General features: G+C 69.3%; 104 protein-coding genes and 1 pseudogene (2 of these 105 only partly in view). 48 read left to right on the top strand and 57 right to left on the bottom strand.

Going from position 1 to position 112,291, the window contains the following annotated elements; genetic code table 11:
• On the top strand, window positions 1-2,016 hold the 3' portion of the coding sequence (gene topA / locus V5F67_RS13290; RefSeq protein WP_394017389.1) for a type I DNA topoisomerase. The gene continues 651 nt to the left of window position 1, outside the view; 2,016 of the gene's 2,667 nt are visible here — the last part of the coding sequence; the start codon falls outside the window, past its left edge; its stop codon occupies window positions 2,014-2,016.
• Window positions 2,017-2,064: 48 nt separating this feature from the next.
• Here the strand turns inward: topA and V5F67_RS13285 are convergent, their stop codons facing one another.
• From V5F67_RS13285 to ssb, 8 genes are all read right to left on the bottom strand, one after another.
• Window positions 2,065-3,540 (bottom strand): MDR family MFS transporter, encoded by a 1,476-nt coding sequence (locus V5F67_RS13285; protein WP_394017390.1) that lies wholly within the window; start codon window positions 3,538-3,540, stop codon window positions 2,065-2,067.
• Window positions 3,541-3,754: 214 nt separating this feature from the next.
• Window positions 3,755-4,210 (bottom strand): peptidylprolyl isomerase, encoded by a 456-nt coding sequence (locus V5F67_RS13280; protein ID WP_394017391.1) that lies wholly within the window; start codon window positions 4,208-4,210, stop codon window positions 3,755-3,757.
• A gap of 122 nt (window positions 4,211-4,332) precedes the next feature.
• A complete protein-coding gene (locus tag V5F67_RS13275) occupies window positions 4,333-4,899 on the bottom strand; it encodes a peptidylprolyl isomerase (protein ID WP_394017392.1) in 567 nt (188 codons plus the stop codon).
• A 56-nt stretch (window positions 4,900-4,955) separates the two neighbouring features.
• Entirely contained in the window at window positions 4,956-5,471 is a 516-nt protein-coding gene (coaD, locus tag V5F67_RS13270) for a pantetheine-phosphate adenylyltransferase (RefSeq protein WP_394017393.1), read from the bottom strand.
• Between the two features lie 68 nt (window positions 5,472-5,539).
• Entirely contained in the window at window positions 5,540-6,055 is a 516-nt protein-coding gene (locus V5F67_RS13265; protein ID WP_394017394.1) for a DUF1353 domain-containing protein, read from the bottom strand.
• 76 nt (window positions 6,056-6,131) lie between these two features.
• The gene (locus V5F67_RS13260; RefSeq protein ID WP_394017395.1) at window positions 6,132-6,743 is read right to left on the bottom strand and encodes a LysE family translocator; all 612 of its coding nucleotides are present in this window, start codon (window positions 6,741-6,743) and stop codon (window positions 6,132-6,134) included.
• Window positions 6,740-9,490, bottom strand: coding sequence for a DNA gyrase subunit A (gyrA, locus tag V5F67_RS13255; protein ID WP_394017396.1), 2,751 nt, complete (start codon window positions 9,488-9,490; stop codon window positions 6,740-6,742). The genes V5F67_RS13260 and gyrA overlap by 4 nt, the downstream gene beginning before the upstream one ends.
• Before the next feature lie 269 nt (window positions 9,491-9,759).
• Complete coding sequence (gene ssb, locus V5F67_RS13250; RefSeq protein WP_394017397.1) at window positions 9,760-10,299, bottom strand: single-stranded DNA-binding protein; 540 nt, start codon at window positions 10,297-10,299, stop codon at window positions 9,760-9,762.
• 602 nt (window positions 10,300-10,901) lie between these two features.
• On the opposite strand from ssb, the gene uvrA reads away from it, so the two are divergent.
• The gene (gene uvrA / locus V5F67_RS13245) at window positions 10,902-13,877 is read left to right on the top strand and encodes an excinuclease ABC subunit UvrA (RefSeq protein WP_394017398.1); all 2,976 of its coding nucleotides are present in this window, start codon (window positions 10,902-10,904) and stop codon (window positions 13,875-13,877) included.
• A gap of 40 nt (window positions 13,878-13,917) precedes the next feature.
• On the opposite strand, the gene V5F67_RS13240 is transcribed toward uvrA, so the two are convergent.
• Window positions 13,918-14,628 carry an FkbM family methyltransferase gene (locus V5F67_RS13240; protein ID WP_394017399.1) on the bottom strand — a complete coding sequence of 237 codons (711 nt, stop codon included), beginning with the start codon at window positions 14,626-14,628 and terminating at the stop codon, window positions 13,918-13,920.
• A gap of 280 nt (window positions 14,629-14,908) precedes the next feature.
• Between V5F67_RS13240 and V5F67_RS13235 the strand changes: the two genes are divergently transcribed.
• The 3 genes from V5F67_RS13235 (at window position 14,909) to V5F67_RS13225 (ending at window position 17,801) form a co-directional block, all read left to right on the top strand.
• Entirely contained in the window at window positions 14,909-15,073 is a 165-nt protein-coding gene (locus V5F67_RS13235; RefSeq protein ID WP_394017400.1) for a DUF1127 domain-containing protein, read from the top strand.
• 163 nt (window positions 15,074-15,236) lie between these two features.
• Window positions 15,237-16,682 carry a methylenetetrahydrofolate--tRNA-(uracil(54)-C(5))-methyltransferase (FADH(2)-oxidizing) TrmFO gene (trmFO, locus tag V5F67_RS13230; protein ID WP_394017401.1) on the top strand — a complete coding sequence of 482 codons (1,446 nt, stop codon included), beginning with the start codon at window positions 15,237-15,239 and terminating at the stop codon, window positions 16,680-16,682.
• Between the two features lie 9 nt (window positions 16,683-16,691).
• A complete protein-coding gene (locus V5F67_RS13225; RefSeq protein ID WP_394017402.1) occupies window positions 16,692-17,801 on the top strand; it encodes a serine/threonine protein kinase in 1,110 nt (369 codons plus the stop codon).
• Between the two features lie 17 nt (window positions 17,802-17,818).
• On the opposite strand, the pseudogene V5F67_RS13220 reads toward V5F67_RS13225, so the two are convergent.
• From V5F67_RS13220 to V5F67_RS13210, 3 genes and pseudogenes are all read right to left on the bottom strand, one after another.
• Window positions 17,819-18,175 (bottom strand): annotated as a pseudogene (locus tag V5F67_RS13220) (SPM autocatalytic domain-containing protein); the annotation flags it as partial.
• A gap of 278 nt (window positions 18,176-18,453) precedes the next feature.
• Window positions 18,454-19,155, bottom strand: coding sequence for a hypothetical protein (locus tag V5F67_RS13215; protein ID WP_394017403.1), 702 nt, complete (start codon window positions 19,153-19,155; stop codon window positions 18,454-18,456).
• A gap of 505 nt (window positions 19,156-19,660) precedes the next feature.
• Window positions 19,661-20,026 (bottom strand): hypothetical protein, encoded by a 366-nt coding sequence (locus tag V5F67_RS13210; RefSeq protein ID WP_394017404.1) that lies wholly within the window; start codon window positions 20,024-20,026, stop codon window positions 19,661-19,663.
• Window positions 20,027-20,359: 333 nt separating this feature from the next.
• Here V5F67_RS13210 and V5F67_RS13205 point away from each other — a divergent pair, with 333 nt between their 5' ends.
• Together V5F67_RS13205 and recJ are read left to right on the top strand one after the other, a co-directional pair.
• A complete protein-coding gene (locus tag V5F67_RS13205) occupies window positions 20,360-21,613 on the top strand; it encodes an MgtC/SapB family protein (RefSeq protein ID WP_394017405.1) in 1,254 nt (417 codons plus the stop codon).
• A 48-nt stretch (window positions 21,614-21,661) separates the two neighbouring features.
• The gene (gene recJ / locus V5F67_RS13200; protein ID WP_394017406.1) at window positions 21,662-23,470 is read left to right on the top strand and encodes a single-stranded-DNA-specific exonuclease RecJ; all 1,809 of its coding nucleotides are present in this window, start codon (window positions 21,662-21,664) and stop codon (window positions 23,468-23,470) included.
• Between the two features lie 45 nt (window positions 23,471-23,515).
• Here the strand turns inward: recJ and V5F67_RS13195 are convergent, their stop codons facing one another.
• The 6 genes from V5F67_RS13195 to V5F67_RS13170 all read right to left on the bottom strand — a co-directional run bounded on the left by V5F67_RS13195 (window position 23,516) and on the right by V5F67_RS13170 (window position 29,435).
• Complete coding sequence (locus tag V5F67_RS13195) at window positions 23,516-23,992, bottom strand: hypothetical protein (protein WP_394017407.1); 477 nt, start codon at window positions 23,990-23,992, stop codon at window positions 23,516-23,518.
• Window positions 23,985-24,893: a ParA family protein gene (locus V5F67_RS13190; protein ID WP_394017408.1), complete on the bottom strand. Its 909-nt coding sequence runs from the start codon at window positions 24,891-24,893 to the stop codon at window positions 23,985-23,987. The genes V5F67_RS13195 and V5F67_RS13190 overlap by 8 nt, the downstream gene beginning before the upstream one ends.
• 156 nt (window positions 24,894-25,049) lie before the next feature.
• Window positions 25,050-25,889 carry a TPM domain-containing protein gene (locus tag V5F67_RS13185; protein ID WP_394017811.1) on the bottom strand — a complete coding sequence of 280 codons (840 nt, stop codon included), beginning with the start codon at window positions 25,887-25,889 and terminating at the stop codon, window positions 25,050-25,052.
• A gap of 45 nt (window positions 25,890-25,934) precedes the next feature.
• Window positions 25,935-26,549, bottom strand: coding sequence for a LemA family protein (locus tag V5F67_RS13180; protein ID WP_394017409.1), 615 nt, complete (start codon window positions 26,547-26,549; stop codon window positions 25,935-25,937).
• 126 nt (window positions 26,550-26,675) lie between these two features.
• Window positions 26,676-28,799 carry a DUF294 nucleotidyltransferase-like domain-containing protein gene (locus V5F67_RS13175; protein WP_394017410.1) on the bottom strand — a complete coding sequence of 708 codons (2,124 nt, stop codon included), beginning with the start codon at window positions 28,797-28,799 and terminating at the stop codon, window positions 26,676-26,678.
• 9 nt (window positions 28,800-28,808) lie between these two features.
• Window positions 28,809-29,435 carry a hypothetical protein gene (locus V5F67_RS13170; protein WP_394017411.1) on the bottom strand — a complete coding sequence of 209 codons (627 nt, stop codon included), beginning with the start codon at window positions 29,433-29,435 and terminating at the stop codon, window positions 28,809-28,811.
• 280 nt (window positions 29,436-29,715) lie between these two features.
• Here V5F67_RS13170 and V5F67_RS13165 point away from each other — a divergent pair, with 280 nt between their 5' ends.
• From V5F67_RS13165 to V5F67_RS13145, 5 genes are all read left to right on the top strand, one after another.
• Window positions 29,716-29,970: a DUF4212 domain-containing protein gene (locus tag V5F67_RS13165; RefSeq protein WP_394017412.1), complete on the top strand. Its 255-nt coding sequence runs from the start codon at window positions 29,716-29,718 to the stop codon at window positions 29,968-29,970.
• A 10-nt stretch (window positions 29,971-29,980) separates the two neighbouring features.
• Window positions 29,981-31,945, top strand: coding sequence for a sodium:solute symporter family protein (locus V5F67_RS13160; protein WP_394017413.1), 1,965 nt, complete (start codon window positions 29,981-29,983; stop codon window positions 31,943-31,945).
• A 195-nt stretch (window positions 31,946-32,140) separates the two neighbouring features.
• Window positions 32,141-32,443 (top strand): hypothetical protein, encoded by a 303-nt coding sequence (locus V5F67_RS13155; RefSeq protein ID WP_394017414.1) that lies wholly within the window; start codon window positions 32,141-32,143, stop codon window positions 32,441-32,443.
• Entirely contained in the window at window positions 32,440-32,766 is a 327-nt protein-coding gene (locus V5F67_RS13150; RefSeq protein WP_394017415.1) for a hypothetical protein, read from the top strand. The genes V5F67_RS13155 and V5F67_RS13150 overlap by 4 nt, the downstream gene beginning before the upstream one ends.
• A gap of 150 nt (window positions 32,767-32,916) precedes the next feature.
• A complete protein-coding gene (locus V5F67_RS13145; RefSeq protein WP_394017416.1) occupies window positions 32,917-33,288 on the top strand; it encodes a hypothetical protein in 372 nt (123 codons plus the stop codon).
• Window positions 33,289-33,297: 9 nt separating this feature from the next.
• Here V5F67_RS13145 and V5F67_RS13140 read toward each other — a convergent pair whose 3' ends face one another.
• Window positions 33,298-33,909, bottom strand: a complete 612-nt coding sequence (locus V5F67_RS13140; RefSeq protein WP_394017417.1) for a ParB-like protein — start codon at window positions 33,907-33,909, stop codon at window positions 33,298-33,300.
• Window positions 33,910-33,982: 73 nt separating this feature from the next.
• Entirely contained in the window at window positions 33,983-35,371 is a 1,389-nt protein-coding gene (gene fumC, locus V5F67_RS13135; RefSeq protein WP_394017418.1) for a class II fumarate hydratase, read from the bottom strand.
• Window positions 35,372-35,526: 155 nt separating this feature from the next.
• Between fumC and V5F67_RS13130 the strand changes: the two genes are divergently transcribed.
• The 6 genes from V5F67_RS13130 to V5F67_RS13105 all read left to right on the top strand — a co-directional run bounded on the left by V5F67_RS13130 (window position 35,527) and on the right by V5F67_RS13105 (window position 40,502).
• A complete protein-coding gene (locus V5F67_RS13130; RefSeq protein WP_394017419.1) occupies window positions 35,527-35,946 on the top strand; it encodes a DUF4169 family protein in 420 nt (139 codons plus the stop codon).
• The gene (locus V5F67_RS13125) at window positions 35,927-36,205 is read left to right on the top strand and encodes a ribbon-helix-helix domain-containing protein (RefSeq protein ID WP_394017420.1); all 279 of its coding nucleotides are present in this window, start codon (window positions 35,927-35,929) and stop codon (window positions 36,203-36,205) included. The genes V5F67_RS13130 and V5F67_RS13125 overlap by 20 nt, the downstream gene beginning before the upstream one ends.
• Before the next feature lie 207 nt (window positions 36,206-36,412).
• Window positions 36,413-37,546, top strand: coding sequence for an FtsH protease activity modulator HflK (gene hflK, locus V5F67_RS13120; RefSeq protein ID WP_394017421.1), 1,134 nt, complete (start codon window positions 36,413-36,415; stop codon window positions 37,544-37,546).
• Window positions 37,543-38,457, top strand: coding sequence for a protease modulator HflC (gene hflC, locus V5F67_RS13115; protein WP_394017422.1), 915 nt, complete (start codon window positions 37,543-37,545; stop codon window positions 38,455-38,457). The genes hflK and hflC overlap by 4 nt, the downstream gene beginning before the upstream one ends.
• Window positions 38,458-38,605: 148 nt before the next feature.
• A complete protein-coding gene (locus tag V5F67_RS13110; RefSeq protein ID WP_394017423.1) occupies window positions 38,606-38,791 on the top strand; it encodes a DUF2065 domain-containing protein in 186 nt (61 codons plus the stop codon).
• A 241-nt stretch (window positions 38,792-39,032) separates the two neighbouring features.
• Window positions 39,033-40,502 carry a Do family serine endopeptidase gene (locus V5F67_RS13105; RefSeq protein WP_394017424.1) on the top strand — a complete coding sequence of 490 codons (1,470 nt, stop codon included), beginning with the start codon at window positions 39,033-39,035 and terminating at the stop codon, window positions 40,500-40,502.
• A 37-nt stretch (window positions 40,503-40,539) separates the two neighbouring features.
• On the opposite strand, the gene V5F67_RS13100 is transcribed toward V5F67_RS13105, so the two are convergent.
• Window positions 40,540-41,670 (bottom strand): acyl-CoA dehydrogenase family protein, encoded by a 1,131-nt coding sequence (locus V5F67_RS13100; protein WP_394017425.1) that lies wholly within the window; start codon window positions 41,668-41,670, stop codon window positions 40,540-40,542.
• Window positions 41,671-42,079: 409 nt separating this feature from the next.
• Between V5F67_RS13100 and rnk the strand changes: the two genes are divergently transcribed.
• Window positions 42,080-42,499, top strand: a complete 420-nt coding sequence (rnk, locus tag V5F67_RS13095) for a nucleoside diphosphate kinase regulator (RefSeq protein WP_394017426.1) — start codon at window positions 42,080-42,082, stop codon at window positions 42,497-42,499.
• A 165-nt stretch (window positions 42,500-42,664) separates the two neighbouring features.
• Here rnk and V5F67_RS13090 read toward each other — a convergent pair whose 3' ends face one another.
• Together V5F67_RS13090 and V5F67_RS13085 are read right to left on the bottom strand one after the other, a co-directional pair.
• Window positions 42,665-43,711 (bottom strand): AbrB family transcriptional regulator, encoded by a 1,047-nt coding sequence (locus V5F67_RS13090; protein ID WP_509210571.1) that lies wholly within the window; start codon window positions 43,709-43,711, stop codon window positions 42,665-42,667.
• A 460-nt stretch (window positions 43,712-44,171) separates the two neighbouring features.
• On the bottom strand, window positions 44,172-44,927 hold the full coding sequence (locus V5F67_RS13085; protein WP_509210570.1) for a GntR family transcriptional regulator: 756 nt from the start codon (window positions 44,925-44,927) through the stop codon (window positions 44,172-44,174).
• Window positions 44,928-45,327: 400 nt separating this feature from the next.
• Between V5F67_RS13085 and V5F67_RS13080 the strand changes: the two genes are divergently transcribed.
• The 7 genes from V5F67_RS13080 to V5F67_RS13050 all read left to right on the top strand — a co-directional run bounded on the left by V5F67_RS13080 (window position 45,328) and on the right by V5F67_RS13050 (window position 52,787).
• Window positions 45,328-47,016: a thiamine pyrophosphate-binding protein gene (locus tag V5F67_RS13080; RefSeq protein ID WP_394017429.1), complete on the top strand. Its 1,689-nt coding sequence runs from the start codon at window positions 45,328-45,330 to the stop codon at window positions 47,014-47,016.
• Between the two features lie 3 nt (window positions 47,017-47,019).
• The gene (locus V5F67_RS13075) at window positions 47,020-48,639 is read left to right on the top strand and encodes a GMC family oxidoreductase (protein ID WP_394017430.1); all 1,620 of its coding nucleotides are present in this window, start codon (window positions 47,020-47,022) and stop codon (window positions 48,637-48,639) included.
• 13 nt (window positions 48,640-48,652) lie between these two features.
• Complete coding sequence (locus V5F67_RS13070) at window positions 48,653-49,045, top strand: carboxymuconolactone decarboxylase family protein (RefSeq protein WP_394017431.1); 393 nt, start codon at window positions 48,653-48,655, stop codon at window positions 49,043-49,045.
• Entirely contained in the window at window positions 49,045-49,776 is a 732-nt protein-coding gene (locus V5F67_RS13065) for an N-acyl homoserine lactonase family protein (protein ID WP_394017432.1), read from the top strand. The genes V5F67_RS13070 and V5F67_RS13065 overlap by 1 nt, the downstream gene beginning before the upstream one ends.
• 32 nt (window positions 49,777-49,808) lie before the next feature.
• A complete protein-coding gene (locus V5F67_RS13060; RefSeq protein WP_394017433.1) occupies window positions 49,809-50,831 on the top strand; it encodes a TRAP transporter substrate-binding protein in 1,023 nt (340 codons plus the stop codon).
• A gap of 175 nt (window positions 50,832-51,006) precedes the next feature.
• On the top strand, window positions 51,007-51,501 hold the full coding sequence (locus tag V5F67_RS13055; protein WP_394017434.1) for a TRAP transporter small permease: 495 nt from the start codon (window positions 51,007-51,009) through the stop codon (window positions 51,499-51,501).
• The gene (locus V5F67_RS13050; RefSeq protein WP_394017435.1) at window positions 51,498-52,787 is read left to right on the top strand and encodes a TRAP transporter large permease; all 1,290 of its coding nucleotides are present in this window, start codon (window positions 51,498-51,500) and stop codon (window positions 52,785-52,787) included. The genes V5F67_RS13055 and V5F67_RS13050 overlap by 4 nt, the downstream gene beginning before the upstream one ends.
• Window positions 52,788-52,873: 86 nt before the next feature.
• On the opposite strand, the gene V5F67_RS13045 is transcribed toward V5F67_RS13050, so the two are convergent.
• Window positions 52,874-53,098, bottom strand: a complete 225-nt coding sequence (locus V5F67_RS13045; protein WP_394017833.1) for a hypothetical protein — start codon at window positions 53,096-53,098, stop codon at window positions 52,874-52,876.
• Between V5F67_RS13045 and V5F67_RS13040 the strand changes: the two genes are divergently transcribed.
• Both V5F67_RS13040 and V5F67_RS13035 read left to right on the top strand, forming a co-directional pair.
• Window positions 53,034-54,218 (top strand): ABC transporter substrate-binding protein, encoded by a 1,185-nt coding sequence (locus V5F67_RS13040; RefSeq protein ID WP_394017436.1) that lies wholly within the window; start codon window positions 53,034-53,036, stop codon window positions 54,216-54,218. The two genes, V5F67_RS13045 and V5F67_RS13040, sit on opposite strands and share 65 nt — an antisense overlap.
• Before the next feature lie 105 nt (window positions 54,219-54,323).
• Complete coding sequence (locus V5F67_RS13035; RefSeq protein WP_394017437.1) at window positions 54,324-55,091, top strand: MOSC domain-containing protein; 768 nt, start codon at window positions 54,324-54,326, stop codon at window positions 55,089-55,091.
• 27 nt (window positions 55,092-55,118) lie between these two features.
• Here the strand turns inward: V5F67_RS13035 and V5F67_RS13030 are convergent, their stop codons facing one another.
• The 6 genes from V5F67_RS13030 to V5F67_RS13005 all read right to left on the bottom strand — a co-directional run bounded on the left by V5F67_RS13030 (window position 55,119) and on the right by V5F67_RS13005 (window position 60,535).
• Window positions 55,119-56,048 carry a LysR substrate-binding domain-containing protein gene (locus V5F67_RS13030; protein WP_394017438.1) on the bottom strand — a complete coding sequence of 310 codons (930 nt, stop codon included), beginning with the start codon at window positions 56,046-56,048 and terminating at the stop codon, window positions 55,119-55,121.
• Between the two features lie 106 nt (window positions 56,049-56,154).
• Complete coding sequence (locus tag V5F67_RS13025; protein ID WP_394017439.1) at window positions 56,155-57,354, bottom strand: amidase; 1,200 nt, start codon at window positions 57,352-57,354, stop codon at window positions 56,155-56,157.
• Window positions 57,355-57,356: 2 nt separating this feature from the next.
• Window positions 57,357-58,436 (bottom strand): CobW family GTP-binding protein, encoded by a 1,080-nt coding sequence (locus tag V5F67_RS13020; protein ID WP_394017440.1) that lies wholly within the window; start codon window positions 58,434-58,436, stop codon window positions 57,357-57,359.
• Window positions 58,433-58,762 carry a hypothetical protein gene (locus V5F67_RS13015; RefSeq protein ID WP_394017441.1) on the bottom strand — a complete coding sequence of 110 codons (330 nt, stop codon included), beginning with the start codon at window positions 58,760-58,762 and terminating at the stop codon, window positions 58,433-58,435. The genes V5F67_RS13020 and V5F67_RS13015 overlap by 4 nt, the downstream gene beginning before the upstream one ends.
• A 4-nt stretch (window positions 58,763-58,766) precedes the next feature.
• A complete protein-coding gene (locus tag V5F67_RS13010; protein ID WP_394017442.1) occupies window positions 58,767-59,648 on the bottom strand; it encodes a polysaccharide deacetylase family protein in 882 nt (293 codons plus the stop codon).
• Window positions 59,649-59,668: 20 nt separating this feature from the next.
• The gene (locus V5F67_RS13005; protein WP_394017443.1) at window positions 59,669-60,535 is read right to left on the bottom strand and encodes a PDR/VanB family oxidoreductase; all 867 of its coding nucleotides are present in this window, start codon (window positions 60,533-60,535) and stop codon (window positions 59,669-59,671) included.
• 697 nt (window positions 60,536-61,232) lie between these two features.
• Between V5F67_RS13005 and V5F67_RS13000 the strand changes: the two genes are divergently transcribed.
• Entirely contained in the window at window positions 61,233-62,618 is a 1,386-nt protein-coding gene (locus V5F67_RS13000) for an SLC13 family permease (RefSeq protein ID WP_394017444.1), read from the top strand.
• 54 nt (window positions 62,619-62,672) lie between these two features.
• On the opposite strand, the gene V5F67_RS12995 is transcribed toward V5F67_RS13000, so the two are convergent.
• From V5F67_RS12995 to V5F67_RS12955, 9 genes are all read right to left on the bottom strand, one after another.
• Window positions 62,673-63,146, bottom strand: coding sequence for a VOC family protein (locus V5F67_RS12995; RefSeq protein ID WP_394017812.1), 474 nt, complete (start codon window positions 63,144-63,146; stop codon window positions 62,673-62,675).
• Window positions 63,147-63,285: 139 nt separating this feature from the next.
• Window positions 63,286-65,283: a nucleotidyltransferase family protein gene (locus tag V5F67_RS12990; protein ID WP_394017445.1), complete on the bottom strand. Its 1,998-nt coding sequence runs from the start codon at window positions 65,281-65,283 to the stop codon at window positions 63,286-63,288.
• Window positions 65,280-65,960: a glycosyltransferase family A protein gene (locus V5F67_RS12985; protein WP_394017446.1), complete on the bottom strand. Its 681-nt coding sequence runs from the start codon at window positions 65,958-65,960 to the stop codon at window positions 65,280-65,282. Before V5F67_RS12985 ends, V5F67_RS12990 begins: the two co-directional genes overlap by 4 nt.
• Window positions 65,961-65,964: 4 nt before the next feature.
• Window positions 65,965-66,645: a glycosyltransferase family 2 protein gene (locus V5F67_RS12980; RefSeq protein WP_394017447.1), complete on the bottom strand. Its 681-nt coding sequence runs from the start codon at window positions 66,643-66,645 to the stop codon at window positions 65,965-65,967.
• Complete coding sequence (locus tag V5F67_RS12975; RefSeq protein ID WP_394017448.1) at window positions 66,642-67,649, bottom strand: hypothetical protein; 1,008 nt, start codon at window positions 67,647-67,649, stop codon at window positions 66,642-66,644. Before V5F67_RS12975 ends, V5F67_RS12980 begins: the two co-directional genes overlap by 4 nt.
• 6 nt (window positions 67,650-67,655) lie before the next feature.
• On the bottom strand, window positions 67,656-68,072 hold the full coding sequence (locus V5F67_RS12970) for a PqqD family peptide modification chaperone (RefSeq protein ID WP_394017449.1): 417 nt from the start codon (window positions 68,070-68,072) through the stop codon (window positions 67,656-67,658).
• Between the two features lie 272 nt (window positions 68,073-68,344).
• Window positions 68,345-69,352 carry a hypothetical protein gene (locus V5F67_RS12965; protein ID WP_394017450.1) on the bottom strand — a complete coding sequence of 336 codons (1,008 nt, stop codon included), beginning with the start codon at window positions 69,350-69,352 and terminating at the stop codon, window positions 68,345-68,347.
• Between the two features lie 37 nt (window positions 69,353-69,389).
• A complete protein-coding gene (locus V5F67_RS12960; RefSeq protein WP_394017451.1) occupies window positions 69,390-69,671 on the bottom strand; it encodes an acyl carrier protein in 282 nt (93 codons plus the stop codon).
• Window positions 69,672-69,800: 129 nt separating this feature from the next.
• The gene (locus tag V5F67_RS12955; RefSeq protein ID WP_394017452.1) at window positions 69,801-70,388 is read right to left on the bottom strand and encodes a hypothetical protein; all 588 of its coding nucleotides are present in this window, start codon (window positions 70,386-70,388) and stop codon (window positions 69,801-69,803) included.
• A 381-nt stretch (window positions 70,389-70,769) separates the two neighbouring features.
• Between V5F67_RS12955 and V5F67_RS12950 the strand changes: the two genes are divergently transcribed.
• From V5F67_RS12950 to V5F67_RS12925, 6 genes are all read left to right on the top strand, one after another.
• Window positions 70,770-71,966 (top strand): ABC transporter substrate-binding protein, encoded by a 1,197-nt coding sequence (locus tag V5F67_RS12950; protein WP_394017453.1) that lies wholly within the window; start codon window positions 70,770-70,772, stop codon window positions 71,964-71,966.
• 269 nt (window positions 71,967-72,235) lie between these two features.
• Window positions 72,236-73,159: a branched-chain amino acid ABC transporter permease gene (locus V5F67_RS12945; protein WP_394017454.1), complete on the top strand. Its 924-nt coding sequence runs from the start codon at window positions 72,236-72,238 to the stop codon at window positions 73,157-73,159.
• Window positions 73,156-74,139: a branched-chain amino acid ABC transporter permease gene (locus V5F67_RS12940; RefSeq protein WP_394017455.1), complete on the top strand. Its 984-nt coding sequence runs from the start codon at window positions 73,156-73,158 to the stop codon at window positions 74,137-74,139. Before V5F67_RS12945 ends, V5F67_RS12940 begins: the two co-directional genes overlap by 4 nt.
• The gene (locus V5F67_RS12935) at window positions 74,132-74,902 is read left to right on the top strand and encodes an ABC transporter ATP-binding protein (RefSeq protein WP_394017456.1); all 771 of its coding nucleotides are present in this window, start codon (window positions 74,132-74,134) and stop codon (window positions 74,900-74,902) included. Before V5F67_RS12940 ends, V5F67_RS12935 begins: the two co-directional genes overlap by 8 nt.
• 8 nt (window positions 74,903-74,910) lie before the next feature.
• Window positions 74,911-75,603: an ABC transporter ATP-binding protein gene (locus tag V5F67_RS12930; RefSeq protein ID WP_394017813.1), complete on the top strand. Its 693-nt coding sequence runs from the start codon at window positions 74,911-74,913 to the stop codon at window positions 75,601-75,603.
• Window positions 75,604-75,911: 308 nt separating this feature from the next.
• The gene (locus V5F67_RS12925; protein ID WP_394017457.1) at window positions 75,912-76,988 is read left to right on the top strand and encodes an acyltransferase family protein; all 1,077 of its coding nucleotides are present in this window, start codon (window positions 75,912-75,914) and stop codon (window positions 76,986-76,988) included.
• Window positions 76,989-77,073: 85 nt separating this feature from the next.
• Here V5F67_RS12925 and V5F67_RS12920 read toward each other — a convergent pair whose 3' ends face one another.
• From V5F67_RS12920 to V5F67_RS12910, 3 genes are all read right to left on the bottom strand, one after another.
• Window positions 77,074-77,424: a hypothetical protein gene (locus tag V5F67_RS12920; protein ID WP_394017458.1), complete on the bottom strand. Its 351-nt coding sequence runs from the start codon at window positions 77,422-77,424 to the stop codon at window positions 77,074-77,076.
• 140 nt (window positions 77,425-77,564) lie between these two features.
• The gene (locus tag V5F67_RS12915) at window positions 77,565-78,830 is read right to left on the bottom strand and encodes an alpha/beta hydrolase (protein ID WP_394017459.1); all 1,266 of its coding nucleotides are present in this window, start codon (window positions 78,828-78,830) and stop codon (window positions 77,565-77,567) included.
• A 100-nt stretch (window positions 78,831-78,930) separates the two neighbouring features.
• Window positions 78,931-79,605: a protein-L-isoaspartate(D-aspartate) O-methyltransferase gene (locus V5F67_RS12910; protein ID WP_394017460.1), complete on the bottom strand. Its 675-nt coding sequence runs from the start codon at window positions 79,603-79,605 to the stop codon at window positions 78,931-78,933.
• Between the two features lie 164 nt (window positions 79,606-79,769).
• On the opposite strand from V5F67_RS12910, the gene recG reads away from it, so the two are divergent.
• Window positions 79,770-81,860, top strand: a complete 2,091-nt coding sequence (gene recG, locus V5F67_RS12905) for an ATP-dependent DNA helicase RecG (protein WP_394017461.1) — start codon at window positions 79,770-79,772, stop codon at window positions 81,858-81,860.
• 34 nt (window positions 81,861-81,894) lie between these two features.
• Window positions 81,895-82,353, top strand: coding sequence for a DUF454 family protein (locus tag V5F67_RS12900; RefSeq protein ID WP_509210569.1), 459 nt, complete (start codon window positions 81,895-81,897; stop codon window positions 82,351-82,353).
• On the opposite strand, the gene V5F67_RS12895 is transcribed toward V5F67_RS12900, so the two are convergent.
• The 4 genes from V5F67_RS12895 to glmU all read right to left on the bottom strand — a co-directional run bounded on the left by V5F67_RS12895 (window position 82,328) and on the right by glmU (window position 88,045).
• Window positions 82,328-83,245 carry a DMT family transporter gene (locus V5F67_RS12895; RefSeq protein WP_394017463.1) on the bottom strand — a complete coding sequence of 306 codons (918 nt, stop codon included), beginning with the start codon at window positions 83,243-83,245 and terminating at the stop codon, window positions 82,328-82,330. The two genes, V5F67_RS12900 and V5F67_RS12895, sit on opposite strands and share 26 nt — an antisense overlap.
• A 155-nt stretch (window positions 83,246-83,400) precedes the next feature.
• A complete protein-coding gene (locus tag V5F67_RS12890) occupies window positions 83,401-84,621 on the bottom strand; it encodes a GGDEF domain-containing protein (RefSeq protein ID WP_394017464.1) in 1,221 nt (406 codons plus the stop codon).
• 111 nt (window positions 84,622-84,732) lie between these two features.
• A complete protein-coding gene (gene glmS / locus V5F67_RS12885; protein ID WP_394017465.1) occupies window positions 84,733-86,556 on the bottom strand; it encodes a glutamine--fructose-6-phosphate transaminase (isomerizing) in 1,824 nt (607 codons plus the stop codon).
• Between the two features lie 136 nt (window positions 86,557-86,692).
• Window positions 86,693-88,045, bottom strand: a complete 1,353-nt coding sequence (gene glmU, locus V5F67_RS12880) for a bifunctional UDP-N-acetylglucosamine diphosphorylase/glucosamine-1-phosphate N-acetyltransferase GlmU (protein WP_394017466.1) — start codon at window positions 88,043-88,045, stop codon at window positions 86,693-86,695.
• A gap of 224 nt (window positions 88,046-88,269) precedes the next feature.
• Here glmU and V5F67_RS12875 point away from each other — a divergent pair, with 224 nt between their 5' ends.
• Window positions 88,270-88,692 carry a hypothetical protein gene (locus V5F67_RS12875; protein ID WP_394017467.1) on the top strand — a complete coding sequence of 141 codons (423 nt, stop codon included), beginning with the start codon at window positions 88,270-88,272 and terminating at the stop codon, window positions 88,690-88,692.
• Here V5F67_RS12875 and V5F67_RS12870 read toward each other — a convergent pair.
• Window positions 88,652-90,277, bottom strand: coding sequence for a glycoside hydrolase family 17 protein (locus V5F67_RS12870; RefSeq protein WP_394017468.1), 1,626 nt, complete (start codon window positions 90,275-90,277; stop codon window positions 88,652-88,654). The genes V5F67_RS12875 and V5F67_RS12870 overlap by 41 nt on opposite strands.
• Before the next feature lie 294 nt (window positions 90,278-90,571).
• Here V5F67_RS12870 and V5F67_RS12865 point away from each other — a divergent pair, with 294 nt between their 5' ends.
• From V5F67_RS12865 to V5F67_RS12825, 9 genes are all read left to right on the top strand, one after another.
• Window positions 90,572-90,907 (top strand): hypothetical protein, encoded by a 336-nt coding sequence (locus tag V5F67_RS12865; RefSeq protein WP_394017469.1) that lies wholly within the window; start codon window positions 90,572-90,574, stop codon window positions 90,905-90,907.
• A 213-nt stretch (window positions 90,908-91,120) separates the two neighbouring features.
• Window positions 91,121-93,823, top strand: coding sequence for a glycosyltransferase (locus V5F67_RS12860; RefSeq protein WP_394017470.1), 2,703 nt, complete (start codon window positions 91,121-91,123; stop codon window positions 93,821-93,823).
• 90 nt (window positions 93,824-93,913) lie between these two features.
• A complete protein-coding gene (gene mobA, locus V5F67_RS12855) occupies window positions 93,914-94,591 on the top strand; it encodes a molybdenum cofactor guanylyltransferase MobA (RefSeq protein WP_394017471.1) in 678 nt (225 codons plus the stop codon).
• A gap of 124 nt (window positions 94,592-94,715) precedes the next feature.
• Window positions 94,716-96,023, top strand: coding sequence for a citrate synthase (gene gltA, locus V5F67_RS12850; RefSeq protein WP_394017472.1), 1,308 nt, complete (start codon window positions 94,716-94,718; stop codon window positions 96,021-96,023).
• A 229-nt stretch (window positions 96,024-96,252) separates the two neighbouring features.
• Window positions 96,253-97,506, top strand: coding sequence for a threonine ammonia-lyase (locus V5F67_RS12845; RefSeq protein WP_394017473.1), 1,254 nt, complete (start codon window positions 96,253-96,255; stop codon window positions 97,504-97,506).
• A gap of 131 nt (window positions 97,507-97,637) precedes the next feature.
• Window positions 97,638-98,183, top strand: coding sequence for an RDD family protein (locus V5F67_RS12840; RefSeq protein WP_394017474.1), 546 nt, complete (start codon window positions 97,638-97,640; stop codon window positions 98,181-98,183).
• Window positions 98,184-98,262: 79 nt separating this feature from the next.
• Window positions 98,263-99,012 carry an arginyltransferase gene (locus tag V5F67_RS12835; RefSeq protein WP_394017475.1) on the top strand — a complete coding sequence of 250 codons (750 nt, stop codon included), beginning with the start codon at window positions 98,263-98,265 and terminating at the stop codon, window positions 99,010-99,012.
• A gap of 93 nt (window positions 99,013-99,105) precedes the next feature.
• Window positions 99,106-99,771, top strand: coding sequence for a MarC family protein (locus V5F67_RS12830; RefSeq protein ID WP_394017814.1), 666 nt, complete (start codon window positions 99,106-99,108; stop codon window positions 99,769-99,771).
• 43 nt (window positions 99,772-99,814) lie between these two features.
• A complete protein-coding gene (locus tag V5F67_RS12825) occupies window positions 99,815-100,849 on the top strand; it encodes a 3-hydroxyacyl-CoA dehydrogenase NAD-binding domain-containing protein (protein WP_394017476.1) in 1,035 nt (344 codons plus the stop codon).
• A 27-nt stretch (window positions 100,850-100,876) separates the two neighbouring features.
• On the opposite strand, the gene lpdA is transcribed toward V5F67_RS12825, so the two are convergent.
• From lpdA to V5F67_RS12785, 8 genes are all read right to left on the bottom strand, one after another.
• Complete coding sequence (gene lpdA / locus V5F67_RS12820; RefSeq protein ID WP_394017477.1) at window positions 100,877-102,292, bottom strand: dihydrolipoyl dehydrogenase; 1,416 nt, start codon at window positions 102,290-102,292, stop codon at window positions 100,877-100,879.
• Window positions 102,285-102,914, bottom strand: coding sequence for a nucleoside 2-deoxyribosyltransferase (locus V5F67_RS12815; RefSeq protein ID WP_394017478.1), 630 nt, complete (start codon window positions 102,912-102,914; stop codon window positions 102,285-102,287). Before V5F67_RS12815 ends, lpdA begins: the two co-directional genes overlap by 8 nt.
• Before the next feature lie 79 nt (window positions 102,915-102,993).
• Complete coding sequence (locus tag V5F67_RS12810; RefSeq protein ID WP_394017479.1) at window positions 102,994-103,230, bottom strand: HP1242/YdcH family protein; 237 nt, start codon at window positions 103,228-103,230, stop codon at window positions 102,994-102,996.
• A gap of 147 nt (window positions 103,231-103,377) precedes the next feature.
• Window positions 103,378-104,766: a pyruvate dehydrogenase complex dihydrolipoamide acetyltransferase gene (locus V5F67_RS12805; RefSeq protein WP_394017480.1), complete on the bottom strand. Its 1,389-nt coding sequence runs from the start codon at window positions 104,764-104,766 to the stop codon at window positions 103,378-103,380.
• Between the two features lie 10 nt (window positions 104,767-104,776).
• Window positions 104,777-106,183 carry a pyruvate dehydrogenase complex E1 component subunit beta gene (locus V5F67_RS12800; RefSeq protein ID WP_394017481.1) on the bottom strand — a complete coding sequence of 469 codons (1,407 nt, stop codon included), beginning with the start codon at window positions 106,181-106,183 and terminating at the stop codon, window positions 104,777-104,779.
• A 15-nt stretch (window positions 106,184-106,198) separates the two neighbouring features.
• Window positions 106,199-106,534: a hypothetical protein gene (locus tag V5F67_RS12795; RefSeq protein WP_394017482.1), complete on the bottom strand. Its 336-nt coding sequence runs from the start codon at window positions 106,532-106,534 to the stop codon at window positions 106,199-106,201.
• Between the two features lie 10 nt (window positions 106,535-106,544).
• Complete coding sequence (pdhA, locus tag V5F67_RS12790; protein WP_394017483.1) at window positions 106,545-107,558, bottom strand: pyruvate dehydrogenase (acetyl-transferring) E1 component subunit alpha; 1,014 nt, start codon at window positions 107,556-107,558, stop codon at window positions 106,545-106,547.
• 161 nt (window positions 107,559-107,719) lie between these two features.
• The gene (locus V5F67_RS12785) at window positions 107,720-108,034 is read right to left on the bottom strand and encodes an FtsB family cell division protein (protein ID WP_394017484.1); all 315 of its coding nucleotides are present in this window, start codon (window positions 108,032-108,034) and stop codon (window positions 107,720-107,722) included.
• A gap of 162 nt (window positions 108,035-108,196) precedes the next feature.
• Here V5F67_RS12785 and V5F67_RS12780 point away from each other — a divergent pair, with 162 nt between their 5' ends.
• Entirely contained in the window at window positions 108,197-108,775 is a 579-nt protein-coding gene (locus tag V5F67_RS12780; protein WP_394017485.1) for a flavodoxin family protein, read from the top strand.
• Between the two features lie 65 nt (window positions 108,776-108,840).
• On the opposite strand, the gene V5F67_RS12775 is transcribed toward V5F67_RS12780, so the two are convergent.
• Entirely contained in the window at window positions 108,841-110,628 is a 1,788-nt protein-coding gene (locus V5F67_RS12775; protein ID WP_394017486.1) for a chloride channel protein, read from the bottom strand.
• 3 nt (window positions 110,629-110,631) lie between these two features.
• A protein-coding gene (parC, locus tag V5F67_RS12770) for a DNA topoisomerase IV subunit A (protein ID WP_394017487.1) crosses the window boundary here: on the bottom strand, window positions 110,632-112,291 show its 3' portion. The gene runs 584 nt beyond the window's last position; 1,660 of the gene's 2,244 nt are visible here — the last part of the coding sequence; the start codon falls outside the window, past its right edge; the stop codon is at window positions 110,632-110,634.

Genomic DNA, 112,291 nt, shown 5'->3' with positions numbered 1-112,291 from the left:
AAGATCACGCGACTCTCGGTGGGCACGGCGGAGGAAGCCAAGGCCTTCCGCGCGGCGCTCGACGCCGCCGCCTTCCGCGTGCGCTCGGTGGAGGCGAAGCCGGTGCGGCGCCATCCGCAGCCGCCCTTCACCACCTCGACCCTGCAGCAGGAGGCGAGCCGCAAGCTCGGCCTCGCCCCGGCGCGCACCATGCAGATCGCCCAGCGCCTCTATGAGGGCGTGGACGTGGGCGGCGAGACGGTCGGCCTCATCACCTACATGCGAACCGACGGCGTCGACATGGCGCCGGAGGCGGTGGCCGCCACCCGCAGCGCCATCGGCAAGCAGTTCGGGCCAAAGTACCTGCCCGGCGTGCCGCGCAAGTACACCACCAAGGCCAAGAACGCCCAGGAGGCGCACGAGGCCATCCGCCCGACCGATCCTTCCCGCCATCCGCGCGAGGCGGCGCGCCATCTCGACGGCGAGCAGGCCAAGCTCTACGAGCTGATCTGGACCCGCACGGTGGCGAGCCAGATGGAATCCGCCGAGCTGGAGCGCACCACCGCCGACATCGAGGCGAAAGCCGGCGGCCGCGTGCTCGACCTCACCGCCACCGGCACGGTGGTCAAGTTCGACGGCTTCCTCGCCCTCTACCGCGAGGGCAAGGACGACGAGGACGAGGACGAGGAGAGCCGCCGCCTGCCCGCCATGAACGCCGGCGAGGCGCTCGACCGGCGCGAGATCACCACCACCCAGCACTTCACCGAGCCGCCGCCGCGCTATTCGGAGGCGTCGCTCGTGAAGCGCATGGAGGAGCTCGGCATCGGCCGCCCCTCCACCTACGCCGCCGTGCTCGCCGTGCTGCGCGACCGCGAATACGTGAAGCTGGAGAAGAAGCGCCTCGTGCCCGAGGACAAGGGGCGCCTCGTCACCGCCTTCCTGGAAAGCTTCTTCAAGCGCTACGTGGAATACGACTTCACCGCCGACCTGGAGGAGAAGCTCGACGAGGTCTCCGCCGCCGAGCTCGACTGGAAGGAGGTGCTGCGCGCCTTCTGGCAGGACTTCCACGCCGCCGTGGAGGCCACCAAGGACCTGCGCGTCTCCCAGGTGCTCGACGCGCTCGACGAAATGCTCACCGCCCACATCTTCCCGCCTCGGGAAGACGGCACCGACCCGCGTTTGTGCCCCACCTGCGGCACCGGGCGGCTGTCGCTGAAGATGGGCAAGTTCGGCGCCTTCATAGGCTGCTCGAACTATCCCGAATGCCGCCACACCCGCCCGCTCACCGGCGACAACGCCCAGGAAGGCGACGGCACCCGCGTCATCGGCCTCGATCCGGACAGCGGCGAGGAGGTGAGCGTGCGCACCGGGCGCTTCGGCACCTATCTCCAGCTCGGCGAGGGCAAGGACGGGGAGAAGCCGAAGCGCTCCTCCCTCCCCAAGGGCCTCGCCGCCGCCGACGTGGACCTGGAAACCGCGCTCAAGCTGCTCGCTCTGCCGCGCGAGGTGGGCCGCCATCCCGAGGACGGGGAGCCGATCCTCGCCGGCATCGGCCGCTACGGTCCCTATGTCCAGCACGGGCGCACCTACGCCAATATCGAGGACGGCGACGACATCCTCGCCATCGGCCTGAACCGGGCGGTGACGCTGATCGCCGAGAAGCAGTCCAAGGGCCGTGGCGGCCGTGGGGCGGCGGCGCCGGGGCGCACGCTGGGCGACCATCCGGTCCATGGCGCGCCGATCACCGTGCGCGCGGGCCGGTTCGGTCCCTATGTGAACCACGGCAAGGTCAACGCCACGCTGCCGAAGTCGGTGGACCCGGAGGCTCTGACCCTCGCCGAGGCGGTCGCCATCATCGACGCCAAGGCGGCCTCCAGCCCGTCGAAGCCCGCGCGGGGCGGCCGCAAGGCCCCCGCCAAGGCCGCGGACGGCGCGCCGAAAAAGGCCACCGCCAAAAAAGCCGCGACCAAGCCGGCCGCCAAGAAGACCCCGGCCAAGAAGGCCGCGGCGAAGAAGGCTCCCAAGGCCGCCGAGTGAACGCTGCCAGGTGACGCCGCCGGAGCGCATGCCCCGGCGGCCCACCGCTCATTCGGCGATGCCGGCGGCCTCCTCGGCCGCCGCGCGCACGCTGGAGCGCAGGGGCCGCTCCTGCATGGCGACCAGGAAGGCAAGGCCGACCGCCAGAACCAGCGCCGCGGTGCCGAACACGTAGGAGAAGCCGCCCGCCAGCGCATCGGGCGCGGCATGGCGCGCCAGCTCCTCCATGTCGTGGCCGGAGGTGCGGCCGGCGAAGCCCAGCAGCACCGCCCCGAGCACCGCCACCACCATCGCCCCGCCCAGCTGGCGGAAGAAGTTCATGAGGCCGGTGGCGGTGCCCATGCGATGCGGGGTGACCGCGTTCTGGATCGCGATGGTGGTCATGGGCAGCACCGTGCCGATCCCCATGCCGACGAGCGCAAGGCCGCCCACCAGCAGCGGCAGTGGCAGGCTCGTCGGCGAAAGCGCGAACGTCGCGAGCAGCAGCGCCGATACCGCATTGCCGATCATGCCCGGCCGCTTGTAGTGGGTGAGCCGGGCCAGAAGCCGGCCGGAGGTGACGGCGCCGCAGACGATGCCGCCCATGAGCGGGATCAGAGCGAGGCCCGACTGGCTGGCGCTCAGCCCCCGCACGGTCTCGAAATAGAGCGGCACGAAGATGGAGAGGCCCACCATGGTGCCGGCGGCCGCGAACGCGGCGGGAATGGCGCGGCCGACCACCGGATCGGTGAGCATGTCCAGCGACACGAACGGCTCGTGCGCGGTGTGGATGCGCCAGACGAAGAGCCCGCCGAGCACGAGGCTCGCGGCAATGAGGCCGAGGATCTCCGGCGAGCCCCACGCGAAGCGCACCCCGCCCCAGTTCAGCGCCAGGAGCAAGGCGAGCGAGGACAGGGCCATCAGCGCCGCGCCCGGCGCGTCGAGGTCGTGGCGCCGGTCGTGGCGCGGCAGGCGGCGCAGGGTGCGGTCGGTCATGAGATAGGCCGCCGCCCCCAGCGGCAGGTTGATCCAGAAGATCAGGGTCCAATGGAAATGCTGGGCGAAGAAGCCGCCGAGCACCGGCCCGAGGATGCTGGCGGCGGCGAAGACGGCGGCGATCTGCGCCTGGTAGCGCGGCCGCTCGCGCGGGGCCACCACGTCGGCGATGATGGTCTGGGCCAGCGAGATCAGCCCGCCGCCGCCGAGCCCCTGGGCCGCGCGGGCGAGGATCAGGAGGAACAGGTTCGGCGCCAGCGCGCAGGCCACCGAGGCGAGCGAGAACACCGCCACCGAGATCAGCAGCATCACCCGCCGCCCGCGGATGTCGGAGAGCTTGCCGTAGAGCGGCGTCGCCACGGTGGCGGCGAGCAAATAGGAGGTGACCACCCAGGGCAGGTTGGCGAAGTCGCCGAACTCGGCGCCGATGGTGGGCAGCGCGGTGGCGACGATGGTCTGGTCGAGGGCGCCGAGGAACATCGCCAGCATGATGCCGAGGATGATGCGGCGCACGTCCCGGTGGGTAAGCTCGGTGGGGGGGTGCTTCACGGGCTGACTCTTCGGCTCACGCGCGCTGGACCGGGCGGAACCGCGCGGATCGCGGGAGTTAGGCTTAAACGCCCGCCGGAACAACGCCATGGTGCGAGGAGCAACGGCGCGAGCCATGCGGCCGGCGCGGCCCGCGGCCGGAATGCAGCGAGAAGCGGCGGAACAGGCCATGGTCGCCAGGAATGAAAAAGGGGCGCCGGAGCGCCCCTTCATCTCACGCCTGCGTGACGAGCTTCGCCGAGACGATCTTGTCCGGGTCCTTCACCGGCTCGCCGCGCTTGATCTGGTCCACGTTCTCCATGCCGGAGAGCACCTCGCCCCACACCGTGTACTGGCCGTTGAGGAACGGGGCGTCGGCGAAGCAGATGAAGAACTGGCTGTCGCCGGAATCCGGGTTCTGCGCGCGGGCCATGGAGACCGTGCCGCGCTTGTGCAGGGTCTTGTTGAACTCCTGCTTCAGCTTCTTGCCCGAGCCGCCCATGCCGGTGCCGGTGGGATCGCCGGTCTGGGCCATGAAGCCCTCGATCACGCGGTGGAACGGCACGCCGTCATAGAAGCCGGTGGAGACCAGCTCCTTGATGCGCGCCACGTGGCCGGGCGCCACTTCGGGCAGGAACTTGATGGTCACCGGGCCCTTGGTGGTCTCGAGAACGAGCACTTCCTCACTCATGTCGTGTCCTTTCCTTGCCGGAGGCGGGCGCGGCGCGCCCCCTCCCCTGCGGCCGGCCCTGCGGCGCGGCCATGGCCTTGTCGCGCGCGGGGCGCTGCGCCCCGCCGCATCTCGCCGGCACCTTACTTGGCGTCCGCCGCCACCGTCATCTTCACGATCTTGTCGGGATTGCTCACCGTGCCGCCCTGGCCGGTGCCCTTCTTGATCTTGTCCACGAACTCCATGCCCGACACCACCTCGCCCACCACGGTGTACTGGCCGTTCAGGCTCGGCGTCTCGTCGAACATGATGAAGAACTGGGAATCGGCGCTGTCGGGCGAGCTGGCCCGCGCCATGCCGACGACGCCGCGCTTGAACGGGACGTTGGAGAATTCCGCCGGCAGTTTCACCCCGGAGCCGCCCGTGCCGGTACCGGTGGGATCGCCGCTCTGCGCCATGAAGCCGGGGATCACCCGGTGGAACGGCACGCCGTTATAGAAGTTCGCGCGGGTGAGCTCCTTCAGGCGCGCGGCATGCTTGGGCGCGAGGTCGGGGCGCAGCTTGATCACCACGCGGCCATAGGCCGTGTCGAGATAGAGCGTGTTTTCGAGGTCGAGCTTGCCTTGGGCCGCGGCAGGCAGTGCCGTGGCCAGCGCCAGAGTGAGGGCGACCACCAGAGCGGCGCCGAGGCGGCCGAGAACGCTTCGCATGAACAACTCCTGGCAAGAGCCTTCCGGGATTCGGAGAGGCGGACTGCGGGCCGCGCTCAGCGCGGAAACTTGTCCTTGAGCCGGGCGAGCACCGCCGGCGGCACGAAGGGGGCGACGTCGCCGCCCATGGCGGCGATCTGCCTGACGAGCGTGGCGGTGATGGGGCGCACCCGCGGCGAGGCGGGCAGGAACACGGTCTGGATGTCCGGCGCCATGGCGCCGTTCATGCCTGCCATCTGCATCTCGTAGTCGAGATCGGTGCCGTCGCGCAGGCCGCGGATCAGCAGGCTCGCGCCCACCTCCTGCGCGGTCGAGACGATGAGGTTGCCGAAGGTGATGGCCTCCAGCGCCGCGTTCTCCTCGGCGGCGATGGGCGCGCATACCTCCTTGAGCATGGCGAGGCGCTCCTCGGCGGAAAAGAGCGGCGCCTTGCCGGGATGCACCCCGACCGCCAGCACCAGCCGGTCGGCGAGCCGGCAGGCCGAGCGCACCACGTCCAGGTGGCCGTTGGTGAGCGGATCGAACGAGCCGCCATAGATGGCGGTGCGCAGGGTGTGGGAGGATGCGGTCATGACGCAGAACCGTTAGCCGCGCCCGGCGGCGGACGCAACGCGGATCGCGGAATTTCCGCGCTCGGGCGTCAGTGCCCCCAGGAGCAGGCTCCGCCGATACGCACCGCGGCCCAGATGATGTTGCGCTTCAGCCAGCCGACGCCCCGGTTTTCCAGCGCGTCGCGCAGGATCCAGTCCGCCTCGGCGCGGCTGTAGGGCGTCGGGCGCGTGTGGGAGGATGGCTTGTCCCAGATGATGCCGGTGCCGCGCGTCCGGTAGAGGTAATCGTGGATCACCGCCGCCTTCACCCAGGGACCGTCGGGCGGAATGAGCATCCAGGCGAAGCGGGGCACGGAGGTGAGGTCGGTGACCGCGCCCTTTCGCACGGTGATGATGTCGTCGCCGTTGCTGGGGCGGTAGGAGAGGTCGTCGTGCAGCGCCCACAGGCTGCGGCCGTTGCGGATGGAGGGGGCATACTTGTTGTCGAGCAGCACCAGGACGAGCTTGCCGCCGAAGCGGTTGACCCAGCCCGGCGGCGCTTGGGGCAGGGACCCGCCGAGCCGCTGGTCCACCATGGCCTGTAAAAGGACGTCCGGCTCCGGCATGGCCCCTCCGTCACGCAACCAAATCACGCGCCGATAAATTTAAGCGCGCAGTGCGTGCGAAGGGAAGTCGGCCGCCCTATCGCCGGCCGGCCGCCAGGAGAATGGCGGCGCCCCCCAAGAGGATGCCGGCGGAGACGCGATCGGCGAGGCGGGTGAAGCGCCCCTTCAAGGCGCTGCGGGCGCGGTCCGCCACCACCGCCCAAAGGGTGTCGGAGGCCAGCGCGATGGCCGCGAAGATCGCCGCCAGCAGCGCGATCTGCGGCACCGGATCGTGCACGTTGGTGACGAACTGCGGCAGGAAGGCTGCGTGGAACAGCAGCGTCTTCGGATTGGCGAAGGCGACCGCCAGGCCGCGCCCGAAAGCGGCGCGCGCCGAGGGAGCCGGCATGTCCGCACCCTCCCCCGCATGGCGCCACTGCTGGATGGCGAGAAACACGAGATAGGCCGCGCCGGCATAGCGCACCAGGTCGAAGTGGCGCGAGAACGCCTCCACCACATAAGCGAGCCCCGCCGCCACCAGGGCGAGCTGGACCATGACGCCCACATTGACGCCCATGGCGGTGAGGATGCCGGCGCGCCGGCCATGCTTGAGCGAGGTGCCGACGATGAGCGCCACGTTCGGCCCCGGCGTCGCGGCGAGCGCCAGCGAGGCGAGGACGAAGATGAGCAGGCTCTCGGCGGAGATCATGCCTCGTCCGCCTCTGCGCCCCCCGCTTCGCCGCCATCCTCGCCTTCGGCTTCCGACCCGTCGTCGCTGATGTGCTCAACGGAGACCACGCGCTCGCCCTCGGCGGTGTCGAAGACGATGACGCCCTGGCTGCCGCGGCCGACGATGCGGATGCCCTCCACCGGGCAGCGGATCAGCTGGCCGCCATCGGTGACGAGCATGATCTGGTCCTGGTCCCTGACCGGGAACGAGGCCACGAGCCGGCCGTTGCGCGCGTTCACAGCCATGGCGACGATGCCCTTGCCGCCGCGGCCGGTGACCCGGTACTCGTAGGACGATGTGCGCTTGCCGTAGCCGTTCTCGGAGACGGTGAGGATGAACTGCTCGGCCTCGCTCATGGCGATGTACTTCTGGCCCAGCGGCGTGTCGCCGGCGGCGCCTTCCTCCTGCTCCAGCTCGCCGGGCTCCAGTCCCTCGCCGCGGACCGCGCGGCTCATCTTGATATAAGCGAGCCGCTCGTCGGCCGTCGCCTCCACATGGTTGATGATGGCCATGGAGATGATGCGGTCGTCCTTCTCCAACCGGATGCCCCGGACACCGACGCTGTCGCGGCCCTTGAACAGGCGCACCTCGGTGGCGGGGAAGCGGATGCAGGCGCCGGCCGCCGTGGTGAGCAGCACGTCGTCGTCCTCGGTGCACAGCGCCACGTCGGCGATCGCCTCGCCCTCGGCAAGCTTCATGGCGATCTTGCCGTTGCGGTTCACCTGCTGGAAGTCGGTCAGCGCGTTGCGCCGCACCGTGCCGCCAGTGGTGGCGAACATGATCTGCAGGCGCTCGTCCGTGTCCTTTTCCTCCGGCAGCAGCACCACCGAGGTGATGCGCTCGTCGGCATCGAGGGGGAGGATGTTCACCAGCGCCTTGCCGCGCGCCTGCGGCGCCGCCAGGGGTAGGCGCCAGACCTTCAGCTTGTAGACCTGCCCCTTGGAGGAGAAGAACAGCACCGGCGCGTGGGTGGAGGCGACGAACAGGCGGGTGACGAAATCCTCCTCGCGGGTCTGCATGGCCGAGCGGCCCTTGCCGCCACGCCTTTGCGCCCGGTAGGTGGAGAGCGGCACGCGCTTGACGTAGCCGGCGTGGGAGACGGTGACCACCATCTCCTCGCGCTGGATCAGGTCCTCGTCCTCCAGATCGCCGAAGCCTTCGACGATCTCGGTGCGCCGGGGCGTGCCGAACTCGGTTTTGATCGCCAGGAGCTCGTCGCGGATGATGGCCCGCATGCGCGGCCGGCTGGCGAGGATGTCGAGATAGTCGGCGATCTCGGCGGCGAGCTTGTCCAGCTCCTCGGCGATCTCGTCCCGCCCCAGCGCGGTCAGGCGCTGGAGGCGCAGGTCCAGGATCGCCCGCGCCTGGACTTCGGACAGACGATACGTCCCATCCTCACGCAAGGCATGGCGCGGATCGGCGATCAGGGCGATCAGGGGCGCCATGTCCTTAGCCGGCCAATCACGACCCATCAGGGCCTCGCGGGCGGTCGCTGGATCAGGCGCGGTGCGGATTAGGCGGATCACCTCGTCGATATTGGCGACCGCGATGGCGAGGCCGACGAGCACGTGGGCGCGGTCGCGGGCCTTCTTGAGGAGGAATTTGGTTCGCCGGCTTATCACCTCCTCGCGGAAGGCGATGAAAGCAGTCAAGATATCGTGCAGCGCCAGCACGCCCGGCTTGCCTCCGGACAGCGCCACCATGTTCACGCCGAACGAGGTCTGCAGCAGCGTCTGCCGGTAGAGGTTGTTCAGAACCACGTCCGCCTGGGCGTCGCGCTTGATCTCGAACACCACGCGCAGGCCGTCGCGATCGCTCTCGTCACGGATCTCCGAGATGCCCTCGATGCGCTTCTCGCGCACCAGCTCGGCGATCTTCTCCACCATGGTGGCCTTGTTCACCTGGTAGGGAATCTCGGTGACGATGATGGCCTCGCGATCCTTGCGCAGGCTCTCGATGGTCGCCCGCGCCCGCATCAGCACCGAGCCGCGCCCGGTCATGTAGGCCTGGCGGATGCCGGTGCGCCCCAGGATCAGGCCGCCGGTGGGAAAATCCGGTCCCGGCAGGATATCGAGCAGCGCCTCGGGCTCCAGCGCGGGATCGTCGAGCAGCGCGATGGTGACGTCGATCACCTCGCCGAGATTGTGCGGCGGGATGTTGGTGGCCATGCCCACCGCGATGCCGCCCGCCCCGTTCACCAAAAGGTTCGGGAACTTGGCCGGAAGGACGGCGGGCTCCCGCTCGGTGTTGTCGTAGTTCTCCTGGAAGTCGACCGTGTCCTTGTCGAGGTCGTCCAGCAGCGAGCCGGTCACCTTCTCCAGGCGCACCTCGGTGTAGCGCATGGCCGCCGGGGCATCGCCGTCCACCGAGCCGAAATTGCCCTGCCCGTCCACCAGCGGCAGCCGCATGGCGAAGGTCTGCGCCATGCGCACCAAGGCGTCATAGACCGACTGGTCGCCGTGGGGGTGATACTTGCCGATCACGTCGCCAACCACGCGGGCCGACTTGCGGTACTGCTTGTTCCACTCGTACCCGTTCTCGTGCATGGAGAACAGGATGCGCCGGTGCACCGGCTTCAGCCCGTCGCGCACATCCGGCAGCGCGCGGGCGACGATGACGCTCATGGCGTAATCGAGATAGGACCGCGACAGCTCGTCCGTGATGGAAACGGGCTTGATATCGGAGGGCAGCTCGCCGCCGCTGTTCGGCGTCTCGGGGTCGGCCAAAAGGGAACACTCACCTTCAAGTCACAAGGTGCCGAACTTCTAGCCGATTCACCATCCGGACGCCAGCGAAAGCGCGCGGATACCACCCAAATTCCACATTATATTTCAAATACTTATTCGCGGTCCCTCTGGCCTTGGTCAGCAATCTTGACCTTTTTGCGTCGAACCGGCTGCAAAACCGGCCGCCCGCGGCCCGTCGAAGGACGGCGCGGATGGAACCGCAGGGATGCCACGCACCCCCGCGGAGCGGTCCGGAAATAAGCCGTCGATCAGAACGGAATCTCGTCGTCCATGTCGCTGCTGACCGGGCGCCCACCGCCCGAACCGCCACCGGAGCCGCCTCCCGAGGGGCCAGAGCGACGTCCGCCGCCGCCATAGCCGCCGCTTCCCCCCATGGGGCCGGAGGAGCCGAAATCCGAGCCGCCGCCGTAATCGTCGGCGCCGCCGCCGGCCTCGCCGCCGCGGGAATCGAGCAGGGTCAGCTCGCCGCGATAAGGCCGCAGCACCACCTCGGTGGTGTAGACGTCGCGGCCGTCCTTCTCATATTTGCGGGTCTCGAGCTGGCCCTCGATATAGACCTTCGAGCCCTTCTTCAGGAACCGCTCGGCGACGCCGATGAGGTTCTCGTTGTAGATCGAGACCTGGTGCCACTCGGTGCGGTCCTTACGCTCGCCCGAGGCCTTGTCGCGCCAGCTTTCCGAGGTGGCGATGCGCAGGTTGCAAACCCGCCCGCCACTCTGGAACGAGCGCACTTCCGGGTCGCGCCCCAGATTGCCGATCAGGATCACCTTGTTGACGCTGCCGGCCATAAGCGGCTCCTCCCTGTCTCGAATGTCCTCGCCGCGCACCCTGCCCCCGCAGGGCGCCGGGCGCGAGCCCAAATACGCCGCTGTCCACCGCCGTGGGGCGCCGCCCGACCGCGCAGCCTCTTCACAATCCGGGACGAACGGCCAGGCGATCTTGTGTTCCCATTATGTTCTATAGATGCGTGCCCGGCGGCGCAACCCCCGAGTCCATTCGCCGGCGCTTTGAGATTTCAGCTGGCCCGACTCATTCGTTCCCATTATGTTCTCTACCGCATCGCACACAGGTCATTACATTCAAGCCATGATCATGAAGCTGCTGGGACCATCCAGAACCGGCCGTCTGGCTGCACTCCGGGGCAGGACCGAGCGCGCCTGGGACGCCGCCGCATCATGGTTCGGGCGACATCATGGCCTCTGGCGCCCGAACATCGTCGGCCGCAGGTATTTCAGCCTCTGTTCCAGCTTCACCCCCATCCATCCGACGCCGTTCGCCGTATTCCTATCCGCTCCCGGCCTCCTCGCCGCGCTGCGCGCTTCCTCGCGGGCGCCGGCGCACCGGTCCTGACCCGCCCCCTCTTGCGGCCCGTGGGCCGCCCCGGACGTTCATGAAGAGCAAGACCTCCCCCGCGCGGGACGTGCCCGCCCCCGTTGCCGCCCGCCGCGATGCTCGCACCCTGTCGATAAAGGGAGCGCGCGAGCACAATCTCAAGAATGTCGACCTCGACATTCCGCGCGACGCTTTGGTGGTGTTCACGGGCCTCTCCGGCTCGGGCAAGAGTTCGCTCGCCTTCGACACCATCTATGCCGAGGGCCAGCGCCGCTACGTGGAGAGCCTCTCCGCCTATGCGCGCCAGTTCCTGGAGATGATGCAGAAGCCGGACGTGGACCAGATCGACGGCCTCTCGCCCGCCATCTCCATCGAGCAGAAGACCACCTCCAAGAATCCGCGCTCGACGGTGGGCACCGTCACCGAGATCTACGACTACATGCGCCTCCTATGGGCGCGCACCGGCATCCCCTATTCCCCCGCCACCGGCCTGCCGATCGAGAGCCAGACCGTCTCGCAGATGGTGGACCGCGTGCTGGCGCTGCCTGAGGGCACCCGCCTCTATCTGCTGGCGCCCGTGGTGCGGGGCCGCAAGGGCGAGTACCGGAAGGAACTGGCCGACTGGATGAAGAAGGGCTTCCAGCGGGTGAAGGTCAACGGCGCCTTCCACGAGATCGCCGACGCCCCTGCCCTCGACAAGAAGTTCAAGCACGACATCGACGTGGTGGTGGACCGCATCGTCGTGCGCGCCGACCTCGCCCAGCGCCTCGCCGACAGCTTCGAGACCGCGCTCGGCCTCGCCGACGGCATCGCGGTGGCCGAATACGCCGACGAGAAGGACGAGCACGGCGCTCCCCGCCGCATCATGTTCTCGGAGAAGTTCGCCTGCCCGGTCTCCGGCTTCACCATTCCGGAGATCGAGCCGCGCCTGTTCTCCTTCAACAACCCGTTCGGCGCCTGCCCGGCGTGCGACGGCCTCGGCGTCGAGCAGACCATCGACCCCGAGCTGGTGGTGCCGGACAAGGCGCGCTCGCTGAAGCACGGCGCCATCGCCCCCTGGGCGAAGTCCACCTCTCCATATTATGGACAGACGCTGGACGCGCTGGCGAAGCATTACGGCTTCAAGCTCACCGTGCCGTGGGAGGACCTGCCGGAGAAAGCCAAGGACGTCATCCTGTTCGGCTCCAAGGGCGAAAAGATCACCTTCGCCTATGACGACGGCCTGCGCTCCTACGAGACGCAGAAGACCTTCGAGGGCGTGGTGGTGAACCTCGACCGGCGCTGGAAGGAGACCGAAAGCGACTGGGCGCGGGAGGAAATCTCAAAGTACTTCTCCACCGTGCCCTGCGCCGCCTGCAACGGCTATCGCCTCAAGCCCGAGGCGCTGGCGGTGAAGGTGGCGGGCCGGCATATCGGCGAGATCGGCGAACTCTCGGTGAAGGCCGCCGCTCGCTGGTTCGAGGCGTTGCCGGCGCAGCTTTCCGACAAGCAGAACGAGATCGCCGGGCGCATTCTCAAGGAGATCCGCGAGCGGCTCACCTTCCTGCTGGACGTGGGGCTCGAATATCTCACCCTGGCGCGCGCCTCCGGCACGCTCTCTGGCGGCGAGAGCCAGCGCATCCGCCTCGCCTCGCAGATCGGCTCCGGCCTCACCGGCGTGCTCTATGTGCTGGACGAGCCCTCCATCGGCCTGCACCAGCGCGATAACGAGCGGCTTCTTGTCACGCTCAAGCACCTGCGCGACCTCGGCAACACGGTGATCGTGGTGGAGCACGACGAGGACGCCATCCTCGCCGCCGACTATGTGGTGGACGTGGGGCCCGGGGCCGGCATCCACGGCGGGCGCGTCGTCGCCCAGGGCACGCCGGCGGAGATCCTCGCCAATCCCAAGTCGCTCACCGGGCAGTATCTGACCGGCGCGCTGTCCGTGGGCGTGCCGGCGCGGCGCAAGCCCAATCCCAAGCGCATGCTCAAGCTCTCCGGCGCGCGCGGCAACAACCTCAAGAACGTGACGGCGGAGATCCCGCTCGGCCTGTTCACCTGCATCACCGGCGTCTCGGGCGGCGGCAAGTCGACGCTGCTCATCGACACGCTCTACAAGGCGGTGGCGCGGCGCCTCAACGGCGCCAGCGAGGCTCCGGCCCCGTTCGACAAGATCGAGGGGCTGGAGCACCTCGACAAGGTGATCGACATCGACCAGTCGCCCATCGGCCGCACCCCGCGCTCGAACCCGGCCACCTATACCGGCGCCTTCACGCCGATCCGCGAATGGTTCGCCGGCCTGCCGGAGGCGAAGGCGCGCGGTTACGGCGCCGGGCGCTTCTCCTTCAACGTCAAGGGCGGGCGCTGCGAGGCCTGCCAGGGCGACGGCGTCATCAAGATCGAGATGCACTTCCTGCCCGACGTCTACGTCACCTGCGACGTCTGCAAGGGCCGGCGCTACAATCGCGAGACGCTGGAAGTGACCTTCAAGGACAAGTCCATCGCCGACGTGCTGGACATGACGGTGGAGGAAGGGGCGGCCTTCTTCAAGGCGGTGCCGTCCGTGCGCGAGAAGCTGGAGACGCTGCACCGGGTGGGGCTTGACTACATCAAGGTCGGCCAGCAGGCGACCACGCTGTCGGGCGGCGAGGCGCAGCGCGTGAAGCTCTCCAAGGAGCTGTCGAAGCGCGCCACCGGGCGCTCGCTCTACATCCTCGACGAGCCCACCACCGGCCTGCACTTCCACGACGTGAAGAAGCTGCTGGAAGTGCTCCACGAGCTGGTGGACCAGGGCAACACGGTGGTGGTGATCGAGCACAATCTGGAGGTCATCAAGACCGCCGATTGGGTGATCGACCTCGGCCCGGAGGGCGGCGACGGCGGCGGCGAGATCGTCGCGGCAGGCCCGCCCGAGGCGGTGGCGAAAGAGAAGCGCTCCCACACCGGGCGCTTCCTCGCCGAGGTACTGGCGCGCCGGCCCGTGCCGGCAGCCCCTTCCGCCGAGGCGGAGCGCCCCGCGCGCGGCTCCAGCCGCCGGCGCGCCGCCGAATGACGCGTGCGCCGGGGCCGGCCTTGCCTGCGCCCGCCGCCAGTCAGAGCATGACGGACCGCTCGCTGAAGCGCGACAGGGTCCGGCGCATCAGGCGGCCCAGACCGTAGGTCCATGTCAGCTGCAGGCGTCCGGCAAGACCGACGGGAAATCCGGCCCCCTTCGGGACGAACCAGCCGTTGTGGCCCGTGCGTCGGACCAATCGGTAGCGGTTGCGGGCCATCAGCCGGCTGGTTTCCCCGAAACGCTCGCGATCATCTATCAGGATGAGCTTCGGGCGATAGCGCACGAAGTCGAAGCCGCGCAACACGTCAGGTTCCAAGCCCTCGACATCGATGCTGAGAAAGTCCACATGGTCGATCCCGGCCTGCTCGAGCACCTGGTCGAGCGTCGCGCATGCCACGTTGAAGACCACTCCGCCCTCGGCCTGCCTGTCGCGAAACCGCAGCGTGCTGAGACCGCGCCGCGACAACAGGCGCGCCGGGCGACCCGCAGCCTCGGGGGCCACGCACGCCACCTCGAACACCGGCGCGCGGCGCGACTTGCGCAGGTGGTCGGCCTGGCTCGGCTCCGGCTCGATGAGCACGCCCTGCCACCCGGTGATTTCCAGATGATAGCTCTGGCTCTGGAACACCGGATCAAACGCCCCAACCTCCACAAAGACGCCATCCCGGCTGTCAAAAAACTGCGACACCAAGCTGCGCTCGACCTCCGCTGTGAACACCGACTGGTCGGCCTCGCCGACAATCGCCATGGCTAACCCCCGCAGATCGCCAATCCAGCTCACGCCGCTACCATCAATACCACTTAACCTCCAGCCAAGCTTCCAGACTGGCCCAAACATCGTGGAATTATGCTCCATATGATACCGCCACACAACGCCCCTGAAGGAAGGCGGTATTATTTTCTACATCTGCGGTCGGCGCATTGCTGCAATGCACCATAAGCCCTTTCCTGATTTCATCTCGCTTCCTAGGTTTCGGTCGAGCACGCGAGTCGTCGTTCAGTGAGCACTCGCAGCGTTGGAGGTTGCTATGGTTCTGTGGGGATTCCTGGCGCAACAGTTGCGTCGCTGGCAGGTGTACCGCCAAACGGTTGTGGAGCTGTCCAAGCTGGACGATCGCTCTCTCGCCGATATCAATGTCACCCGCAGCGAGATTCACTCGGTTGCGCGCCGCGCGGCCTCCATCGGCGCGTGATGCGATCTTAAATCCTGTTCCATCGGCCTGCCGGCGGTAAATCGGCGGGTGCAGGGCATGGAACAGGCGCCGATTTTCTGTTGCTGCGACCCTTGGCGTTGTGGCAGAGAACGCCCCCTTCGATGATGCCCAGCCGTGGGCGGTCGATGGGGAGATGCGAGCCTTGAGCGAGACCCGGCAGCCCGAGCCCACGCCGCAAGCCCATTGCGGACCGGTCCATGTGATCGGCGGCGGGCTCGCCGGCACCGAGGCGGCGTGGCAGCTGGCGCAGGCAGGCGTCGCGGTGGTGCTGCATGAGATGCGCCCGCACCGCACCACCGAGGCTCACCTCACGGATGGCCTGGCGGAGCTCGTGTGCTCCAACTCCTTCCGTTCCGACGATGCGCAGGCCAACGCTGTCGGCGTGCTCCACGCCGAGATGCGCCAGGCTGGCTCGCTCATCCTCAAATGCGCCGACGCGAACCAGGTGCCGGCCGGCGGCGCGCTGGCGGTGGATCGCCTCGGCTTCTCGCAGGCGGTGGGCGCCGCGCTCGAGAGCCATCCGCTGATCGATATCCGCCGCGAGGAGGTCGCCGGCCTGCCGCCGGAAGACTGGGACAGCGTCATCGTCGCCACCGGCCCCCTCACCTCCCCGGCCCTGGCGGAGGCGGTGCGTGCCGTGACCGGCGAGGCGGCGCTCGCCTTCTTCGACGCCATCGCCCCCATCATCCATTTCGAGAGCATCGACCTCGGCAAGGCCTGGTTCCAGTCGCGCTACGACAAGGAGGGGCCGGGCGGCACCGGCGCGGACTATATCAACTGCCCGCTGGACGAGGCGCAGTACAACGCCTTCGTGGACGCGCTGATCGCCGGCGAGAAGGCGCCCATGCGCGACTTCGAGGCCAAGACACCCTATTTCGACGGCTGCCTGCCCATCGAGGTGATGGCCGAGCGCGGCCGCGAGACCCTTCGCTTCGGCCCCATGAAGCCGGTGGGCCTCACCAATCCACACACGCCCGGCGTGAAGCCCTATGCGGTGGTCCAGCTGCGGCAGGACAACAAGCTCGGCACGCTCTACAATATGGTCGGCTTCCAGACCAAGCTGCGCCACGGCGAGCAGGCGCGCATCTTCCGCACCATTCCGGGGCTGGAGGGCGCCGAGTTTGCCCGCCTCGGCGGGCTCCACCGCAACACCTATCTCAACTCGCCCCGGCTGCTGGACCCGGGCCTGCGCCTCAAGGCGCTGCCGCGGCTCAGGTTCGCCGGCCAGATCACTGGCTGCGAGGGCTATGTGGAGAGCGCCGCCGTGGGCCTCATGGCCGGGCGCTTCGCCGCCGCCGAGCGGCGCGGCCTTGCGCCCGACCTGCCGCCCGTCACCACCGCCCATGGCGCGCTGCTCACCCACATCACCGGCGGGCATCTCGACGCGCCCGAGGCGGAGGGGCCGCGGGCGTTCCAGCCCATGAACGTGAATTTCGGCCTGTTCCCGCCGCTCACGGAGACGCCAAAATCCAGCGACGGCAAGCGTCTCAGGGGTGCCGAGAAGACGCTCGCCAAGAAGCGGGCGCAGGCCGCCCGGGCGCTCGCGGATTTCGCCCACTGGCTCGACACGGCCGGGAAGGCCGCTTAGAAAAGCCCGATGCCGCGCCGCGAAAATCCAGACGTTGCAATCGAATACGGGGCCGATCCCGCCGCCTTCCGCGTCGACACGGTGCTGAAGCGCGACGTGTTCTCCACCGTCGAGCGCGGCACCTACGTGACCCGCGACGGGCGCGAGCTCGAGGCCGTGCGCCGGCGCTGGGACGCGGTCTCGCCCTGGTTCGCCCTGCTCGCCGCGCGGCTTGCCGCGTTCGAGCGCCGGGCGCTGGAGACCGTCACGCGCACCGGCGTCACCACCCCGCTTTTGGCGGTGGGCGACCGCTTCCTGGTGCGCGGCTGGATCGAGGGCGTGCCGCTCCATATCGCCCGCCCGCACGGCGATCGGCACTTCTTCAACTCCGCGCGCGCGGCGCTGCGCCAGCTCAACCGCGCCGGCTACGTCCACAACGACCTCGCCAAGCAGCAGAACTGGCTGCGCGGCGCCGACGGCGAGGCCTGGCTCATGGACTTCCAGCTGGCGCTGCCCGTCAGCCGGCGCTGGAAGCTCGGCCGCGTGCTCGCCTATGAGGACCTGCGCCACCTCCTGAAGCACAAGCGCACCTACTGCCCCGGCGACCTCACGCCGCGCGAGAAGAAGATGCTCGCCAAGAAGAGCCTCATCACCCGCGTGTGGATGGCCACCGGCAAGAAGGTCTACCGCTTCGTGACGCGCCGGCTGATGTCCTATTCCGACACCGAGGGCCGCGGCCCGCGTGTGACGCAGGTGGGCCCGCGCATCGCCGCGGCGCTTTCCGCCCATCCGGACGTTGAGGCGGTGCACATGGCAGACTTCCAGACGCTCGGCGGCAAGGTGGGGCTCTACGCCTTCGTCGCGCCGCGCGCGGGGGCGGAGCCGACCGTGGAGGCGCTGCGCGCCCATCTCGACGCGGCTTTGCCCGACCGGCCCCATCTCGACCACGTCCAGATGGTGCCACGCCTGCCCCTCGGCGCCGACGGGGCGGTGCGCGACGACCTGCTTCTGCTGGTGGCGCGCAACCAGATCGAGATGGTGGACACGCTCTCCGGCTCCGACGACACCCGCGCCCTGATGGCCGACATCGCCCGCGCCCGGCTCAATCTGACGGACCGGATCACGCGAACGGCGGCGTGAGGGGGCGTGGTGCCGTCGGCGTTGGTGACGAACACCTTGAAGGCCGACCATTCCGCATCGCCCGAATCCAGCGTGCCGTTCTGGTTGGTGTCGAACACGTTGGCGAGCGCCTCCATGTCGCTCGCGGCCGAGGGATCCCAGAGCGTGAACTGGTAGGCTTCCGGCCTGTCGACGTCTCCCGTGCCATCCTGATCGAACACCAGCACGCCGTCGCCGGCGGCGGCCCAGGACATGCGATGCTGGGTGCCATCGCCGTTCACGTCGCGATAGATGGTGGAGGACTCGCGCTGGGTGATGCTGACGCCGTTGCCATCAAGGTCGAGCACGACGGGGAACGCGAAGCTGAAGCCGACCGAGAAGCCGTTGCTGTACATGTTCATGCTCCAGCCGCCCAGGTTGGCGCCGGAGTCGTAGGTTTCGGTCTGCATATAGGGGGCGTAGGAGGGGACTACGCCGACGCTTGAGCCGTAGGTTGAGCCGTAATTCAGGTCGATGCCGCTGAAATTGGCGGCATCGACAGAGCTAAAATCGTAAGAATCGAAATCAATACCAGGGTCATAATATAGAGTATTTGAATTAATAGAACTAAAGGAACTATAAGAATCAATATTTCCTATAGAAAACAACGAAGAAGATACATAATCCATTGAATCTAAATCATAAATATTTTTTCATTCAACGCAATAGTTGCGTCATCCATCCAGAAATCATTGTCTAATTCACCGTATTCAGGACGAATTGTTAGACGCAGTCTACCGTCTGGCGAAACGGAAACATCATTTCTCGTGGCCTCCTGGCTGACACTAGAATTTACCTCACCTGGACCACTATAATCAAATTCAGATTTTATTTCTGAAGCGTAGGCCGATGTTGGTATAAAGAAGGTGTATGTATCTCGATTGTCCAAACCAACTATATCTTGAAAATTAAAGGACAGATCTAGCGGGACAAGCGGAATGGCAATAACACCGCTCAATTGAATTGTCATTCCCCATTCACGATGATCTACTGGAGTATCTAAACCAAATCCAAGCTTAGCATTTAACGTCGCTCCAAACCTAAAAAGAGTACCTCCAAGCCCAATCATGGGTCCGACCTGCAAAGTCTCCAATGTTTGGGTTGCTTCGTTGTAATTCATATCCAGACCGACAATGCGGAATGGAACAATTCTAAAATTTACTACTCGTTCACCTAAAGAATTTTCAGAATATCCGATACCTCCACCTTTCAGATTTCGGTATCCAGACAAGCCCCCCCCCGGCGCAATGCCACTCGAAATCGACAGATTCAGACTGGAGCGGCCTGTTTGTGTCGATTTATAAATATCAACGTATAATTTGGGCTTGCTGGACATTTAAATCGCCTCCTGAATCCGCGCCACTTCGTGGCCTCAATTCTTGCAGGTCATCGTTTTATGGCACCGTCTATGATGCTTGATAAGTAATTAAATATTATAAATAGTAGAAATATGCTTACAATTTGAATAAGCATATCAGACAGAATATAATTCTGTAAGCTACCGTAAGACCACAATAATAAAATACATATTAATCCTATAAATACAGTCAATTTTATTTGCCTCCGCTTATGTTTTATATTATTTATGTCTATTTTTGTTAAAAATAAAGCTAAGCCTAATAATAATATCGAAACTAATAATCTGAAAATATCGATGCCAAAATATGAAAAATACAATAACTGTGTAATCGAAACAATAATTAATATGATATATGATGTAACTGAAATCCATTTCAACAATTCATAAGTTGTTTTTGGCGCGGGTAGTTTCATATACGCCCTCCCTTAACTATAATGTGAAACCAATCTTCGCACGTGTGGTGTTGCGGTTGCATGTGTATTCAAATCCAATTGTTTCGGCGTCGCCGCTCCCTGCCAAAATCATGCCGATACTTCAGGATCGGCGACAGCAGGTACTCGATCAGCCGTCGCTGCCCCGTCTTGATCTCCGCCGTCACCGCCATCCCCGCCTCGATCGGCCGGAACCCCTGTTCCGTCTCGATCCCCGTCTCCCGCACCGACACGCGCGCCACATAGGCCGGCTGCTGCCCCTGGCGATCTCCGCCATCCTGGGCTGCATTCCCCCGCACGCTACCATCGGCGGCATAGCGCCGTAAGAGGCGACGCGGCGCATGGTCTCCTTTCCGGGTTCCGGGCTTCGGCTCCATTTCGGCAACGTCGCGCTCCGGCTTGACCGGAGGGCCCATGGGCATTCCAGCGCCCCCCTTCGGCGCGTGGATGCTCCGGTCAAGCCGGAGCATGACGGTTCGGAAATGATGCCGCCCATTCGGAGGATGGCAGCGGATGGGCCCATCACGCCGCCCCCTCACCCCCATCCCCTCTCCCAGGAGGGGAGAGGGGGGATGCGTGCCACCCCCGCTCTGTCGCCATGAGCGAGCGCGGCGGCCCCGCCGTTCGCGTCCTCTCTCCCCTTGCGGGAGAGGACCAGGGTGAGGGGTGCCGCGACGCGAGGAAGTGCCCCGCTGGGGCCGGGCCTCGCCGGATGCTATTCTCCCCTCCCTTCAACCGGCGGAAGCCCCATGCCCGACCTCATCCTCGGCCTTGCCACCGCCCTCGCCATCGGTCTCGTGGTGGGCGTCGAGCGCGGATGGCGCGAGCGGGCCGAGCCGGCGGGCAGCCGCACCGCCGGTGTGCGCACCTATGCGCTGTCGGGGCTCTTGGGAGGCGTCGCAGCGGCGCTGGCCCAGGCCACCGGAAGCGCCGCCGTGCTCTGGGGGACCGGCCTCGCCTTCACTGCCGTGTTCGCCGCCTTCAAGTATCGTGAGATGGCCGAGGAGGAGGATTTCAGCGCCACCGGCATCATCGCCGCCATGCTGGTGTTCGCCCTGGGCGCGCTGGCCGTCGCGGGCGAGCCGCAGGCTGCCGGCGCCACCGCCATCGCCGCCACCGCTCTGCTCGCCGCCCGCGAAGTGCTGCACAGGATGGTGGCGAACCTTACCTGGGCAGAACTGCGCTCGGCGCTGGTGCTGCTCGCCATGAGCGTGATCGTGTTGCCGCTGCTGCCGGACCGCACCATCGACCCGTTCGACAGCATCAATCCGCGCCAGATCTGGACCTTCATGGTGCTGACCGCCACCGTCTCCTTCGCCGGCTACGTGGCGGTGAAGGCGGCGGGCGCGCAGAAGGGCATCCTCATCAGCGCGCTCGCCGGCGCGCTGGTCTCCTCCACCGCCGTCACGCTGGCCTTCGCCCGGCGCTCCGCCGGCGGCGAGCCCGCGGGCCTGCTGGCGGGCGGCGCGGCGCTCGCCGCCATGGTGTCGCTGCTGCGGGTGATGGTGATCTGCGCCATCGTCCAGCCCGGCCTGCTGCTGACGCTGGCGCCGCCGGCGATCGCGGGGGCCGCAGCCTTCGGTGCTGCCGGCCTGTTCCTCATGCGCCGGCGCGAGGAGGCCACGGGCGACGCGGAGGCGCCGGGCAACCCGTTCGACATCGGCCCGCTCGCCGCCTTCGCCGCCTTGTTCGCGGCGGTATCGGCCATCAGCGGCGTGCTGCTGAAGCTGGTGGGGCCGGACAGCCTCTACCTCGTCAACGCGGTGGCCGGCATCGTCGACGTGGACGTGCCGGCGCTGAACGCCGCGCGCCTCGCGGGCGGCGGGCTGACCATGGAGAGCGCGGCCCTCGCCATCCTGATCGCGCTTGCCATGAACGCGCTCGGCCGCCTGGGCTTCGCCGCCGCCGCGGGCACCCTGGGATTCAGCGTGCGGCTGCTCGCCGCCACGGCGGCGGCGGTGGCGGCCGCCGGAGCCGTCTTCATCGGCATCGATGCCGGCTGAGGGCGCGCGGCCCTCGACGGGCGGCGGCGCCTCTGTCTTGATGGCGGCGTGACCATCGCGCTGACGAATCGCCCCTTCCTTGATGTCGCCTCCTCGGCCACCGGCCGCGTCTGGCGCGACCGGCTGGACGTGCGCACCTCCCAGCTCGCCCTGGCCATGGCCCAGCGGCTCGGGATCGGCGACCTGGTCGCGCGGGTGCTGGCGGGGCGCGGCGTGAGCCTGGAGGCGGCCGAGGCCCATCTCGACCCAACGATCCGCGCGCTGCTGCCCGACCCCGACACCCTCACCGACATGGGCCCGGCGGTGGAGCGCCTCGCCCGCGCGGTGGCGGTGGGGGAAAAAGTGGCGGTGTTCGGCGATTATGACGTGGACGGCGCCTGCGCCACCGCGCTCCTCGTGAGCGTGCTGCGCGCGGCCGGGCTCGACCCTTTGTTCCACATTCCCGACCGTATCTTCGAGGGCTATGGGCCGAACGCCGGCGCCATCGAGCAACTCGCCGCCCAGGGCGTGACGCTGCTGGTGACGGTGGATTGCGGCACCACCTCCGCCGCCGCGCTCGCGGCCGCCAAGGGGCTCGGCCTCGACACGGTGGTGATCGACCACCACCAGGCCGGCGAGGCGCTGCCCGAGGCGGTGGCGATCGTGAACCCGAACCGGGAGGACGACCTCTCCGGCCTCGGCCACCTGTGCGCCGCCGGCCTCGTCTTCGTCACCTGCGTCGGGCTCGTCCGGGCGCTGCGGCAGGCCGGGCACTTCTCCACCGCCCGTCCGGCGCCGGACCTGCTGATGGCGCTCGACCTCGTTGCGCTCGCGACCGTGGCCGACGTGGTGCCGCTCATCGGCCTCAACCGCGCATTCGTCTCCAAGGGGCTGGTGGCGCTGAGGCGGCGCGAGCGCGTCGGCCTCACCGCGCTCATGGACGCCGCCCGGCTCGACGGTCCGCCGCGCCCGTTCCATCTCGGCTTCCTGCTCGGCCCGCGCATCAATGCCGGCGGGCGCATCGGCGACGCGGCGCTGGGCGCGCGGCTGCTGCTCACCGACGATGCCATGGAGGCAAAGGCCATCGCCGCCGAGCTCGACCGGCTGAACGGCGAGCGCCAGGAGGTGGAGCGCGCCATCCTCGCGGCCGCCGAGGCGGAGGCGGACGCCGCCCTCGGCATCGGCGGCGATGGCGCCTGCGTCATCGTCAGCGGCGACGGCTGGCATCCGGGCGTCGTCGGGCTGGTGGCCGCGCGGCTGAAGGAGAAGTTCCAGCGCCCGGCCTTCGCCATCGCCTTCAACGGCGAGACCGGCACCGGCTCCGGCCGCTCGCTGGCCGGCGTCGATCTCGGCCGCGCGGTGCGCGAGGCGGTGGAGCTGGGCCTCATCGTCAAGGGCGGCGGCCATGCCATGGCAGCCGGCCTCACGGTCGAGCGCGGCAAGCTCGGCGCCCTGCGGGCTCATCTGGAGAACCGGCTCGCCGCCGACGTGGCGCGCGCCCGCGCGGAAGGCGCGCTCACCATCGACGGCGCGCTCACCGCCGGCGCGGCATCGCCGGCGCTGGTGGAGACCATCGCCCGCGCCGGCCCGTTCGGCGCCGGCAATCCCGAGCCGGTATTCGCCTTCCCGTCGCACCGCATCAGCTTCGCCGAGGCCTTCGGCGCCGGCCATGTGCGCGCGCGCATCACGGCGGCGGGCGGCGAGAGCCTCAAGGCGGTCGCCTTCCGCTGCGCCGAGGAGCCGCTGGGCCGGGCGCTGCTGGCCGCGCGCGGGCGGCCCATGCACGTGGCCGGCAGCCTGGATCTCGACACCTGGCAGGGCGAGACCCGCGTCGCGCTGCGGCTGAAGGATCTCGCCGATCCGGTCCGCAGGAGGTGAAGGGGCATTCCGCCCGCTTCGGGCAGAGGCCGGACGCCGACGCGGTCAGCGCTCGTCGGAAGCCCGCAGCGCGGCGCGACCGGTGATGCGGCGCCGGCGCGGCGCGGCCTCGCTTTTTCCATCGGCGGGCGCGGCTTCCCCCGGGCGGACCGACGCCGGGGTCTTCCCCTTGGAAGGCGGTTTCGCCTTGGCCGTGGCCGGCTGAGCCTTGCCCTCGGCCAAAGCCAGCAGATGGCGGATGCGCTCCGGGGCGGCGGCAGGAGCCGGCCCGAGAGGATCGATGCGCGCCACCAGCGCCTTCACCTTCGCCGAGGGCAGTCCGTCCACCGCCTCGGCGAAAGCGGCCGGCCCCAGGAGCGCCGCGATCTTGCGCACAGAGGCGAGATCGGCTGCATCCGCGCTGAGCTGGGCGCCGACGATCAGGTTGATCGACCGCCGCGCGGCGTCGAGAGCCGCTGGGAACAGGGCCGCCTTGCCGGCAATCGCCTTCAACAGTTGAAAAATCCCCGTCTCCTCAGCCATCAAGCCGTCTCCGTATCTCATTCACGAGGCCGCGCACCGACGCGACCGAGGCGCCCCACTTCTGCTCGAACGTCGGCGCCTCAGCAAACTGCTCCGGATCCATGGCGCGCTCGATGGCCGCCTGGTCGCCAATGGTGATGCCGAACAGCTCGAACGGCGCGTCGGCCTCCCCGGCCTCGGCCATGAGCGCGTCGAGCACCTCGCGGTGCTGGCGCTTGCGTCCGCTTACCCGCGTCGGCAGCACCGCCGGCCGGCGCAAAGGCCGGGGCAGCGAGGAGCGGGTGACATGGGCATTTTCCCAGATCGACAGCCGGAACGCCTCGAAGCCCAGCGTAGACAGGAAGTCTGGAATGGTCGGCACCACCACGAGATCGGCCAGCCGTATCGCAACCTCGGTGAAGGCCGAGATGCCTGGGGCGCAGTCGAACAGGATGACGTCATAGGTCTCCTTCAGTTCGCCGATCGCCTTTTGAAGCACCCTGAGCGACTGTCCTTCAAGCGATCGGGCGCCGAACTTGCCTTCCGCCATCTTGAGAATGATCTCACGCTCCAGCAGCCGCAGGCGCGGACTCGCCGCCACCATGTCGATGGGCAGAGCCTCGCCGGCCTTGGTGACTTTGGAGATTGCCGGCGTGAGATAGTCGTGAATCGGCACGCGATCATTCAGCAGGATGCGGTCGGCGAGGAAAGAGGTGATGGTCTTGCGCGCGGAGATGATGGTCTTGAGCTCGTCGTCCGGCGCGAAGCAGTAGGAGGCGCTCGCCTGCGCGTCGAGGTCGAGCACGACCACCCGCGCCCCCTCGGCCGCGAACCCCTCCGCCAGCATCACCACGGTTGTGGTCTTGCCGACGCCGCCCTTCATGTTGGCGACCGCGATCACGCGACCAGATGCATCCCCCATGGCGCTCGCCCAGCTCCCCGCCCCATACCGTCGGCATGCTAGACGAGGCGCAGGCGCGCCTCAATACAACCTGTTCAGGTATAGAAGCCGATCACGAAGAACACCGCCGCGCCGTGTTCACCAGGGTGATGGCGAAGATATCGCTGTGGCCGTCCGCTACCAGCCTCCAGAGGCCCCGCCGCCGCCCGAGGAGCCGCCGCCTCCCGACCAGCCGCCGCCACCGCTCGACCAGCCGCTCGAGCCGCTGTTCCAGTCCCAGGTGCTGATCGGCCCGCCCGCCATGGCATCGCGGCCGCGGCGCCGGCGCGCCGCGGGCCCGCCCGGTCCGCCGCCGCCACGGAAGGCGCGCCAGAAGATGTAGCCCCAGAACAGCAGCATCACGGCGAGCAGGATCAGGTTCTCGACATCCTCCTCGCTCCAGGAGCTTTCCTGCTCCTCGCGCCGGGCGCGGTCGCGCGCCTCCTCGGGATCGAGGTTGAGGATCTCCAGCACCGCGTCGGCGCCCTTGACGATGCCGCCGGCCATGTCCCCGGCCTTGAACGACGGGATGATGGCGTTGCGGATGATGGCGGAGGCCACCGCGTCGGTGAGTATGCCTTCGAGGCCGTAGCCCACCTCGATGCGCACCTTGCGCTCGTTGGGGGCGACCAGCAGCAGCACGCCATTGTTCTTCTTCTCCTGGCCGAGCCGCCAGGCGCGAAACAGGCGGTTGCCGTAGTCCTCGATCGAGGTGCCCTGGAGCGAGGGGACGGTCGCCACCACGAACTGGTCGGTGGCCCTCTCCTCCTGCGCTGCGAGCTTGGCGTCGAGCGCCGCGCGGGTGGCGGGATCGAGCACGTGGGCATCGTCCACCACCCGGCCGGTGAGCGCGGGGAAGGTCAGCTCCGCCTGCGCCGGCATGGCGGCAAGGCTGACAACGAGCGCCGCAAGCGCGAGCATGGCGGCCGCCCGCATCCGGGCGGGCGCCGCGCTGAAGGGCCAGGCGCCGCGCGTCATGCCCACGGCCTTACGCCTCCTGCCTGCCGAACCGGTTGCCGCGCCCTACTTGCCGAAATTCACCTTCGGCACCTGCATCTGCTGCTCGGAGATGGTGAAGGTCTCCATGGGCTTGTTGCCGCGATAGAGGATCGAGGCCCAGATCACGCCGGGGAAGGTCCGCAGCTCGGTGTTGTAGGCCCGCACCGCATCGATATAGTCGCGCCGCGCCACCGCGATGCGGTTCTCGGTGCCCTCGATCTGCGACTGGAGCGCCAGGAAGTTCTGGTTCGACTTCAGGTCCGGATAGGCCTCGGACACCGCGATTAGCCGCCCGAGCGCGCCGGACAGGCCCGCCTGCGCATCCTGGAACTGCTTGAACTGCTCCGGATTGGTGATGGTGGAGGCGTCGACCCGAATGGAGGTCGCCTTGGCGCGTGCCTCCACCACCGATGTCAGCACATCCTTCTCCTGGGAGGCGTAGCCCTTCACCGTCTCCACAAGATTGGGGATCAGGTCCGAACGGCGCTGATACTGGTTCAACACCTCGCTCCAGGCCGCCTTGGCCTTCTCCTCGCTGGTGGGAATGACGTTGACGCCGCATCCCGAGAGCACCATCGCGGCCAGCACGGCGAACAGGGGCGCCCTGAGGCGGCCGAGCGACTGGACGAGCGCAGACATGCCTTCTTCTCCCGAATCCGCGGCTCCGCAGCGCCGCTGGCGCGCCTTATAGCATGCCCAGCGCGCGGTGCGGCGGGTGCCGCGGATGCATCCCCAGGCTGCACACGGGGGGCAGGCTGCCTGGGGTCAGGCCATGAGGAGGGTGTGCAGCACGTCGCCGGCACCGGCAGCCACCTTGAAGGCCTCCTTCAAATCGGCGCGGCCATGGGCGTCGAGCCGGCGCGGATCGACCCTGTTGGAGGCGGGGAGCCCTACCGCCAGATCTTCGAGCTGCTGGTCCAGCACCGCCGAAAGCAGCACGCCATGCGCGTCCGCCAACGCGGCGAGGTCGGCGCCGGCTCCGATGCCCTTCGCGCGCAGCCCGTCGAGGCGCGCGCGGGTCGAGCGGACATCGATGCCGTGGGCGATGGCGAGCACGCGGGCGACGCAGACGATGGGGAAGAGGCCGTGGGCCTTCACGTCCACCCGGCCGTTCTCGGTGCGCAGGCCGCCCATGAGGCTCACCGCCGAGCGCACCGGGCCTCCGGCCTCCGCCAGCAGCTTCAGGAACGAATACTGCCCGGCCGCCGCCCCGTAGGCATCCGCCGCGAGCCGGTCGGCAATGGCAGTTACGCCGCAGGCGGGGGCGAGGTCGAAGAAGATGTCGACGCTCAGCAGGTCGGCAGGCCGGGCGCGGGAGACCCAGCCGGCGACCCGCGCGCGCCAGGTCTCGGCGTCGCCGCGCCATTGCGGCGTGCGGGCCATCACGTTGCCGGGGCAATAGGGCACGCCCACCTCGTGCAGCAGGTCGGCGAGGCGGGCGCCGAAGCGGGCGAACCAGGCATCGGCGTCCCCGGCCGGCTCGGACCAGGCCACCGCATTGTCCTGGTCCATGGCGAGCAGGCTCTCGCCGCGTCCCGCCGAGCCCAGGACCAGGACCGCGTAGGGAGATGGCGGCGGCCCCTCGGCCGCCTCGGCTAGGGCCGCGGCGCGGGCGGTGAGCGCGGCGAGCTCGCCGGAGATCACCGCCGCCACCTCGCCCGCGTGCACACCGTCCGCCGTCAGCGCCCGCGCCACCGCCGGCAGGCGTGCCCAGTGGCGCGCGAGATCGGCGGCATCCGCGCCCCGCGCCAGTCCGTCGTCGAGGGAGAAGGTGTCGGCCGCGCGCGAGCGCAGCAGATCGCGCACCGAGAGCGCGCCGCAGACGATGCCGTCGCGGCCGGTCACGGCGAGATGGCGCGACTTCAGGCGCTGCATGCGCCCGGCGGCGCGGTAGAGGAAGGCATCGTCCGGCACCGCCTCCAGCGGATGGGACGCGAAGTCGCCCACCGGCCGCCCGAGCGCGTCCGCCCCGGCCATCTGCCCGCCCCCCTGCCCGGCCACGGCGCGCAGCGCGTCGCGCTCGGTGAAGATGCCGGCGTCGGCAAGCGCCAGCGGCCCCTCCTGCCCCTTGAGGCGCACGAACAGCGAGCCCACCTGCCGGCGCACCATCTCGGCCATGGCCTCGCGGAGCGGCAGCGCGGCCGGCACCACCAGAGGCGGGCTCATCAGGTCGCCGACCCGGTGGCGATAGAGGCTGGTGTCGATTCGTGCCCGCACCCGCTCGGCCCGCGCCTCGGCGAGCGGCACGGTCGGATCGGCGTAGCCGGCGCGGTAATGGGCGTCGAGCACCTCGGTGAGCTGGCGGCAGGCGGCCTCCGCCTCGGCGAGGGTGCGGATGCCGCCATCGCGCAGGCGCGGCACCAATGCTGCGAAGACGCGGGCGGCGGTTTGGGCATCGCCCAGCGCCGCGTGGCGTGCCCCCGGCGCCACTTCCAGAAAGGCAGCGAGCGCATCGAGCGAGAAGTTGGCGAGGTCCGGCCGCACCAGCTGCGCCAGCAGCCGCACGTCGAGCCGGCGCGGCGCCTTGAAGGTGATGCCGGCGCCGGCGCATTCGCGCGCCAGGATGGCGAAATCATAGCCGAGCGTGTGGCCGATCATCACCCGGCCGTCGAGCAGCGGAGCCACCTGTGCCCAGGCCTGCGCGAAATCGCCGGCCCCTGCGAGCGCCGCGGCATCGATGCCATGCACGCGCGTCGCCGCTTCGGGGATCGGCACGCCGGGATCGACCCGGATCGAGATGCCGGCAGGCGTATCCGTCTGGACGCCGCGCCCGGGCAGGACGCCGATCTCCAGCACCCGCGCGGTCTTGGGGTCGAGGCCGGTGGTTTCGGTGTCGAGGGCGAGCCAGTCGAGGCCGACGAGTGGGGTCGCGTCCAGCACCTCGGCCATGGCGCCGCGCTACCCGACAGCCGGCGCCGGCGTGCAGACGAGCGCGGCGAGGCGCTCTGGCGTAGTGCGCTTCTCAAGCTCCGCGGACATGGCGCACAGGTTGGAGCGCAGGTGATTGCGCACCACCTCAGAATCGCCTTCGCGGCGGTTCTCGTGGATCGGCATGTTGGCGAACACGCGTTCCCAATAGGCGAGCGGGATATCCATCACCGGCTTCGCCGGGCGGCCGGAAATGCGCTCCAGCGTGTCGACCAGCTCGACGCGGGCGGCGGCCCAGGCCTCGGGTCCCAGTTCCTGATCCGCAGCGTGAACGTCCATCGCCGCGGCGGCGAGACCGGCAACGCCGCGCGCGCTCCCGGCCGGCTCCGCCCCGCCGTCGCGGACGAGGGCGTCCACCATCTCGCCCACCATGGCGAGTCCCACCGGATAGAGCGTCCAGCGCGACCAGGCGACTGCCTGCCGGAACGGTTCCTCCTTGAGCAGGGACGTGAAGAACGGTCCCGAGCGGGCGCGCGAATAATCCATGATGGACTTCTGCACCAGGAAGGCCGCGCGGCTCTCGATGAAGTCCAAGAGCCCGGCGCGATCGGTGATCGGAGCCGGGCCGCGCAGGAAGGCGAGGGCTTGAGCAAGCATGACATAGCCTAACGTAGCGGCAGAGCCGCTGTCATTGCGCATCGCAGCAGAACCTGCGTGCGTCACGCGCGGAAAAAAATACCGTTCATACGACGAAGGTCGAATGTGGGTGCATGACCCTAGGTGATACGCTTTACCTGATCCGAAATGTACAAGAATGCCACGGATCGGCTTGAGGGAACGCCGCCCCGTCTGTCAGCCGTATCTCGGGTTAGCGTTGCCCTAAGGGAAATGGGTCCCCGGACCCGGAGGAAACGTACTCCTAGGGAGGCTGGCAGTCATGCAAAGACCGGACGATTCCTATTGGCCGCGCACGCGCACGTTGATGTTCACGATGCTCGGGCTGTGGTTCTTCTTCTCCTTCTTCATCAACTTCTTCGTCACGCCCCTCAACAAGATCGTCATCTTCGGATTCCCGCTGGGCTTCTACATGGCCGCCCAGGGGTCGCTGATCGCGTTCGTGGTGATGCTGTTCTGGTTCGCGAAGGCCCAGGACAAGATCGACCGCGAGTGCGGCGTCGCGGAAGAAGAGTGAGGAGGCGGGCATGTCTGCAGAAACCAGCTCTGCCTCCAAGGGGGGCGACTTCGTATCCAATCTCGGCAAGGTCTACGGCATCTATACCGGCGGTTTCGTCGGCTTCGTGATCCTGCTGGCCATCCTCGAGCAGATGGGCGTTCCCAACCGGATCATCGGCTACCTGTTCGTGTTCTTCACCCTGGCGGTGTATGCGCTCATCGGCGTCATGTCCCGCACCATGCAGGTGTCGGAATATTACGTGGCCGGCCGGCGCGTTCCGGCCATCTACAACGGCATGGCTACCGGCGCCGACTGGATGTCGGCGGCGTCCTTCATCGGCATGGCCGGCTCGCTCTATCTGCTCGGCTATGACGGCCTCGCCTTCGTGCTGGGCTGGACCGGCGGCTACGTGCTGGTGGCGATCCTGGTGGCGCCCTTCCTGCGCAAGTTCGGCGCCTATACCGTGCCCGACTTCATGTCAGCCCGGTTCGGCGGCAACTTCGCCCGGTTCCTCGCCATCATCGTGCTCCTGTGCTGCTCCTTCACCTACGTGGTGGCGCAGGTCTACGGCACCGGCATCATCGCCTCGCGCTTCCTCGGCATGAGCTTCGAGATGGCGGTATATGTGGGCCTCGCGGGCATCCTCGTGTGCTCGATGCTGGGCGGCATGCGCGCAGTGACCTGGACCCAGGTGGCGCAGTATATCGTGCTGATCATCGCCTACCTGACGCCCGTGGTGATCCTCTCGGCGCAGAAGTTCGGCCTGCCCATCCCGCAGCTCACCTACGGCCAGGCGCTGCAGGAGATCGGCAATCTGGAGCAGTCCATGCGCGCGAGCGGGCTCGCCCCCGCCAACATGAAGGAGCATGTGGCCCCGTTCACGAGCTACAGCCCCCTCAACTTCTTCGCCCTCATCCTGTGCCTCATGGTGGGCACCGCCTCCCTCCCCCACGTGCTGATGCGCTACTTCACCACCCCGTCGGTGCGTGAGGCCCGCAACTCGGTGGCGTGGTCGCTGCTGTTCATCTTCCTCCTCTACTTCACGGCGCCGGCCTATGCGGCGTTCTCGAAACTGGAGGTGTACCAGAACGTCATCGGCCAGCCGCTCGCCAACCTGCCGGCGTGGATCTTCACCTACGGCAAGCTGGAGCTCGTGAAGGTGTGCGGGGCCAACGCGGTCGATGTTCAGGCGATCATCGCCGCCTGCGGCAAGATCGCCGGCCAGGGCGGCATGCTTCGGCTTCAGGACCTCGCCATCAACACGGACACCATCGTGATCTCGACCCCCGAGATCGCCGGCCTTCCGTACGTGATCGCGGGTCTGGTGGCGGCCGGCGGCCTCGCCGCGGCGCTCTCCACCGCTGACGGCCTGCTGCTCGCCATCGCCAACGCGCTCAGCCACGACGTCTACTACAAGATGATCGACCCGAACGCGCCGACCGCGCGCCGGCTGGTGGTGGCCCGGGTGCTGCTCTTGATCGTGGCGGTGCTCGCCGCGTTCACCGCCTCGACCAGGCCTGCGGACATCCTCGCTATGGTCTCGTGGGCCTTCTCGCTGGCGGCGGCGGGCAACTTCCCGGCTCTAGTGCTCGGCGTGTGGTGGAAACGCGCCAACTCCTACGGGGCAGTGGCAGGCATGATCGCCGGATTCGGTATCACGCTCTTCTACCTCGTGGTGTCGCGCTACTATCCGGAGCTCGGGGCGACCAGCTTCGGCATGACGGCGCTGCTCAACCCGATCACCGGCGCGCCGGTGGTGGACGTTGCCAAGGCCCTCGCCGACCCGGCGACGGCAAACGCCGTGCTGGCCTCCAAGGTGGGCTGGTTCAACATCAACAACATCTCCTCGGCCATGTTCGGCATGCCGGTGGGATTCGCGGTGATGATCATCGTCAGCCTGCTGACCCCTGCCCCCTCGCGGCAGATGCAGGAGATGGTGGAAGATATCCGCCGCCCGCGCGGCGACGTCATCATGCAGGAGAAGGCCGCCTGACGGCGGTCCCCCCGGGACGGAAGGGCGGGGCCGCGCGGCCCCGCCCTTTCTCTTGCCGGCATCGTCGAAACCGGCTCACATCCGCCCCTGGCCCCCTTCCGCCCGCACCGCCCCCGGGGCACCTTCCTTTTGCGCCGCTCCTCGCCTGCCGCGCGAGTCCGCGCGCAGCCCGCGCCAAGACGGAGACCTGATCCGATGTCGGCCAGCTGGGCCTATCACCTTCCCAATTTCGCGCTCGCGGCGCTCATGTACACGCTGATCGGGCGGCTGCTGCTGTCACTGATCTTCGCGCCCAATTCCACCAATTACATCTACCGCGCCTTCGTGCGACTCACCGATCCGGTGATCGACGCGGCCCGCTTGGCGACGCCGCAGATCGCCCCGACAGTGGTGGTGGGGGCCTTCGCCTTCATCTGGCTCCTGATCCTGCGCATTGCGCTGCTCGCCGCCTTCGCCCTTTCGGGCGCGCTGCCGGTGGCCGGCGGAGGCGCCTCATGAGCGCGCCGGTCCAGCCTTACATCTTCGCCATCCTCGCCATCGCGGCGGTCAACGGCATCTTCTCGCCGTTCGTCCTGCCGGCGGCGATCCTGGTGGCGCCGTTCCTGCCTGCCTTCTTCGCCCAGAGCGTGGCGGTGCTGTTCTTCGTCACCTCGCTCCTCGTCTCCACCGGAACCGTGATGCTGGCAGGCGTTCCGGCGGCGATCTACGAGCGGGCCTCGGGCGCCAAGGCGACCACCGAGGTCTCACTGTGGATCTGGCTCGCCGGCACCGCCTTGCTGTCGATTCCCGCGGTCACGCGCTTCTTCGAGGTCGGCTTCTGAGTCGCACGCTCCTGCCGCCGCGGGAGCGCACGCCGCGGAAACGCCGAAATCGTCCCGCCCCCTGTGGACAACCCGCGTGCGCGGCCTTCGGTGCCGCGCGCGTTGGCATGGGTGATGCTTGTCAATGGGATCGATCCCATGGAGCGGCAGATGGACGAGATCAGGCGCCTGGCATTCGAATCGGTCGCGCGTGCGTGCGGCTTCACCTTCCTGGCGGTCATCTGCCTGATGATCGCGCTCAGCTATGAGCCGGGCCAGTCGTTCCGCTTCGGCGGCATCGCCACCCTGATCCTGTGCGCGGCGCTCCTGGAGCGCGCCCACTCCATTTTCGGGCGCGACCACAAGCGCACCGAGGTCTGGCTCTATCTCGACAAGTCGGCCCGGCCGCAGGAGCCGGTGGCGAAGCGCCTGGTCAGCAACGCGCTCCGGGAGGCCTACCTCACCTTCGCGCGCCACACCGCCGCCTGCGCCGCGCTGCTGTTGTCCGGCTCGCTGCTGTTCGACATCGCCGGCGTGCTCTGATGTGACCACTCAGGCGGGACCGAGATAGCCCGGCAGGTCCTGGGCCTCGTCGAGGCGCGCCAGCCTGGTGGCGAGAGTCTCCGCGAGGTTGATGTCCGTCTCCAGCAGGCGCGTCGTCATGAAAGAGCGGAAATAGTTGCCCCACATGAATTCCTGGAACGGCGTGTCCTGGTTGGAGTAGGCCTTGCCCCGCACGCCGCGGGCGAGCGTGCGCCAGGGATTGTCGGTGAGCGCGTCGACGTTGTCCGGAATCTTCACGCATGGCCGGCGGTTGCCCTCCATGTCGATGGGCCAGCAATATTGCGCCGCCTCCATCCTGTGCCAGAAGGCGCCGAGCTCCAGGGACGACCAGTCGGCGAACCGCGCGCCCAGATAGACCCAGTCGTGGTCGATGCGCAGCAGCGCCCGGCACAGATGGTGGTGGTCCACCATGTAGTGGCGGCCCTTGGGGCCGACCACGTGAGGCACCGGCCGGGCCTTCAGCAGCGCCTTGAGGTCGGCCTTTGAGAGGCCGCCCATCTGCCGGGCGCGCCGCTTCACCTCGGACATGCCGAGGGTCAATTGGGTAGGATGGAGCGCGGCGATGTCGATGCGCCCGGTCCCGCCGTCGTCGTCCGTCACCGCGCCCCCTCCCCCATGTTCCGGCACAAGCGGTGCCCGCAGGCACCGCCCCGGAATGCCGCCGGGCCCCGTCTCAGCCCGGCGAGATCATGTTCTCGGGCCGTACCACCGCATCGAACTCCTCGTTCGTCACGTAGCCGCCGCCGACCGCCTCGTCGCGCAGCGTGGTGCCATTCTTGTGGGCGGTCTTGGCGATCTTCGCGGCGTTGTCGTAGCCGATCTTCGGGGCAAGCGCGGTGACCAGCATCAGCGAGCGCTCCAGCGCCGCCTTGATGTTGTCCTCGCGCGGCTCGATGCCGAGCACGCAATTGTCGGTGAAGCTGATCGCCGCATCGGCCATCAGGCGTACCGACTGCAGGAAGTTGTAGGCCATCACCGGGTTGTAGACGTTGAGCTCGAAATGGCCCTGGCTGCCGGCGAAGGAGAGCGCGGCGTTGTTGCCGAAGACCTGCACGCACACCTGGGTCAGCGCCTCGCACTGGGTGGGGTTCACCTTGCCCGGCATGATCGAGGAGCCGGGCTCGTTCTCCGGCAGCGACAATTCGCCCAGGCCCGAGCGTGGGCCGGAGCCGAGCAGGCGGATGTCGTTGGCGATCTTGAACAGCGAGGCGGCGAGCGTGTTGATGGCGCCGTGCGAGAACACCATGGCGTCGTGCGCGGCGAGCGCCTCGAACTTGTTGGGCGCCGAAGTGAAGGCAAGGCCGGTGATCTCGGCGATCTTGGCCGCCACCTTCTCGGCGAAGCCGACCGGAGCGTTGAGGCCGGTGCCGACCGCGGTGCCGCCCTGGGCCAGCTCCATCAGGCCCGGCAGCGTCAGTTCGATGCGGTTGATGCCGTTCTCGACCTGCTGGGCGTAGCCCGAGAACTCCTGCCCGAGCGTCAGCGGGGTCGCATCCTGGGTGTGGGTGCGGCCGATCTTGATGATGCCCGCCCACGCCTGCGCCTTCGCCTTCAGGGCCGCGTGCAGATGCCGCAGCGCCGGCAGAAGGCGATGGGAAATCTCCTCTGCGCAGGCGATGTGCATGGCGGTGGGATAGGTGTCGTTGGACGACTGGCTCATGTTGACGTGGTCGTTGGGATGGACCGGCTTCTTGGAGCCCATCGTCCCGCCCAGCATCTCGATGGCGCGGTTCGAAATCACCTCGTTGGCGTTCATGTTGGACTGGGTGCCCGAGCCGGTCTGCCAGACGGCCAGCGGGAAGTGCGCGTCGAGCTTGCCGTCGATCACCTCCTGGGCCGCGGCGACGATGGCGTCGGCGAGCTTGGGATCGAGCCGGCCGAGGTCGCGGTTCACCTCCGCGGCTGCCCGCTTGACGATGCCCAGAGCCCGCACCACCGGCAGCGGCTGCTTCTCCCAGCCGATCTTGAAATTGCCGAGCGAGCGCTGGGCCTGAGCCCCCCAATAGCGATCGGAGGCCACCTCGATGGGACCGAATGTGTCGGTCTCGGTGCGGGTTGTCATGCAATAGCCCTTCTTCAATGGGAACTTGTCGCGCGATCGGGCGCGCGCGGGCCTCCTCATAGCGCAATCGCGGCCGACGCACGAACGACTTCCGCCACGCCATTCCCGACTCCCCGGGCGAGAGGCGGAGATGGCGCGGCGGAAGTCGCAACGGGATGGCAAGTGGAGCTTGGAAATTGTCCGGCCTAAAATTCTTTTCCAGAGGTAGCCGGAGAAGGCAACAGGGAAAGATTTTGACCATATCTTTCAACATCCTGCGCTATAAGCTGTGCGCGGAGGAAAGGAATGGTCTAAGGCCGACCTTCACCCGTAATGTAGTCTGGCGGCTGACCTTTCGGGGGAGGGGCGAGCCGCAGGTTTCGAGGTTCAGTTTGGGCACCCTTGTCAATCTTCATCGGGAGCGCAAAGCGCGCGCCCGCAAGAAGGAAACAGCGACCGCCGAGGAGAACCGGGTCCGGTTCGGACGCACCAAGGCGGAGCGCGTTGCGTCACGCGAAGTCTCTGAGCGGGCGCAGAAATTCCTTGACGGACATGCCCTGACCGAGAGGGACGAAAATGAAAAGCCCCGTGGTTAAAAGATCCATTGTGATTGCCGGCCACAAGACCAGCGTCAGTCTGGAGGATGCGTTCTGGGAGGCGCTCAAGGAGATCGCCACCAGTCGCCGCCTCACCTTGTCCGACCTTGTCGCGTCCATCGATTCGTCCCGCACCCAGGGCAACCTGTCGTCTGCGATCCGCCTGTTCGTGCTCGACCATTATCGTGGCGCGGCCGGAGGAGCGCATGGGCATGGCACCGGGGATCGCACGGGCACCGCGCCCACTTCCGTTGCGTAACTGAGGCGGCGCCCTTATCTGATAGGCCTGCCGAAGCGCACGCCGCGTTGAAAGCTGGCGTGCGCTTTCCTATAACCGCACGGCTTGGCCGGCACGCTGGGGGTGATCTCCCCGGGGCTGCTTGCCTTTGTCGCCGGGTGGCGGCGCGGGGGCAGGATACGCAGTGACGCGGGCGCCGTTCGGCGGCACCGCCGACGGGAGACGCGGATGTCGTGGAAGAATCAGAGTGGCGGCCCCTGGGGTAGCGGGCCGCGCGGCCCCTGGGGCTCGGGGCCATCTTCATCGGGACCGACGCCACCGGATATCGAGGACCTCATCCGCCGCAGCCAGGATCGCCTGCGGACCATGCTCCCCGGTTCGCTGGGCGGCAAAGGCATCATCCTCATCCTCGCCCTCGTGGTGGGCGGCTGGCTGCTCTCCGGCTTCTACCGGGTTCAGCCCGACGAGCAGGGCGTGGTGCTGCGCTTCGGCAAGTATGTCTACACGACGCAGCCGGGCCTCAACTACCACTGGCCCTACCCGGTCGAGAGCGTGCTCACCCCGAAGGTGACCACCATCAACACCATCTCGGTGGGCATGCGCCTCGGCGAGGACGCCCGGCGCGGCACCTCCGTGATGCGCGACGTGCCCGAGGAGAGCCTGATGCTCACCGGAGACGAGAACATCGTCGACGTGGACTTCTCGGTGTTCTGGCGCATCGCCAACGCCGAGCAGTACCTGTTCAACGTCCAGAACCCCGAGGGCACCATCAAGGCGGTGGCGGAGAGCGCCATGCGCGAGGTGATCGGACGCACCAACATCCAGCCGATCCTCACCGGCGCCCGCCAGGGCATCGAGACCGGCGTGCAGGACCTGATGCAGCGCACCCTCGACAGCTATAAAGCGGGCGTCCAGATCACCCAGGTGCAGATGCAGAAGGTTGACCCGCCGAGCCAGGTCATCGACGCGTTCCGCGACGTGCAGGCCGCCCGTGCCGATGCCGAGCGCGCCCAGAACGAGGCCCAGACCTACGCCAATCGGGTGCTGCCCGAGGCGCGCGGCGAGGCCTCGCGCATCGACAACGCCGCCCAGGCCTATCGCGAGCGCACCGTGGTGGAGGCCCGCGGCCAGGCGGCGCGCTTCCTCAAGGTGTTCGAGGAATACCAGAAGGCCAAGGACGTGACCCGCGAGCGCATGTATCTGGAGACCATGGAGCGTGTGCTCGGCGGCGTCGACAAGGTGCTGGTGGACCCCGGCGCCACCTCCTCGCAGGGCCAGGGTGTGGTGCCCGTGCTGCCCCTTACCGACACGTTCCGACGTCCGCCCGCCCAGGGCGCCCAGCCGCAGGGAGGCACGCGATGAGAAGCCCCGTCATCGGAGGGGTGTTCGCCGTCCTCGGCGTCATCGTCCTCCTCACCGTCTATTCGTCTGCCTTCATCGTCTACCAGACCCAGCAGGCCCTGGTGCTGCGCCTCGGCGAGCCGCTCGAGCCCATCACCCAGCCGGGCCTGCACTGGAAGGTGCCGTTCATCGACAGCGTGGTCTATCTCGACAACCGTATCCTCGACCTCGAGAACCCCTCGCAGGAGGTGATCGCCTCGGACCAGAAGCGCCTGGTGGTGGACGCGTTCGCACGCTACCGCATCGTCAATCCGCTGCGCTTCTACCAGTCGGTCGGCACGGTGCAGGGCGCGAACTCCCGCCTGTCGACAGTGCTCAACTCGTCGTTGCGCCGGGTGCTCGGCGAGAACAGCTTCACCACCGTGGTTCGTGACGAGCGCGAGAACCTGATGCACCAGATCGGCGAGCAGGTGAACCGCGAGGCCCGCAACTTCGGCATCGACGTGGTGGACGTACGCATCCGCCGCGCCGATCTGCCGGAGGCGAACAGCCAGGCGGTGTTCCAGCGCATGCAGACCGAGCGCCAGCGGGAGGCGGCCGAGATCCGCGCCCAGGGCAACGAGGCCGCCCAGCGCACCCGCGCCCGCGCCGACCGCGAGGCGGCCATCGTGCTCGCCGAGGCCAACTCCAAGGGCGAGCAGCTGCGCGGCGAAGGCGATGCGGAACGCAACCGCATCTTCGCCGATGCCTTCGGCCGCGACCCGGACTTCTTCGGCTTCTACCGCTCCATGCAGGCCTACGAGGCGAGCATGAAGGCGGGCGATACCCGGCTCCTCGTGAGTCCCGACTCGTCCTTCTTCCGCTACTTCCGGGATCCGGCGGGCGTCGCCTCCCCTGCCCCACCGCCGGCCCGCCCGGCGCCGGCGAACTGACGGCCCGGAGCATCGCGCATTGTCTTCGAGCGCGCCGGTTTCCGTCCCGCTCGAAGACGCAACCAGCCCCAACCATGGGCACGCATGATCCGCCCGGCTCGCGATGCAAGCCGGGCGGAGCGCACTCCAGGCCCCCCGGAGAGGCGGCATGACGGACTTCCTCGCCGCCCTCGGCCTTCTGCTCGCCTTCGAGGGCCTCGTCCTCGCGGCGTTCCCGAACGCCTGGCGCCGGGCCATGGAGACGGTGCTCGCCGCTCCCGAAGGCCCCATGCGCCTCGCCGGCCTTGCGGTGGGCGCGGTGGGGGTGCTCATCGTCTATCTCGTGCGGGTCTGATTTGTGTGATCGTGACCGGCGGCGCCCGCCTCCGGTCGCGCTTTGGCCTCAAAGCTCCCCAAACCTGACGCTTGTGCCCGCGCCGAGGAGCCCACCCACTGGGTCATCGGGCCGCGTGCCCTTGTTTTTCGCCGCGCTGGCGCGCGTTCTCACGCGCCTGTTTGCGTGTCGGATGCGCTTTGGCCTTGCGCCCGGCAGGGCTTCGGGCGCAGCCTCCGAGCCGACGCCTTCGAGGAGAGCCATGCCCGCCCAATCCGTCCGCCGCCCGCTCGCCATCGTCCTCGCGCTTGCCGCGCTTCTCGCCGCGCCGGGGCCCCATGCAGCGCACGCCGCGCCCGGGAAGGGGCCGGACTCGGTCGCCGACGTCGCTGCCCGGGTGATGGACGCGGTGGTGAACATCTCCACCGCCCAGACCGTGTCCGGCTCGCGCGGCGTCCAGGTGCCGCAGCTGCCGCCGGGCTCGCCGTTCGAGGACTTCTTCGACGAGTTCTTCAAGCGCCGCCAGGACGACGATGACCAGAACCGCTCGCGCCGCGTCTCCTCGCTCGGCTCCGGCTTCGTCATCACGCCCGAGGGCCTGATCGTCACCAACAACCACGTGATCGCCGACGCCGACGAGATCTACGCCAACTTCAACGACGGCACGAAGCTGAAGGCGGAGTTGATCGGCCGCGACCCCAAGACCGACCTGGCGCTGCTCAAGGTGACTCCCACCAAGCCGCTCACCGCCGTAAAGTTCGGAAATTCCGACATCCTGCGGGTCGGCGACTGGGTGATGGCGATCGGCAACCCGTTCGGCCTCGGCGGCACGCTGACGGTGGGCGTGGTCTCGGCGCGCAACCGCGACATCAATTCCGGCCCCTACGACAACTTCATCCAGACGGATGCCGCCATCAACCGCGGCAATTCCGGCGGCCCTTTGTTCAACATGGAGGGCGAGGTGGTGGGCATCAACACCGCCATCATCTCCCCCTCCGGCGGCTCCATCGGCATCGGCTTCTCGGTACCCTCGGCCACGGCCCAGCCGATCATCGCCCAGCTGGAGCAGTTCAAGGAAGTGCGGCGCGGCTGGATCGGCGTGCGCATCCAGTCCGTCACCGACGACCTCGCCGAGAGCCTCGGCATCGGCAAGGCGCGCGGCGCGCTGGTGGGCGTGGTCACGGAAAGCAGCCCGGCGGCGCGCGCCGGCCTCAAGGCGGGCGACGTGATCATCACCTTCGACGGCAAGGACGTGAAGGAGGTGCGCGATCTCACCCGTGTCGTGGCGGACACCATGGTCGACCGCGAGGTGGACGTGGTGGTGATCCGCAACGGCAAGGAGGAGACGTTGCGCCTCAAGGTCGCGCGCATGCCGGAGGAGGACAAGCCGGGCACCGACCAGCCCAAGACCACCGATGCCCAGAAGGTGCAGCCCAAGCGGGCACTCGGCATGGACCTGTCGCCCATCACCGAGGAACTGCGCCGACGCTACCGCATCAAGAGCGAGATCACCGGCGCCGTCATCACCAACGTGGATCGCGGCACCCCGGCCGATGACAAGGGCCTCAAGGCCGGCCAGGTCATCGTCCAGGTGGGCCAGGAGGCGACCGCCAGCCCGGCCGACGTGGAAAAGCAGCTCGCCGAGCTACGCAAGCAGGGCAAGAAGGCGGCCCTGCTGCTGATCTCCGACGGCGAGGGCCAGCAGCAGTTCGTCACCCTGCCCCTGAACTGAGCGAGGGCGGCGCACGCCGCCCCAGCCTTGCCCCGGCTCATGCGGTGGCGAGCGCCCGGCTGATGACCATGCGCTGCACGTCGCTGGTGCCCTCGTAGATCTGGCAGATGCGGGCGTCGCGATACAGACGCTCCATGGGGAAGTCGGCGAGGTAGCCGTAGCCGCCGAAGGTCTGGAGCGCCTGCGAGCACACCCGCTCCACCATCTCCGAGGCGAACAGCTTCGCCATGGACGATTCCTTGTGGAACGGGCGCCCCTGATCGCACAGGGACGCGGCGTGATAGGTGAGCTGGCGCGCCGCCTCCACCTCGGTCGCCATGGAGGCGAGGCGAAACCCCACCGCCTGATGATCGATGATGGGCTGGCCGAACGACCGGCGCTCCTTGGCGTAGGCCACCGCCGCGTCGAGCGCCGCCTGGGCGATGCCCACCGCCTGGGCGGCGATGCCGAGGCGGCTCTTCGCCAGCGCCGCCAGCAGGATCTTGTAACCCTTCCCCGGCGTGCCGAGCACGTGCTCCTCGCCGAGCTCCATGTCGGTGAGGAGCAGCTGGGCGGTGCCAGACGAACGGATGCCCAGCTTCTCCTCGACACGCCCGACCGCAAACCCGGGCGTGTCGGTGGGCACGATGAAGCAGGTGAGCCCGTTGGGTCCGAGGGACGGATCGGTGCTCGCCAGCAGCACCACCAGGTCCGCATAGCCGCCGGCGGTGATGAACTGCTTGGCGCCGTTGAGCACGTAGCCCGATCCCCGCCGCGCGGCGCGGGTGCGCACGTCGGCGGCGTTGGAGCCCGCCTGCGGCTCGGTGATGGCGACCGCCCCCAGCTTCTCCCCGGCGACCAGGGGGCGCAGGAAGCGCTCCTTCTGCGCCTCGGTTCCGTGCTGACAGATGGGCATGCAGGCGAGCGAGTTGTGGGTCGACATCACCACGGCGACGGATGCGTCCGCCTCGGCGAGGGCCTCCACCGCCATGGTCAGGGCGAGGTAGCTCGCGCCCACGCCGCCCCATTCCTCCGGCACGGTCACGCCCAGCATCCCCAGCCCGGCGAGCGCCCGGAGCTCGCCGGCGGGAAAACGATGCGTGCGGTCCCGCTCCGCCGCTCCCGGAGCCAGCTCAGCCTGCGCGAACCGGCGCGCGGTGTCGCGGATCATCTCCTCGTCCGGGGTCATGGGCGTCCTTCCTTCCTGGCCGCGCCCGCACCGGAACGCGGTCTTCTTGCTTGTGCTTGGCAGGCAGCCTTTCATTGCGAATTTTGGTAGTCAATCGCCGAAATAGCCGCTGCGCGGCCACGGCCGGATTGGAGGCAGCTGCGCCCGCGCTCTGCCCGCCCCCTTGACTTTACGGCATCCGGGGGCTTGCATGCCGGCATGATCATCATCGCGCGCCATCGCCGCCCCTGCCCCATCGCAGGAAACTGACCCCGCGCCCGGCCCCTGCGCCCCGGGTGCCGGGGTAGCTCATGCTCTGCCGCCCTCCAGGGTGGCCAGACCGCGCGGCACAATCCGTCCCATTTTCCTTGTTTCGTCGCACCGGGCCGCCCGCGCGGCCGCAGGCACTGCGCGCACATTCGAGACGACCATGACCAAATCCACCGGATCGGGCCGCCGGCCCGCCCTCGTGCTCGGCCGCGAGGACCACGAACGCCTCACCGGGCTGGCGAGCGCCGCCCTCGACCGCTTTCCGGAGGTGGCCGAGGAGCTGCTCGGCGAGCTGGAGCGCGCGCGGCTCGTGGCCCCTGCCCGGCTGCCGGCCTCGGCCGTGCGCATGGGATCGCGCGTCACCTACAGCGCCGGCGACGCGCAGCGCACCGTCACGCTGGTCTATCCCCAGGAGGCCGATATCGCCGCGGGACGCATTTCCGTGCTGACACCCATCGGCACCGCGCTCATCGGCCTGTCCGAAGGCCAGTCCATCGCCTGGACCGCACGGGATGGACGGCGCCAGACGCTCACCGTGGTGGCGGTGCAGGCACCGGCGGCGGGCGGGGCGGAGCCTTAGCGCGGCTGCGGTTAAGGAAGCCGCGCCCGCAACCACCGCTTCCCGACGCCGCCTGCCCCATGGCCGCGCCCATGTCAGGGCCGGACCTCAGCCGCCTCCTGAGCATCGAGGCCCCCGATCGCCCGCTCGACACGCCCGGATATCCGGGCGGCGCCGCCCCTTTTCTCAGCGCGCCGATATTTTCTCATAGAGCCGGTAGAGCGGCCCGGTGAGCAGCACCACGGACAGGATACGCACCAGCTGCCAGGCGGCGACCAGCGGCGGGGCGAGGCCCAGCGCCTCGGCGGTGAGCGACATCTCGGCGATGCCACCCGGCGCCATGGCAAGCACGCCCGTGGGGAGCGGCACGAAGTGGATGGCGAGGGCGGCAAAGGCGACGTTCGCGGCGATCAGGAGCAGCGTGGTGGCCGCCGCCGCCGGCAGGAAGGGCGTCGAGATCACGTGTCGGATCTGCTCGCGCTGGAAACGGCAGCCCAGCGCCGCGCCGATGGCGAGCTGAGCGGCGGCGGTGACCAGCGGCGGCGCATGGGTGGCGCGGGCGATCACCAGCGCCGTCCCCATGCCGAGCGCGAGGCCGGCCAGCAGGAACGGATTGAAGATCTTCGCCCGTTGCAGCACCAGCGCGACCGGGACGCACAGGGCAAGCCCGAGCACGAGCAGATGCGGCTCCAATTGCTGCACCTCGGCCACGTGGTGCCGCTCGCCGCCCATGAACACCGCCATGGCGGGGGGGATGATGAGCACGATCAGCACCACCCTGAGGCTCTGGGCGAGGGAGACCAGCGTGGTGGAGGCGCCGAAGGTGTGGGCGAGCACCGCCATCTCGGCGAGCCCGCCGGGCATGGCGGCGAAGAAGGCGGTGCGCCGGTCGCAGCGGCCGAACAGCGCCAGCGCGCGGGCGAGGAACAGCGAGACGATGATGGAGGCGAATCCTGTCGCCGCCATGAGCCAGCCGAGCTCCAGGAGGCGCAGCGCCACCGGCGGGGTGAAGAACAGCCCCACAGAGAAGCCGGCGGCGATCTGGCCGCCCTGCCGGAACGCGTCGTGAAGCTTCACGGCGAAGCCGGACAGGCCGAAGGCGGCGGAGACGAACAGCGCGCCGAGCAGGTATGGCAGCGGGACGTGAAGGGCGGCGAAGGCCACTCCTCCCGCCAGGCACGCCGCAAGAAGCAGCGCCGTCCGGACCGCAAGGGAGGAAAAGATCGAAGACATAAGCAACCGGAGCCCTTGGCCTTGCACCATGGAACGAGCGGCTGAGACCGCCCTTGGCGCGCGGCAGTCTAGTGCTGGGGGAAGTGTGGACAGGTGCTGATTGGGAATACCAGCTAGGCTCGGGGTTCGCCGATCAAAGTGAGCAGATACCGCGCGCTGCGCCGAATGTGGCCGATGCGCGCGCCTAAGACGATAATCGCCCAGCAATGCGGCTGGCGACGTGAGAATGCCCAGCCCGCCCGCGATCCCAGGCAGATGATTTCCGCCCTCCTCTACGCCGCCTCGGTGATGCGGAGTTCGGCTCCGAGAGCTTCAAGCACATACAGCTGTTGGTCAGGCACCGCAGCGTCCGTCACCGGCGTGAAGCCCAATGGGAGGGGATCCTGGAAAGATAGGGCAGCACGACACCGTGTGTGCCCGGGTGCGCCTGACTCATTATCAGGCTCTCGCCGTTCCCTGGTCACAGGATCAAGGCCTTGTATTTCACGAAGAGGTCTCGGGCCGACGAAATGATCTCCCGCTTGTACCGTTGCGCCCCCTCCCCGTCCCGGGCAGCCATGCAGCCCAGCATCTTCAGGTGCAGCAGCCGTCCGGCCTCGGCCCGTCCGGGCAGGAGCGTGACGCGGATCTTGATCACCCGCGCGCGGTCGAGCACCTGATAGATGAAGCTGTTGGCGATCTCGTTGTCGGCGATCCGCGCGGTTTCCAGGCGCAGATCCTCAAGCGCATCATTGTAGGCGGTCAGGTCGCCGGCCTGGATGCTCGCCGCCAGCGGCCCCTCGAACTGGGCGATGAAACGCGCCCAGTGCCCATCGGGCGCATTCTGGGTGGCGCGCAGGGTCAGAAGCGCCTCCAGCCACTCGCGAATCTCGAAGATCTCCAGGACTTCCTTCTCGCCCAGGCCCTTCACATAGGCGCCGCGGTTCGGGATGCGCTGGACCAGGCTGCGCTGCTCCAGCGATCCGAGGACTTCCCGGATCACCGTGCGGGAGGTGCCGAACTCCGTGGCCAGGGCCTGCTCGTGCAGGCGCTCGCCGGCGCGCAGCTGCTGGCTGGCGATGCGCTCCTGCAGGATTTCGACGATCCGCCACACGCGGCTTGCCGCCGGCGGGCTTTCGCGGCCGCGACTCGGCGCCCTGACCGGGTCGACCAGGCTGGGGAGCCGCGCCTCTTGGAGGTTCTTCAGTCTACTCATCGTCCGTCCATCGCCGCCCATCCGGCAGTTCCCAATTCCGTCCAGCCTGCCGCGGCAAAGCGCGATGCGACTATGGCCGAAACCGCGCCCGCCCGAAATGCCGCGAACACGCGCAGGAGTTCGGAGCGAACGCGATCCCCTGCCCTTTCCCCTGCCCTTGCCCTTCGTCCTCGCGGCACCCGTCCTCGCGTCCGGCGCTTCAGCACCGCGATGCAGTCCTGGCCGGCAGGCAAGACGCATATTGTGAACATATATGATTACGCAAACTCGGTCCACGGCGAACGTCGTGATAAAAAAAATATCATAAAAACAATGATATGAAAGTTTTCAGAATCCGCTGCTTGAGTTTTGTGAACAATTTTGTTTTCTTGGCTGGCGATCGGGCGCGGCCGGCCTGGATCGGAAAACGAAGGGCATGAGAATGACCAGGATGTCGGGTGGACAGGCGGCGGTCGCCGCGCTGAAGGCCGAGGGCGTGCGCCATGTGTTCGGGCTGATCGGCTCCGCCACCATGGAGATGTTCGACGCGCTCTATGACGCGGATGGCATCGACTTCATCGGCGTTCGCGACGAGCGCACCGGAACCCACATGGCGGACGGCTATGCCCGCGCGAGCGGCAATGCCGGCGTGATCCTCGCGGGACAGAACGGTCCCGGCGCGACCAACCTCGTGACCGGCCTCGCCCAGGCCGCCGCGGCCTATTCGCCGGTTGTCTCCCTCGCCGGCGCGCTCTCGTCCGGCCATGTCTACCGCGATGCGTTCCAGGAAGTGGATCAGCAGGCGGTGTTCCGGCCGATCACCAAGAAGACCTGGACCGTCACCGAGACCGCGCGCGTCCCGGAGATGATGCGCGAGGCGTTCCGCACCGCATTGGCGCCGCGGCGCGGGCCGGTGCAGCTGAACCTGCCCCGGGACATCCTGTCCAGGTCGGACGACTTCCCTGAAATGCCTGATCCTGACGGATATCGTCCCGCCGTGGTCCCGGCCGCGCCGCATGACAGCGTGGCGGCCGCGGCTGCCCTGCTCGCACGGGCGGCGAAGCCCGTCATCATCGCCGGCGGCGGCATCAAGAACACCGCCGGCACCGCGAGCGTCCTCGCTTTGGCGGAGCGCCTCGACGCCCCGATCGTAACCTCGCCGGGCCACGGCGATGCCATTCCCTCCGATCATCCGCTCAATGGCGGGCAGATGGGACCACGCGGAAATCCCGTGGCTTCGCGTCTGGTCCGGGAGGCCGACGTGATCCTCGCGCTGGGAACGCGGCTCGGGTTCAATTCGACCTTCTATTCCTACGACAATCTCAGCCGCGACGCGAAGATCATCCAGGTGGAGATCGAGCCGACCGCCCTCGGGCGCTATTTCCCCGTCACGCTGGGCATCTGGTCGGATGCGCCGACCGCGGCGCGGCAGCTCTGCGACGCGCTGGGCAACCTCGAGGACCGCCGGGCGGTGGAGGCCTGGAGCGCCGGCTTCCGCGAGGAGCGCGCCGCCTATCTCCGCCAGCGCGACGCGGACGCCGATCTTGCGGCGTTCCCGATCGTGCCGTCGGGCCTGTTCCACGAGCTGCGCGCCGTCATGCCCGCCGGCACGGCCGTCACCATGGATGCCGGCACGCTCTGCCTCCAGGCGACCGACGCGCTGCGCTTCGACCGTCCGCGAAGCCTGTTCACGCCGCTCGACTTCGGCCTGGTGGGCTTCTCCTTCGCCTGCGGCCTCGGCGTGAAGGTGGCCTGCCCCGACCGCCCGGTGATCAGCCTGATGGGGGACGGCGGGTTCGGGATGACCCTCTCGGAGCTCGCGACGGCGGTCCATTACGGGATCAACACCGTGACCGTGGTCATGAACAACAGCTGCTGGGGCGCGGAGAAGGCCTATCAGCGCGACTTCTTCGGCCAGCGCTACATCGGCGCCGATCTCAACAATCCGCCCTTCGACAAGGTGGCGGAGCTGTACGGCGCCAAGGGCTATCGGGTCGAGCGGACGGCCGACCTCGGCGACACGATCCGCGCGGCGCTCGCCTGCGGCAAGCCCGCCGTCATCGACGTCATGGTGGACCCGGCCGCGCTCTACAGCTTCCGGCGCGACTCCTTCCAGCACCGGACGGCGTGAGCCATGCTGGGGTCGTTCGACTATATCGTGGTCGGCGCCGGCTCGGCCGGCGCCGTGCTCGCGGCCCGCCTCAGCGAGAGCGGAAAGCACTCCGTGCTCCTGCTCGAGGCCGGCGAGCGGGATCGCAACGTCTGGATCCACATTCCGCTCGGCGTCGGAAGGCTGCTCACGAACGAGCGCTATGTGTGGCCCTTCACGTCGGAGCCGCAGCCGCACATGGGCGGGCTGGAGATCTACTCGCCGCGCGGGCGGGTGCTCGGCGGCTCGAGCGCGATCAACGGCATGGCGTACATCTGGGGCGATCCGGCGATCTACGACCGGTGGGCGCAAGGCGGTCTGCCCGGCTGGTCCTGGGACGACGTGAGGCCCTATTTCCGCAAGCTCGAATCCAACCGCTATTCCCGCCTTTCCGAGCGCGGCAAGACGGGGCCGATGCGGATCACCGACGTCGGCGTCCGGTCGCCCGATCCGGTCTCCGACGCCTTCCTCTCCGGGCTCGGCGAGCTCGGCGTCGCGCGGACGCCGGACTACAACGCGGTGAGCTACGAGGGCGCCCGCTATCTGGAGCAGACCGCCTTCCACGGCCGGCGCTGGTCCACCGCCGTCGCCTACCTGCACCCGGCCGCGCGCCGGCCCAACCTCAAGGTGGTCTCCGGCGCGCGGGTGACGCGGGTGCTGTTCGAGGGCCAGCGGGCGGCGGGTGTCGAGTTCGATCGCGGCGGCGCGCGCACCCTGGCGCTGGCCAATGGCGAGGTGATCCTTTCGGCCGGCGCGATCCTCTCCCCGCATCTGCTCGAACTGTCCGGCATCGGCGACGGCGCACGCCTGGAGAGCCTCGGCCTGCCGGTCGTGCACCATCTGCCGGCGGTGGGTGAAAACCTCAGCGATCACCTGCAAGTCCGCCGGACCTATGAGACGCGGACGCTGCGGACCATCAACGACGTGGTCGGCAATCCCGTGTTCAGGCTCTTGTCCGGCCTGCGGTACGTCTTCACGCGCACCGGGCTCCTGGCCGGCACCTCGTCGACCGCCCACGCGATCACCCGCTCGGCGCCCGGGCTTCCCGCCCCGGACGTGATGATCCGGCTCTACATGATCAGCGGCAAGGACCGCTACTCCCGCTCGAAGGCCGGCGGGATCGATCCCTTTTCCGGCTTCACCGTCGGCGGCTTCCTGCTGCTGCCGAAGTCGCGCGGCTCGGTGCATGCGAAGACGGCCGACCCGACCGCCCTCCCCGCCATCCAGCCGAACTATCTCGATCATCCCGACGACGTGGACGGGGTCCTGCGCATCCTCAAGCTGATCCGGCGGCTCGCGGAAACCCCGTCGTTCAGCCGCGTGATCGTCCGCGAGGACCAGCCGAACGGCAGCGCGGAGACCGACGAGGCGCTCATCGACTACATCCGCCGGACCGGCCAGACCGCCTGGCACACGGCGGGCAGCTGCCGCATGGGCGGCGACGACCATTCGGTCGTCGATCCCCGCCTCCGGGTCCGCGGCGTCGACCGGCTGCGGGTGATCGATGCCTCCGTGTTTCCCGAGATTCCCTCGTCCAACACCAATGCCCCCGCGATCATGATCGGCGAGCGCGGCGCCGACCTGGTGCTCGCCGATGCCCGCTGAGGAGGACAAGCCCATGAGCGACGACGCCTATCCCCTCACCCGCAAGCAGCGCGCTTCGCAGGACTGGAATCCGCTCTGGTCCCAGTTCGAGGCGCTCGATCCCGAATTCCTCGAAGCCTACCTGGCCTTCCGCAGCGTTCCCCACCGCAACGGGCCGCTGCCGCAGAAGACCAAGGAGCTGATCATGATCGCGATCAACGCCGCGACCACGCACCTCTACGCGCCCGGGGTGCGGCGGCACATCCAGAATGCGATCCGCGAGGGGGCGACGCGCGAGGAGATCCTGGAAACGATCCAGCTCACCACCGTCATGGGCATCCATTCCTGCAACCTCGCGGTGCCGATCCTCATGGAGGAGCTCGCCCGCGCGCAGGAGGCCGAGCGCGCCCCGGACGAGGCGAGGTGATGGCGCCGGTGTTCCGCATCGAGCCTGTCGAGGTGGCCCGCCGCCAGGCGGACAGCTCATCGTTCCTGCTGCACACCGATGCGGGGCGGCTGCTGACGCTGGTCTACCGGTTCTGGCTGATCCACGGGCCGGACGGCATCACGGTGGTCGATACCGGCCTGGCCGCAGAGGAGGCCGCGCGCCGCGGCATCGAGGTCGCGCGCGGGTTGAAGGAGGCGCTGGCGCCTTACGGGATCGGCCCCGACGAGGTCGGCACGCTGATCCTGACCCACCTGCACTGGGATCACGCCTGCGCCGTCGACGCCCTGCCGAACGCCACGGTCTGGCTGCAGCGGACCGAGGCGGACTTCTTCAACGATCCGCAGCGGGCCCATCCCGCCATCGACCGCTATTTCGGCCGGCACGACGTCATCCGCGACCTTCTCGGCTCGCCGCGCCTGAAGCTGGTCGAGGGCGAGGCGGAGCTGCCGAACGGCCTGCGCCTCGTGCCGCTCGGCGGCCACACGCCCGGGCTGCAGGGCGTCGTGCTGCCGACGCAGGAGGGCCGCGCGGTCATCACCTCGGACGCCGTGCCCTTCAACCGCAACTACACGGACGACCTGCCGAACGGGATTCTCCAGGACCTGGGGCAGGCCATCGCCAGCCTCGCCCGCCTTAGGGCGCTACGGCCGGACGTGATCTTCACCGGGCACGATCCCATACCCCAGCTGCGGACCGGGACACCCGGCTGAGACCACCAAGAACAGCCACAAGGGAGGAAAGAATGTCGACCATCAAACGATGCCTTCTGACCGCGGCGCTCGCCGCCGCACTGCCATTTTCGGCCGCGAGCGCCGCCGATTTCTCCAAGTCGCCTTCGGTGACGTTGCGCCTGAGCTCCGCCTCGCCGGCCGGCATGGACGACAGCCGCGCGCTCAGGGACGCGGCCGAGTTCCTGTCCAAGGAGACCAACGGCACCGTCACGCTCAAGCCGTTCTTCGCCTCGGCGCTCTTCGACGAGATCGCCGGCATGAGCGCGGCGCAGAGCGGGCTCGTGGACATGGCCATCGCCTGCACCTGCAACATGACCAAGCAGACCGATTCCATGCTGTTCTCGGACCTGCCCTATCTGTGGTCCGAGATGGACAATGGCCGCAGAGTCTGGGACGGCCCCATCGGCCAGCAGATCGGCGAGACCATGCGCAAGAATCTGGGCCTGCGCGCGCTCGCTTTCGCCCCGAGCGGCGGCGGCTATCGCATCCTGTGGAACAACAGCCGCGAGATCCGCACGCCGGCCGACGCCAAGGGGCTGAAGATCCGCACCACGGCGACGCCGCTGGAGCAGGAGTTCTGGAAGCGCATGGGCGCCATCCCGACGCCGGTCGACATCGGCGAGACGTACTCCGCGCTGCAACAGGACCTGGTCAATGGCGAGCACCTCCAGCCCGCCTGGCTCACGCTGCTGAAGCATGACGAGGTGGTGAAGCACGGCACGGAGATCGACGCGCTCGCCGTCTACCGCATCCTCGCCATCAACGAGAACAGCTACAACAAGATGGACGACCAGCAGAAGGCCGCGTTCCAGCGGGCGATGAAGCTGTTCGAGGAGCGGGCCTACCAGTACAACCGCGAACTGCGCGAGACGTCGCTGGCGCAGTTCCGCAAGCGGGGCGGCAAGATCTACACGCCAACCGCGGCCGAGCTGAAGGAGTGGCGCGCCGTCGGCCGTGGGATCTGGGACAGCGAGCTCGTCACGGCGAAAATTCCGAAAGAGACGATCCAGAAGGTGCTCGACGCGCAGAAGTAGGCAGACCGGCGGGGCTCGAGCGCGATCCGGTCAGTGGAATCAATCCGATCGGTCAGTCGCCCTCTCACTTGCGGATAGAGGACGCGCGGTCCGATCCGCTTGCCATGCAAGCTGATCGGCGCGTGCTCAAGCAGCCCCGCCGACTTTCCATGCAGCTCCATCTTGCGAGTCAGTCATGACAACAACATTCGAGCGCGTTCGCCGCGGCTACCGCGTGCTGGGCGGCATTCTGGTCCTGGCCATGATCGGTGTCCTGCTGGCCGGGATCGTTCTCCGCGAGGTCCTCGGCAGCCCCCTGGTCTGGGCCAACGAGATATCGCTGGTGCTGTTTCTGTGGATCGTCTTCGTCGGTGCCGGCGTCGCCTTCGCCGAGCACGCGCGCATCCGCTTCACCCTCGGCACCGCATTGCTGCCGCCGCGGCTCGGCGCGCTGGTCGACCGGCTGGTCACCCTGATCGGCATCGGCCTGCTCATCACCTTCTTCTGCGTGGCGGCGAAGATGGCCTGGGTCTTCCGCGGCCAGCGCTTCGCCAGCATCGATCTTCCGGTGGTGCTGGAATGGGCCGCCCTGCCCGTGGGCCTCGCGCTGGCGATCTGGGCCATGGTGAGGAACCTGGTCCGGCCGCAGGCCGACGCCGCCGAATGGCGCGCCGAGGAGGACAAGCGATGAGCGATCTGATCTGGCTCGCGGTCGCCTTCCTCGGGGCGCTGATCCTGTCGCTCGACATCGCGCTGGCGATGCTGTTCGCGACCACCGTCATCCTGATCTTCGGCGGCATGGTGCCCCTGCACCTCATCGCCGAGAAGGCGGTCTCGCAGGTCAAGCTGTTCCCGCTGCTCGCCATTCCCGGCTTCATCCTGATGGGCGAGCTGATGAACATGGTCGGGCTTACCCGCTCGCTCGGCGAGCTGGCGCGGATGATCGTCGGCCGCTGGCGCGGCGGCATGGGCGCGGCCACGGTGGTCGCCTGCATGTTCTTCGGCGGCATGACCGGCTCGGGGCTCGCCGAAACGGTGGCGATCGGCATGCTGATGATCCCCATGCTGACCCGCCATGGCTACCCGAAGGAATTCTCCGCCGCCATGATCGCGGCCGGCGGAAGCCTCGGCCCGATCATCCCGCCCTCCATACCCATGGTGATCTATGCCAGCATCGCGCCCACGGTGTCGGTGTCGGCGCTGTTCGTCGGCGGCATCGTGCCCGGCATCCTGATCGGGCTTTCCTTCCTCGCCATCGTCATCTGGCGCACCCGCGCGTTTCCCACCGTCGACAGGCCGCTCGACGGGGAGGAAGAGATCGGCTTCGCCCGCACGGTGCTTGCCGCGCTGCCGGCGCTGGTCGCGCCGGCCATCGTACTGGGCGGGGTGCTGGGCGGCGTGGCGACCGTCACCGAGGCGTCCGTCCTAGCGGCGACCTACGTGGCGCTGTTCGGGTTCGTGACGCGGCGGCTGCGCCTGGCCGACCTCGGGCATGCGGCCATGAGCACCGCCACGGCCACCGGGACGTTCGGGTTCATCATCGCCGCGGCCGGACCCTTCTCGTTCTTCCTCGCGCTGTTCGACGCGCCGGGGCTGGTCGGCACCGTGCTGACGGACTTCTCGGGCGGCAACACGGTCCTGCTGATGCTGGTGCTGACCGCCATCCTGATCGGCCTCGGCTGCCTCGTGGAGGCGACCTCGCTGGTCATCATCCTCGCGCCGATCCTCGCCGCGACCGCGTCCGCCGCCGGCATCGACCAGCTGCACATGGCGCTGGTGTCGATCTGCGCGCTCATGCTCGGCCTGTTCACGCCGCCGGTGGGCACCAATCTCTTCGCCATCACCGGGATCGCGCAGGTGCCGATCGAGCGCATCTCGCGGGAGATCATTCCGTTCGCGATTGCCGCCTCGGTGGTGGTCGCCCTGATGGCGGCGTTTCCCCAGATCGTGCTGTTCCTGCCGCAGCTGGTGCGCTAGGCGGCCCAACGGGCTCCCCCTGCGCCGCCTGCGGGCAGGGGGCGCGCCGGACACGGACGGTGATCAACCGGATCGATGAGCCCCACTCATCCGTCGGTTCCAAAAAATGGCTTGTGATCCCAGCGTTGCCAGTGGGATTTAATCAGCAACGAGAAGGAAAAACTTCCCCGCATTCCGACGAATGGGGAACGACACATGCGTAATTCAACGGCGATTGCCTCTACTTTCACGACATTTGCCATCCTGATGTCGGCGTCACAAGCATTTGCACAGAATCCGAGCACTTCCGGATTCTCGGATGGCGTGGTCAAGCTCGGCGTCCTCACCGATATGTCCGGCCCCTATTCGGATTATGCCGGCAACGGCTCCTTCACCGCGGTGAAGATGGCGGTCGAGGATTTCGGCGGCAAGATCGGGGACACGCCGGTCGAGGTGGTGGTGGCCGATCATCAGAACAAGAGCGACGTCGGGGTGTCCATCGCGCGCTCCTGGTACGACGTGGACAAGGTGGACGCCATCTTCGACATCTCCAATTCGGCGGTGGCGCTCGCGGTGATGGGCGTGACGAAGGAGAAGGACAAGGCGGTGCTCCTGGGCGGGGTGAGCACGCCGAAGGTCACCACGGATTCCTGCACGCCCAACAGCGTCCAGTACATCTACGACGCGAACGTGCTCTCGAACGTGGTGGGCAAGGCCATCGTGCGGGACGGCGGCGACACCTGGTTCTTCCTCACGGTGGACTTCGCCTTCGGCCACGGCCTGGAGAAGACCACCGCGGACGTGGTGAAGGCGAGCGGCGGCAAGATCCTCGGCAGCGTCCGCTTTCCCCTGAACACGCCGGACTTCTCCTCCTTCCTGCTGCAGGCGCAAGCCTCGAACGCGAAGATCATCGCCCTCGCGAGCGCCGGGGCCGACACCACCAACGCCATCAAGGGCGCCACCGAGTTCGGCATCTCCGGCAGCGGCAAGCAGAGGGTGGCGACGCTCCTCACCTTCATCACCGACGTGCACAGCATGGGCCTCAACCAGGCCAAGAACCTGCTGCTCACCACCGCCTTCTACTGGGATGCGGACGATGCGACCCGCGCGTTCGCCAAGCGCTTCCACGAGCGCATGGGCAAGATGCCGACCATGGTGCAGGCGGGCATGTACTCGGCCGCGCTGCATTATCTCAAGAGCGCCGCCAAGGCCCAGACCGACGCGGGATCGAAGGTGGTGGCCCAGATGAAGGCCGATCCCATCGACGACTTCTTCTCCCGGGGCGGGCGCATCCGGCCCGACGGCCTGCACGAGCACGAGATGCAGCTGATGCGCGTGAAGACCCCCGCCGAATCCAAGGCGCCGTGGGACTACTACGCGCTGCTGTCGAAGGTCGCCGCGGCCGATGCCTTCTCGCCCATGGTGCCGGGCGCCTGCGCGGCCCTGCGGTGAGGCGCGGCCTCGACGTCGCTGCCGGACGATGATCAACGCCTGATATGAAAGGCCTGCGCGGCGGCTCCACGGGGCGGCCGCGCAGATGTCCGCAACGAGGCCCGCATGCATATCGACAGCCTGTTCCGCTACCCGGTGAAGGGCCTGTCCCCGGAACCGATGGCCGAGGTCGCGCTCGAGGCCGGCTTCGGCTTCCCCCTCGACCGCGCCTATGCGGTGACCGACGGCTCCCTGCGGTTCGACCCCTCCGACCCGAAGCCGGCGCCGAAGACCCAGTTCCTGATGCTGGCGAAATACGAGAGCCTCGCGCGGCTGCGCTCGCGCATGCTCCCAGCGCCGGAGCGCCTCGAAGTGCGCGACGGGGATGCGGTGGACACCTTCGCGCTCGACGACGCCGGCGGCGATGCGCTGGCGCGCTATCTCGCGGGCGTCGTCAACGCGCCCCTGCCCGGCCAGCCCGTCCTGGTCCACGCCCCCGGGCACCAGTTCACCGATGTCAGCGTCCATTCGGTGGCGCTGATGCGCTCCATCTCGCTGATCAATCTCGACACCGTGGCGGACCTGTCCAGCCACCTCGCCATGGCGCTCGACCCGATCCGCTTCCGCGCCAACCTCTATTTCTCCGGCGCGCCGGCCTGGTCGGAGCTCGACTGGGTGGGCCGGCGCCTGGCGGTCGGCGACGTGGTGCTGAAGGTCGTCCGGCGCACCCGGCGCTGCGCGGCCACCAGCGTCGATCCCGCGACCGCCGTGCGCGACGTGAACCTGCCCATCGCCATCCGCGACTATCAGGGCCACGGCGACCTCGGCGTCTATGCGGAGGTGGAGGCCGGCGGGCGCGTCATGCCGGGCGACGCCCTCGCCTTCCTCGACTGAGCGCGTGGGCGGGCCGGCCGGCCCGCCTCAGCACTGGCCGATGAGCCAGCTGGAAAACAGCTTCACCTCGCTGGTGAGCGCCTTTTCCCTCGGGCACAGCAGATAGTAGCCGCCGGCGCTCTGCACCCTGAGATCGAACGGCTGCACCAGCTGGTCGCGCCAGTCCAGGTTGGCGATCTCCAGCGTCGGCACGCAGGCGATCCCCTCCCCGTCGCGCGCCGCCATCACCGCCATGAAGGAATGGCCGACATCGATGCGCCCCGCCCCTTCCGTCGGCGCGGCGCCCGCGGCATGGAGCCAGGCCGGCCAGCAATCGGGCCGCTTCATGTTGTGGATCAGCCGGAAGCGGTCGAGATCCGCCACCGACGTGACCGGCCCGTGGCGCTCGAACAGCGCCCGGCTCATCACCGGGGTGATGCGGTCCTCCCAGAGCGGGGTGACGGTGATGTCGTCCCAGGTCTCGGTCATGCGGAACGTGATCTGCGGCGCGGCCGGATCATAGCTCGCGCCCGGCAGCTTGCCGACGCGCAGCGCCACGTCGACCCCCTCGCGCTTGAAGTTGACCGGCTCCAGCGACGACGACACCTGGAGGCGGATTTCCGGGTAGGTCATCATGAACGTCGTCAACCGCTGCATCAGCCACAGCACGCCGATGGTCGGCAGCACGCTCACCGACAGCGCGCGCGCCTCCAGCAGGCTCTGGACCGTGGCGCGCTCGATCTCGTCGAGCGCGGAGGTGGCGGCGGCAAGGTAGCTCTGGCCGAACGGCGTCAATTCCACCTGCCGCGTCAGGCGCCGGAACAGGGGCGCGTGGAGGAATTCCTCCAGCAGCTTGATCTGGCGGCTGATGGCGCCCTGGGTCACGTTGAGCTCGTCGGCCGCCTTCGAGAAGCTCAGCTGGCGGCCGGCCGCCTCGAACGCCCGCAGAGCGAGGAGCGGAGGCAGGCGCCGCTTCATGGCCGCGCCGCGGCCGCGCCGCGCAGACGGTGCGGGGCGGCTCCGATCCTACTGCAAGACGGGCTCAGCATCGACGCACCTTACACCCGGATCGTCCCGGTTCAATTCACGGCCGGCCCGCGGCGGCGGCCATGTCCGCGGCGAGGCGCAGAAGCTGGCGATCGGTTCCCGGCCGCCCGATCAGCGACAGGCCGAGCGGCGCGCCGGAGCTCTGGAGCAGCGGCAGCGTCACCTGGGGGCGGCCGGACAGGCCGGCGATGCACAAGAGGCGCATGGCATGGCCGCGATAGGCTTCGAGCGTCGCGACCTCGGCGCTGCGCAGGGGCGCGGCGCCGGGCACCGTGGGGATGACGATCAGGTCATGCCGCTCCAGCCGCTCGCGCGCCGCCGCGCGGTCGGCCTCGGCGGCATGCACCTCTTTCGGCGTCAGCCGGCTCGCGGCATCCAGGCGCTCGGCGATGCCGGGACCGAGCACCGGCTTGTTGCGGGCGATCCAGTCGCCGAACTCGGCCCAGACCTCTGCCAGCTGCAGGGTGCGGAAGGCATCGAACCAGAGATTGAGCCCGCCGCCGCTCACCGGCGCCCGGGTCCGTGCGCTCGCGGGCGGCAGGCCGTCGGCGAGACGCGCGACCTCCCCTTCCGCAAGCGGCACTTCCAGAAGCTCCCAGGCCTCCGCATCCCAATGCTGGCGTCCGGCATCGAGCGTGCCGCTGTCGTCCGGCAGGAGCACGTCGCCCACGCTCCGGAGCAGGTCGGCGCTGCGCGCGAACCAGCCCACCGTGTCGAACGAGCGCGCCAGCGCCCGCACGCCAGCGCTGGAAACCGCGTCGTGGGTGGGCCGGAAGCCGTAGACGCCGCAGAAGCTCGCCGGCGCGCGCACCGAGCCGCCGGTGTCGGTGCCGAGCGCGAAGTCGCACAGGCCCGCCGCCACCGCCGCCACCGACCCGCAGGAGGAGCCGCCGGTCAGCCGGTCGGGCGCGGCTGTGTTCAGCGGCGCGCCGTAATGATGGTTGGCGCCGCTCAGGCTGAAGGCCAGCTCATCGGTCAGGGTCTTGCCGACCACATGGGCGCCCGCGGCCAGGATGCGGTCCACCACTGCGGCGTTCGCCGCGGCCGGGGCATGGGTCAGCGCCCAGGTGGGGTTGCCGTAGCCGGTGACGGTGCCGGCGATGTCGAACACGTCCTTGACCGCGCAGGAGCGGCCGTCCAGCGGCCCGTGGCCCGTCGCCGCGCGGGTGAGACGCGGCCCCTCCAGGAAGGCGCCGACGGGATCGCCGGGGCTGGTTCGAGGCGCGGGAACGGCCATGGTCATTCACTCCGGTCGGCGGCGGGTGTCGCCGCAATGGCCGCCACGGGGCGCCCGCTCACACAGGCGGAGAACGAGCGGGCGATGCGGTCGGCCGACAGGCCCTCGACGATGAAGACGAGGAACGATGGCGCGCCGGCCCCTTCGCCGGCATCCGCCTCAGGCTCCAGATGCTCGGGGAAATAGGCGATGTGGCGCACGCAATTGATCAGCACCGGAGCCTGCGCGCCGTCAAGGGAAAGGAAGCCCTTGATGCGCAGGATGCGCGCGCCGTGGGCGTGCAGCAGCAGCGACAGCCACAAGGCGAGGCGCGTCCAGTCGAGCCGCTCCTCGATGCGCAGGCAGAAGGTGTCGGGCCCCGGCGCGGCGCAGGCGAAACCGCCGGCTGCGCCGGTGTGCGCCAGAAGGGCGGTCCGGGGCAGCCCGCCCGCATCGAACGTCTCGAGTGCCAGCCGGTCCGCGCGCAGCGGCCCGGCCTCCTCCATGAGGCGGTCGAACCGTGCGTCGGCCGCGTCGATGCAACGGGCGAGCGGCTGAAGCGCGGCCACATGGCCCGCCGCCTGAGCCGCCGCCTCGGGAGTCGCAAGGTCGGTCTTGGTCAGCAGCACGATATCGGCCGCCTCGATCTGCCGGCGATGTTCCGCCGCATCGGCGCTCTGCGCCGCATGCAGGCAGTCCACCAGCGTCACCACCAGCGCGATCCGCAGCTGCCCGTCGAGATAGGGATCGGAGGTGATGGTGGCGATCACCGCCAGCGGGTCCGCGAGGCCGCTCAGTTCCAGGATCACCCGGTCGAAGGCATGGCGCCCGCGGTCGAGCGCCAGGACGCGGTGCAGCTCCTCCTTCACGCCACGGTCGATGCGGCAGCACAGGCAGCCGTTGGCCAGCAGCGTGACGGCGACGGCATCGCCGCGCAGCAGCCGGTCGTCGACGCCGAAGGCCGCGGCCTCGTTCACCAGCAGCAGCGCGCCGGAGAAGGCGGCGCCCTGCTGGGCGCGCCGCAGGAAGGTGGTCTTGCCGGCGCCGAGGAAGCCGGTGACGATGAACACCGGAACCCGCGTGTCGGCCGGCGCGGCGCTCACGGCAGGCACCCGCCCGCCGCCTCGATGCGGTCGAGGAACGCCTCGTCCAGCGGGTCGAGCGGCCGGCCGGACAGGCGCTCGACCCCCGCCCACACCTCCGGCAGGCTGTCGACGATCAGCGTGCCGCCGGAGCGGTCCTCCAGGATCCAGGAAGTCAGCATCCAGTCCCGCGCCGTGATGCCGCCGTGCGCGCAGAGGGCGCCGAGCGCCCGGGCCTGGGCCATGCGCGCCGCTCCGGCCGGCCCGCCGGGGCGGCCGCCGGACGGCAGGCGGCCGGCGTTCGACCAGTGCGCCATGCCGCTCCACAGGCCGCACATGCCGCACATGGGCTCAGCCCGCGAACGGATGGGCGCGGTCGAAATCGCGGGCGATCTCCTCCAGCGTCCTGAACTCCACGCCGGGGCGCCGCGCCATGTGCTCGATCAGGCGCGAGAGCATGCGCAGCACCTGCGGCCGGCCGGCGACGTCGGGATGCAGGCAGAAGCTGAACACCGCCGCGTCCATCTCGTCGTAGACCCAGTCGAACTGCTCGCGCCACAGCTCCTCGATGTCCTTCGGGTTCATGAAGCCGTGGCTGTTGGGCGACTTCTTGATGAACATCATGGGCGGCAGGTCGTCCAGGTACCAGCTGACGGGGATCTCGATCAGCCGCGTCTCCTGGCCGCGCGCCAGCGGCTTCATCCAGCTCGCCGCCGGCTGGCTGTAGTCGATCGCCGTCCAGCTGTCGCCCACCCGCAGGCGATAGCACGAGAAGTCGCGATGCATCATGGAGTGGTCGTAGAGGATGCCGCGCTCCAGCAGCAGCGCCGGGGTGTTGGCGCTCAGCTCCCACCACGGCGCGGCATAGCCCACCGGCCGGCGGCCGGCGAGGCCGGTGAGCAGCTCGATGCAGCGGTCGAGCACGTCGGCCTCCTGGGCCGGCGACATGGCGAGCGGGTTCTCGTGGGTGTAGCCGTGCAGCCCGATCTCGTGGCCGCGCGCGGCCACCTGCGCCATCTCGTCGGGAAAGGTCTCGGCCGAATGGCCGGGGATGAACCAGGTGGTCTTCAGGCCGTAGCGGTCGAACAGGTCGAGCAGCCTGAGGCTTCCCACCTCGCCCGCGAACAGGCCGCGCGAGATGTCGTGCGGGGAATCCGCGCCGCCGAACGTGCCGATCCAGGCGGCGACGGCGTCCACGTCGACGCCGAATGCGCAGGTGATCTTCTTGGCCATGATGTCCAGTCCCGGAAAGGCTAGAGGTCGAGAACGAGGGTGGAATGGGCCTCCGCGCGGGCCGTGCAGACCGCCACGTAGCGGCTGCGCTCCACCTCGCTGAGGCACGTGTCGCGGTGGATCGGGGCGCCCGAAAGCCAGCGGGTGACGCAGGTGCCGCAATAGCCCTCGCGGCAGGAATGGTCGGCATCGAGGCCCGCCGCGAGCAGGCGGTCGAGGATGGTCTCGCCCGGCGCGATCTCGACCGTGAGGCCGCTCTGGGCGCAGGCGACGGTGAATGGCGCGTCGTCCGGTGCCGGCGCGGGCGACGACGGACCGGCGCCGAACGCCTCGAAATGCAGGCTCAGCCCGCCGATCTCGGCGCCGGCCGCGCGGACGGCCGCCATCAGGCCTGGCGGTCCGCAGCAATAGACGCGGGTTCCCGGCGGCTGGGCCCTGAGCAGGGACGGAATGTCGAGACCGCGAGAGGGATCGCCGCCGTCGAGCACGAACTGCACCTGGCCGTGGCTGCGGGGCGCCAGCAGCTCCGCGAAATAGACCACGTTGGCCTCGGTCCGGCTGCACACCACGAGGTCATAGGCGCGCCCTGCCCGCTCGCAGGCATCGGCCATGCAGATGAGGGGCGTCAGGCCGATGCCCCCCGCGATCAGCAGGGTCCTCGGCCCCGGCTGGAGGGCGAAATGATTGCGCGGCGCGCCGATCTCGACCGTGGCGCCCACGTGAAGATGCTCATGGATCCAGCGCGATCCCCCGCGCCCGTCCGGCACCATCTGCACGGCGATCACATAGGGCTCATCCGCCAGATAGGGCCTGACGAGCGAATATTGGCGGGCGCCGATTCCCGGAACATGGACGTCGATGTGCGCGCCGGGCTCGTAAAGGGGCAAGGATGATCCGTCGCTGGCGTCCAGAACCAGTTCATGCACGGAAGGATTCAATATTCGCCTTGCCGCGACCTGGGCAATTATTCTGGTCTTCTCGCCCTCTTTCATCTGCAAAAGCTCACTGAGTTGCCGGCGCCAAATCTTTCAGCACGAAGGCCTGCTGACAAACGATTTGTCTTTCAGCACGCATCAGTTTCGCTCATGAGAACACGAGCCAATGCCGGGACGGGAAACGAAGGCCTGGCCGGGTACGAAGGGCCCGGCACCGGCGGCGCCGATTCCGGAATCGCGCGCCTCGCCTCACGCGGCGCCTCGCGCCCTTCCGTTCCATTTTCGCGCGCCTTTCACGCCGGCGTGGCGAAGATCGCCCCGCCCGCGCCCATCATGATACCGCGTGACACGATGTAGAACGCGGCATGGCCGAGACGGCTTTCCACGGCGGGCATCCCGCGTCATAAGTCACCGAACGAACAAGATGGAGGAGACGCCATCGGCTCCGGGAGCGGGCTCAATCCCGGGGCGACTGAGGCGTGCGGCTTTTGACATCCATGATACTCACGCCCTCGCAACCGCAGATCCGCCAGTCCATCCGCGCCTTCATCCATCCTCCAGCCTTTCCGGACGTCCTGCGCCAGCGGCGCGGATGGCGATGGTGGCCCGAGCGCGCGGCGCAGGCAGGCCGCGCGACGGCGAGGGCGATATGAGCCGGGGCTCTGTCCTTTCGTCCGTGGTGCTGATCGGGGTGATCTGCATCCTGGAGCTCGGCGGCATGCTGGCCGGGCGCTTCGGCGACATGCATCAGCTGGGCGTCGTTCTGGTGTGCGGGGCGACGATGGCGCTGTTCGCGACCCGCCTCCTGCCCGAATATCTCGCCGCGTTCATGTTCTTCGTCGCCTGCATCATCGGCGGGCTCGCGCCCGCCTCGATCGTCCTGTCCGGCTTCACCGGGTCGGCGGTCTGGCTCGTGGTGGCCGGTGCCGTGATCAGCGTCGCGCTGCGCCATACCGGCCTCGCGCAGCGGCTGGGCCTGGCGCTCGCCGGGCGCCAGGCCATGCGCTTCCCGCTGTTCCTCGCCCGCGTCGCGATGTTCGGGACCGCGCTCGTGTTCCTGATGCCCTCGGCGACGGGGCGCATCCTGCTCGTGATCCCGCTGCTGGAGGCGACCATTGCCGCCGCCGGCCTCGAGGCCAGAGATCGCCGCGCGGTCGCGATCATGCTGGCGGGCATCGCCGGCACCTTCTTTCCCGCTTTGGCCGTGCTGCCGGCCAACGTGCCGAACAATGTCCTCGCCGGCCTGATGGAGAGCACCGGCATCGGCGCGCCCACGTTCGCGGGATATCTCGGGCTGCATTTTCCCGTTCTCGGCCTGGTCAAGCTCGCCCTCGTCACCGCCATGCTGGCGGCGACCTATTGGCGCGAGCCGGACATGCCCGGCCGGCAGGGCGCATCCGAAAGGACGCCGGTCTCGACCGGGGAGAAGCGTCTCCTCGTCCTGCTGGCGATCACGATCCTACTTTGGCTGAGCGACGCCTGGCATCATATCTCGCCCGCCTGGGTCGGCATGGCGGCCGCGGTGGTCTGCCTCTGGCCCCGCAGCGGCCTGATGCCGGAGCAGCCCATGCGCGCCGTCGGCCTCGAGCCGGTCTTCTACGTGGCCGGCGTGGTCGGGGTGGGCGCGGTGCTCGAAGCCTCGGGCATCGGCGGCGAGCTGGCGGCCCTGATCGGCCGCCTGGTGGCATGGGGCGGCACCGACCCACTCGTGACCCTCCTCATCCTCATCGTCATCGCCGCCTCGCTCGGCCTGCTGGTCACGATCATCGCCGTGCCGGCCATCCTGACGCCGATCGCGCCGGAGCTCGCCGCCTTGACCGGCCTCCCGGTCCATGCGGTCGCGATGTCCCAGGTGGTCGGCTTCTCGACCGTGTTCTTTCCCTATCAGGCGCCGCCGCTTGCGGTCGCCATGCAGGTCCATGCCGGGATCGCCCGGCCGATGGTGAGCCTGTGCTTCCGCCTGGCGATCCTGACCGTGCTCGTCGTCTGGCCGCTCAACCTCATCTGGTGGCGCGTTCTGGGATGGCTGCCGTGAGTTCCCTCTCGGACCGGGGCGCCGCGCCGGTCCGAAACCGGCCGCGCGGGTCGGTCAGCCCCGCCGCGCGGCGGCGATGGCGGCCACGTCGATCTTGCGCATGGTCATCATCGCCTCGAATGCGCGCTTTGCCGCGTCGCCGCCCGCGCTCATGGCCTCGGTCAGGACGCGCGGCGTGATCTGCCAGGAGATGCCCCACCGGTCGCGGCACCAGCCGCAGGCGCTCTCCTGCCCGCCATTGCCGACGATGGCGTTCCAGTAGCGGTCGGTCTCCTCCTGGTCCTCGGTGGCGATCTGGAACGAGAACGCCTCGCTGTGCCGGAACGCCGGCCCGCCATTCAGGCCGAGGCAAGGGATGCCGGCGACGGTGAACTGGACCGTCAGCACGTCGCCCGCCTTGCCGGAGGGATAGTCGCTCGGGGCGCGATGGATCGCCCCCATCACGCTGTCCGGGAAGGTCGCGGTGTAGAAGCGGGCCGCCGCCTCGGCGTCCCGCTCGTACCAGAGGCAGATGGTGTTCCTGGCGATGGCCGAGGGCTTGGACGCGGCGGCGGACATGGGCTGTCTCCCGGGTTGGCGCGGATTTTCGCCCACAGGACGGCCGGGGCGCTGGCGTGCCGACACCCCTTCCCGCTTTTCCTGGCGCCCGATGGCGACGGGCGCAGGATCAGCCGCGCCGCCCGTTCCAGGCCGAGCGAAGGCGGTCGAACCAGCCGCTCACCTTGTTCGGCGGCTTGCCGGGAACGAGCGTGATCTCCGCCAGATGCAGGCCGATCGGACGCCGGTCGAGCGACAGGCCGAGGGCGGCGGGGGCGACCGGATCGGCGATCCGCAGCCGCAGGTCGACCAGCGCGCTGCGCCGCGTGCCGGGCGGCAGGTCGACTTCAAACGTGGCTCCGGGACAAAGGCCGGCGCGACGGGACCCGGTCTTGGCCGGCAGCACGAGCGCGCGCCCGGGCTTGCCGTTCACGATCACCTCGACACCCTGCCCGGCCCCGGTGCCGCAGAACACCATCGGCGCATGGAAGCGGATGGCGCGCACCGGGCCGTCTTGCGGCAGGCGGAAGCGCAGCACCGCCTCCTCGCCCACGGTCCAGCGGCCGGTCTCCTCGGCGCCGCCCCAGCCGGACCAGGCGATGCGTTCCGCAGACGGATCGCGCAGAAGGAGCGACCTCCCGATCACCGGCGCCGCCCGCTCCCGGACCATCTCGACGCGGCTCAGGCGCAGGCCGATCAGCCGATGGTCGAGGCCGAACGCCCGCCGCTCGACGCCGGTCAGCAGCGTCTCGAAGCGGAACGCGACCACGATGACGGGCACGCCGTCCCAATCGCACACCCGCCCCGTCAGGGTGCGGCAGCCGCTGTCGTCCACGCCGGCGACGAAGGACCAGCGCTCGGATGCCGCGCCGGCCCAGGCGTCGGCGTCGAGGCGGGGTACCTGGGCGGCGAGATACGGCAGGAGCCACAGGCGCAGCGCCACCCGTTCGCCGATCGTCGCTTCCGGCGCGCGGAAGGCGAGGATGGCGGCGCGCGCGTCGCTCCAGCGGCCGCCGGCCTCCGGCACCGACCAGCCCTCCACCAGCGATGCGCCGGCCGAGGCGCTGCCGAGGTCGAGGGCGTCGGCGCCGATCGCGGCAAGCCGCGCGCTGTCGCCGACGCTTTTCCTGGCGCGGGCAAAGGCCGCCTCCAGCTTCGGCAGGGTGGTATCGGCGGCGCGAGCGGCGTCTGCCGCCACGTCGCGCCCGCGGAGGGAGCGAACCACAGTATCGGGGAAATCGGCCCCGGCGGGCAGCGGTCGGGCGGTGATCGCCGCGATCTCGCGCAGCGCCGCGCCGGCCCAGGCCTCCAGCCCGTGGCGGCGGCAGAGCCGATGGAACAGGGGCCAGTCCCAGTCGCCGGGCGTGCCGGCCTCCAGCAGCAGCGCGCCCTCCGCCACCCAGTCGTAGCGCTGCATGACAGTGTCGTGGAAGGCGTGGGCCAGCAGAACGAAGAGGTGGTCGGCGAGGCCCGTCACCTTGACGGGGCGGCCCTCGAACCCGCCCGCGACCGCACGCCGGACGAGCCCTTCGGTATGGCGCGGGTCGGAAACGGCCTCGGCGGCGCGCCAATGAAGATCGACCTGCGTGCCGCCCCGCGTGGTGCCGTCGGCACCGATGGTGATGAGGCCCAGGGCGTGGAAGCGATCGAGGTCGTCGTCGGAGATCTGCGCGCTCCCCGGCCCGGTCCAGCCGGCCGCGATGAGCGCATCCAGTGCCGCGCGGACCCGCTCGCGCGGCACCAGCAGGTCGAAGTCGCCCATGGGGCGGGTATCCACCGCCTTCGGCCAGCGCACGAGCAGCGCCGCCCCCTTGATGAGCGTCACCGGGATATCGGCGGCCGCCAGCGCGTCGAGCGCGTGCGTAAGCGCGCGCCGGCGCATCATGCCCGTCAGCCAGATCAGCTTGGCCTGCCCGCGCAGCCAGGGCAGGATCGGGTCGTCGATCCCCTCGCGTCGCAGGTTCGCCAGCAGAAGCGGCATCAGCCGCAGCTCGCGGCCGTGCATCTCGACCGGATTTGCAAACGGCCGCCAGGCGGCGAAGGCCTCCCGCGCGGCGGCTCCGCTGCCAAGGCAGGCGACCAGGAGCGTGCGCTCCCGCTGCGTGAGGCCGAGCGCGCCGGAGGTCACGGACGGGTCCCGCGCTTGGCGTCGATGAGCGCCTTCATGATGCGCAGATAGTCCTCGCGCTGCTGCACACGCGCCCGGCGGCCCATGTTGGCGGCATGGATGCGCCGCCGCAGGACGAGGTCATCCAGCATCTTCCAGCGGAAGCCGGCGACGGAGGCGCGCGCGTACCAGGCGATGAAGTCGGCGAACAGCTGCGCCTCGTCGAACCCCCCGAGCCGCTCGAAGGCGCCGCGCCGCAGCAGCATCGTCCCTTTCAGGAAGCCGGGTTCCGCGCCGGCCGGGATGCGCAGGCCCGCCTGCTCCTCGCCGGAGAGGTCCGGGCTCGCAAAGGCAACCATGTGGCCGAACACGGCGTCGAGCTCCGGGTCCGCGGCGAGGGCGGCGGTCTGAGCGGCGAGCTTGCCGGGGCACCACAGGTCGTCGGCGTCGAGGAAGGCCAGGACATCGCCGCTCGCCTGCCCCGCGGCGACATTGAGCGCCGCCCCGACCCCTTGGTTCGACTGCCGCAGCAGCGTGACGCCGGCGATCGCCCCGGCGACCGCGGCGCTGGCGTCGGTGGAGCCGTCGTCGACGACGATCAGCTCGGCCGGCGCCGGGTCCTGGTCGAGGACCGAACGGATCGCCGCGCCGATGTAGCGTTCCGCGTTCCAGCAGGCGATCAGGACCGAGATGCGCATGGGATCAGCCGCCGTTCCGCCGGCGGCGGATGGCCGACCACATGGCCTCCAGCATCGGCGCCTGCCCCAGCGCCGCGGCGCGCGAGCGGTTGCCGCCATGCTGGCGATAGACCAGCGTCACCGCATCGACCGCGGTCAGGACCGCGCCGGAATCCCGCGCGCGCAGATAGAAGTCCAGGTCCTCGGCCCGGTCGCGCCTGGGATCGAGCCCGCCCAGCGCCTGCCACAGCCGGCGCCGGATCAGCGACGCGTGCAGGAGGAAGGGCACCGCCGTGCCGTCCGCCTGCCGCAGGCGCGGATCGGCCACGGCCCCCGGCATCTCCTCGAGGCGGAAGCGTCCATAGGCATAGTCGGTGTCGGGCGCGCCGGCGAGTGCCGCGATCAGGACGGCGGTGCGCTCCCGAGGCCAGAGATCGTCGTGATCGAGGAAGGCGAGCCACTCGCCCTTGGCATGGGCGGCGCCGATATTGCGCGCCGCCGCCGGACCGCCCCGGGCGGTGCTGATCAGGATCGCCGCCGGATCGGCCCGCGCGACGATCCCGGCGCTGCCGTCGTCCGAGCCGTCGTCGACGACGATCACCTCCGCCACCGGCACGCTCTGGGCGCGGATGCTCGCCAGGGCGTCGGCGACGAGCGCCGCGCCGTTGTGGACCGGCACGATGGCGCTGATCGCGGGGCGGTTCATGCCAGCACCCCGGCGAGCGCATCGAGGGCGGGGCCGAAACCCACGCCGGGATCGAAGCGGCGCGGACGCAGCATCGCCAGCAGGCGCATCACCTTGGCGGTGCGCGCTGCCTCGTAGCCGGGCGTCGCCACCAGCGTGTTGGCCATCAGGGTGGACAGGACCGCGGTGCGGGACGCCGCGCCGAATTCAGGCGCCTCGGCGCCGCGCCGGTCGAGCAGCAGGACCGCCTTGAGCTCCGCCCCGCCGATGACGCCGAGCTCCGGGCGGCCGGCGAGCACCAGCTCGTGGCGCCGCTCGCCCAGCTCCTGCGAGACCTCCCGCAGGACCGCGCCGATCCAGGGGAAGCGCGCCGCCATGTCGTCCCGCAGGCGTGCGGTGGCGAACAGCGGCGCCACCTGCGGCGCATCGGTGCGCAGCAGCACGTAGTCGTCGCCGGCGAAGCGCCAGCCGGACTTCAGCGCCGCGAGCGAAAGCGTCGTCTTGCCGGCGCGGCCCGGGCCGGTGAGCATCACGGCGCCGCCCTCGCGCGCGACGGCGGCCGCGTGAACCGCGATCCAGGGCGTGGCGTCGAGCATCACCTGGATGATCGGCAGGAACGGGCGCGAGCGTTCCCACGCCGGGATCGCCGCCGCGTCCTCCACCCAGTAGAGCGCGCGCCGTCGCACCCGGTCGACGGCATAGAGCGTCGGCGCATGGCGGCCCATCCACAGGGCATAGGCATCCTCGCCGGCGCTGAGGCGCATGTCGCCGCCGCGCGCCGCCGGCACGAGAGCCGGCGGCGGCGTGCCGACGCTGCCGCTCGTGACGGCCAGCTGCCAGCCCGCGTCAGCGGCGGAGCCGCAAGCCACGGGGGAAGCGGCGAAGGCCGGACCGAAGGCGTCCGCGAGTTCCGGGCTCGCAAAGCGGATGCTGAGCGGCAGGGGCCCCGCCGCGGTCTCCACCGCGTGCGCATGGCCGACGTGCGCGGCAACCTCCGCGACGGTGCGGCAGACGAAGCTTTCCATGCGGGATCAGGACACCGGCGCGTCGGGCATCAGCGGCCAGCCAGCCTCCGCCACGTCGTGGATGGGATCGACGAGCAGGAGCCCCTGCAGGTCGTCGAAGCGCTCCATGGACGGCGCATCGAAGGCGCCAGGCGCCAGGGGCGCCGATGCGGCTTCGGCCCCTTCTGAAATCTGCAGCAGGCCGTCGGCCTGCAAGCGCGTGATCAGCGCGACGATGGCGGCCTCGATCGCCTCCGCCTCTCCGGTGAAGGCGGCGGCGATCTGGCGGCCCGTGTGGCCGCCGGAGAGCCTGTCCCACACGCAGGGCGCCGCGCCGCCGAGGCTGTAGAACAGGCCGGTGTCGAGGTTGGCGACCACCATTTCGTCGCCGAAATCCTTGAAAATGACGCCGGGGCCCGCCGGGCGGAACACGTGATCGAGCACCCAGAATCTCCTAAGCATTTGTTTTAATGCGCCTAATAGGCACAGCGAAGCACGTATGACGGCAAGCAACGCATGTCAATAAATCGCATGCAACCGACCAGACCGGAAGCTAACGCATCGGCAGCCGGGCGCAACCGGGCCATTTGACGTCCACCAGCCCAGCCTCCGCAAGAGCCCATCATCGTTTGCCCGCCAAAATTCCGGGCAACCGGCGTTCCAGCCGCTGGCGCCGCAACCTGCCCGCCGGCGCGGAATGAGCCGGCGCGGAGCCCTCAGGCCTCGGCACCCGTCAGCCAACGCAGAAGCGAATCGAAGCCGCCGCGCGCCACGAGGTCGGGGAGGATGCCGTGGGTCGACACCCCCTCCAGAGGCATCAGGAGCGTGTCGGGCAGCCCGGCCATGCTTGCGGCCTCGGTGCGGTCGCGTTCATTGCCGGCCCCGAACAGCAGACGCAGGCTCGGCCGGCTGGCGGCGGCGCGATAGAGGTCCGCCAGGTTCAGCGTTTCGCTGTCGAGCGCGTCCGCAGGCAGGCCTTCCTTGCGCCGGCGCTCGCGCAGCCGCGGCAGCGAATCGTCGATAATCGTCGGCCCCGACAGGCTGGCGACACGCTCCGCGCCGAGATCGAGGCCGAAGCGCAAGGCGCCGTACCCCCCCGCCGAGTTGCCGATGCAGGCGACGCGGCGCGCGCCGAGGCCGGCCGCCAGTGCGGCGAGCCCGTCCACCGCGGCCCGGTAGCCCGAACCGAGACCGCGGATGCCCGCGAGATAGAACATGTCATGGGCGTCGCGCACGTAGACGATGGAGGCCGGCAGGCGCCGGAACCATTCGTGCGCCAGCGGCACCGGCGCCGCGAACCGGCGCGCGGCGCCGGTGAAGACAAACACGGCGAGCGGCGCGCCCGCCCGCGCCGCCACCGCCACGTCGCGGGCCGGATCCTCCACCACATCTGGCCCCGGCTCATCCGGGTCGCGGCGCGGCGCGGCCAGGGCGAGCGCGCGCAGGCTCTGGAGGCCGGCGAGCGTGACGCCGGTCTCCGGCGTGCGGTCCACGAAGGCGCGGGCCGCGTCGATGTGGCCAAGCTCGAGAAGGGCGTTCAGCATCATGAACTGGTCGCGGCCGCTGCAGGGCTCGGGCATCGTGTCCGGACGGCGGGCGACGCGCCGGGCGAACTGCGCCGCCGCCAACGTAAGGCGCAGATGGCCGATCGGCTCCGCCCGGGCCAGATGCGCGGCATGGATGTCCCGCGGTCCGTCGCGGCCGATCCGCGCCAGCGGCGACATCTCCCCTTCGCGCGGGGCTTGCGACTGCGGCACCGGCTCAGGCCCCCCCTGTGGAACGCAGCCCATAGGCGACGATCGCCGATATCGAACGGCACAGATCGAAGTCGGCGTCCGCGACCGTCAGCCCGAACAGCTCCTCCACCCGCATCAGGATCTGTGCATGGTCGAGGGAGTCGAGGCCGACACGGTAGAAGTCCGTATCCGCCCCCAGACTGTCCACCCCCGGGCGGTCGACCGCCTCGCGAATGGCCTGCCGCACAGCCCCTTCGTCGAGCAGGTTCGGCCCCCCGCCCGCCTCCTCCGAGTACGCAACGCTCATGATCGTGGCCCCCGCCCCAAGCGCGAGACACTAAAGAGGGCGCATGGCCCTTGGAAGCGGATTGTATGGTGCGGTGCGGCGGACATTGTCCTTCACGTCGTTGATGGAACGCCACATCGAGCGCCCGCCTCACTCCGGCGCGGGGACGCGGGCCAGGATGACGCTGCCGACGGGGTCGCCGTCGGCAGCGACATCGAACTTCCAGAAGCGGCTCCCGATGTGATGCCGGAGCGCGACGGCAACGGCCGCCGCCTCACCGGGAATTCGGGCGCAGGCGATCTCCGCGATGCGCCAGCGCTGGCCGGGCTGGGCACGCGTCACCACGCCCAGCGCCAGCAGCACCGCGCGCTGGGCGAACGTGCCGGCCCCGCCGGCGGGAAGCTCGGCCGCGGCGGCCCCGAAGCGCGCTCCGGCGGTGATCGCCGCGTCGTCAGCCGGCTGGCGGATGGTGATCGGCCGATCCGGCACCAGCCGCAGCCACGCCCGCTCGACGCCGGAGCGGCCGGCATGGCGGAAGGTGCCGCACAGGAGATCCGCGTCCGGCGGCGCTTCGCCGGGCATCAGGGCGATGGCGCAGGCGGCCGGCACCTTCAATTGGAGCACCATGTCGCGCTGCGCGCCGGAATGCCCGATGACGGCATCGAAGATGTCCGCGCCGAACTGGTAGGTGCGCGCGCCCGTGAGCGGCGCGGCGATCAGAGGCGGCGTATGCGGCATGCCATGCGGGTCCAAACGGGATCGGGGGCAGCGCGGCGCCGGCGCGCCAGCCGGCCTCGCCAGAGCACGCGCTGATCGGATGACGCGTTCTCGGCCATTACGTTAGAGGGCGATTCACCGATCGAGCTGATCAAATCAGATCGGATCGCGCTCGAGGCCGCAACCCGCCCGGCAAATCGAGCGAATTTGCCCGGATCGGCCAGCCCGGCGGTCTTCGCTGCGTCAGCTCCCCTCCCTGACAATGCGAAAACCTTCTATAGCAAACCCACAGGTCTCTTCGGGCCGGCGCCTTTGTCCCGCCGACGCCATGCGTGCCGGAACGGCCGCATGACGGCGCGGCGGCGGAGGCAGGCCCGCCCCTGAACGGAAGGACACGCAACGATGCCCGTTTCGCCGACCAAGCGCCTTCTCGCCTTGGCCCTCGCCTCCACCGCCCTGGCCGCCACCATGCTCGCCGCCCCGGCGGCCGCGCTGGCGGACCCGGTCAAGGTGGGCTTCGTCTCCACGCTTTCCGGCCCGCCGGCGGCGCTGGGCGTCCACATGCGCGACGGCTTCCTGCTGGCGGTGAAGGAGCTGGGCGGCAAGCTCGGCGGCCAGCCCGCCGAGGTGGTCGTGGTCGACGACGAGCTGAAGCCTGACGTCGCCGTCTCCAAGGTCAAGGCGCTGCTGGAGCGCGACAAGGTGGACATCGTCGCCGGCACCGTGTTCTCGAACGTGCTGATGGCGATCCAGAAGCCGGTGCTCGCCAACGAGACCTTCCTGATCTCCGCCAATGCCGGCCCCTCCCCGCTCGCCGGCAAGGGCTGCTCGCCCTATTTCTTCTCCGCCTCCTACCAGAACGACCAAGTGCATTCGGTCATGGGCCAGTACGCCCAGGACAAGGGCTTCAAGCGGGTGATCCTGATCACGCCCAACTACCAGGCCGGCAAGGACGCCATGGCCGGCTTCAAGCGCCACTACAAGGGCGAGGTGGTGGAGGAGATCTTCACCCAGCTCGGCCAGCTCGACTTCTCCGCCGAGCTCGCCAAGATCCAGGCGGCGAAGCCCGACGCCATCTTCACCTTCATGCCCGGCGGCATGGGCGTGAACCTCGTCAAGCAGTACCAGCAGGCGGGACTTGCCGGGCAGATCCCGTTCCTGTCGTCCTTCACCATAGACGAGACCACCCTTCCCGCCACCCAGGACGCGGCGGTGGGCCTGCTCTCCGGCGCCGAATGGGCGCCCGACCTCGACACGCCGCAGAACAAGGCCTTCGTCGCCGCCTACGAGAAGGAATACGGCGTGGTGCCCTCGCTCTACGCGGCCCAGGGCTACGACGCCGCCATGCTGATCGACGGCGCGCTGAAGGCCACCGGCGGCAAGGTCGCCGACAAGGAGGCGTTCCGCAAGGCGCTGGCCTCGGCGCCCTTCAAGTCGGTGCGCGGCGACTTCTCCTTCAACACCAACGGCTTCCCGATCCAGGACTTCTATGTGGTGAAGGCGGTGAAGCGGCCCGACGGGCGCTATGCCACGCAGATCCAGTCCAAGGTGTTCGACAATGCCGCCGACGCCTATGTGGGCGAGTGCCCGCTGAAATAGGCCGTCCGCCTCGCGGGGCATTCCTGCCTGCGCGCCCGGCCGGGCGCGACGCAGAACCCTCTCCCGCTTGCGGGGGAGGGCTGGGAGGGGGAAGTTCCCTTCTCGATCTGAAGCGTCGGGGCTCTTGTCCGCGGCGGCGGCCCCCTCCCCGGCCCTCCCCCGCAAGCGGGAGAGGGAGCGAGCAAGACGCCCGGCGCAGCGGCGCAGCCTCACGGCGCCTCGCTCGACCCTGACCATCCCGAAGCCCCCAGAGAGCCCACACCGGACCCATGACCGCGGCCCTGTTCATCTCCCAGCTCCTGAACGGCCTGCAACTGGGCGTGATCCTGTTCCTGGTCGCGGCCGGGCTGACGCTGGTGTTCGGCGTCATGGACTTCATCAACCTCGCCCACGGCGTCCAGTACATGCTGGGCGCGTACCTGGTGGCGGTGCTCTCGGCCTGGAGCGGCAGCTTCGCCCTGGGGCTGGCGCTCGGGCTCCTCGCGGCGCTGGCGCTGGGGTTCGTGATGGAGGTGCTGGTGTTCCGGCATCTGACTCGGCGCGACCACCTGGAGCAGGTGCTCGCCACCTTCGGCCTCATCCTGGTGGTGACCGAGGGCGTGCGCATGATCTTCGGCTCGGCGCCCCTGCCCTTCCCCGTGCCGGCGGCCCTCAACGGCTCGGTGACGCTGTTCGAGGGGCTGAACTATCCGGTGTGGCGGCTTGTCATCCTCGCGGTCGGGATCGCCGTCGCCGTGCTGCTGTGGTTCCTGGTCAACCGCACCCGCGCCGGCATGCTGGTGCGCGCCGGCTCCACCCATCCCGAGACCGTCTCGGCGCTGGGGGTCGACATCGACCGGCTGTTCCTGTTCGTGTTCGCCTTCGGCGCCATGCTGGCAGGGCTCGCCGGGGCGATGGCCGGGCCGCTGGTGTCGGTGGAGCCCACCATGGGCGACAAGGTGCTGATCCTCGCCTTCGTGGTGGTGGTGATCGGCGGCATCGGCTCCATCAAGGGCGCGTTCGTCGCCGCGATCCTCGTCGGGCTGGTGGACACGCTCGGCCGCGCCTTCCTGCCGGACCTGCTGCGGGCGCTGGTGGGCAAGTCGGCCGCCGCCACCGCCGGACCGACGCTCTCCTCCATGCTGATCTACCTGCTGATGGCGCTGGTGCTCAGCTTCCGGCCCGCGGGCCTGTTCGGCGGGCGACCCTCGTGAGCGCGGTCCCGACGCGCGCCGCGCGCCCGGCTCCGGCCGCTGCCGTCCTCGCCTTCCTCCAGCGGCCCTGGGTGCTCGCGGCCCTGTTCGCCGCCGCGCTGGCGGCCGCGGTCTGGTCCGGCTCCGGCTACGCGCCCACCATCATCGCCCGCACCGCGATCCTGGCGCTGGCGGCGGTCTCGCTCTCCTTCCTCATCGGCCAGGCCGGCCTGGTCAGCTTCGGCCATGCGGCGCCCCTCGGCATCGGCGCCTATGTGGTCCTGATCGCGGGCGAATACGGCGTCACCAACGCGCTGGTCCTGTTCCCGCTCGGCTTCGCCGCCGCGGCGCTGTGGTCCGCCGGCACCGGCGTGATCGCGCTGCGGACGCGCGGCGTCTACTTCATCATGATCACCCTCGCCTTCGCGCAGATGCTGTTCTACGTGGCGGGGAGCCTGTCGGCGTTCGGCGGCGACGACGGCCTCGGCATCGCCGCCCGCTCGACCTTTTTCGGGCTGCGCTTCCTGCGCACCGACACCGACCTCGCCATGTTCGCCATCGCCGTCCTCGGCATCGCGCTCCTGGTGCTGGAGCGCCTGTCGGCCGCCCCGTTCGGGCTGATGCTGCGGACCGGCCGCGCCAACGAGCTGAAGCTCGCCGCGCTCGGCCTCGATCCGTTCGTGCACCGCCTGCTGGCGCTGGCGGTGGCGGGCGGCATCGCCGGCCTCGCCGGCGTGCTGCTGGCGAACCAGGTGGAGTACGTCTCCCCCGCGACCATGAACTGGCACGTCTCCGGCGAGCTGATCGTGATGGTGGTTCTGGGCGGCACCACGCGCCTCGGCGGCGCGGTGCTCGGCGCCGTGGTGGTGATGCTGATCGACGAGACGCTGGGCCACTTCACCGAGTTCTGGAAGCTCGGCCTCGGCCTGGCCATCCTCGCGGCGGTCTTGCTGCGCGGCGCCGATCTGGGGCGGCTCCTCCGGGGTGCGCCCCATGGCTGAGCCGGCGGTGAGCGCGCCGATCCTGGCGCTGGAGCATCTCAGCAAGGCGTTCGGCGCGCTCAAGGTGACGCAGGACGTCTCGCTCGACGTGCGCCCCGGCGAGGTCCATGCCCTGATCGGGCCGAACGGCGCCGGCAAGACCACGCTCATCGCCCAGATCGCCGGCGCGACCGCGCCCGACGCCGGCCGCATCCGCTTCGCCGGCGCCGACGTCACCGGCCTCGGCATGGCGCAGCGGGCGCGGCTGGGGCTCGGGCGGGTGTTCCAGATCTCCAACGTGGTGGGGGCCTTCACGGCGCTGGAGAACGTGGCGCTCGCCGCCATCGTCGCCGAGGGGCGCACGCTCAGCTTCTGGCGCCCGGCGCTCGCCGACCGCGCCGCGCTGGAGAAGGCGCGCGCCATGCTGGAGCGCGTGGGCCTCGCCGCGCGCGTGGGCGAGGCGGCCTCCGCCCTCTCCCACGGCGAGCGGCGCGCCCTCGAGCTCGCCATGAGCCTGGTGCAGGAGCCGAAGCTCCTGCTCCTGGACGAGCCCATGGCCGGCACCGGCCGGGCCGAGGGCGAGCGGCTCACCGCCCTGCTCGCCGGCCTCAAGGGCCGCATCCCGATCCTCCTGGTGGAGCACGACATGGCGACCGTCTTCGCGCTCGCCGACCGCATCAGCGTGCTGATCTCCGGCGCGCTCGCCATCACCGGCGCTCCCGACGCGGTGCGCCGCGACCCGGTGGTGCGCCGGGCCTATCTGGGCGAGGAGGACGCGGTCTGATGACGCCGCTGGTGGAGATAGAGGCGCTGGACTGCGGCTATGGCGGGGCGCAGGTGCTGTTCGCCATGGCGCTGCGGGTGATGCCGGGCGAGGTGGTGACGCTCATGGGCCGCAACGGCATGGGCAAGACCACCACCCTGCGCGCCTTGTTCGGCCTGCTGAAGCCCAAGGCCGGCACCATCCGCGTGAAGGGCCGGGACATGACGGGGGCGGCGCCGCACCTCGTCGCCGCGGCCGGCCTCGGATACGTTCCCGAGGGCAGGCAGATCTTCCCCCGCCTCACGGTGGAGGAGAATCTCGTCGCCACCGCCCGGCCCCGGCCGGAGGGCTGGACCCTAAGCCGGGCCTACGGCCTCTTTCCGCGCCTCAGGGAGCGGCGCGGAAATCTCGGCACCGAGCTGTCCGGCGGCGAGCAGCAGATGCTGGCGATCGCCCGCGCGCTGATGACCAATCCCGACCTTCTGGTGCTCGACGAGGCGACCGAAGGCCTCGCCCCCGTCATTCGCGCCGAGATCTGGTCCGCCATCGCGGCGCTTCGGGCGGACGGCCTCGCCATCCTGGTGGTGGACAAGAACCTGGAGGCGCTGCTGCGCATCGCCGAACGGCACGCGGTGATCGAGGGCGGCCGGCTCGCCTGGAGCGGCACCACGGCCGAGCTGAGGGCCGACCGCACGCTGGCGCTGCGCTTCCTGGAGGTCTGAGCCGCCCGTCGCCACGGCTCGGCCCCCGGCCTGTCCGTTCAGGCCGTGGGACGCTGGCGACTTCGGCCTATAATTGCAATGGACCCGCGTCTCGCGCGCCTTGTGCGACCAGATCGGCGGGACTAAGCTTCGATCTAGTCAAGCTTGAAGAGCTCGTCGCCGGGGGGCGCGTGGGCGTTGCGAGCGCTGCCGGCTGGCCAGGAGCGGGGACGAAGCCAGCCAGCGCAGGGCTTTCCGGAGCGTGAAATCCACCGACTCCTGTTCGATGCGTTCGCAGAAACCGCTAGCGCACCGATCAGGGCTGCCCAATGAAGCACTTCGCGGAACTTGAAGGATTGCGGGGCTGGCTGTCGTGCTGGGTGGTGACGGCCCATATCCTGTCGCGAAGCGGCTACCACCCCGAGACCCTGCCATTTCCTCTGGCCCTCATTCGGCAGGGAACGCCGGCCGTCCTGGTGTTCATCATCCTGAGCGGCTTCGTCATCACGCACTTGCTCATGAACTCAAAGCAATCGTATGCTCCGTTCCTGTTTCGCCGGTTCATGCGGCTTTATCCGGTCTTCCTCGTCACCTTGCTGGCCGCGATGTCCCTGCACTGGATGCAGATCGATGTCCTGAAGGCGGTCGCCCCCTATTCGACCGCGGAACGGGCGACCGGACTGATCGAGCAATACCGCAGCACCGAGGACCATTTCTTCGCGCACATGGCCGCGCATCTGCCCATGCTCCATGGCCTCATCGACCAGCGCCTGCTTCCGAACGCGGCTTACGCCTTTCTCGGGACGGCGTGGAGCATCTCGCTGGAATGGCAGTTCTACCTGATCGCGCCGCTTGTGGTGCTCGCGCTCATGAGGCAGCCCGTCATAACGATCGTCTCCCTGGCGGCGGCCGGCTACCTGCTCCGCCACCGCCTGGTTCTCAACGAGGCCTTTCTCATCAATGCCATCGTCTATTTCGCCGTCGGCATCAGCTGGGCGCACTACGTCAACCGCCCATCCAGGATAAATGCGGTGCTGGCCGTATCCATGACGGCCTTTGTCTTCGTGATCGGCTCTCAGGTGGCCATTCTGATCTGGGCGGCCGTCATGGCTCTCATTTTACGACCGGTGCCCCCCCTCAACCGCCTCTTCACCCAGCCGTCGATACAATGGCTCGGCAAGGTGTCCTATTCGACCTATCTCTGGCACATCATCACGCTCGCCGTCGCGCAATGGTGCCTGTTCCAGGTCGTCACCCCGCCGAGCCAGGCCTCGCTGCTGATCGCGACCACCTTCCTGACGGTGCCGCTGACGCTCCTCGTCTCCGACCTCTCCTACCGTTTCATTGAAAAGCCCGGGATCGCCATCGGCAAAAGCGCCACGCGCGCGCCAGCCGCGCAGACCTGAGCCTGTCACGCGACTGACGGCCCGCAGGCGGCGCCTGCTCACGGCTGAGGCCGATCGCCCGGCGGCGCGCCCGCCGGGCGTGGGCCTACCGCACCCACTGGCCGGGCACGAAGTGCCATTCGCCGTTGCGGAACACCCAGCGCGAGCCGGCATAGCGGAAGCCCGGCCGGTTGCGTGTCCAGCGCCCGTCCACCCAGACATAGCGCCGCCCCCGGCTGCTCCAGATCCAGTGCCCCGGCACCCAAACATAGCCGGGACGCGGCGGCGGCAGGCGCTCGTAGCGCGGCAGCGGCGGCGGGGTGAGCGAGGGCGCGGTGGAGCGCTGGCTCGGCGGGCGCCACTGCTGCGCCTCCGCCCGCCCCGTCAGCGCCGCGGCGGCCGACGCCGGCACGGCCGCGGCGAGAAGGGTGTGGAGAAGATGGCGGCGGGAGATCATGGGCGGCCCCTGTTCGGGAAGGTCGGATCGAGGCGGGGCTCGGAGAGCAGAAGCCCCACGCGGTCTGCATCCCAAAATATGGTTGATATCAGCACGTTGCGCAAACAACCGAAGGTTCAGCTTTAGCGCCGGCCCGGCCCTCACTGTCCGGGCGCGGTCGTCATCACGTGCTTGCCGGAGCTTGCCGTGTCGGACGCGGCGTTGCCGAGATTTTCCATGTGCCGGCCGTAATTCTCGCGCGTGTTCGGGTCAACGACCGCCACCGGCGCGGCGATCACGAGGCCGGCGGCCTGCCCCACCGTGGAAGCGGCATTGGTGGTGAACTCGACGATATGCTCGCCGACGCCCACCCGGCTGTCGGTCATGGTCTGCCCCTCGGCGAGGCGGGCGCCGATGGCCTGCACCACCTGCGGGCTGGCGGCGAACTTGCCGTGGGCCAGGGGGTCGTCGGTCTTCAGCTTGGTGAGGTCGAGCACGTTGATCTTGTAGCGCTCGAACTCGGTCCGATAGGGCTCGGTCTCGGGATTGACCTGGCCGATGCGCGGCACGTCGCCCCACACCCGCTTCGAGACCGCCAGCGCCTTGTCGTCCTGCGACACGAACAGCGTGAATTGCGGCCTGGGCTCGCCCAGCTCGCGCATGATGGTGTGAAAGACGTCCACGTCCACGTCGGGGGCGGCGAGCATCACATACTTGATCTTGGGCAGGATGCGGCCGTTGCGGATCGCCATCTGCCGGAGCGCCTCCAGCGTCACCACATTGCCCATGGAGTGCGCGAGGATGGAAATCTCCCCCACCTTCGGGTCCTTGGCCATGAAGGTGAGCATGCGCTCCAGGCTGTCGCGCGAGTAGGAGGTGCTCTCGCGGTCGTAGCCGTAAGCGAGGATCGAGCCGCGCGAGGGCCAGGTGAACAGCACCGGCGTCACGTCGGCGCCGGAGTCATGGACGATCTGGGCGAAGCGGAACACCGCGTCGTCGAAGCGCTGGTTGAAGCCGTGCACGAACACCAGCGCCTGCCGCCCGGGCGTCTTCTGGATGCGGTCGTGGAACCAGGAGACGGCCTGGTCCTGGGTCAGCTCGTCGAGCTTGGTGGTGACGAAGTCGGTGGCGGGATTGCCGGGAACCGCGCGCGGCCATTGCACGTCGCCGACCTTGCGGGCGCCGTCCGGCGGAATGGAGACGGTCACCTCGGCATAGGACGGGTGCCAGCCGCGCTCGCCGGAGAAGATGTCGGGCGTGTCCACGCGCTTGCGCACGGTGGCCACCACCATGTTCACCCGGCTGGTGCCGGGCACGGAATCGGGGACCGGGATCAGGACACCGGATGGCCGGCTGGCGCAGCCGGCGACAAGGCCGGCAACGAGCGCGCAAGCAAGAAGAACCCGCAACTGGCGCAAGACGCGCACGATCCACTCCGAACCCGATGAGACTCGATGCTGGATAGTGCAGCGCAACGGCGTTGCCAATGGCTCAGCGCATGATGATACCTCAGTACCCCAAGTTGCGTCAGAGTGTTGCCGCCGCGCCAGGGACCAGCGGCACGAAACGCGCCTTCATGATCTCGGTCCGGCTCCGCCCCGCCTGTTCCTTGACGTAGCGGACGATGGTCTGCGCCTCGTCCGGCGCGCCGATGGGCATGACGATGATGCCGCCGAGCTTCAGCTGGTCCACCAGGGCCATGGGGATGTCGGGCGCCGAGGCGGTCACCATGATGCGGTCGAAGGGGGCGCGGGCGGGCATGCCGAGAATGCCGTCGCCCACATAGGCGGTCACGTTCTTCAGTCCCAGAACCTCGAACCGGGTCTGCGCCTCCGCGACCAGGGAGCGATAGCGGTCCACCGTCACCACCCGCGCCGCGAGGTGCCCGAGCACGGCCGCCTGGTAGCCGGAGCCGGTTCCCACCTCCAGGACGGTGTGGTCGGCGGTCGCCGCGAGCGCCTCGGTCATGGCGGCGACGAGGCTCGGCTGCGACATGGTCTGGCCGCAGGCGATGGGAAGCGCCACGTCGTCATAGGCATGGCGGCGCAGCGCCGGATCGACGAACAGCGGCCGCGGCACCAGCTCCATGGCGCGCAGCACCGCCACGTCGCGAAGCCCGCGCTGACGCAGGCCGAGGATGAACGCCATCCGCTCGGCCTTCTCGCTGTCCGCGACCTCGCCCTCCGGTCCCATCTGATTCATCACGCTTGTCCATACGCACCGATTACCCCATGGGAAACATAACAGATTTCTCCCGGGTTCAAGTTCCGCCGCAGGTTCGGCTTCGCGCGCCCCCCTCGCGGCGCTTGCGGCGCCCGGTTTCGGCCCTTGCGCCGGCGGGCCGGCTCGGCCACCCTCCCGGCGCCATGCGCCCGGCTGCCCTCGACCCCCTGTTCGCGCCGCTCACAAGCCTCGACGGCATCGGCCCGAAGACCATCCGCCCGTTCGCGCGCCTGCTGGGACGGGAGACGCCGCGGGTGGTGGACCTCCTGTTCCACATGCCCTCCGGCTTCGTCGACCGCCGCGCCCGGCCGACCATCGCCGCCGCGCGGGATGGCGAGGACGTGACGCTGGAAGTGCGCGTCGACGGCCACCAGCCTCCCCCGCAAGGCAGCCGCGCGCCGCACCGCACGTTCGTCTCCGATGCGAGCGGCGACCTCGTGGTGGTGCATTTCAAGGCCGATCCCGCCCGCATCGCCCACATGCTGCCCGAGGGCGCGACGCGCTGGCTGTGCGGGAAGATCGAGCGCTATGACGGCCTGCGGCAGATGGTGCATCCCGATCGCGTGCTCGACGCCGCCGGGCTCGCCCGCCTCCCCCCGGTGGAGCAGATCTATCCGCTGGTGGAAGGGCTTCACGCCGGGCATCTGCGACGCGCCATGGCGGCGGCGCTCGGGCGGGTGCCCGACCTCGCCGAATGGCTCCCCAGCGTCTCGCCGGGCAGCGGCCTGCCCTCCTTCAGGGAGGCGCTGGAGCGCCTGCACCGGCCGCAGAGCCCGGCGGACGCGCAGCCGACCGGCCTGCCCTGGCGCCGTCTCGCGCTCGACGAGCTGCTCGCGCACCAGATGAGCCTTGCGCTCGCCCGCGCGCGCGAGATCAAGGCCGGCGGACGCGCGACGGCGGGCGACGGGCGCATCGCGGCGCGCATCCGCGCCGCCTTGCCCTTCACCCTGACGGGCGCGCAGGAGGCGGCGCTCGCCGCCATCGCCGCAGATCTGGCCGCCCCCACCCGCATGCTGCGCCTGATCCAGGGCGACGTGGGCTCCGGCAAGACGGTGGTGGCGCTGCTCGCCGCCGCCATCGCCCTGGAGGCCGGACGGCAGGCGGCCATCATGGCGCCCACGGAGATCCTGGCGCGCCAGCATCTGGAGACCATCGCCCCGCTCGCCGCGGCTGCCGGGATTCCGGTCGCGCTCCTCACCGGCCGGGAGAAGGGGCGCGCCCGCGCCGAGATTCTCGCCGGCCTCGCCGAGGGGCGGACCGGCCTGGTCGTGGGAACCCATGCCCTGATCCAGGACGACGTCGCCTTCGCCGACCTCGCTTTGGCCGTGGTGGACGAGCAGCACCGGTTCGGCGTCGAGCAGCGCCTCGCGCTCGCGCGCAAGGGCGAGGCCGTGGACATGCTGGTGATGACGGCGACGCCGATCCCGCGCACCCTGGTGCTCACCTTGTTCGGCGACATGGAGGCGAGCGAGCTGCGCGAGAAGCCGCCCGGCCGGCAGGAGATCGACACCCGCGCCGTCCCCCTCGACCGGCTCGACGAGGTGGTGGAGGCGGTCGGCCGCGCCATGGCCTCGGGCGCCCGCGCCTACTGGATCTGCCCCCTGGTGGAGGAGACCGACACCTCGGACCTCGCCGCCGCCACCGAGCGCTTCGAGGCGCTCAAGGCCCGCTTCGGGGGCAAGGTCGACCTGGTCCACGGCCGCATGTCCGGCGCCGCGAAGGATGCGGCCATGGCGCGATTCGCCGCCGGCGAGACGCAGCTTCTCATCGCCACGACGGTGGTGGAGGTGGGCGTCAACGTGCCCGAGGCCACCATCATGGTGATCGAGCATGCCGAGCGCTTCGGCCTCGCCCAGCTGCACCAGCTGCGCGGGCGCGTGGGACGCGGCGACAAGCCGTCCACCTGCCTGCTGCTCTACCGCGCGCCGCTGGGCGAGACCGCCAAGGCGCGCCTCGCCATCCTGCGCGAGAGCCAGGACGGGTTCCGCATCGCCGAGGAGGACCTGAGGCTGCGCGGTGAGGGCGACGTGCTCGGCACCCGCCAGAGCGGCATGCCGGGGTTCCGCATCGCCCGGCTCGACGTGCATTCCGCCGACATGGAGACCGCCCGCCGCCTCGCCGCCACCCTGGTCCGGCAGGACCCCGATTTGACCGCGCCGGTTGCGGACGGGCTGCGCACCCTGCTCTATCTGCATGAGCGCGACGCGGCCATGCGCCTGCTCGGCGCGGGATGAGGCGGCAGAGAACGTGAACGCCAGGGACCCGAAGATGCCTGCCAAGGCGCAGCCCGACCCGCATTCGCCAGCAGCGCGCGGGGAAGAGGCCACCACAACGGTGAGCGCGACCCGGCGCTGGTTCGCGCGCGAGGCCCTCTATCGCCGGATGCTGTTCGCGGCCGGCTGCCTGTTCCTGGTGGTGGGCGCCATCGGCATGGTGGTGCCCATGCTGCCGGGAACGGTGTTCCTGATCCTCGCCGCCTGGTGCTTCGCCCGCTCCTCGCCGCGCTTCGAGGCGTGGCTACTCGCCCACCCCTATCTCGGGCCGAGCGTCGCCCGCTGGAAGGCCACCGGCGCCATCCCGCCGGTGGCCAAGGCGCTCGCCATGTCCAGCTTCATCGGCACGCTGACGGGCGCCTGGTATTTCGGCGCGCCGCGCATCCTGCTGATCGTCCTCGCCACCCTGTTCGCCGTGCTCGCGGTGTTCATGCTGACGCGGCCGAACCGCTGATCCGCTGGGGCAGCGTCATCGCCGCGACCCCGGCGATGACGCAGGCGAGGCCGATCCACGCGGTCGGCGACAGGCTCTCGCCCAGGAACACGACGCCGACGGCCACGCCGATGGGCACGCGCAGATAGGCCTGCGCGGTCGCCCCCACCGATCCCAGCGTGCGCAGCAGGCGGAAATAGATCACGAAGGCGATCGCGGTGGAGAACACCGAGAGCGCAAGCAGCGCCAGGACGGAATCGCGGGACGGCGACAAGGTCCAGGGACGGTCGAGCAGAAGGCTCGCCGGCACCAGCACCACCGCCCCGCAGATCATCGACCCGGCGGCTGGCACCATGGAATCGAGCCCGCGGAAGCCCTTGCCAAAGATGGCGGAGACGCCGTAGCAGGCCGCCGCCCCGACCAGCGCCAGCTCGCTCCAGAACTGGACGCCGATGCCCTTCAGCGCACCGGTCCCGATCACCAGGGCGGTCCCCGCGAGCCCGGCCGCCACGCCGAACAGCTTGCGCGCCGTCACCACTTCGTGGCGCGTCACGAGGGCGGTGATGAGGAAGGCGAAGATGGGCGAGGTCGAGTTTAGGATCGCCGCCATCCCGGCATCGGTCGTCTGCTCCGCGTAGGCGATCAGGGCGTAGGGGATGACGCTGTTGATGGCGGCCTGGACCATGAAGCGGCGCCACATGGCGTGGTCGCGCGGCATGGCGAGGCCGCGCCAGCGCAGCAGCACCAGCAGGATGGCGCCAGCGATCAGCGTGCGCGCGGCGATCAGGGTCACCGGCGGGATGGTGTGGACCCCGACCTTGATGAAGGTGAAGGAAGATCCCCACAGCGTGGCGAGGAGAAGCAGCAGGAACAGCTCCCGCGCGATATGCGGCTTGTCCGGCGTGGCGGTCATGGCGCCCGATTTCCGATTCGAGTGTGTCCGCCGTTCATAGCGCGGTTCGGTCGCCGGCGCGTCTGGAGCACGCGCCATTCGGCCTGCGCCGCAAGCCGAGCGGAAAGCGCGTTCTCTTTCCATAAAGCGAGGGGCGATTCACTGGTCGGCTCGTTTCAATTTGATCGGGCCGCGCTCTCGCCGCCCTCTCCGTCCCGCACGGCGAGATCCTGGCTTGCGACCAGGATGGGCGCCTCGTGATGGATGCAGACCCGGTTGCGGCCGGAACGCTTGGCGTCATAGAGCGCCGCATCCGCCCGCTCCAGCGCGGTGGACAGCCGCTCCGCCGGGCCGACCGCGGCGACGCCGATGCTGACCGTCAGCGGCGGCACGCCCGCGTCGCGGCTGGAAAGCACCGCCTGGCGGATCGCCTCGGCCTGGTGGCGGGCCATCTCCCGCGTCGCGCGGTCGAGCAGCACGGCGAACTCCTCGCCCCCGACCCGGCCCAGGACCGCTGACTGAGGCGTCACATCGGCCAATGTCGTCGCCAGCGCGCGGATCGCCCGGTCGCCCGCGGCATGGCCGAGGGTGTCGTTGATGTTCTTGAAGTGGTCGATGTCGATCAGCAGCAGAGCGGCGGGGATGCCCTTGCCGCGGCCCTGCTCCAGCAGGCGCGCCGCGCGGATCTCGAAGCCGCGGCGGTTGAGGATGCCCGCCAGCGCATCGGTCTCGGCGGCGCGCTGGCTGTCCCGGAACACCGCCAGGGTGGCGTTGATGAGCAGCGCGAGGCCGGTCGCGACCAGGAGAATGGCGGTGCTCACCTGGGACAGCAGCGCATAGGTGGACCGGATGTAGTGCCCGGGCGTCGGCCCGGTGCCGAGCATGGCGGCCACCACCGCCTTGATGGGGAAATGCACGGTGATGAGCGCGAACAGCGCCGCCAGGACCAGATCGTTGGCCTGCCGCGGGCTGCCCTTGAGCACCATCCAGGTGCTGGCGGCAGAGGCCAGCATGAACGGCAGCTGGTAGGTCAGGGTGTAGGCGAGCGTGTTGCGATCCATGCGGTTCAGCGCGTAGGCGGCGATGAAGGTCGCGACCGCCACCGCCGCGATCACGCGCCAGGGAATCGGCTGCCGATAGAACACGGCGAGCCCCGGAACCATCAACAGCAGGCCGCTGGCGAAGCCGAAGAACACCATGGCGCCGAACGGCCGCGACCAGTCGGTGTAGGAGAGCCCGAGCATGCCGATCGGCGTCAGCATGCCGACGAAATAGCTCGCCGCGAACCACACCGCCGCGCGCTGCGAACGATGGAGCACGGCGATCGCCACGTAGCTCGCCCCAAACAGCGCCGCGAGGGCGATGTTCATGACGATGGGCAGCGTGGCGGCGGGCATGGCGCGGCCTTGGCTCCTTGGCGCGAAAAGCGGCTACAGGCGAAACATTCGGTACCAAACGCGGCCCGCGATCCCTCAGGATGGCGCGCCGCGGCACGACCCCGGCGGCCGCTATTCCACCGTCACGGATTTCGCCAGGTTGCGCGGCTGGTCGACGTCGGTGCCCATGATGACGGCCGTATGGTAGGCGATGAGCTGCACCGGGATCGAATAGACCATCGGGCACACGGTCGCCGGCATCTCCGGCAGGATCAGCTTCTGCACCGCGTCCACATGGGCCTCGTCCGCGCCCTTGGGATCGGTGACGAGGATGATCTTGCCGCCGCGCGCCGCCACCTCCTCCATGTTGGAGACGGTCTTGTCGAAGATGCGGTCGTGAGGGGCGATCACCACCACCGGCATGGTCTCGTCGATGAGCGCGATGGGGCCGTGCTTGAGCTCGCCGCCGGCATAGCCCTCGGCGTGGATGTAGGAGATTTCCTTCAGCTTCAGCGCCCCTTCGAGCGCCAGCGGGAAATTGGTGCCGCGGCCGAGATAGAGCACGTCCTGCGCCTTGGCGAGGGTGCGCGAGAGCACCTCGATCTCGGGCGAGAGCTTCAGCGCCTCGGTCATCAGGCGCGGCACCTCCATGAAGGCGCGCACCAGCCGGTGCTCGTCGTCCTGCGAGAGCAGGCCCTTGGCCCGGCCGATGGCGACCGAGAGGCAGGCGAGCGTCGCCAGCTGGCAGGTGAACGCCTTGGTGGAGGCGACGCCGATCTCCGGACCGGCAAGGATCGGCAGCACCGCGTCCGCCTCGCGGGCGATGGTGGAGGTGGGCACGTTCACCACCGCCAGCACCTTCTGCCCGCACTCCTTGGCGTAGCGCAGGGACGCCAGCGTGTCCGCCGTCTCGCCCGACTGGGAGATGACGATGGTGAGCCCGCCAGGGGTCAGCGGCGTCTCGCGGTAGCGGAACTCGGAGGCGATGTCAGTGGAGACCGGCACGCGGGCGAAGCGTTCCAGCCAGTATTCCGCGACCGCCCCGGCATAGAGCGCGGTGCCGCAGGCGGTGATGGAGATGTGCTGGATCTGCGCAAGGTCGAAGGGCAGCTCCGGCAGCGACACGGTCTCGGCCGCAAGGTCGAGATAGTGCGAGAAGGTGTGGGCGATCACCTCCGGCTGCTCGTAGATCTCCTTGGCCATGAAGTGGCGGTGGTTGCCCTTGTCCACCAGCAGCGCGCCCGCCGGCACCTTCTGGATCGGCCGCTCGACGATGCGGCCGGTCTCGTCGCGGATCTCCACGCCTTCGCGGGTCAGCACCGCCCAGTCGCCCTCCTCCAGATAGGAGATGCGGTCGGTGAACGGGCCAAGGGCGATGGCGTCCGAGCCGAGGAACATCTCGCCGTCGCCGTAGCCGATGGCGAGCGGCGAGCCGCGCCGGGCGGCGATCATCAGGTCGGCCTCGCCGTCGAACAGGAAGCCGAGGGCGAACGCGCCCTTGAGCCGCGGCAGCACCGCCGCCACCGCCGCCACCGGGCCCTTGCCGGCCAGCAGCTGCCGGTCCACCAGCTGGGCCACGATCTCGGTATCGGTGTCGCTCTTAAAGGCGACGCCCTCGGCTTCCAGCTGGGCCTTCAGCTCGCGGAAATTCTCGATGATGCCGTTGTGAACCACGGCGACGCGCTTGGTGGCGTGGGGATGGGCGTTGCGCTCGGAGGGCTTTCCGTGCGTGGCCCAGCGGGTGTGGCCGATGCCGGAATGCCCGCCCATGGGATGCTTGTCGAGCTTGTGCTCCAGGTTCTTCAGCTTGCCCTCGGCGCGGCACACCTCCAGATGGCCGTGCTCAAGGGTGGCGACGCCGGCCGAGTCGTAGCCGCGATATTCGAGGCGGCGCAGGGATTCGACCACCTTCTCCGCCACCGCGCTCTTGCCCAGAATGCCGACGATGCCGCACATGCCGTCCTGCTCCCCCGATGGTCGAAGCGCCTGCCGCCCCGCAGGCCTCATCCCTCATGATGCAACGCAAACGCGAATGCTGCCTCTCTAGCGCGAAGCGGCGCCGAGGGCGCATCACTTCGCCTTTCCGTTCCTGTCACGACCCGGCCTTGTCCTTGGCGCGGCGCGCGCGGAAAGCCTTGGCCCAGCCCTCCTTCACCACCTGCCGCGCGCGGGCGACCGCCAGCGCGTCCTCCGGCACGTCCTCGGTGATGACCGCGCCCGTGCCCACATAGGCGCCCTTGCCGATGCGCACCGGCGCGACGAGGGCGGAGTTCACGCCGATGAAGGCGCCCTCCCCGATCTCGGTCCGGTACTTGGAAAAGCCGTCATAGTTGCAGGTGATGGTGCCCGCGCCGAGATTGGCGCCCGCACCCACATGGGCATCGCCCACATAGGACAGATGGTTGACCTTGGCGCCGCTTTCAATGTGGGAAGCCTTGGTCTCCACGAAGTTGCCGATGCGCACGCCGGCATCGAGCCGGGTGCCCGGCCGCAGGCGGGCGTAGGGGCCGATGGTGACGCCCGCTTCCAGCACCGCGCCCTCCAGGTGGCAGAAGGAATGGATCACCACGTCGTCGCCGACGCGCACGCCGGGCCCGAACACCACGTGGGGCTCCACCAGCACGTCGCGGCCGAGCACCGTGTCGGCGGAGAAGAAGACGGTCTCCGGCGCGATCAGCGTCGCCCCGCCGATCATGGCGGCGCGGCGCAGGCGGGCCTGGAGGATCGCCTCCGCCTCGGCCAGCTGCACCCGGCTGTTGACGCCGGCCACCTCCTCCACCGGCGCCTCGATGGCGACCGCCGGCAGGCCGTCGGCCCGGACCAGCTCCACCGCGTCGGTGAGATAGTATTCGCCCTTGGCGTTGGCGTTGCCGATGCGCTCCAGCAGCGCCAGCGCCCCCTTGCCCGAAAGCGCCATCAGGCCGGCATTGCAGAAGGCGATGGCGCGCTCGGCGGCGCTCGCGTCCTTCTCCTCGCGGATGGCGAGGAGCGCGGCGCCCTCGGTGACGAGGCGGCCATAGCCGGTCGGATCGTCGGGCCGGAAGCCGAGCACGGCGACGCCGGCCCCGGCGGCGAGCGGGGCGCGCAGGCGGGCGAGGGTCTCGGCCCTGACCAGCGGCGTGTCGGCATAGAGCACCAGCACGTCGTCCGCCCCCTCCTCCAGCGCCTTGCGGGCGGCGAGCACGGCATGGGCGGTGCCGAGCCGCTCGCGCTGCACGAACACCTGGGCGCCGGGCGAGACCCGGTGCGCCTCGGCGGCGACGTCGTCACGGTCGGGGCCGATCACCACCGCGGTGCGAGTGGCGCCCGCGGCGGCGGTGGCGGCGAGCACGTGGTGCAGCATGGTTCGCCCCGCCACCTTGTGCAGCACCTTGGGCGTCCTGGAGGCCATGCGCGTGCCTTCCCCGGCCGCGAGCACGATGACGAGCAGGCTGCGATCACCCATGAACCTTCCCCCTGGACGCCGAGCCCGGCCATCCCCTCGCCCGGCGCGCAATCATCGCGGGCGCAGAATCGCGGCGCGAACGGCTGCGCCGGGGACAATCCCTTAGTGCGTTTTCGCGCGAAGTGGAAACCGCTTCGCGCGCCCCGGCCCCGGCGGTCCTCTGGACCGGGTCCGGCAGCCGGCGTAAGAGGCTCTCACCTGAGGTCGGCACCAGCGGACGGACCATGAGCGACATCGGCACCACGGATCAGGGACGCGTCGAGGCCGGCGGAAGCACGCTGTTCCGCCCCGGTCCCCGCACGCTCAACTGGCTGATCCCGCTCGGCATGGGCACCGTGGGATGGGCGCTCTATATCCGCTATCTGGTGCTGGAGCCGGCGCTGGTGCGGCTTGCCTGCGAGGCCGGGCTGGAGAGCGCCCAATGCTACACCCGCACGGCGGTGCTCGCGCTCTACAACTGGGACGTGTTCGGCGCCATCGCGCTGGCCGCGGCCGCGGTGCAGCTCATCCGCCCCAGCCTGCCGGCCTTCGCCGTGGCGCTCGCGTTCTCGGGACTGGCGCTGGTGTTCCACAACGAGCTCGCCGGCGCGCTCGCCGCCATGGCGCTCATGCTGTCCTTTGCACGGCCTGGACCCGCCACACCGTAAGCGCGACGGCAAGGCACAGCCCGCCGAACCACAGGGCTTGCCAGTTGGAGAGCGTCTCGTTCAGCGGGATGTAGATCGCAGCCGCCAGGAAGGCGTAGCGGGCGATCTGCTCGGTGGCCGACAATCCGGTGCGCGCGGGCCGCAGCAGCAGCGCCAGAACCAGGATGCCGAGCGCCGGCCCGGTGAGCACGAAGTCCGGAAAATCCTTGTAGCGCGGGTTGAACACCAGCTCGAGCGCAGCGACGCCCACGGCCGTCACCGTCGCGGCGAGGACCAGGGCGGCCACAACGGCCGGCGCCCGACCTCGCTCCCGGCGCGCGGGATCGAGCAGGTGCGAGACTGGAACCAGCCCCTGCCCGCGACCCACGAGCCAAGGCAGCGCCAGCGCGCAGGCGAGCGCCAGCGCGAAGAAGGCGCCGTTGCGCAGCCAACCGAACAGGCCGAGGCTTTCCAGCGGCAGGTTCGCCGCCGCCTGCCCGAGCGTCGCGCCCGACGCAAGTGCGAGCGCCCCCACGACGGCCCAGTCGAGCGGGCCCATGGGTGCCGCGCGTTCGGCATGACGGGTGCCGACGAAGGCCGCCCCATGAGCCGCCGCCACGACCAGCACGCCGATCAGGATATTCACCGGCCAGAACGGGAAATTGGACACCGGCGCGCCCCAGGTGAATTTCGGCGCGCGCGCATAGGCGTCGAGCAGTCCCCAATGGCCGCCGACCGTGCCCTCGCTGCGCCGCTTCCAGGGCTGGTCGAACGCCTCGATGAAATTGACCCGGTAGTTCTGCCGCTTGGCCATCGCCAGGAGGTCGTGCAGCACCAGCGCCTGGTTCGCGGGCGAGGGCAGCGCCTCCTCCCGCATGCGCCCGGCGCTCGGCCAGCCGGTTTCGCCGATCAGGAGTTCCTTGCCGGGAAACGCGTCGGCCATCTCGTTACGGATCTGCGCGACATGCGGGCCGGCCTCGGCGGCGGAGACCGGCAGGTCCTCCCAATAAGGCAGGATGTGGATGGTCACGAAATCCACGTCCGCCGAAAGGCCCTTGTTGCGCTCCCAGAACTCCCACACGTCGGCGTAAGTGACGGGAATGGGCGCCACCTTTGAGCGCACATATTTCAGCGTGTCCGACAGTTCCATCGGCGACATCTCGCCGCGCAGGAGCACTTCGTTGCCCACGACCAGGGCCTTGATGACGTCGCGGTTCTCGTTGGCGATGCGGATGCTCTCTTCCAGCTCCTGCCGGTTGCGCTCGGGATCGGCGCTCAGCCAGACCCCCATGAGCAGATCGAGCCCGTGCTTGCGCGCCAGCGCCGGCGCCTTGTCGAGCCCGGCCTCTATGGAATAGGTGCGCACGCAGCCCGTGAGCTTCGACAGGCGGGCGAAATCCTCGTCGATCTGCGCCTCGGGAATGGCGAGCGGCCGGTCGAACGGCGATTGCCCGTCGCGGAACGGGGCATAGGAGACGCAGGGCAGCTTCTCCCCCGCCGCCAGCGGCGACGGCGGCATCTCCACCTTCTGCCCGACGAAGGCCCAGAGCGCGGCGACGAGCGCGCTGACGACCAGAGCGGAAGCGATCGGCATTCGCAGGGACAAGGGGGAATACTCCCGGGCGGGACCAGACACGCCACATAGAGGTTTCCCCCGCCGGTGTGAAGCTGCGGGCGGGCGCGGGAGGCGGGTCCGACAAAAGATCGACGGCGCGGTCGTCATGCTGACAAAATCGCCACCATCTCCTAGGGTGTCGTCGCGGATCGCCGCTCCCTTCCGATGAAAATGGCCGACATGCACAGCTTTCGCCTTTCGCTCCTCGCGGGCGCAGTCCTTCTCGCTTGCCTCAACCCTGTCGCAGCCCAGACCCAGGGCAACGACCAGAAGCCCGCCCAAGAGATGACAGCCGAGCAGAAGGCGGCCCAGGAGGCGCAGCGCCGCTCGGTGGAGGAATTCAACGAGGCGGCCAAGCTGCCCGGCACCGCCGGCCTGCCCGAATGCGTGTGGACCGGCCGCCGCATCGCCGCCCTCCTGTGGCGGGATGACGTGGACACCGCCAAGCGCCACATCGAGATCTACGAGCGCTTCGGCTGCCCCACCGAGCACCTGAAGCTGGCGTTCCGGTGCCTCGTGCGGCAGGGAAATCTCGACCAGAAGGCCCAGGCCAACCTCAACAGCAGGGTCCACCAGTGCTGGGTTAACCCTGATTTCATTGCCGCACCTGCGCAGCAATGACATCATGCGGCGGACGCACGCTTGTCGAACGGCCGCCACACTCCCCATTTATCTCCTTATTCGAGAGTGTTAGTCTCTCGGTGCGGTGCAACGGAAAGACGCACGGCCGACCGCGGGGGCAGGTCGAAAGGGTGCCCCAGTTATGTCTTCCGGAACCTGCCGCCTTAAGCCAGCGTTCGGGTTCTAACTTCCCCTTCATGGGTGGGCATCGCCATGCGTCCCGGACTTGCTGCTGCGGCAGCGATCATTGCGGTTGTGACCTCGTTCCATGCCGCGATGTGGCTTTCCTTGCGTCCCGAGGCGGACGCTCCGAACCTGACGGAGCGCTTCCGCAGCCTGTCCTTCGCTCCCTTCAGCCGGCACATGAGCCCGGAGGGCGAGGCACCGACCAATGCGGACCAGATCCGCGCGGACGTGAAGGCGGTCGCGCCCTATACCCGTGCCGTCCGCACCTATTCCTCCACCCACGGCAAGGAGCTGATCGCCCCCATCGCCGGTGAGCAGGGCATCCGCGTGACCGCGGGCGCCTGGCTCAACCGCGAGATCGACAAGAACGGCGTGATCGACCCCAAGGCCAAGGCCGGCAACGACAAGGAGCTCGCCAACGTCGTCGAGGTGGCGCGGCGCAACCGCAACGTGGATGCGGTCGTGGTCGGCAACGAGACGATGCTTCGCGGCGACATGAAGGAAGGCGAGCTCGCCGAGCTGATCCGCAAGGTGAAGCGCCAGGTCAACGTGCCCGTCACCACGGGCGAGATCTGGAACACGTGGCTCGAGACGCCCGAGCTCGCCTCGTCGGTGGACTTCATCTACGCCCATATCCTGCCCTACTGGGAGGACGTGCCGGCCGACCAGGTCGTGGACTACACCATCAGCGCCTACAACCGCCTGCGCGCCGCCTATCCCGGCAAGCGCATCGTCGTCGGCGAGTTCGGCTGGCCCTCCCACGGCTACAATCGCGGCGCCTCGGTGCCCGATCCCATGTGGCAGGCCAAGATCATCCGCGATTTCGTGGCCCGCGCCGACGCGCTCGGCATCGAGTACAACATCATCGAGGCGTTCGACCTGCCCAAGAAGCAGAACGAAGGCTCGGTGGGCCAGTACTGGGGCATGTTCGACGCCGACCGGAACCTGAAGTTCCCGCTCACCGGCCCGATCTTCGAGACCACCTACAACCAGACCGCCATCCTGGCGCTGCTGCTCGGCGTGCTGTTCGCCCTGCCGCTGCTGCGCATGCGCGATCTGACGGCCTCGCAGGGCGCCGTGCTCGCGGGCGCCGCCAACGGCGTCGCCGCGTGGCTGGCGCTGGTGGTGGACTACTGGATGAACCACTACGTCATGGGCGGCGACTACATCACCCTGGCGCTCAGCGTGGTGATGCTGGTGCCCCTGGTGTTCGTGCTGCTCTACCGCGTCGAGGAGCTGGCGGCGGTGGTGTTCGGGCGCGGCCCGGCCCGGCTGGTCGAGGCGCAGAAGCCCGCCCTCCCCTCGCGCTTCCCCAAGGTCTCCATCCACGTGCCCGCCTATCGCGAGCCGCCGGAGATGCTGAAGCAGACCATCGACGCGCTGGCCCGGCTCGAATATCCGAACTTCGAGGCCATCATCATCGTCAACAACACGCCGGACCCGGCGATGGTGGAGCCGGTGCGCGCCCATTGCGCGCTGCTGGGCGAGCGCTTCAAGTTCATCAACGCCGAGAAGGTGTCGGGCTTCAAGGCCGGCGCCCTGCGCATCGCCCTGGAGGCGACCGCGCCCGACGCCGAGATCATTGGCGTGATCGACGCCGACTATGCGGTGACGCCCGACTGGCTGAAGGACCTCGTGCCGGTGTTCGACGACCCCACCGTCGGCCTCGTCCAGGCGCCGCAGGATCACCGCGACGGCGCCAAGAGCCCGCTCCACGAGGCGATGAACGCCGAATATGCCGGCTTCTTCGACATCGGCATGGTCCAGCGCAACGAGGACGACGCCATCGTCGTCCACGGCACCATGTGCCTGATCCGGCGCGCCGCCATGATGGAGGCGGGCAACTGGTCGTCCGACACCATCTGCGAGGACACCGATCTCGGCCTCACCATCGCCGAGAACGGCTGGAAGACCCACTACACCCGCAAGCGCTATGGCTACGGCCTGCTCCCGGACACCTTCGAGGCGTTCAAGAAGCAGCGTCACCGCTGGGCCTATGGCGGCTTCCAGATCATCAAGAAGCACTGGCGCCGGTTCCTGCCGAACCATTCGCGCCTGACCACGGCCCAGAAGCGCCACTTCGTGCTCGGCTGGATCTCGTGGCTCGGCTCGGAATCGGTGGGCGCCTTCATGGCCCTGGCCTCGCTCGCCTTCGTGCCGTTCGTGCTGCTGTTCGGCGTCTCGGTGCCGGCCTACGTGCTGACCCTGCCGATCGTCGCCACCTTCCTGGTGTACGCGCTGCACTTCGTGAGCCTCTACAAGATGCGCGTCGCCACCACGCCCATGCGCATGCTGGGCGCGGCGATCGCGGCGAGCGCCGTGCAGTTCACGGTGGCGAAGGCGGTGCTGGACGGGTTCCGCTACAAGGACCTCGCCTTCGCCCGCACCGCCAAGGGCAACAACTGGCTCGCCGGCGCGGCCCGCTCCTTCCCGGCGCTGCCGGAGGCGACCATCGGCGGCCTGCTGCTGCTCGCCGGCATCGCCCTCGTGCTGCTCAACAACATGCCGGGCGTGGCGCTCACCAAGAACGACTGGCGCCATATCCGCGAGATCAACTTCTACGGCATCGCGCTGATGGTGCAGAGCCTGCCCTTTGTGGCGGCGGCTGTGATCGGCGCCTTCGAGACCTCGCGGCTGAACGACTTCGCCACCTGGCGGGCGCTCGGCACCAAGGTCGCCGCGCTGCCGCGCCGGCTGGGCCTCGCCGCCCCGCCCGCCGTGGCGGAGTGAGGCCGGACCGAAGACCGCGGCGCACGCCTGCGCCGCCTCCCTCTCCTGGAACGCCCGGCCCTCGCGCCGGGCGTTCTGCTATGGTGCCCCATGCCCGGCCGCACCCAGCCCCCCTCTCCTGCCCCGAACCCGGAGCCGTCCGCGACGCCGGCACCGCCGGTGATCGGCCTGATCCTCGCCGGCGGCCTCGGCACGCGCATGGGCGCTCCGGCCTTGGGCGCTGCAGCCAAGCCCATGGTGCTCCTCGGCGGCCGCCCCCTGGCGGCTCATGTGGCCGAGCGCCTGCGCCCGCAGGTCGCCCGCCTCTATGTGGCCGGCAACGACGCCGAGGCGCTCGCCCCGCTCGGCCTGCCGGTGCTGCCGGACGCCTTCCCCGGCCGGCCGGGCCCGCTCGCCGGCGTGCTCGCCGGGCTCGACCGGGTCGCCGCGGAGGCGCCCGAGGGCCTGCTCCTGACCGCGCCCGCCGACACGCCGTTTCTGCCGGGCGACCTCACGGCGCGCCTCGCCGCCGGGCTGCCCGCCGGAGGCGGACCGGCCTGCGCCGCCTCGTTCGGCCGCCGCCATCCGGTGATCGCCCTGTGGCCGGTTGCAGCCCGCGATCGCCTGCGTCTCCTGCTGGAGGCCGGGGAACGCCGGGTCGGTTTCGTGATCGAGCTGCTGGGCGGCGCAGCAATCGCCTGGAATCCGGCGGGAAACGATCCGTTCTACAATGTGAACTCGCCGCAAGAGCTTGAAATCGCTCAATCTCGCCTTGCTGCCCGATCCTGAACCATGGTCACGCTTGCGGCAGGAATGGGGAGGGTTTAGGACTGCGATGAGGCGACTTCGCATGCGCGAACGCCGCCGCGGGGCTCACACAGGGGCGCCAGTCCGCCCTAAGGATGAGGAAGCCATGGACGCCACCAATACCGGGGCCAAGGCAGCAACGCTGACCGTGGGGGACAAGAGCTGGGATCTGCCGATCCACGGGGGGACCATCGGTCCGGACGTGGTGGATATCGCCAAGCTCTATGGGCAGACCGGGATGTTCACCTACGATCCCGGCTTCACCTCCACGGCCTCGTGCGAGAGCAAGATCACCTATATCGACGGCGACGAGGGCGTGCTGCTCTATCGCGGCTATCCCATCGAGCAGCTGGCCGAGAACGGCGACTTCCTGGAGACCTGCTATCTCCTGCTCTACGGCGAGCTGCCCACCGCCGCGCAGAAGGCGGACTTCGACTATTCCGTGACCCGTCACACGATGGTTCACGAGCAGATGACGCGCTTCTTCCAGGGCTTCCGCCGCGACGCCCATCCGATGGCGATCATGGTGGCCTCGGTCGGCGCGCTCTCGGCCTTCTACCACGACTCGACCGACATCTCGGACCCGCAGCAGCGCCTCATCGCCTCGATCCGGATGATCGCGAAGATGCCGACGCTGGCGGCGATGGCCTACAAATATTCCATCGGCCAGCCGTTCGTGTATCCCAAGAACGATCTCGACTATACGTCGAACTTCCTCCGCATGTGCTTCGCCGTGCCCTGCGAGGAGTACAAGGTCAGTCCCATCCTTTCCAAGGCCATGGACAAGATCTTCATCCTCCATGCCGACCATGAGCAGAACGCGTCCACCTCCACGGTGCGGCTCGCCGGCTCGTCGGGCGCCAATCCCTTCGCCTGCATCGCAGCCGGCATCGCCTGCCTGTGGGGCCCCGCCCACGGCGGCGCCAACGAGGCGGCGCTGCGGATGCTGATGGAGATCGGCCACGTCGACCGCATCCCGGAATACATCAACCGGGCCAAGGACAAGAACGATCCCTTCCGCCTCATGGGCTTCGGCCACCGGGTCTACAAGAACTACGACCCGCGCGCGAAGATCATGCAGCAGACCTGCCACGAGGTGCTCGGCGAGCTCGGCATCAAGGACGATCCGCTGCTGGACGTCGCCATCGAGCTGGAGCGCATCGCCCTGCACGACGACTACTTCATCGAGAAGAAGCTGTACCCGAACATCGACTTCTATTCGGGCATCACGCTCAAGGCGATGGGCTTCCCCACCACCATGTTCACCGTGCTGTTCGCGCTCGCGCGCACGGTCGGCTGGATCGGCCAGTGGAAGGAGATGATCGAGGACCCGAGCCAGCGCATCGGCCGTCCCCGCCAGCTCTACACCGGCGCCGCCCTGCGCGAGTACATCCCCATGTCCAAGCGCCGCTGAGCGCGCACAGGACGGGAACCGACACGGGCGCGGCCTTCGGGCCGCGCCCTTTTCTTTTCTCCCGGTTCCTTTCTCCCCGGTGCCGTCCGGAACCGCTCCAAGATGCGGCGCCCGGGCCAGGTTCCGCCCCCGCCCCCATGGACAATCGCCGCGCTTTCCTCCTCAGATGACCGCCCGCCCGCGCGGGAACGAAGGCTGTCCCGCGAGGCAGCTCCCACGAGGAACGCCCATGCCCCTGAAAGCCCCCGCCGATGCCGGCCTGCCGGTGACCCTCGCGGACGTGGAGGCGGCACGCCCGCTGCTCGCCGGCGCCATCCTGCGCACGCCGACGCTGCGGGCGCCGCGCCTGTCCGCCCTCACCGGGGCCGAGGTATGGGTGAAGTATGAGAATTTCCAGGTCACCGCCTCGTTCAAGGAGCGCGGCGCGCTGGTGAAGCTCGCGCGCCTGTCGCCCGAGGAGGCGCGGCGCGGCGTCGTCGCCATGTCGGCCGGAAACCACGCCCAGGCGGTGGCCTGCCACGGCACCAGGCTCGGCATCTCCACCACCATCGTCATGCCGGAGACCACGCCGCAGGTGAAGGTGATGGCCACCGAGGCGTTCGGCGCCCAGGTGGTCCTGTTCGGCGACACGGTGGCGGATGCCCAAGGCGAGGCCGAGCGCATCGCGCGCGAGGAAGGCCGCATCCTGGTCCATCCCTATGACGACCGGGACGTGATCGCCGGCCAGGGCTCCATCGGCCTGGAGATGATCGAGGACGGCCCGGACTTCGACGCGGTGCTGGCCCCCATCGGCGGCGGCGGCCTCGCCTCCGGGGTCGCCCTCGCCTTCGCCGGCCGCTCGCCGCAGACCGAGGTCGTCGGCGTCGAGGCAGCGCTCTACCCGGCCATGTGGACCGCGCTCACCGGCATCGCCCGCCCCTGCGGCGGCCCGACGCTCGCCGAGGGCATCGCAGTCCACAATGTGGGCACGCTGACCCAGACCATCATCCGCGCTTTGGTGCCGAGCATCGTGCTGGTGGACGAAACCGCGCTGGAGCGCGCGGTGAACGCCTTCCTCACCAACCAGAAGACGCTCGCCGAGGGCGCCGGCGCGGCGGGGCTCGCCGCGCTCCTCACCGAGCCGGAGCGGTTCGCGGGCCGGACCGTGGGCCTGATCCTGTGCGGCGGCAACATCGACCCGCGCATGCTCGCCAGCATCCTCCTGCGCGAGCTGGAGCGCGAGGAACGCATCGTCTCGTTCCGCCTCACCATCCTCGACCGCCCCGGCATGCTGGGGCGCATCGCGACGCTGCTCGGCAAGCTCGGCGCCAACATCCTGGAGGTGCACCACCGCCGCACCTTCCTCGACGTGCCGGCCAAGGGCACGCGGCTCGACCTCACGGTGGAGACCCGCGACCAGGCCCATGCCCAGGCCATCGAGGCGGCGCTGGAGGCGGAGGGGCTGCCGGTGCAGCGGCTCGGCGCCGGCGGCATCGACTGGTAGCCGCCCGGCCCGCCTGTCCCTGCCGTCCGCCCCCCCCGCCGTGAGCCCCCTGCCATGAGCCCTTGCGCTTGCAGGCGCGGCTCCCCACGTTCCCGTTATGGCCCAATGCCGGGCCGAGGAGCCTTGGCGCCATGAGCGACCCGTCGAGCCAGACCCGCGAGCCGCCCCGCATCGGCGTATCCTATGGGCCGCGTCCCCACGCTTATGATCCCGTGACGCAGCCGGAATATTTCGACGGCGTGCTCTCGCGCCGCCTCGTCGCCTTCTGCGTCGATGCGATGATGATCATCGGGCCGATCATTCTGCTTGCCGTGTTCATCTTCGTGTTCGGCATCGTCACGCTCAGCCTCGGCTGGATGCTGTTCCCGCTGCTCGGGCCGGCGTTCGTGATCTGGGCCGTGCTCTACAACGCCATCACCCTCGGCTCGCCGGCATCGGCGACGCTCGGCATGCGACTCATGGACCTCGAAATGCGCACCTGGTACGGCGCGCCCTGCTACTCGCTGCTGGGCGCCGTGCACGCGGTGTGCTTCTGGGTGTCGATCTCGGTCGCGACGCCGCTGGTGCTCCTGGTGGCGCTGTTCAACGACCGGCGCCGGCTGCTGCACGATTTCCTCGTCGGCACCGTGGTGGTGAACAACGAAAGCCGCGCCGCCACGCTGCGCCGTCGCCGCTGAAAATTGCGCGCAATCCCGCCTTCGCCTTTGACCGGACCGCAAGCTCCGGCGATGCTGTACCGGTTCGAGGCGTAGGACCGTGAGCGAACATCCGCGCGATACACCGCAATTCTACCTGACCGCCCCCTCCCCCTGCCCCTATCTGCCGGGGCGGGAGGAGCGCAAGGTGTTCACCCACCTCGTGGGCGAACGGGCGGGCGCGCTCAACGACGTCCTGACCCAGGGCGGGTTCCGCCGCAGCCAGTCCATCGCCTACCGCCCCGCCTGCGAGGGCTGCCGGGCCTGCGTCTCGGTGCGAATCTGCGTCGACGACTTCGTGGAGAGCCGCTCCTTCAAGCGGGTGCGTGCCGACAATGCCGACCTGATCGGCGCCATGAAGCCGCCCACCCCCACCTCGGAGCAATATGCGCTGTTCCGCTCCTACGTCACCGCCCGCCACGGCTCGGGCGGCATGGCCGACATGAGCGTGCTCGACTACGCCATGATGGTGGAGGACACCCATGTGGAGACGCGCCTCGTGGAATACCGCAAGGCCGGCCCCGACAGCCGCATCCTCGGCCGCGGTGTCGGCGACCTGATGGCGGTGGCGCTGACGGACGTCCTCTCGGACGGCCTGTCCATGGTCTATTCGTTCTACAACCCCAACGTGGCGCATCGCTCGCTCGGGACCTTCCTGATCCTCGACCACATCAGCCGGGCGCGGGAGATGAGCCTGCCGTACGTCTATCTCGGCTATTGGGTGCAGGGCTCGAAGAAGATGGACTACAAGCGTCGCTTCCTGCCGCAGGAGCGCCTCTCGCCCCAGGGCTGGGAGCGGGTGGAGGCGTAGGGCCGGTCGCGGACGGCTCGGCGATCGCGGGAGGACGGGTGTGGGGCAAGGGCGCCGCAGGCGTCCTTTCGGGAGGGGCCCGGATTGAGCTACGTGACCAATTCCATCAACATCTTCGTGATGGTGTTCGCGGCCCTGTTCCCGGTGGTCAATCCGCTCGGCAGCGCGCCGATCTTCCTGAACTTCGTGCGCAAGTGTTCCCCCACGGTGCGCGAGCAGGTGGCCCGCTCGGTGGCGCTCTACGGCTTCATCCTGCTGCTCGGCTCGCTGCTGTTCGGCGCGCAGATCCTGCTGTTCTTCGGCGTCAGCCTGCCGGTGCTGCGGGTGGCCGGCGGCGCGGTGGTGATGGCCGTGGGCTGGAGCATCCTGCACCAGGGCGACGAGCCCGCCGACCGGACCGCGAGCCAGGAGCTGAGCGAGGCGCAGGCCCGGGACGAGGCCTTCTACCCGCTCACTTTGCCGCTGACCGTGGGGCCGGGCTCCATCGCCACCACCATCGCGCTCGCCGCCAGCCACAAGCCCACCTGGAAGATCGACGCGCTGGAATCGCTCTCCAGCCTCATCGGCGCGCTGGCCGGGCTGGTCGCGGTGGCGCTGACGGTCTATTTCGCCTTCCGCGAGGCGCCGACCATCGAGCGGGTGCTGGGCAAGAACGGCACCAACGTGCTGGTGCGCCTGTTCGCGTTCATCCTGTTCGCCATCGGTGTCGAGATCGGCTGGCTGGGCATGCGCGAGCTTCTGGCCCAGGTTCCCCGCTGAAGCAGGCGCCGCGCTGAGCCCGTCGCCGGAAGGAGTTTGCCCCATGTTCCCCGCCTCCGACATCCGCCGTGTCTGCGTCATCGGCGCCGGCACCATCGGCGCCAGCTGGGCGGCGCTGTTCGTCTCCCGCGGCCTGGAGGTGACGGTGAGCGACCCCTCCCCCAGCGCGAAGGCGGCGACGCAGCGCTTCATCGACACCGCCTGGCCGATCCTGACCCAGCTCGGCGCCCTGCCGACCGCCGATCCGACCGCCTGGCGCTTCGTCACCGATCCGGCCGAGGCGGCGGCGGGCGCCGACTTCGTGCAGGAGAACGCGCCAGAGCGCTACGAGATCAAGCAGCTGCTGCTGGCGCAGCTCGACGCCGTGCTGGCCCCCCATGGCGTGATCGCTTCCAGCACCTCGGGCCTGCTCCTGAGCCGCATGACCGAGCTGTGCGCCCGGCCGGAGCGCTGCGTCATCGGCCATCCCTTCAACCCGCCGCACCTGATCCCCCTGGTGGAGGTGCTGGGCAACGGCGCGGCGGGCCGGGCGGCGGTCGACACCGCCATGGCCTTCTATGCCGCGCTCGGCAAGCGGCCGATCGAGATCCGCAAGGAGGTGAAGGGCCACGTGGCGAACCGCCTCCAGGCGGCGCTGTGGCGCGAGGCGATCCATCTGGTCGCCGAGGGCGTCGCCTCGGTGGAGGACATCGACGCCGCGGTCTCCGAGGGGCCGGGGCTGCGCTGGGCCCTGATGGGCCAGCACATGACCTTCCATCTGGGCGGCGGCCAGGGCGGTCTCGCCCACTTTCTGGAGCATCTCCTGCCGGCGGTGGAAGGCTGGTGGGCCGATCTCGGCGCGCCGCAGATGACCCCCGAGCTCCAGGCGCAGCTCGTCCGGGGCGTGATCGAGGAGGCGGCCGGCCGCTCCATCGCCGACCTGGCGGCGCGGCGCGATCACCTGTTGACGCAGATCATCGCCCTGAAGCGCGAGCAGGCCGAGTCGGAGGCGCAGAAGGAAATGGCCGGACGCCTCGACGAGGCGCTGGAGGAGAGCTTCCCCGCCAGCGACCCGCCGGCCGTGCACAAGGAGACGTGAGGTGGCGGCGGGGGAAGCCCGCCGCGCTCAGACGTGGATCGCCCGGCCATAGGCCGCCATGACGCTCTCGTGCATCATCTCGGAGAGCGTCGGGTGCGGGAACACCGCGTGGATCAGCTCCTCCTCCGTGGTCTCGAGATTCATGGCGATGACGAAGCCCTGGATCAGCTCGGTCACCTCCGCCCCCACCATGTGGGCGCCCAGCAGCTCGCCGGTCTTGGCGTCGAAGACGGTCTTCACGAGGCCGTCCGGCTCGCCGAGCGCGATCGCCTTGCCGTTGCCGATGAAGGGGAAGCGGCCCACCTTGATCTCGCGTCCCGCCTCCTTGGCCTTCTTCTCGGTGAGGCCGACAGAGGCGATCTGCGGCGTGCAGTAGGTGCAGCCGGGAATCTTCAGCTTGTCCATGGGGTGCGTGTGCAGGCCCTTGATGGTCTCCACGCAGATCACGCCCTCATGCTCGGCCTTGTGCGCCAGCATGGGCGGGCCGGCAATGTCGCCGATGGCGTAGACGCCCGGCACGTTGGTGCGCCCGAGCCCGTCGGTGGCGATGATGCCGCGCTCGATCTTCACGCCCAGCGCTTCCAGCCCCAGGCCCTCGACGTTGCCCACCACACCCACCGCCGAGATCATCCGCTCCACCGTGATGTCGTGCGCCTTGCCCTTGTCGTCGGTGACGTGGACCGTGAGGCTGTCGGCGTGCTTGGTGACGCCCGCCACCTTCGCGCCGGACATGATCTTCATGCCCTGCTTCTCGAAGCGCTTCCTGGCGATGGCGGCGATCTCCTCGTCCTCCACGGGCAGGATCTGCGGCAGCACCTCCACCACCGTCACGTCCACGCCCATGGTGCGGTAGAAGGAGGCGAACTCGATGCCGATGGCGCCCGAGCCCATGACCAGGAGGGACTTGGGCATCTTCTCCGGCACCATGGCCTCGAAATAGGTCCAGATCAGCTTCCTGTCGGGCTCGATGCCCGGCAGCGCGCGCGGCCGGGCGCCAGTGGCGACGATGATGTGCTTGGCGCTGTAGTCGCCGCCGCCCTTGGCGTTCTTCGGCGGGTTCTGCGCCGCTTCGACCTTCAGCTTGCCGGGGGAGGTGAAGGTGGCCTTGCCCCAGATCACGTCCACCTTGTTCTTGTTCAGCAGGAAGCCGACGCCGGTGGCGAGCTGCGAGGAGACCCCGCGCGAGCGCTTCACCACGGCGGCCGCATCGAAGCCGATCTTCTCGGCCGAGAGCCCGTAATCCTTGGCGTGCTCCATGTAGTGGTAGATCTCGGCCGAGCGCAGCAGCGCCTTGGTGGGAATGCAGCCCCAGTTGAGGCAGATGCCGCCGAGATGGCTCTTCTCCACCACCGCGGTCTTGAAGCCGAGCTGCGCCGCGCGGATGGCAGCCACATAGCCGCCCGGCCCGCCGCCGATGACGATGATGTCGTAGGTGTCAGCCATGGGTCGTCTCCTCGCCGCGCCTTGTTCCGGTGGGCTCTGGATGGAAGGGAGGCCGCGCCAGGCGGCCGGCATCGCGGGCCGCGCCGAGCGCCGCCAAGGCGTGCTCGAACAGCGCGAGGTCGCGGAACGGGTCGGCGGCGGCGCCCGCCGCCTGGATCACCGGCAGGCCGGAAGCCTCCAGCGCCTCCGCCAGCATGAGATTGTCGAAATGGCCGAAATCCTCCACGTGGAGGCCGTCCGCCATCAGGCTCGCAGGCCCTTCCGCCGCCCGGCCGATGGCATGGTGCGCGCGGTGCTTGAGCTCGCCCGGCAGGTTGGAATAGGCGGCCACCGGCTTGCCGAGCGCGAACGCGTAGCCGACCTCGAAGGCGGTGCCGGGATCGGCGCTGATGCCGCGGAACGGGGTGAGGTTCGCCAGCACCGCATCGGCGGCGCGCATGAGCGCGAGATTGGCCGCGAAGATGGCGCGGGCATGGGCGCCTGCGGCCGCGTCGAGGGTCGGGTCGCCATCGAGCGGAAACAGGCCCTCGAAGCCGTGGCGGGCGCACAGCTCGACCTTGCGCCGGCCGATCTCGCGGGCGTTGTCGAGGAACACTTCGGGGCCGGCCAGATAGAGCTTCATGCGGTCTTTCTGCCTTCGCGCCCTTTCGCTCGCGCCGCCTTGAGCCGAGGGCGCCGCCGGGACGGCGCCCTCCGTCACGTCATTTCGTCAGGATGGCGTAGAGCTCGTCCTTCAGCTGCATGCGCGTGCGGCGCATGGCCTCCATCTCCTCGTCGCCGGTGGGCTCCACATCGGTCTCGGCGCGGTGCACCTTGCGGTTCACCTCGTGATACTCGTCGTACAGCTTGGCGAAGCGCGCGTCGGACTGCTTCAGGGCGCTGATCTTCTCCGCATATTCGGGAAAATCGGCGGCAAGCTCGTGGGGCGTATGGCTCATATGACTCTCTTTGCTTCTGCGGTCGGGCGCCCGGGGCGCCGCAAGGCCGCTGCTACACCATCGGCGCGCGGAGCGGTTTGATCTGGCCCGGCCCCGAGGGCGGGGACAGTGCTCGCGCGCGGCCTTCTTACACCGTCGACCGGCAGCTCACACCAGCATGGACATAGGCTTCTCGATGAAGCCCTTGAAGGCGGACAGAAGCTCGGCGCCCAGCGCCCCGTCCATCACCCGGTGGTCGCAGGTCAGCGTCGTGGTCATCTGGGTGACGATCTTGATCTCGCCGCCGCGCACCACGGCCCGCTGCTCGGAGGCGCCCACCGCGAGGATGGAGGACTGCGGCGCGTTGATGATGGCGGTGAAGTTGCGCATCCCCATCATGCCGAGGTTCGACACCGAGGTGGAGCCGCCGGAATATTCCTCCGGCTTCAGCTTCTTGTTGCGGGCGCGCAAAGCGAGGTCGCGCATCTCGTTGGAGATCGCGGAGAGCGACTTCAGCTCCGCCTTCTTGACGATGGGCGCGTAGAGGCCGCCGTCGAGCGCCACGGCGACGCCCACGTCGGAATGCTTCATGCGCAGCACCCGGTCCTCGGCCCACACCGCGTTGGCGGTGGGCACCTTCTGGAGCGCCAGCGCCATGGCCTTGATGACGAAGTCGTTCACCGAGACCCGGTAGACGGGCTTGCCGTCCTTGTCCTTGGCGGCGGCCGCGTTCACCTGCTCGCGCAGGGCCATGAGGTCGTCGATGTCGCAGTCGACCGTGAGGAAGAAGACCGGCGTCACCTGCTCGCTCTCCACGAGGCGGCGGGCGATGGTCTTGCGCATGCCGTCGAGCGGCACCTCCTCGTAGGTGCCGGCCTCGAACAGGGCCTTCACCTGCTCGGCGCCCGGCGCCGTGGCGAGCGCCGGCTTCGGCGCGGCGGCGGTGGGCTGGGGAGCGGCGGCGGCTGGCGCGGCGGCGGGCGCCGCCGGGACCGGCTGGGCGCGGGCACCGTCGAGGTCGCGGGCGATGACGCGCCCGTGGGGGCCGGAACCCGCCACGGCGGCGATGTCGATGCCCTTCTCCTTGGCCAGCCGGCGCGCCAGCGGCGAGGCGAACACGCGCTGCCCCTGCCCGGCCGGCCCTGCCCCCTCACCCCCACCCTCTCCCCGCTGGGGAGAGGGAGCGGTGGCGGCAGCGGCAGGTGCCCCCTCTCCCCGCGGGGGAGAGGGCTGGGGTGAGGGGGCGGCCGGCTGAGACGCAGGCGCCGGCGCCGCGCCCTTCCCGGCCGAGCCGGCGGCGGCCTTCACGTCCTCGCCCTCGGCGGCGATCACCGCGATCACCTGGTTCACGGGCACGTCCTGCGTGCCCTCGGGCACCAGGATCTTGGCGAGCACGCCCTCGTCGACCGCTTCCACCTCCATGGTGGCCTTGTCGGTCTCGATCTCGGCGAGCACGTCGCCGGACTTGACCGTGTCCCCCTCCTTCTTGACCCACTTGGAGAGGTTGCCCTTCTCCATGGTGGGGGACAGCGCCGGCATCAGGATGTCGATGGGCATTTTGACCCCCTCAGCGGTAGGTGACGGCGTGGACCGCCGCGATCACCTCGGCGACGGACGGAAGGGCGAGCTTTTCGAGATTGGCGGCGTACGGCATGGGCACGTCCTTGCCGGTCACGCGCAGCACCGGCGCGTCGAGATAGTCGAACGCCTTGTCCATGAGCTGGGCGGCGATCTCCGCGCCGATGCCGGACTGCGGCCAGCCCTCCTCCACCGTGACGCAGCGCCCGGTCTTCTTCACGCTCTCGACGATGGCCGGCACGTCCATGGGGCGGAGCGTGCGCAGGTCGATCACCTCGGCCTCGATGCCCTGCCTGGCCAGCTCCTCGGCGGCCTTCAGCGCATAGGTCATGCCGATGGAGAACGACACCAGCGTCACGTCCTTGCCCGCGCGGGCGATGCGCGCCTTGCCGATGGGCAGCACGAAGTCGTCCAGCTTCGGCACCTCGAACGCGTGGCCGTAGAGGATCTCGTTCTCCAGGAAGATCACCGGGTTGGGATCGCGGATCGCCGCCTTGAGCAGGCCCTTGGCGTCGGCGGCGGTGTAGGGCGCCACCACCTTGAGGCCGGGAATGTGGCTGTACCAGGAGGAATAGTCCTGGCTGTGCTGGGCGGCGACGCGCGCGGCGGCGCCGTTCGGGCCGCGGAACACGATGGAGCAGTGCACCTGCCCGCCCGACATGTAGAGCGTCTTGGCAGCGGAGTTGATGATCTGGTCGATCGCCTGCATGGCGAAGTTGAAGGTCATGAACTCGACGATCGGCTTCAGCCCCGCCATGGCGGCGCCGACGCCCATCCCGGCGAAGCCGTGCTCGGTGATGGGGGTGTCCACCACCCGCCTGGCGCCGAACTCCTGCAGCAGCCCCTGGGTGATCTTGTAGGCGCCCTGATACTCGGCCACCTCTTCGCCCATGACGAACACGTCGGGATCGCGGCGCATCTCCTCGGCCATGGCGTCGCGCAGGGCCTCGCGCACGGTCATGGTCACGAACTCGGTGCCGGCGGGCACCTCCGGGTCCGGCGGGGCGGACACCACCGGCGGCGCGGCGACCGCGCTCGGCGCCGGGGCGGAGGGCACCGCGGGCGCGGCGGCGGCGACCGGCGACGGCGCGACGGCGGGCGGCGGGCTCTCGGCCGCCTTGGCGGCGGGAGCCGGGGCGGCGCCGGCATCCTCGCCCTCGGCGACGATGGTGGCGATGGGCGTGTTGACCGCCACGTCCTGCGTGCCCTCGGGCACCAGGATGCGGCCGAGGATGCCCTCGTCGACCGCCTCCACCTCCATGGTGGCCTTGTCGGTCTCGATCTCGGCGAGCACGTCGCCGGATTTCACGGCGTCGCCCTCCTTCTTCACCCACTTGGTGAGGTTGCCCTTCTCCATGGTGGGCGAGAGGGCCGGCATGAGGATTTCGATGGCCATGGCTTCAGCTCTCGGTCAGCTCTTCGCGGGCGCCTGCGCCGGAACGGCGCCGGGACGCGGCGTGGTGAGGTTGGTGTAGGCGGCGGCGGAGGCCACCAGCAAAGTGACGGCGACGAAGAAGGCGACGGTGGCCTTGCTCATGCGCGCGGCGTCGGCGGCCGGCGCGGACGCGCCGTCCCTGGCGCGCACCGCGAACGGCCAGAAGACCACCAGGAACAGCGTGGTGGCGGCGGACAGCCCCGCCGGGCGCTCGGCCCGGAAGATCTTCAGCGCCTCGCGCGCCGCCACGCCCCACGCGCAGAGCGCGGCGACAATGGCGAGGATGGCGAGACCGAGGAACAGATTGGCCATCGCGGGCGCCTCAGCGCAGCACGTCCGTGTAGAGCTCGGCGGGATCGGGCTCGGGCTCGTGGCTCGCGAAGTCCGCCGCCGCATTGACGATGTCGCGGATCTCGGCGTCGATGGCCTTGAGCTTGTCCTCGGTCACCTTGTGCGATTCCAGGAGGCGCACCCGCACCTGCTCGATCGGGTCGTGCTCGGTGCGCATCTTCTGGACCTCCTCCTTGGACCGGTACTTCGCCGGGTCCGACATGGAGTGGCCGCGATAGCGGTAGGTCTGCATCTCCAGGATGTAGGGGCCGTTGCCCTCGCGGGCGAAGGCGAGCGCGCGCGCGCCGGCGGCCTTCACCGCCCGCACGTCCATGCCGTCCACCTGCTCGCCGGGGATGTTGAAGGAGGTGCCGCGCTTGGAGAAGTCGGTCTGCGCCGAGGCGCGGGTGACCGCGGTGCCCATCGCGTACTTGTTGTTCTCGATCACGTACACGACCGGCAGCTTCCAGAGCTCGGCCATGTTGAAGCTCTCGTAGACCTGGCCCTGGTTGGCCGCGCCGTCGCCGAAATAGGTGACGGAGACCGCGCCGTTCTCGCGGTAGCGGTTGGCGAAGCCGAGGCCGGTGCCGAGGGACACCTGGGCGCCGACGATGCCGTGGCCGCCGAAGAACTGCTTCTCGATGCTGAACATGTGCATCGAGCCGCCCTTGCCCTTGGACAGGCCGCCGCGGCGGCCGGTCAGCTCGGCCATGACGCCCTTGGCGTCCATGCCCGTGGACAGCATGTGGCCGTGGTCGCGATAGCCGGTGATGACCTGGTCGCCGTCCTTCATGGCCATCTGCATGCCGACCACCACGGCCTCCTGGCCGATATAGAGGTGGCAGAAGCCGCCGATCAGGCCCATGCCGTACATCTGGCCGGCCTTCTCCTCGAAGCGGCGGATGAGCAGCATCTCGCGATAGGCGGCGAGATCCTCGTCGGCGGTGAAGGCGGGAATCGCGGGCTCGGCAGCGGCGGCGCGGGCGGATGGTTTCTTCGTGGCCATCGGCGTCCTCGGATACGCGGAAAGGTCGCCCTTCCTAACCCACCTCGCCGCGCCCTCAAAGCGACAAATTCGGATTGCTGCGCCGCAACACGTTGCCAACGTTTGATTTTGCTTGATTGAACCTGATTATAGTTCAGATCGATCGTAAACTATTTTCAAGTTCATTTATTGCGAAGCAACACGACATCCTTGGGATGGATGAAGTCCAGCTGGCGGCGTCCCTGCTCGTCCAGAAGGTCGGGGTCGAGCTGCGTGGCGACAAGCAGCCCGACCTTGTGCTCCAGCGCCGCGCGCTGCGCCTTCAGGTCGTCCAGCTCGCCCTGAAGCTGCTGCATGTCCTGCTCGAAGTTGCGCTTGGCCAGGATTCCGTGCTCGCCGGTGTAGGCGTGATAGGCGAAATAGCCGATCAGCGCGGCGGCGCCCACGTGGAGCGCGAGCGTGGCGAGGATGGTCTGGAGGCGGGAGCGGCTCTGCATGCGCCCACCTTCGCCGATCCCGGTTTCCGCCCTGTTAAAGCCCCCGAAGCGCTGCGTCGCTTTCATTGCATCAGCGCATACGAACTTTGCGATCTATCGCCTGGAAACTTTTCCTGGTGCACGCCAGATCTGGAGGCAGATACCAACCGCTGAGAGGCTGCCATGTCCAAGCCCGTCATCGCCATCGTCTATCATTCCGGTTACGGCCACACCAAGGTGGTGGCCGAGGCCGTGCTCGCCGGCATCAAGGAAAGCGACGCCGTCGAGGGCGTTCTGGTGCCGGTGGAGCAGGTGGACGAGAAGTGGGAGCTGCTGGACGGCGCCGCCGCCATCGTCTTCGGCGCGCCGATCTACATGGGCAACGTCTCGGCCGCCTTCCAGACCTTCGCCGAGAAGAGCTCCAAGCGCTGGTTCGAGATGAAGTGGAAGGACAAGCTGGCCGCCGGCTTCGTGAATTCCGGCGCCATGAACGGCGACAAGCATCGTGGCATGGAGGTGCTGTTCGGCCTGTCCCAGCAGCACGGCATGGTGTGGGTCGGCCTCGGCCTGCATCCCGGCAACAACAATGCCAACGGCTCGCCCGAGGATCTCAACCGCCTGGGCGGCTTCGCCGGCGCCTATGCCCAGTCCAACATCGACCAGGGCCCGGAGGTGGTGCCCCCAGCCACCGACCACCGCACCGCCCGGCATCTGGGCAAGCGCGTCGCCGAGGCCACCGTGCGCTGGACCGGGGGCGCCTGACGCGGACCGGCTTGCCTGCCTCAGAGCCCTCCAGATCGGGCGAGGCGGCGCTGGCCGCCTCCCCTTCAGTCCTCCGCGCCGAGCCCTCGCCGCGCCCGCTCCAGCTCGCGAGCGTAGCGCTTGAGGACGTAGGCTTCGCCCAGAAGGCCCACCAGCCGCCGACCGGCCCGGTCCGCCACGACGGCGAGGTCTTCCGCGTGGGCGGCGTCGAAGGCGAACGCCGCCTCCCTCACGTTCATGGCGGGCAGCAGCAGCGCATCCGTCTGGCGGGCGATGGATGACGCCGGCGCATCGGCGGCAAGGGCAGGCCCATGGGCCTGCGCCACCTGGACCAGCCCGCCATAGGCCCCCTTGTCGTCCACCAGCGCCACGAGGCGGTGCGCGCCCAGCGGAACGGCGGCCCTGAGGGCACCGATGCTGCCGCCCGCGGGAAAGGTCGCGAAATCGGTGCGCATCATCCGGCCGACCGTCAGCTCTCGCATCCAGCCGATGTCGTGGGGGCTGCGGATCGCCTCGCCGCGCAGGTGGAAGCGCCAGGTGGAGAAGGAGAAGCCGAAGGTCTCGCGCACCGCGAGCGAGGTCACCACCGCGCCCGCGAGCACGTAGCCGGTCAGCGCGAGGTCGCCGGTCATCTCCAGAGCCAGGAACGTCATGGTCATGGGACCGCCGATGATGCCCACCGCCAGCGCGCCCATGCCCACCACCGCCAGCACCGCCGGGTCGAGGCCGAGCGTGGGCCACGCGATCGCCAGCGCGCCGCCATAGAGCTTGCCCATCAGCGCGCCCAGGAACAGCGAGGCGAAGAACAAGCCGCCGCGGAACCCGGAGCCGATGGAGAGCGCCGAGGCGAGGATCTTGAAGCCGAAGATCACCGCCACCGTGAGAGTCATCGCGCCCTCGACCTGCTTGTGCAATGCGCCGTGCCCGTCGGAGAGAACCTGCGGACTGTAGAGGGCGAGCGCGCCCACCATCAGCCCGGCCACCATGGGCCGCAGCGGCGCCGGGATGCCGCTCTTCGCGAACCCGGCCTCGACGGCGGTGACCAGCCGCATGACGCCGATCGCCACCGCCGCCGCCACGAGGCCCAGGCCCAGCACCGGCACGATGTCGATCGGTGCCAGCGTCACGTCGAGCGGCAGTTGCAGCCGCTCCACATGCGCGCCCAGGAGCCGCGCCGTCATCACCGCCGTGATGGTGGCGGCGAGCACCGGCGCGGCGGCGGGGATGGAATAGGTGCCGATGATGATCTCGAAGCCGTAGAAGGCGCCCATGAGCGGGGCATCGAACGCCGCGCCGAGCCCCGCCGCGGCCCCTGCCCCCACCAGGATGCGCAGGTCGTTGCGCCTGAGGTCGAACGCCTGGCCGAGCCGGGAGGCGATGCCGGAGCCGATCTGCGAATAGCCGGCTTCCAGGCCCAGCGAGGCACCGAAGCCGTTGGACACCATGGTCTGCGCCGCGACGATGATGCTGTCCACCAGCGACATGCGCCCGCCATGCAGCGCATTGGCCTCGATCGGATCGACGAACGGCCGGTCGCGCCATTTCTTCAGCGCCAGAGCGATCAGCCCCATGGCCGCGCCGCCCGCCGCCGGCACCAGCATCAGCCAGGGCGAGAGCAGCGCCGGCGAGCCGCTCAGCCGCTCGCCCGGCGAAAGGCCGTACAGCGCCTCGTGCGCCCATTGGGTGAGCGTGCTCATGAAGGCGGCCGCCAGGCCCGCGAGCACCCCCATCACGGCGGCGATGACCACGAGGGCGATCTCGCGCCGGCGCGCGCTCGACTGGGCGGCGGCGGCGAGGCGCCGCAAGGCGGAGCCCCCACCGGTCCGGGATGGATCGGCAGGCGCCTCGCTCATGGCTCAGCCGAAGGTGTTGGTGCGCGGGAAGCCCTTCGGCGGCAGGCGGCCGGCCGAGGCCCGCTCGCCCTGCCATTCGGCCACCTCCGGCAGCTTCACGGTCCAGGTGCGCCCGGACGTGTCCTGCCAGGTGAGACCGTCGTCGAGCGCGAACACCTTGAGGTCGGAGAGCCCGCCCTCGCGGTACTTCTGCAGCCGCACGCCGCGCCCGCGCGCCATCTCCGGCACCTGCGAGAGCTGGAACAGGAGCAGCTTGCGGTTGTCGCCGATCACCGCCACCGTGTCGCCCTCCACCGGCACGGCGGCGAGCGCCACGTCGGGGGCGTCCACCACCAGCACCTGCTTGCCCTTGCGGGTGTTGGCGACGCAGTCGTCCTCGCTCACCACGAAGCCGCGCCCCTCCTTGGAGGCGATGAGCAGCTTGCGCCCCGGCTGGTAGGCGAAGACCGAGACGATCTCCACCTCCTGCTCCAGGTCGATCATGAGCCGCACCGGCTCGCCGTGCCCGCGCCCGCCTGGCAGCTTCGAGGCGTCGAGCGTGAAGAAGCGCCCGTTGGTGGCGAGCACCATGACCTTCGAGGTGGTCTCGGCGAAGAAGGCGTGCCCGAGCGCGTCGTCGCCCTTGAACTGGAGGTTCGAGAGGTCCTGCACGTGACCCTTCAGCGCCCGGATCCAGCCCTTCTGCGAGACCACCACCGTCACCGGCTCGCGCTCCACCAGCGCCTCGGTGAAGGCGTCCTCGTGCACCACAGGGGCGGCGGCGAAGGTGGTGCGGCGCCGGCCGATGGCGGTCTCGGGGCCGTAGGTCTTGCGGGTCTCGCGGATCTCCTTGGCGATGGCGCGCCACTGCGCCCCCTCCGAGCCCACCAGCTTGTTGAGCTTGTCCTGCTCCTCGCTGAGGGCGTCGTGCTCCTTCCTGATCTCCATCTCCTCCAGGCGCCGTAAAGAGCGCAGGCGCATGTTGAGGATCGCTTCCGCCTGCACGTCGGTGAGCGAGAAGGTGGCGATCAGCGAGGCCTTCGGCTCGTCCTCCTCGCGGATGATGCGGATCACCTCGTCGAGGTTCAGATAGGCGACGAGGTAGCCGCCCAGCACTTCGAGGCGATGGGCGATCTGGTCGAGCCGGTAGCGCGAGCGGCGCAGCAGCACGTCGCGGCGGTGGTCGAGCCACTCGCGCAGCGCCTCCGCGAGCGACAGCACCTTGGGGATCTGCCCCTTCACCAGCACGTTCATGTTCAGCGGCACGCGGGCTTCGAGCTCGGTGAGCTTGAACAGGCTCTCCATGAGCACCTCGGCATCCACGGTGCGGGCGCGCGGCTCCAGCACCAAGCGGATGTCCTCGGCGCTCTCGTCGCGCACGTCGGCGAGCAGCGGCAGCTTCTTGTCGGTGAGCAGCTCGGCGATCTTCTCGACCAGGCGCGACTTGGCGACGCCGTAGGGGATTTCCGTCACCACCACGTGGTAGGTGCCGCGGCCGGTCTCCTCCTTCTCCCAGCGCGCCCGGACGCGGAACGAGCCGCGTCCGGTGGCATAGGCCTCGGCGATGCCGACCGGGTCGTCCACCAGGATGCCGCCGGTGGGGAAGTCCGGGCCGGGCACGAACTTCAGCAGGTCGAACGCCATCGCGTCCGGGTGCTCGATCAGATAGAGCGCCGCGTCCAGC

Source organism: Xanthobacter pseudotagetidis (assembly GCF_043194795.2).
Classification (GTDB): Bacteria; Pseudomonadota; Alphaproteobacteria; order Rhizobiales; family Xanthobacteraceae; genus Xanthobacter; species Xanthobacter tagetidis_A.
The sequence above is the reverse complement of the archived record's forward strand: the minus strand, read 5'-3'. Positions and strand labels throughout refer to the sequence as shown.

What these genes read in the sequence shown, in the direction of transcription:
- V5F67_RS12985 (WP_394017446.1), bottom strand. Translation starts at nt 65,960, where the DNA reads ATGCGCATCTCGGTCCTGATCGCCTGCTGGAACGCGGAACGCTACATC.
- V5F67_RS12815 (WP_394017478.1), bottom strand. Translation starts at nt 102,914, where the DNA reads ATGAAGCTCTATCTGGCCGGCCCCGAAGTGTTCCTCGACAACGCCCGC.
- V5F67_RS12775 (WP_394017486.1), bottom strand. Translation starts at nt 110,628, where the DNA reads ATGAGCGAGGCGCCTGCCGATCCATCCCGGACCGGTGGGGGCTCCGCC.
- coaD (WP_394017393.1), bottom strand. Translation starts at nt 5,471, where the DNA reads ATGACCGCATCCTCCCACACCCTGCGCACCGCCATCTATGGCGGCTCG.
- V5F67_RS13130 (WP_394017419.1), top strand. Translation starts at nt 35,527, where the DNA reads ATGGCAAGTGGAGCTTGGAAATTGTCCGGCCTAAAATTCTTTTCCAGA.
- V5F67_RS13190 (WP_394017408.1), bottom strand. Translation starts at nt 24,893, where the DNA reads ATGGGGGATGCATCTGGTCGCGTGATCGCGGTCGCCAACATGAAGGGC.
- V5F67_RS12795 (WP_394017482.1), bottom strand. Translation starts at nt 106,534, where the DNA reads ATGGCCAATCTGTTCCTCGGTCTCGCCATCCTCGCCATTGTCGCCGCG.
- V5F67_RS12810 (WP_394017479.1), bottom strand. Translation starts at nt 103,230, where the DNA reads ATGAGCCATACGCCCCACGAGCTTGCCGCCGATTTTCCCGAATATGCG.
- V5F67_RS12920 (WP_394017458.1), bottom strand. Translation starts at nt 77,424, where the DNA reads ATGATCTCCCGCCGCCATCTTCTCCACACCCTTCTCGCCGCGGCCGTG.
- V5F67_RS13185 (WP_394017811.1), bottom strand. Translation starts at nt 25,889, where the DNA reads ATGACGCGCGGCGCCTGGCCCTTCAGCGCGGCGCCCGCCCGGATGCGG.
- V5F67_RS12890 (WP_394017464.1), bottom strand. Translation starts at nt 84,621, where the DNA reads ATGCCCGCCGCCACGCTGCCCATCGTCATGAACATCGCCCTCGCGGCG.
- ssb (WP_394017397.1), bottom strand. Translation starts at nt 10,299, where the DNA reads ATGGCCGGCAGCGTCAACAAGGTGATCCTGATCGGCAATCTGGGGCGC.
- V5F67_RS13040 (WP_394017436.1), top strand. Translation starts at nt 53,034, where the DNA reads ATGTCGGCGTCACAAGCATTTGCACAGAATCCGAGCACTTCCGGATTC.
- V5F67_RS13010 (WP_394017442.1), bottom strand. Translation starts at nt 59,648, where the DNA reads ATGGCCAAGAAGATCACCTGCGCATTCGGCGTCGACGTGGACGCCGTC.
- V5F67_RS12800 (WP_394017481.1), bottom strand. Translation starts at nt 106,183, where the DNA reads ATGGCCATCGAAATCCTCATGCCGGCCCTCTCGCCCACCATGGAGAAG.
- V5F67_RS12935 (WP_394017456.1), top strand. Translation starts at nt 74,132, where the DNA reads ATGGCTGAGCCGGCGGTGAGCGCGCCGATCCTGGCGCTGGAGCATCTC.
- V5F67_RS13125 (WP_394017420.1), top strand. Translation starts at nt 35,927, where the DNA reads ATGAAAAGCCCCGTGGTTAAAAGATCCATTGTGATTGCCGGCCACAAG.
- V5F67_RS13175 (WP_394017410.1), bottom strand. Translation starts at nt 28,799, where the DNA reads ATGGCCGAGGTGCTGGACGCGACCCCACTCGTCGGCCTCGACTGGCTC.
- V5F67_RS12865 (WP_394017469.1), top strand. Translation starts at nt 90,572, where the DNA reads ATGACAGCCGAGCAGAAGGCGGCCCAGGAGGCGCAGCGCCGCTCGGTG.
- V5F67_RS13100 (WP_394017425.1), bottom strand. Translation starts at nt 41,670, where the DNA reads ATGACCCCGGACGAGGAGATGATCCGCGACACCGCGCGCCGGTTCGCG.
- V5F67_RS13215 (WP_394017403.1), bottom strand. Translation starts at nt 19,155, where the DNA reads ATGTCCAGCAAGCCCAAATTATACGTTGATATTTATAAATCGACACAA.
- V5F67_RS13225 (WP_394017402.1), top strand. Translation starts at nt 16,692, where the DNA reads ATGCCGCGCCGCGAAAATCCAGACGTTGCAATCGAATACGGGGCCGAT.
- V5F67_RS12845 (WP_394017473.1), top strand. Translation starts at nt 96,253, where the DNA reads ATGCCCCTGAAAGCCCCCGCCGATGCCGGCCTGCCGGTGACCCTCGCG.
- V5F67_RS13150 (WP_394017415.1), top strand. Translation starts at nt 32,440, where the DNA reads ATGAGCGCGCCGGTCCAGCCTTACATCTTCGCCATCCTCGCCATCGCG.
- V5F67_RS13145 (WP_394017416.1), top strand. Translation starts at nt 32,917, where the DNA reads ATGGACGAGATCAGGCGCCTGGCATTCGAATCGGTCGCGCGTGCGTGC.
- V5F67_RS13110 (WP_394017423.1), top strand. Translation starts at nt 38,606, where the DNA reads ATGACGGACTTCCTCGCCGCCCTCGGCCTTCTGCTCGCCTTCGAGGGC.
- V5F67_RS13090 (WP_509210571.1), bottom strand. Translation starts at nt 43,711, where the DNA reads ATGTCTTCGATCTTTTCCTCCCTTGCGGTCCGGACGGCGCTGCTTCTT.
- V5F67_RS13060 (WP_394017433.1), top strand. Translation starts at nt 49,809, where the DNA reads ATGTCGACCATCAAACGATGCCTTCTGACCGCGGCGCTCGCCGCCGCA.
- V5F67_RS13050 (WP_394017435.1), top strand. Translation starts at nt 51,498, where the DNA reads ATGAGCGATCTGATCTGGCTCGCGGTCGCCTTCCTCGGGGCGCTGATC.
- V5F67_RS13070 (WP_394017431.1), top strand. Translation starts at nt 48,653, where the DNA reads ATGAGCGACGACGCCTATCCCCTCACCCGCAAGCAGCGCGCTTCGCAG.
- V5F67_RS12840 (WP_394017474.1), top strand. Translation starts at nt 97,638, where the DNA reads ATGAGCGACCCGTCGAGCCAGACCCGCGAGCCGCCCCGCATCGGCGTA.
- V5F67_RS13170 (WP_394017411.1), bottom strand. Translation starts at nt 29,435, where the DNA reads ATGCTTGCTCAAGCCCTCGCCTTCCTGCGCGGCCCGGCTCCGATCACC.
- V5F67_RS12945 (WP_394017454.1), top strand. Translation starts at nt 72,236, where the DNA reads ATGACCGCGGCCCTGTTCATCTCCCAGCTCCTGAACGGCCTGCAACTG.
- V5F67_RS13000 (WP_394017444.1), top strand. Translation starts at nt 61,233, where the DNA reads ATGAGCCGGGGCTCTGTCCTTTCGTCCGTGGTGCTGATCGGGGTGATC.
- V5F67_RS13055 (WP_394017434.1), top strand. Translation starts at nt 51,007, where the DNA reads ATGACAACAACATTCGAGCGCGTTCGCCGCGGCTACCGCGTGCTGGGC.
- glmU (WP_394017466.1), bottom strand. Translation starts at nt 88,045, where the DNA reads ATGGGTGATCGCAGCCTGCTCGTCATCGTGCTCGCGGCCGGGGAAGGC.
- V5F67_RS13195 (WP_394017407.1), bottom strand. Translation starts at nt 23,992, where the DNA reads ATGGCTGAGGAGACGGGGATTTTTCAACTGTTGAAGGCGATTGCCGGC.
- rnk (WP_394017426.1), top strand. Translation starts at nt 42,080, where the DNA reads ATGACCAAATCCACCGGATCGGGCCGCCGGCCCGCCCTCGTGCTCGGC.
- hflC (WP_394017422.1), top strand. Translation starts at nt 37,543, where the DNA reads ATGAGAAGCCCCGTCATCGGAGGGGTGTTCGCCGTCCTCGGCGTCATC.
- V5F67_RS12975 (WP_394017448.1), bottom strand. Translation starts at nt 67,649, where the DNA reads ATGGAAAGCTTCGTCTGCCGCACCGTCGCGGAGGTTGCCGCGCACGTC.
- V5F67_RS13080 (WP_394017429.1), top strand. Translation starts at nt 45,328, where the DNA reads ATGACCAGGATGTCGGGTGGACAGGCGGCGGTCGCCGCGCTGAAGGCC.
- V5F67_RS13015 (WP_394017441.1), bottom strand. Translation starts at nt 58,762, where the DNA reads ATGTGCGGCATGTGCGGCCTGTGGAGCGGCATGGCGCACTGGTCGAAC.
- fumC (WP_394017418.1), bottom strand. Translation starts at nt 35,371, where the DNA reads ATGACAACCCGCACCGAGACCGACACATTCGGTCCCATCGAGGTGGCC.
- V5F67_RS13165 (WP_394017412.1), top strand. Translation starts at nt 29,716, where the DNA reads ATGCAAAGACCGGACGATTCCTATTGGCCGCGCACGCGCACGTTGATG.
- V5F67_RS13160 (WP_394017413.1), top strand. Translation starts at nt 29,981, where the DNA reads ATGTCTGCAGAAACCAGCTCTGCCTCCAAGGGGGGCGACTTCGTATCC.
- V5F67_RS12805 (WP_394017480.1), bottom strand. Translation starts at nt 104,766, where the DNA reads ATGCCCATCGACATCCTGATGCCGGCGCTGTCCCCCACCATGGAGAAG.
- uvrA (WP_394017398.1), top strand. Translation starts at nt 10,902, where the DNA reads ATGAAGAGCAAGACCTCCCCCGCGCGGGACGTGCCCGCCCCCGTTGCC.
- V5F67_RS12950 (WP_394017453.1), top strand. Translation starts at nt 70,770, where the DNA reads ATGCCCGTTTCGCCGACCAAGCGCCTTCTCGCCTTGGCCCTCGCCTCC.
- V5F67_RS12960 (WP_394017451.1), bottom strand. Translation starts at nt 69,671, where the DNA reads ATGAGCGTTGCGTACTCGGAGGAGGCGGGCGGGGGGCCGAACCTGCTC.
- hflK (WP_394017421.1), top strand. Translation starts at nt 36,413, where the DNA reads ATGTCGTGGAAGAATCAGAGTGGCGGCCCCTGGGGTAGCGGGCCGCGC.
- V5F67_RS12875 (WP_394017467.1), top strand. Translation starts at nt 88,270, where the DNA reads ATGAGCGACATCGGCACCACGGATCAGGGACGCGTCGAGGCCGGCGGA.
- V5F67_RS13210 (WP_394017404.1), bottom strand. Translation starts at nt 20,026, where the DNA reads ATGGGCCCTCCGGTCAAGCCGGAGCGCGACGTTGCCGAAATGGAGCCG.
- V5F67_RS12860 (WP_394017470.1), top strand. Translation starts at nt 91,121, where the DNA reads ATGCGTCCCGGACTTGCTGCTGCGGCAGCGATCATTGCGGTTGTGACC.
- V5F67_RS12825 (WP_394017476.1), top strand. Translation starts at nt 99,815, where the DNA reads ATGTTCCCCGCCTCCGACATCCGCCGTGTCTGCGTCATCGGCGCCGGC.
- V5F67_RS13205 (WP_394017405.1), top strand. Translation starts at nt 20,360, where the DNA reads ATGCCCGACCTCATCCTCGGCCTTGCCACCGCCCTCGCCATCGGTCTC.
- V5F67_RS12980 (WP_394017447.1), bottom strand. Translation starts at nt 66,645, where the DNA reads ATGAACCGCCCCGCGATCAGCGCCATCGTGCCGGTCCACAACGGCGCG.
- V5F67_RS13180 (WP_394017409.1), bottom strand. Translation starts at nt 26,549, where the DNA reads ATGTCTGCGCTCGTCCAGTCGCTCGGCCGCCTCAGGGCGCCCCTGTTC.
- gltA (WP_394017472.1), top strand. Translation starts at nt 94,716, where the DNA reads ATGGACGCCACCAATACCGGGGCCAAGGCAGCAACGCTGACCGTGGGG.
- V5F67_RS13065 (WP_394017432.1), top strand. Translation starts at nt 49,045, where the DNA reads ATGGCGCCGGTGTTCCGCATCGAGCCTGTCGAGGTGGCCCGCCGCCAG.
- V5F67_RS13075 (WP_394017430.1), top strand. Translation starts at nt 47,020, where the DNA reads ATGCTGGGGTCGTTCGACTATATCGTGGTCGGCGCCGGCTCGGCCGGC.
- V5F67_RS13105 (WP_394017424.1), top strand. Translation starts at nt 39,033, where the DNA reads ATGCCCGCCCAATCCGTCCGCCGCCCGCTCGCCATCGTCCTCGCGCTT.
- V5F67_RS13265 (WP_394017394.1), bottom strand. Translation starts at nt 6,055, where the DNA reads ATGCCGGAGCCGGACGTCCTTTTACAGGCCATGGTGGACCAGCGGCTC.
- recG (WP_394017461.1), top strand. Translation starts at nt 79,770, where the DNA reads ATGCGCCCGGCTGCCCTCGACCCCCTGTTCGCGCCGCTCACAAGCCTC.
- V5F67_RS12910 (WP_394017460.1), bottom strand. Translation starts at nt 79,605, where the DNA reads ATGAATCAGATGGGACCGGAGGGCGAGGTCGCGGACAGCGAGAAGGCC.
- V5F67_RS13240 (WP_394017399.1), bottom strand. Translation starts at nt 14,628, where the DNA reads ATGGCGATTGTCGGCGAGGCCGACCAGTCGGTGTTCACAGCGGAGGTC.
- V5F67_RS12955 (WP_394017452.1), bottom strand. Translation starts at nt 70,388, where the DNA reads ATGCCGCATACGCCGCCTCTGATCGCCGCGCCGCTCACGGGCGCGCGC.
- lpdA (WP_394017477.1), bottom strand. Translation starts at nt 102,292, where the DNA reads ATGGCTGACACCTACGACATCATCGTCATCGGCGGCGGGCCGGGCGGC.
- V5F67_RS12925 (WP_394017457.1), top strand. Translation starts at nt 75,912, where the DNA reads ATGAAGCACTTCGCGGAACTTGAAGGATTGCGGGGCTGGCTGTCGTGC.
- V5F67_RS12895 (WP_394017463.1), bottom strand. Translation starts at nt 83,245, where the DNA reads ATGACCGCCACGCCGGACAAGCCGCATATCGCGCGGGAGCTGTTCCTG.
- V5F67_RS13275 (WP_394017392.1), bottom strand. Translation starts at nt 4,899, where the DNA reads ATGCGAAGCGTTCTCGGCCGCCTCGGCGCCGCTCTGGTGGTCGCCCTC.
- V5F67_RS13035 (WP_394017437.1), top strand. Translation starts at nt 54,324, where the DNA reads ATGCATATCGACAGCCTGTTCCGCTACCCGGTGAAGGGCCTGTCCCCG.
- V5F67_RS13025 (WP_394017439.1), bottom strand. Translation starts at nt 57,354, where the DNA reads ATGGCCGTTCCCGCGCCTCGAACCAGCCCCGGCGATCCCGTCGGCGCC.
- V5F67_RS13085 (WP_509210570.1), bottom strand. Translation starts at nt 44,927, where the DNA reads ATGGGCGGCGATGGACGGACGATGAGTAGACTGAAGAACCTCCAAGAG.
- V5F67_RS13260 (WP_394017395.1), bottom strand. Translation starts at nt 6,743, where the DNA reads ATGATCTCCGCCGAGAGCCTGCTCATCTTCGTCCTCGCCTCGCTGGCG.
- V5F67_RS12780 (WP_394017485.1), top strand. Translation starts at nt 108,197, where the DNA reads ATGTCCAAGCCCGTCATCGCCATCGTCTATCATTCCGGTTACGGCCAC.
- V5F67_RS13235 (WP_394017400.1), top strand. Translation starts at nt 14,909, where the DNA reads ATGGTTCTGTGGGGATTCCTGGCGCAACAGTTGCGTCGCTGGCAGGTG.
- V5F67_RS13280 (WP_394017391.1), bottom strand. Translation starts at nt 4,210, where the DNA reads ATGAGTGAGGAAGTGCTCGTTCTCGAGACCACCAAGGGCCCGGTGACC.
- pdhA (WP_394017483.1), bottom strand. Translation starts at nt 107,558, where the DNA reads ATGGCCACGAAGAAACCATCCGCCCGCGCCGCCGCTGCCGAGCCCGCG.
- mobA (WP_394017471.1), top strand. Translation starts at nt 93,914, where the DNA reads ATGCCCGGCCGCACCCAGCCCCCCTCTCCTGCCCCGAACCCGGAGCCG.
- V5F67_RS13155 (WP_394017414.1), top strand. Translation starts at nt 32,141, where the DNA reads ATGTCGGCCAGCTGGGCCTATCACCTTCCCAATTTCGCGCTCGCGGCG.
- V5F67_RS12900 (WP_509210569.1), top strand. Translation starts at nt 81,895, where the DNA reads ATGCCTGCCAAGGCGCAGCCCGACCCGCATTCGCCAGCAGCGCGCGGG.
- V5F67_RS12785 (WP_394017484.1), bottom strand. Translation starts at nt 108,034, where the DNA reads ATGCAGAGCCGCTCCCGCCTCCAGACCATCCTCGCCACGCTCGCGCTC.
- glmS (WP_394017465.1), bottom strand. Translation starts at nt 86,556, where the DNA reads ATGTGCGGCATCGTCGGCATTCTGGGCAAGAGCGCGGTGGCGGAGAAG.
- V5F67_RS13030 (WP_394017438.1), bottom strand. Translation starts at nt 56,048, where the DNA reads ATGAAGCGGCGCCTGCCTCCGCTCCTCGCTCTGCGGGCGTTCGAGGCG.
- V5F67_RS12965 (WP_394017450.1), bottom strand. Translation starts at nt 69,352, where the DNA reads ATGTCGCCGCTGGCGCGGATCGGCCGCGACGGACCGCGGGACATCCAT.